Genomic DNA, 109,706 nt, shown 5'->3' with positions numbered 1-109,706 from the left:
AAAGACCAAAGTTTGTGTCGCTCGTTTTGGCGACTTATATAGATTATCATGTTTGTCGTTTTGTGTCAACAAGTTTTTTTATGGTAATTTTTATAACTTGTTTCTCGCGACGACAAAATCTATCTTACCATGTTTCTTACCTCAAATCAACTGGTAATTTTTCCTACCCTTTGACTCTCACCCCTTGCATCAAGGACATGAACTAATATATCATATTCATAAGTCCAGGTCAATACTTGGATCTATGTTAATATTATCCATATTATCTTACACTTTAGGGCATATTTTCAGTGATTTCTGTTATAATGATAGCTATAGGTTAAATTTGGAAGGAGGAGAGCAATGAAACTAGAACAGATGTTAAAAGACATGGTAGAGACCCCTGGCATATCTGGATTTGAACACACTATTAGCGATGTCATTCAGAAGCATTTTGATGGACTTGCCGATGATTCCAAAAAAGATCGATTGGGCAACCTAGTCATTTATAAAAAAGGTATGGGGCCTAATTCCATAAAAATCATGCTTGCTGCCCACATGGATGAAATAGGTCTCATGGTAAAGAAAATAGACGATAAAGGTTTTATTCAATTTACCAATATCGGCGGCGTTGACCAAAGAACCCTTTTAACCCAAGAGGTCATGGTTCATGGAACAAAAGGCTTATTTGGCGTAATTGGTACAAAACCACCCCACATCCTCGATCCAAGCGATCGGGTGAAGGCCATTAAGATGGAAGATATGTTGATTGACGTAGGCCTTTCAAAAGAAGAAGTAGACAAATTTGTTCGCGTAGGTGACTCCATTACCATCCATCGCAAAATGATTAACCTTCAAAATGGACTTATTTCTGCAAAAGCGTTGGATGATCGCGCAGGTGTAGCTGTAATGTATGAGTGCCTACAGATATTACAAAAATTAAGGCATCAGTGTGATGTCTATGCTGTAGCAACCGTTCAAGAGGAGGTTGGTACAAGGGGTGCTATCGTTAGTACTTATGACATACTCCCTGATATTGGTATTGCCATTGATGTCACTTTTGGATCAACGCCTGATCTATCAAAGGACGAAGCCTATGAAATAGGTAAAGGACCTACCATTGGTCTAGGTGCCAATATCCATCCTAAAATTTATGAGAGATTTATTCAGGTTGCCAAAGACCATAACATACCTTATCAAATAGAAATACTTCCTGGTCACTCAGGAACCGATGCATGGGCAATGCAAGTTACACAATCTGGAGTAGCAACAGGCTTGCTTTCTATTCCTTTAAGATACATGCATACATCTGTAGAGACCCTGGATATAAGTGATATTAAAAATACAGGAAAGCTCCTTGCTTATTTTATTGCCAGTTTGGACGAAGAAGATTTGGAGGGATTCCTATGCTATTAAAAAGGTTAACCGAAGCCTCTGGCTTGCCAGGCAATGAAAAAGAAATTAGGGACATCATCAAGGATGAGATTAAGGATTATGTAGATGAAATCAAAGTGGACCGACTTGGCAATTTAATCGCTTTGAAAAAAGGCAAAGAAGGTTATCCGAAAGTAATGCTGGCCGCACACATGGATGAAATCGGCCTTATGGTCAAATCCATCGATGAAGGAGGATTTATTAAATTCGTTCCTGTAGGGGGCATAGATGATCGTATCCTCGTCTCTAAAATAGTTCAAATAGGAAGCAATAAAGTACCCGGGGTGATTGGCGCAAAGGCCATTCATCTGCAAGAACCCGATGAACGTACAAAGGCATTAAAACACAAGCAGTTATATATAGATATCGGAGCCAAATCTAAGGCTGAAGCTGAAAAACTGGTTTCCAAAGGAGATTATATCTCTTTTCTCAGCGATTACATCGAGTTTGGCAATAACCTCGTAAAGGCAAAAGCCTTAGATGATCGCGTAGGCTGCGCCATCCTCATTGAGTTACTAAAAGAAACCTATGATGCCACCCTCTATGCAGTATTTACCGTACAGGAAGAAATCGGTCTGCGTGGTGCTAGGGTAGCAGCCTATGGCATCGATCCTGATTTCGCCCTAGTCGTTGAAGGCACAGTTTGCTCTGATGTTACCAATGTGGATGAAGCTCAGCACGGCACCCGGTTAGGCCATGGGCCAGCCCTATCCATCATGGATATGGCTTCTCTCTTCGACAAGGGACTCATAAAACAAATTCATCAGACTGCAGTGGACAACAACATTAACATTCAATTTAGACAAATTACAACAGGTGGTAATGATGCTGGAGCTATTCATGTTACCCGGGAAGGAATACCTTCTGCTGCACTATCTATACCTTGTCGTTATATTCATTCACCATCCTCTATTATGTCTAAAGATGATTTTGATGGATGCGGAAGACTCTTGAAACTCTTCCTTAAAAACATAAAAAAGGAGGCATATGCCCGTGGATAATGCACAATTAAGCCTATTAAAGAAACTGGTAGAATCCTATGGTCCTTCTGGCAACGAAGAAAAGATTAGAGATTTCATCATGGAAGAAATCAAAGATTATGCGGATGAAGTGAAAACTGATCGAATGGGTAATCTGATTGCTGTCAAAAAGGGTCCAGGCAAAAGAATCATGATTGCAGCTCATATGGATGAAATTGGTGTCATTGCTACAAGTGTCGACGATAATGGCTTTATTCGTTTCTCCAATATAGGTGGTGTATCCCCTTTCACAGCCCTATATCAGCGCGTCATGTTTGCCGATGGAACCATTGGCGTTGTCGGCATGGAGCATTTGGATGAAATGAAAAATTTAAAGCTGGATAAAATGTTCATCGATATTGGCGCGAAATCCAAGGAGGAAGCGTTGTCAAAGGTACATGTGGGAGATGTAGCATGCTTCTATAATACATTCACCCAAGAAGGCGATCAACTCATCTCCAAAGCCATGGATGACCGTATCGGCTGCTTTATTGCTATTGAAGCCTTGAAGGCCGTAAAAGATTCTCCCAACGAGTTGTACTTTGTTTTTACTGTACAAGAAGAAGTGGGTGTTCGAGGCGCAAAGACAGCTGCCTATGGCATCGATCCTGACATGGGAATCGCTGTCGATGTTACGCTTACAGGCGATACGCCAAAGGCGAGAACCATGGACGTCAAGCTCGGAGATGGCCCTGCTATCAAGATTAGGGATAATTCAATGCTTAGTCACCCTGCAGTAAAAAATCTGATGATTGATACTGCCAAAGCCCACGATATCCCCTATCAATTGGAAGTATTAGATTTTGGCGGTACAGACTCCGGCGCCATTCATTTGACCCGCAGCGGCGTACCCTCCGGTGTCATTTCTATTCCATGTAGGTTCGTTCATACTCCTTCAGAAATGGTTTCTCGAAAAGATGTTGAGCATTCAGTAATGCTTCTAACGAAAATTCTTGAGCAAGATATTCAATTTTAATGTCAAAAGCCCTGCAACCATCATCCCGTTGTAGGGCTTTTCTTATGATAAAAATACGAATGCATCTTCATCTTTTTCATTTCCCCATTATTTATATTGCTAAAAAGAATAAATTTCTCCCTTCTAGCAAAATTTAATTAGCATAGGATGAATTCTGCTGGAAAGGGTGTTTTTTATGCTCATTATATTAATAAGAACCTTATTTATTTATATTTTTGTAGTCTTTGCCATTCGCATGATGGGCAAGGGAGAGCTAACTGAACTTCAGCCCTTTGAGCTGGTAATCATGCTAATGATTGCAGAATTAGCCGCCTTATCCATGGAAAACACAGGAGCATCTATTTTAAACAATCTCATCGCTATTATTACCCTGCTCTTTGCTCAGATTCTGATTTCGTATATCAATATGAAAAGTGAGTGGGCCCGGGGCATTATCTGTGGTAAACCTAGTGTACTAGTGAATGAAGGAAAAATCAATATCAAGGAGCTGCAACGTCTGCGCATCAATATTAATGATTTGGTGGAACAAATACGAGAAAAGGAATATGTCAGTTTAGCCGATGTTGAATTTGCAATTTTAGAAACCAATGGAGAGCTAAGTATTATTCCTAAAGCAAACAAAAGGCCTGTCACGGTTGAAGACTTAAATATTCAACCTACCTATGAGAATATGCCTATCTCTCTTATTATTGATGGCCATATCAACCACACCAATTTAAAAATAGCACAACGTAATGAAAACTGGTTGTTGGAACAATTACGGGTTCGCAATATCTCTGACTATAAGGATGTGCTTTTTTGCTTTTTAGATGAAAACAAAAAACTGTATGTACAGAAAAAAGATTAGGAGGAATCTGTTCCTATGCGATCATTAATTGCTGTTTCCATTGTCATCATTGTCATTATCGGTGGATGGTTTCTTGCCTACAATTACATTGATACCCATGCAACAGATCTGATTCAGTCCCTTGATCATATGACGAAGAATATTGAATCAGAAAATTGGGATTCTGCTGTGAATGAATATCTACAAATCAAAAAACAATGGGGCGAGATAAGAAATCGATGGGCTGTTATGATTCATCATCATGAAATCGACAATATCGATCTCGCCATGGCACGAACGCGCAAATATATAGAAGAAAAAGATAAACCCCTTTCTCTGGGCGAGATCGAGGTTCTCAAACAATTGTTTCATATTGTGAAAGAAAGTGAAGCTGTTACGCTGACAAACTTATTATAGATTTATAGCACTATAATGGTTTCAGGCTTTTAGCTTTCCGATAATATCTCTCACCGATGTATATCCTTTTCTTTCTAAATATCCCTGTATCCCCTCGTTAATTTCCATCGTAACCAAAGGGTTTATAAAATTGGCTGTACCTATAGCGATGGCACTGGCTCCTGCCAATAGAAATTCAATGGCGTCTTGAGCGCTAGAAATTCCACCCATGCCGATGATGGGTATTCCTACGGTCTGGGCCACTTCATAGACCATCCGTAAGGCCACCGGTTTGATGGCAGGTCCAGAAAATCCCCCAATTCCCCTAGCCAGAATGGGCTTTTGCTGCTCGATATCGATGGCCATACCTATTAATGTATTAATCAAAGATATGCAGTCTGCTCCTCCCTCTTCTGCTGCCTGCCCAATCTCTCGAATATCTCTAACATTTGGGCTAAGCTTGACAATCAAATACTTGTTTGTATGCTCTCGTACACATTTGGTCACCTTATAGACCATTTCAGGATCTCGGCCAAAGGCAACGCCACCCTCTTTGACATTTGGACAGGATATGTTTAATTCTAAAGCATCTACCCCTGTATCTGATAGTCTTTCTGCTATCTTACAGTACTCTTCCATCGTATTGCCATTGATATTTGCAATCACCCGTGTACTGAATTGAGATAGATAAGGTAATTCCTCCTGGATAAATGCCTCCACCCCTGGATTTTGGAGTCCTACGCTATTGAGCATGCCCATGGGGGTCTCCGCCACCCTAGGCACTGGATTGCCTTTTCTTGCTTCAAGGGTAAGACCCTTCACCATAATTCCGCCCAAGTGATTCAAATCAATGTATTCACCATACTCCCTTCCAAATCCAAAGGTTCCAGAAGCAACCATAATGGGATTTTGCAAGGTAAGACCCTTTAAATCTACCGTCATATCAATTGCCTTCATCAAAGATCACCTCTTCTCCCCAAAATACAGGACCTTCCTTGCAGGTTCGCACGTAATCCCAGTCTTCTCCTGCCTTCACTTTACAGCTACAAACCAAACAGGCACCCACACCACAAGCCATCCGTTCTTCCATTGCCAGTTGGGTAGGAATTCCCATTGCCTTGCCATACTTTTGTATCTGTTTTAACATAATCTCTGGTCCACAGGCATATATCATCTCTGGTGGATTTTCCATGGTTTCCTCTAGCAGTCCTGTCACGTAACCCTTATATCCAAAAGTTCCATCCTCTGTGGCAACCTCTACTGCTTTACAATATTTTTTAAAAGCCTCTACCAAGTAAGCCTCCGTTCGAAACCCTAACAACACCTTTATATCCTTATCCTTGAGATTTTTGCAAAGTTCTACCAAAGGCGCTACACCTATGCCACCACCCACCAAAAGGACCCTCTCTCCTTTTGGCACAAATCCGTTGCCTAATGGCCCTATGATGTCCAAGTACTCTCCTTCTTTTCTACTGCAGAGTGCAGCTGTCCCTTTCCCTGATTTTCGTACAACAAAACTCAATTGGTCCGTTTCTACCTCACATACACTGATTGGTCGCCTTAAGAATGACTGTCCTTCTTCACTGCATTGAATATGAAAAAACTGTCCTGCTGTAATCTCATGGCATTCCGCTGGTCTCGCTACAATAATTTTATAGATATCCTTGGCTAGTCTCTCTGTTTTAAGAATCTTACATACGCTGGATGCTTTCATCAAATCCCCCCTTACCAGTACTGTTTACCTTGTTCCAATAATAAGCCATTGATTTCTTCTTGCATCTTTAAAACCGCATTCCTTGCAGCTCTTCCAAAATTTTGTTCCTTATATTCACTGTTCTCTTTCTGATAGGCATAAAGGATGTCTCGAGATGAATTGATGATTGCCCCTAAACCACGCTCATCAAAGCAGTCTATAATATCCTTGGCAGTTCCCCCTTGGGCCCCATAGCCAGGCACAAGAAAATAGGATGTCGGCATAAGTCTTCTTAGATTTTTTGCCTGCTCCGGATAGGTAGCACCTACCACTGCCCCTACGGATGAATATTGATGAGCACCCATCATTTCTCTACTCCATTGATGCACAAGATGGGCTACAATTTCATATATTCTCTTTCCCCCTGCCTCTAAATCCTGAAGCTGCCCTGAGGTTGGATTAGATGTCTTCACCAAGACAAACATCCCTTTTTCATAGTCCACAATATCCTTCATAAATTCTTTAAGGCAATCATCCCCCAGATAGGGATTTACCGTGATGGCATCTGTAGGAAAAGCTTCTATTCGTTCCCCTTCCACATCAGTCAAGCCTAAATGGGCATCAGAATACGCCTTGGATGTGGTACCAATATCGCCTCGTTTCACATCCCCAATAACCAGCAGACCTTTTTCTTGGGCTAATCTACAAGTTTTCTGATAGGATTCCAATCCTTCCAATCCATACTGCTCATAGAAAGCGATTTGAGGCTTCACAGCAGGAATAAGATCATAGACAGATTCAATAATTTCCTTGTTGAAAGTCCATATGGCTTCTGCAGCTCCTCTTAAATTTTTTCCATACATACGATAGGATTTTTCTCGAATGTGCTTTGGTATCATATCCAGTCTTGGATCTAATCCCACCACAATGTTGCTTTTCTTTTCTTTAATCTGTTGAATCAATCGATCTACGAACATAAAACCACTCCCTTCTCCATCACAACATTTCCATCTACCAGGGTATACAATACTTTTCCTTTTACGCGTTTTCCATGGAAAGGTGTATTTTTTCCCATGGATACAAATTTACTTGCATCAATATTCTCTTCTTGATTCAGATCTAGTACAACCAAATCAGCAACCTTTCCAACGGTGAGGGCACCTCTATCTATACCAATGATTTTTGATGGTAAATAGCTCATTTTATCAACCAACTGTGAAAAACTGAGTATACCTGTTTCTACCAATTCCGTGTAGCTGATGGCAAAAGCTGTTTCCAGACCGCTAATGCCAAAGGAAGCTTCCTCATAGGCTACTCGCTTGCTGTCTTCATCATGGGGTGCATGGTCTGTGGCAATAATGTCGATGGTTCTATCCTTTAACCCAAGTCGTACTGCATCTACATCATCCTGACTCCGAAGGGGAGGGTTGACCTTTGTATAGGTATCTTGCCGTGTCACCACATCATCTGTAAGAGCAAAGTGATGAGGAGCTGCTTCACAAGTAATCTTTAACCCCTTCTCCTTAGCTTTACGTACCAGTGCAACCGACTCCTTTGTGCTAATATGGGCAATATGGAGATGCGTTCCATATTTTTCTGCCAGTGCAATATCCCTGGCGACAATTCTCCACTCCGCAGCATTGGGTATCCCTTTTATCCCCGTTCTTTCACTAGCCTTTCCCTCATTCACACTGCCACCTTTGGCCAAATCGTGATCCTCGCAGTGGTCAATAAGAGGAATCTGATTCTTACTGGCTTCCTCAAATGCCTTTTCCATGATCCCAGTATCCATAGGTGTCTTTCCATCATCAGATATGGCCACAACACCACTTTGCACTAGTTCTTTAACGTTTGTTAGTGTACTTCCGTCCAGGTTTGTCGTGATACTTCCGATGGGTAGCACATTCACAATACCTTCTTTTTCTGCTTTATCTAGAATGTAATGGACGATCTCTTTTGAATGGACTGCAGGCTTCGTATTTGGCATGCAAGCAATCGTAGTAAAACCGCCCATTGCTGCACTCATAGTACCTGTCCGAATGCTTTCCTTGTGCTCAAATCCTGGTTCTCTTAAATGAACATGGATGTCCACAAAGCCAGGAACGACTACCTTTCCAGTGGCATCTATTATTTTCGCATGTTCCACATGGATCTGGGGTGCAATCATTCCTATTTTTCCGTCTATCACTAGGATGTCTGTAATCTTATCAACCCCATTTTGCGGGTCCACTACTCTACCATTCTTGATAACAATCACACAAATCCCTCCCTGTTTTTTACAAGCAAAAAGCCTTCTACCAGAGGCAGAAGGCTGTACGATACCCATAACAAAATATAGATATACACTATCTATACTTATCCTGATTTCATCCTTACCGGCCTCTCTGGACCAATTTAAAGGCATTCCTATTCGTTTTTTACATGTTACCATATGGTTTTCCATGATGTCAATGAAAAAATTCCATTCTATTTTGGGTTGACATCTTCTAGGTTCTATGATAAATTTAGAAAAAATAAATAGCCCTTTAAATTAACCCCGTGAGGTTAAAAAGGTTATGGAAAGCAGTTAGATCTATTTCGATTCATCATGCCTTTTTTCCTCATGGAAAGAAGGCATTTGTTTTTATATAAGCACCTTTAAGTTGGTCCCGTGAGACTAAAAAGGAGGAGTAAATCATGAACAAGCAAACCATTAGACACTTGATCGAACCAGAGGACTTTACCATCGAGGAACTCAATGAAGTTGTGGCATTGGGAAAAAAGATGTATGAAGCACCAGAAAAATACAAGGAGGCCTGCAAAGGCAAAATCCTGGCCACCCTTTTCTATGAGCCGAGTACGCGAACCAGATTTAGTTTTGAAACAGCTATGCTCCGCTTAGGTGGAAGTATTATTGGCTTCAGTGATGCGAATACCAGTTCCGTTTCTAAAGGCGAAAGCATTGCTGATACAATTCGCTGCATGTCAGCCTATGCCGATATTGCAGTGATGCGTCATCCAAAGGAAGGTGCTCCAAAATTGGCATCTCATTATGCATCCATCCCCATCATCAATGGTGGTGACGGCGGTCATCAGCATCCTACTCAGACCCTGACGGATTTACTTACCATCAAAATGTATAAGGATACCATAGAAGGTCATAACGTAGCATTTTGTGGAGACTTGAAATTCGGTAGAACCGTTCACTCCCTCATCCGTACCCTTGCAAGATATAACACAAAGAAGTTTATATTAATCTCCCCTGAAGAGCTAACTCTTCCTGATACTTTGAAGAGAACTTTAAAAGAAGACTTCCATGTTGAGCTTCAAGAAGCCCGCTATATTGAAGATGTAATATCTCAGATTGACATTCTATACATGACAAGAATCCAGCGAGAAAGGTTCTTCAATGAAGCGGATTACGCTCGACTCAAGGATAGTTATCTTCTCAACCAATCAAAACTCTCCCATGCAAAAAAAGATATGATTGTCATGCATCCCCTGCCAAGGGTAAACGAAATTGCCTATGACGTGGATGATGATCCTAGGGGTGTATATTTTAAACAAGCTGAATTGGGCGTGTATGTTCGAATGGCCTTAATTACAAAACTGTTGGGGGTGGATGTATCATGTTAGAGGTGGCTAGCATTAAAAAAGGGATCGTTTTGGATCATATTTCTTCTGGTAATGGACTAAAAATATTCAACAAGCTTATGCTGGATCAGGTGGATTATCCTGTGGTTTTACTGATGAATGTATCCAGTAAAAATATGAAAAGAAAAGACATCATCAAAATCGAAAATAGCATTGATATCGATCTAGATTTTCTGGGTCTCATTGACCAAAACATTACCGTCAATGTCATTGAAAACAGTAAAATCGTCTCTAAGAAAAAAGTTGGCCTCCCCGAAAAGATTAAAGGGCTTTTCTCTTGCCATAACCCAAGATGTATTACCAATTTTGATGACTATGTAAAGCCCACTTTTCAACTGGTATCAGAGACATCTATGGAATATAAGTGTAGCTACTGTGAAGAAATCACAAGATATAAACTATAGAGGAAGCGCTCTCTATAGTTTATATTCAATCCTTATTTCTCAATGATTTGTCACTTTCTTGCATCTACATGAATATATTAGAATAGGCAGGGTAAGAATATCCTAAATGAATAGACTGCTTTGCAATTTTCCCAGAAAATAGGAAAAATTTTTATTAGTAAACGTTTTCTATATATTTACATTTTTATAATCATATGATATAATTTATTGCAAATACGTTATCCACAATTACATAATCAATTTGGAGCGCTGAGTTCTTAAGTACAAGAAGCGGGGGAACCATTCTTTTGGGGTGAATCTCTTTTATAAGAGTAGGGTCATCTTCTTTCGATCCGAATCCGTCAGCTAACCTCGTAAGCGTTGAAAGAGGAGATTGATCACGTGATAATGAAGTATGCTAGCACGTCTAGTGTTCTATTCTTATTCACATGGCATGCAAACTATGGCAAATCTCCATGGTTTTTTCTTTTCTCTTTTTTTCCTTCATTTAACATTTTTTACATTTTTAGTCTTTTTTCAGCTCCATTTTGTTTATCATGTAAATACGCTGAATTCTTATTATAAGAAGCGGGGGAACCATCTATTTGGGGTGAATCTCTTTTATGAGAGTAGGGTCATCTTCTTTCGATCCGAATCCGTCAGCTAACCTCGTAAGCGTCGAAAGAGGAAGATGCAGTTATGGCTTTCCATATGCTCATTTTCCTTGTGGTGAAAAATCAATTTTAAGGAGGATGATGATTTATGGATTTAATCAATTTTTATCAAGAAACCAAATTAAGTGCTGCGATTCCCAGTATCGATACCCTTCAAATTCGTAAAGCAACTGCAAAGGATGTGTCATCCATTTATCGGGTAGCCTGTTCTGTAGGCACAAGAACAAAAGAGTCCTATTCCGGTTTTCTAGTAGATGATTATTCATCAAAACCTAAGTATTATCAGAAATTTTTCCAAGAGCGAATCCTGGAGCTGGATCATTTTTATGTGGCCGAAGGCCATGGTATCCTAGGTTTCCTCATGGCATACACCAAAGAGCAGTGGTTAAAGCACAATCCCCTTTGGATTGAGGATATCCACTGGCGCCCAGATTTTGATATGAATAAGACCAATAATTTTATTGTGGTAGATAAAACTGCTATCTTATCCAATCTAACTGGCAAAGGCATTGGCAGCTTCCTTTACAAACAATTGATAAAAGATTTAAAGCAAGAAGGCATCGAAGATATTTTCGCAGAAACCATCATTAGTCCAACACCGAATTTTGCATCCCTTGCCTTCCGTGAAAAACAGAAATATACCTTGGCAGGTATGCGCTATGAAGATTACAACGATACCCTCTATACGGATTTAATATATCATAAGCCTGTTTTATAGGTAATTTTTTCAACTGACTCTTTACAGCCTATCGTTTTCCATGTATGATTATGAATAGCAGAGTAAGAACCATGCGTCAAGTGTTAAGGGATGGGAAGTTGCCCTTAAACGAAGAATGTTTTCTATTCGCGATATGGTTCCGCGTCCGCTGCTGCATTAGAGAGGACTGACTTATTTTATCTACATCTCCTTTCCCTTTAGTGTGGCTTTACGTCAAACTAAAGAGAAAGGAGGTGTTTTTTGTATGAAGACAAGGAACCTCATTGTCATCTCCCTATTGGCTGCCCTAAGCATTGTATTAACTAGATTTTTGTCTTTTATGCTTCCTGTGGCAGGTATTTTAGGTATCCGTATAAGCTTTGGCGATATTCCCATCATGCTGGCAGGATTATTATTTGGTCCTATTGCCGGTGCTTTGACGGGTATCGTAGCAGATGTAATCGGTGCGGTATTTCTATCCCCTTACGGCTTCTTCCCTGGTTTTACGCTGACAGCCGCATTGGTAGGTGCAATTCCACCGATCATAATTCGCTTGATGAGCAAGAAGGATATCAAATTTATTCATTTGTTCTTGGTCATCCTCGTAACAGATATTATTACTTCTTTAGGCTTAAATACCCTATGGCTCACGATGATGAACGGGAAAGCCTTTATGGTGCTATTACCTCCTAGAATCGTTGCCCGAGCTGTCTTAATTGTTCCAAATACCATGCTAACTTTTGCCCTATATAAAGTTACGAAAAAGTTAGTAAAATAGAAACAAGCTATGGGATCACAATCCCATAGCTTGTTTATTCTTTTGCCTCCGATTTCTTAGCAAATCGATATAGGCTTCCAATCTGGTCAGATAACCTGCCTCTCCTGTCATCTCATCAATAATCAAAGATAAAACAGGAATATCCCGATCCTCTTGTACTCGGGGCAAAGTGCTCATAGCGACAATCTCTGGCATACAAGTGAAGGGCATGATCTGGATGACACCATCATAGCCTTGCTCTGCATAGCGTACGGTATTCCCAATGGTCTCTCTTCCATGACCTCCAATACCTACTTTCATATAGGGCTCCGCAGCATTCCAAATATGCTTTTCACCACTTGTACCGATACTCCGATAGTACACAACATTTGTAATCCATTCTCCTGCTGTATGGGATTTGTGAATCTCTACCCCCATATCGTTCAATTTTTTCCCGATATCCAAATTTGAGAAGTCGTCAATCACTGTATAGATTTCTCCAACAATCCCTACCTTTAATACCTCTCTATCTCGATCCATAGGAATTTCATGGAACCGCTGGGCCGCCCAATCAATATGCTCAATCATTTCCCTAGAACCTGTACTTTTCTCTAACTTTGCAAGCAGACTATGATAGAGCTGATCTACATCCCCTTTTTGCATCTCGTAGGGTCTGTACTTTAATACTTCCTCTTCAAACTCATTTAGCTTTGTTATCACCTTCATGGCACCCTTTAGGCTTTTAACTATTTTGATAGGATTTTTTGTATTGGCGATCTTGCCCACCCTCCGATAGAATTCAAGAATATCTCCATCAGGCACCTCTAATACCACAATCTCCACATCATACCCTAAGTCTTTCAGTATCTCCTTCTGTACTTCTGAATAATATCCAAATCTGCAAGGGCCGCAGCTCCCCGTGATTACAATGGTATCGGCTCCCTTTTCAATACTTTCTATATAGTTACCCAGGTTGATCTTTAAGGGTAAACAAATCAATTCTGGCGCATGCTTTGTGCCGAGCTCCAAAGTTTTTTTGCTACACTTGGGCGGAACCACCGATTCCACCCCTAAATCATCGAACATTGCTTTAATAGCTATGTAAGTGTTGCCCATATGCGGAAAAGTTATTTTCATGATTTCTCCTCCATTTGATCATGTCTACAAAAGCTTCTATTCTAGTATCCATACCAGCCTCACCTGTATGCTCATCAAGGGTCAATAGGGTGAAAGGCTTATCCGAATTTCTTCTCACCCTTCGCTCAACGATATCTGCAAGGACAGAGTCCAATCCACACCCAAAGGATGATAAATAAATAATTCCCTGAATATCCTGTTGTTCCATGGCATAAAAAGCAGTCCCCAGAATCTTACGTCCAAAGCTCCAAAACATTTTTTTATCCATCAGGGCAGCCTTTTCATTCATGACCTTTACATCCATACTTTCTGGAGTTAACACCTGCAATCCATGCCCTCGTAATTTTTCCACGAGATTCATACTAACAAAAGCATCGTAAAGGTTATAGGGATGACCTAATAAAGCTACCTTATCACTGCTTTTTAGAAGCTCAAAATTTTTCTCATCTTTCTTTTCCAATGCCTCCGTGGGCAATATTCCTTGCCGTAATGCTGTTTTATATTGTCTATAGTTCTCCAAAGCTTTCGTAAATGCCCACTCTATTTTTCTTCTATCATCAGTAAAATAGGCGCCTACCGCTTCCACGATCTTTGGTAAATCCTTCTTTGATTTTCTAAAATCGATTGTAGGCTGAATCATCGTGGGCAGATTTCGAATAGAATGATTGACCATTTCAGGCAGACCACAAAATTTAGGACATATATATTCATTTTTATAGACGCTCATCAATCTAGGCAGGAATATATAATCCACCTTTTGATCCATTAAATCCTTCACATGCCCATGGTATATCTTCACAGGCAGACAGGCTTCGTCTACTGTGCTCTTCACACCCATTTCTACTATTTTTTTATTGGTTTCTGCTGAAATCACAACTTCTGCACCAAGGGATTCAAAAAATTCTGTCCAAAGGGGTCCATAGTAATAATACAATAATCCCCTAGGTATACCTACACGCACTGTCATACTACCTCTCTCCTTGTTTTTGTCTTCGTCTATAATTACCTCTATCAGTATTAGCGATTTGAAAGGATTTTAAACCCCAAAATAAAGGAAAGCAGTTTGGATTTTTACTCCATTCTGCTTTCCTTATGAACAAATAGAATGATTAGCTTTTACATGCCCACGTCTTGCATGCCTGGCAATTTGTTTTTCCATCACATAACCCTTTTGATTTTGCCCCCATGGGATAAACGGGTGCCTGGGGCGTCCTTGACCATCCTACCAAGGCAGTGATAGACTTTGTCGGCTCCAAAATGCTGAAAGAATTTACCGTAATATCCGGTTCTGTATCTAAAAGGTCTAATATCTTTTTTTGATCCTGTAGCTGCCAATCACCATAGCCTGGACTAAACCTCAATGTAGGATAAAGACCCTTGCTTATATAACTTCCTGTGAGATATTTATGGAACTTTTCGATGAGGGTCTCCATAGCATAAGAGCCAAAGCGATCCGCTATGATTCCCTCCCAAAACTGCCCTCTGTTATAATTCACATTACTGTCCAGAGAAATCTCTGCACCTATGGTGGCAGCAATCAACGTTGCCTTTTGGCAGTCATATAGCCCTTTTGCCACATAGCTGCTTTCAATGATAAAAAGGTTCTTCTTTAAATCCCCCACTGAAATGCAACCCTCATCTTTCTGCCGTATCTCCATATCCATCCAATAAATCTTGGGATGAATGAGACCTTTCAAGCTTCGAACCTGTTCTTCTGTTCCCGCGAGCTCAGGCACAGTGGAAGGTATCCTTTCCAATTCATCGTCTATATTAAAGCTATATAGCTTTTTTACATCCCACATTTTCGTAATTCTCCTTTAGTAGGGTTTCAACCAGCTGAATATCACCCATGGGAAAAATATGCACGCCCGACAGACTTTTTTTCATTTCCAGGAACAGTTCCTCAGCAATCTCTTGACCTGCTTCACGACCTTTTGTCTCTAATCTATCGATGAGACGATCCGGCACATGAACCCCGGGCACCTGTCTATTTAAGTATTTTGCCAGCTTTGCACTTTTTAAAGGCATTAAACCATAGATAATGGGTACATTGATCTGATCTGCTATTTTTAAAAATCCCTCCAACTGAACCATGTCAAAAATAGGCTGCGTCTGAAAGAATCCTACGCCTGAATCAATCTTTCGATGCAGTTTCTCCAGTTCTGCCTGCAGATCCTCACTGGTTGGATTTACCACCGCACCTATAAAAAAATCTGTTTTCCCCTCTATGGGGTTTCCCAGCATGTCTTGCCCATTGTTCAGGTTACTGGCAATTCTCCCTAGACCAATGGCATCTACATCAAATACGCCCGTGGCATCAGGATGGTCTCCCTGTTCTGGCTTGTCACCCGTCAAGGTTAGGATATTCTTGACCCCTAAGGCATGGGCACCAAGGAGCTCCGATTGTAACCCCAATTGATTCCTGTCTCTGCAGGTTAGATGGAATATTGTTTCCAGATTCAATTCTTTTTGAACCAGATAGGCCAAAGCGATAGGACTCATTCTCATTTTTGCCATTGGACTATCGGCAATATTTACGGCATCTACCAACGCTGACAAGGGTTTTATTTTTTCATATACGCCCCATGGATCAGCCCCTCTGGGTGGTTCCATTTCTACGGTAACAACAAACTGCTTTTTCATTAGCTTTGTCTTTAATGAATGTGTCATATTATTTCCCCCTTGTCTTTAAATCTTCTATAACCCTTACTGCACCTACAGCATCTTCACTATACCCATCAGCACCAGATTCTTGGGCAAATTGATCTGTTACCACGGCACCGCCAACGATTATTTTTACATTGGGTAACGCAGCCTTAATACAAGCAATAGTCTTTGGTATTTCAGTCATGGTGGTTGTCATCAGTGCACTTAACCCTATAAAATCTGCTTTTTCCCCTTTTGCCGCCTGGATGAATGCTTCAGGCGAAACATTCTTTCCTAAATCCACCACATGATAGCCATGATTCTTTAAGATCACCGCCACTACATTTTTTCCTATATCATGGACATCTCCCTTTACTGTACCAATAATCACAGTTCCTTTTCGTTCCATATAGCCATCGTTCCCCAAAGACTTTTCTAAATGGACAAATACCTTTTCAGCTACCTCTGCACTCAACATCAGCTGAGGTAAGTAAAATTCTCCACTTTTGAACTTATCTCCCACCACTTTCAACCCAGGAATTAACCCATCGTTGATGATTTCAAAGGCCTTCGTTTCATGTAACAGCAGATCATCTACAACACGTAGTACATCCATTGATCCTTTGACAATCAAGTTTCTAACTCCTTCAAGAGTCGATTTTTCAAAATACTTCTCCTGTGTCGCCTGATGGTCTCCCTTTATCCCTTGCTTATTCCCATGATTCAGCTGAATATAATTTGTTGCCTTTGTATCCCTCCCTGCCAAAAGGGATGCAGCCTGCCAACTGTCCATCATGGCTTTATCTAGAGGGTTAATGATCGCTAAGTCAAGTCCATTGGCTATGGCCATGGCAAGAAATGTGGCATTGATCTTGCTCCTCTCTGGCAAACCATGGGATACATTGCTTACGCCTAAAATTGTGTTCACATGCAGTTTTTCCTTTACCATCTTTAAAGCTCTTAGCGTCTCTATAGGCGCTTTCTCATCGGTACCTACCGTCAGTACCAGACAATCTACATAAATATCATTTCTAGAAATACCGTACGCGTCACAGGCCTTCACTATTTTTTCAGCAATGACATATCTGTCCTCTGCCTTCACTGGTATCCCATGTTCATCTAAAGTTAGTGCCACAACCCCTGCTCCATATCGCTTAATGACAGGTAAAATCAGTTCCAAGCATCGTTCCTCTCCATTGATGGAATTCACCAATGCTTTTCCATGGTAAGCTTCTAAAGCATTTTTAATCACGTTGGGGTCTGTGCTGTCAATCACCAGTGGAACATCAATTTTCTGTTGAAGCAAATGTATTAATTTAGCCATGGTTTCTCGTTGATCGATTCCGTGCACCCCCACATTGATATCCAGTAGATGGGCTCCTGCTTCCACTTGAACTTCTGCTTCATGTTGAATGATACCATATTGCTCCTGCTTAAGACTTTCTCCTAAGATTTTCCGTGCTGTGGGGTTGATGCGCTCCCCTATCACTCTGGGCAGCTCATCCTTTCCCAAATAAACAACCTTTTCCCGACTTGCCAAAGCACTTTTCCTTACATCCTTGGGCATTGGAAGTGACACCCCATTTACTCTTTTTTTGATCTCTCCAGTATGTCCTGGTGTACTTCCACAGCAGGAACCCACAAGCTGGATTCCAAGATCAAAGTAGGGTTCCAATGCACAAACGAATCCTTGTGGCCCTAATGGATAGGTGACTGCTCCCTGATTAAATTCCGGTAATCCTGCATTAGGCTGTACCAGCACAGGTAGACTTGTATTTTGTGAAATCTCCTTTATTACATGGAAAAGCTCCTCAGGCCCCCCCGAGCAGTTGGCACCAACAGCCCAGGCACCTAAGGCCTCTAATACGACTGCAGCACTGCCAGGACTTACGCCTGTCAGCGTACGTCTTCCTTCGTAGGTAAGACTACAGATTACAGGAGTAGAACATACATCACGAGCCGCTAATAGGGCACATCGGATTTCTCCTAGATCATGGAAGGTTTCCAATAAAATAAAATCAGGCTCTTCTTCTGCCAGAGCTCCTATTTGCTCTCTAAACACTTCATAGATTTCCTGAAAGGTTTTCTTCCCTATGGGCTTGATGAATTGCCCCGTTGGCCCTACCGATGCGACTACGTAACCATTAAATGCTTCCGCTGCTCTTCTGGCAATTTTTACCCCTTCTCGATTGATCTCTTTTACCTTATCTTCTAGCCCATACTCAGCCAACTTCCATCGATTTCCTCCAAAAGTATTGGTGGTAATCACATCTGCTCCTGCTTTTAGATAAGCCAAATGGATTTCTTCCACCTGCTGAGGTTCCAGAATATTCAAATAGTCAGGACAGGTTTCAGGTTTTAGCCCTTGCTCCAAAAGCATGGTTCCCATAGCACCATCAAAAACCAGTATTTTTTCTAAATTAGGTGTATGTCTCATTCTTTCACTCCCAATATCTTCAGTTTTTCGTCACTTATGTAACATACTAAAAAAACCTTTCTGAAATATAGAAAGGTTTTAAGCGTACTTGTCTATCTCTCAGAATATGCTCTGCTGGATTTAGCACCGTACGCATCTCACTTCATGCCGGTTGCCGGGCTTCATAGGGCCAGTCCCTCCACCACTCTTGATAGAATATTTATTCAATTGTACTTAATTATAATTAGACCTATGTTCAATGTCAATAGCATATACAGAAAATTCTTTTTTTATTTTTTATCTTTTAAATTTATGCATTGCTTTTTTCAAAATTGGCATATATAATAATCTATAAAAATATAATGAAGAGAGTAAACAGTTTATTGATTCGCCATATTTCAACGCTTAACATCGTATTTATCAATGAAATCCCTCTTTTCGCCCTAAGATATCCTGCGGGTCAAAAGAAAAAACAATCAAAATAATGAAATAATATTGACAACTGCTTAAACATTCCTTATAATCAATTTCAATATCAATTTTCACAATTTCATATCGAGATTTATCTCTTATCCAGAGAGGTGGAGGGACTGGCCCTATGAAACCCGGCAACCGGCTTTTTTTATAAAGCAACGGTGCCAATTCCTGCGGTATATGTATATATATTGGCAGATGAGAGAAGCACATTATACAATGTTGCCTCTTTCTCTGTGAAAGAGGTTTTTTTAATATTAATTCTACCAACGATCAAGAAAGTGAGGTAACATCATGGGTGTTGAAAATGTTAGAGAGTTTTTTATCAAAAAGGGCTTGGTTGATCCCGTATTCGAGCTTCCTGATAGCGGTGCTACCGTAGATCTTGCCGCCAAAACAATAGGTGTAGATCCTTCCCATATTGCCAAAACACTGGCATTTCGATTAAAAGATCGAGATATTCTGATTGTAACCAAGGGAGATTCAAAAATTGATAACAAAAAATATAAGCAGTTTTTTCATGTGAAAGCAAAGATGCTTGACCATGTAGAAGTAGAAGAAGTGACAGGTCATCCTGTAGGAGGCGTATGTCCTTTTGGATTAAAAAATCAATTAGATATATTTCTCGATGTATCCATTAAAGAATTCGATTTTGTCTATCCCGCTGCTGGATCCAGATATACAGCTATGAAAATAACCCCTGAAACAATACAGCAGCTCACAGGAAGTACATGGATAGATGTTTGTGAATAATTTCCCCCTTGGGTTGTATTTGTGCCAAGGCAATCTATCGAAGCATAAACAGAATAGTAGTCCCATATCCAGAGAGGTGGAGGGTCTGGCCCTATGAAACCCGGCAACCGGCTTTTCTATAAAGCAGCGGTGCCAATTCCTGCAGTATTTACTTACTGAAAGATGTGAAAGGATGATATTAAAAATACCTTTTCCATCTGGAGAAGGTATTTTTTCATAATTTATTAAAAATAAATTTTATTCAAATATGAAAAGGAGAGATTACAATGAGTGAAAGAAAATTAAAATTTGACACGTTGCAGGTTCATGGAGGACAAAAACCAGATCCTACCACAGGTTCACGAGCTGTTCCCATCTATCAAACCACCTCCTATGTCTTCAATAATACGGAGCATGCTGCCAATCTATTTGCTTTAAAGGAGTTTGGCAACATTTATACCAGAATCATGAACCCTACCAATGATGTTTTTGAACAGCGGATTGCAACGTTAGAAGGTGGCGTTGGGGCTTTGGCCACCGCATCCGGCTCTGCTGCCATTACCTATGCTATCCTCAATATTGCAGGAGCAGGAGATGAGATCGTTTCAGCCAGTACATTATATGGCGGAACTTATAATCTTTTTTCAGCAACCCTGCCAAGGCTTGGTATCCATACAGTTTTTGTAAACCCTGATGATCCTGAGAATTTCCGCAAAGCCATCAATGAAAAAACAAAGGCTGTATACATTGAAACCATTGGAAATCCTGGCATCAATCTTGTGGATATAGAAGCTGTTGCAAAAATAGCCCATGATGCAGGAGTTCCTCTGATCGTAGATAATACCTTTGGTACGCCTTATTTGATTAAACCTATTGATTTTGGTGCAGATATTGTTGTTCACTCTGCCACAAAGTTTATCGGTGGTCATGGTACTTCCATAGGCGGTGTCATCATTGACTCTGGAAAGTTCGATTGGGAAAAGAGTGGAAGATTCCCTTGGTTGACAGAGCCGGACCCAAGCTATAATGGCATTCGATACACAGAAGCCTTTGGTCCTGCTGCCTATATTCTTAAGGCTAGGGTACAACTCCTTCGTGATACTGGCGCCTCCATCAGCCCCTTTAATTCATTTTTATTGCTTCAAGGCTTAGAAACATTGTCCTTGCGAATTGAACGCCATTTGCTCAATACAAAGAAAATCACAGAATTCTTGCAAAATCATCCTGCTGTTTCCTGGGTGAACTATCCTAGCTTAGAGAGCAATAAATACTATGCCCTAGCCCAAAAATACCTCCCTAAAGGAGCTGGATCTATCTTTACCTTTGGCATCAAGGGTGGTGTAGAAGCAGGTAAGAAGTTCATTGAAAACTTAGAAATATTCTCCCTATTGGCAAATGTAGCCGATGCAAAATCTTTGGTCATTCATCCAGCAAGCACTACTCATGCCCAATTATCTGAGACTGAACAGGCTTCTGCAGGGGTGACGCCTGACTTGATCAGGTTATCCATAGGTCTAGAAGATGTAGAAGATCTGATTTATGATTTAGATCAAGCCCTTCAGAAGGCAGTAAAATAGGTCGGTCATTATCATAAAGTGTATAAAAGGAGAATCGTTATGCCTATCAAAATACCTGATGATCTTCCAGCTCTGACCGTTCTTCAAGATGAAAATGTTTTTGCTATGCCAGATTCCCGGGCATATCATCAAGACATTCGCCCGTTGGAGATCGCCATACTTAATTTAATGCCTACCAAGATTGCTACAGAGATTCAAATCCTGCGCTTATTAGGAAACACCGCTTTACAGGTGGATATCACATTGCTGCATGCCAAGACCCATCAATGCAAGAATACACCGGAGGAGCACCTGACCAAGTTTTACAACACCTTTGAGGATATTAAAGAAAGAAAATTTGACGGTCTAATCATTACAGGTGCCCCAGTGGAGCATCTGGCATTTGAAGATGTAACCTACTGGGATGAAATATCTGCCATCATGGAATGGAGTAAACATAATGTTTACTCCACCCTGCATATTTGCTGGGCAGCCCAAGCAGGTCTGTACTATCATTATGGCATTCCAAAATATCCTGTAAACCAGAAGGTTTTTGGCGTTTTCCCCCATAAAATCAATCAAAAGAATTGTAGATTGTTGAGAGGTTTTGATGATGAATTTTATGCCCCCCACTCCCGTCACACGGAAGTAAGGAGGAAAGATTTCCAAGGCATACATGATCTTGAAATCTTGTCCGAATCAGAGGAATCTGGTATCTATATCGTTGCTTCCAAAACGGGACGCCAAATATTTGTGACAGGACATTCGGAATATGACCCTCTCACCTTGAAGTCTGAGTATGACAGGGATATCGGAAAAGGTCTTTCCATTTCAGTTCCTAAAAATTATTATCTTGATGATGACCCTGGCAACAATCCTATCGTAAAGTGGCGGGGTCATGCTAATCTTTTATTCTCTAATTGGTTAAACTATTATGTATACCAGGAAACACCTTTTGATCTGAAGAAATTGGATGACATAGAATAAAAAGAACCGTGATTCTTCCGAATCACGGTTCTTTTTATCTTAATAGCTCTTCTAATCTTTCTTGGTCAAAGCCTTGAACGATTTCTCCACCAACCTTAATTACAGGTACACCCATAAATCCTTGTGCCATCAACTCTTTACGGGCAACCATATCCTTTGATACGTTCTTTTCCTCGTAAGCAACACCTTTTGCCTTTAGGTATTCCTTTGCATGATGACAATATGCACAGGTATCACTGGAATAAATCACTACATTCTTGCTCATTTTTAATATCCTCCTTTTACTATTTGACTATTATTAATATACACTTTTCAGTCCTACTTGAATCCATTATAAATATTTTCTATGCTGCGCGTTGATGATTTAAGCTTTCTTTATGATCATTTTTTCTTTTATCTTGTGCTTCCTTAATAAGACCCGTTGCATGACCCATAGGACAGACCTGACACCAGGTTCTTGGCTTATAGATGATTCCCATGATCGCCCCAAGGGCCAAAGAGGCTGTCATCAATCGAAACACGCCAAAAGCTACTGCTTTTATGATATTGGGTTGTTGAAATGCGTGGTATAAAGATATGCTAAACATTGTCATCATTAAAAATAACAATCCATTCTTCAAATGCCTGCTTTTTAGAAATTTAGGTGCATTATGATCTAGGCTAATGGAATGTAAAAACTTCCCTAGAATGGATCCCCTTGGGCAATACTTAGAACAATGAATCTTCCCTCTTCCCTTTAAGGCATGGTAAATAGGAGTTCCAATACAAATAAATCCCAAGAGACCAAATCGTATATCCACGATAGACAATGTGATAAACAGCACCATCAGAATCCAAGACCAGGATTGATGTGATTTTACATTGGACATTATGCAATTCCCTTCTTTCTTCCTATGAGCAGGATGATTCCCCTACCCCTGGAACGATTCTAAATCCTTTATTAAACCACCCATCTGAATAATCTATTGTAAACCCGTTATACTGCTTTAGCATCTCTTTTTCTACTATTACTTGAATCCCATTGATCTCTTTGCTAAAATCCTCTTCATTTTTTAGCTCTTCCAGAGCAACGCCAAATATAGGCCCGCCTCATCCAAATCCTTTGATAAGGATTCTCAAAATTTTATCTTCTATGGCCTGCTCTTTTATTTGTGCTTTAATAATGCTTTGGGCCTTATCCGTAATGATTATATCCATACCAGAGCCTCCTTTCTGTATTCCCTCCCCCTGTATGGGGGGTATATCTTTATTTTAGATGAGTCCTCTTCATCTGTCAATAGGGGACAAGCCAAAATTTTGAAATTTTCCTATACTTTTTTTCGATAAAGGCAAAGGCCTCTGCCTTTATACAGAGACCTCTATTTTCTTAGTATCGCCATCATTTTATGGACCTTATCCAAAACATTTCTAACCTCATACCCCTTGTCAGCGCTGATGATTTCAAGAATACCCACCATGTTATCGAAATCCTCCATGATATTCACATCTCCAGGGTTTCTATTTTTTAGTCGGTTTACCCGATCGTTCAGGGTTAAAACCTTATCGATACTTTCCTTGCTTTTACCTTTCATATAGGGCCGAACTGCCTCCATCATCTTGATCGGTTTGTTGGGTACATTGTAGTAGGAATTACCAAACCGATTTGTTGAGGCATATTCTCCCTTTTGAAGCCTATTGACAGCATGCAAAATGTCCAAGACATTTTCTGTCTTTGCTAACATTTCTCTGTGCTGATCTTTGAAATATGGCTGGGCTGTTTTTATCATTGCTGCAGTGTTATATATATCTTCTGAATTAAATTTCTGTGTTTCTCCTTTATTGAATAAGAAAAACAGCATCATAGGTAGCAACATATTTCCTGAAACTAAACTAGATAAGATATTTGATAATGGGTTATTGTTCTTTTTTGCTTCAGTCTCTATTTTAACAAGATTATTCTCTTCCATGGAATCCCTCCAATATAGCGACATACTTCATAATTTCACTATATATTATGCAATTTGTCTCTCATTCGTGATGTCATAAAGGTATTTTACCAGAAAGGGGATCACTTTTTTTTGGCGAATATCTACTTTATATTTAGAGCTATCAGGAAGGGAGTGGCATCATCATGCCAGCACCAAATTTTTTCAATCCTTTATCCTTATTGAAGAAAAAAACAGGTTTTTCCTACAAAAAGGATCCTACCATTGGCTTGGCTCTAGGGGGCGGTGCCGTATGGGGTATTTCTCATATAGGCGTTCTAAAGACCTTAGAGGATCATCGAATTCCTATTCATTATATCAGTGGTACCAGCATTGGTGCCCTAGTAGGGGGGCTATATGCTGCAGGAGTCTCTACTGATAGACTCTATTCCTTGGCCCTATCTACTCAATGGAAGAATCTATCTAAGCTTGCACTCCCGATCAGTGGCATATTGTCCAACGAACCTATGGAAGGTTTTATTCATCATTTAATTGGCAACAAAACATTTTCTGATTTGAAAACTCCCTTTGTTGCAGTTACCACAGATTTATTGACAGGAGAAGATATCATTCTAAGTTCAGGCAAGCTTTCCAGGGCTATTCGTGCTTCTACTGCCATACCTGGTATCTTTCACCCGATTGTTATTGATAATCACACCCTAGTGGATGGGGGTGTCGTTAGCAATGTCCCTGTCCAAGCAGTTAAATCTTTCGGGCCTGATATTGTTATCGCTGTCAATCTGGTCCCATCTTTAGAGGATTGGCTGCCCACTACGGGATTAGAGGTCATATTAAAGTCATTATTTATCATGCAGCAAAAGGTTGTAACTAGGGAAACCTCCCAGGCTGATATCGTCATTAATCTTTCCATGAAAGGCTTCAGTCCCATGGATTTTTCAAAGTCCAAGGAACTCTATCAAAAAGGAATTGCCGAATGCCTACCCCATATTCCTCTGATACAGGAAATGATCGAAAGAAAAAAGTATCAACGATAAGTCATCATTGTAGAAAAATATGATATAAGATGGTTCCGTAGGGGTGCCCATTGGGCGTCAATGATGGGGTCATTACCAGGCAGAACGGACGTGCAATGCACGCCCCTACAATATGTCGCAATATTTATTTGATGCCACAAAAATATAGGGATTGCATAGTTGCAATCCCTACCGTATAGGTCTATATTTTCCAATAATCTTTTCCGCTGCTTTTATCCCATCAACCGCTGCAGAGACGATGCCCCCGGCATAACCTCCACCTTCTCCCACAGGATAAAGCCCCTTTACCGTTAAACTCTCCAAGGTTTCCTCATCTCTCTCAATGCGAATAGGTGCTGAGCTTCTTGTCTCCACCCCGGTCATAAGCGCATCGGCCATGGCAAATCCCTTCAATTTCTTATCCAACGCTGGAAGGGCCTCCTGCATCGCCTCAATCACAAAGTCTGGAAGGCACTTACGAAGGTCCGTTGGAACCACACCTGGTAAATAGGACGGTTTTACGTTACCAATCTTAGTAGATGGCTTGTCGTTTAAAAAGTCTCCCATCAACTGGCAGGGGGCATGATAATCCTTTCCTCCCAGCGCAAAGGCTGCTTCCTCCCATTTCCTTTGAAAATTCACACCCGCTAAAGGATGATCTCCACCAAAATCCTCGGTATTGACCTGTACCAAAAGAGCACTATTGGCATTCTCTTGGTCTCTAGCATATTCACTCATACCATTGGTGACCACCATATTTTTCTCCGATGCGGCTGCCACCACCATGCCGCCTGGGCACATACAAAAAGTATACACTGCCCTTCCATTCTTCGTTTGATAGGTAAGCCGATAATCGGCAGCCCCTAATCTAGGATGCTCTGCAAAGGCTTTATACTGGGATTGGTCGATTATCTTTTGGGGATGCTCAATTCTAACCCCTATGGAAAAAGGCTTCTGTCTAATTTTCACCCCTGAGGTGTACAGCATTTCATAGGTATCTCTTGCACTGTGGCCTATAGCAAGAATCACTTCATTGGTTTCTATCCGCTCTAATCCATTGACTTGAACGCCTACAATCCCATCTTTCTCTATGTATAAACCGGTGACCTTACTGCCAAACCGCACCTCTCCACCTAAACCAATGATGGTATTCCGCAGGTTTCGCACCACCGTCTTTAAGATATCGGTACCGATATGGGGTTTATAGGAATATAGTATTTCCTCTGGTGCACCAGCATCTACAAGTTCGTCTAATACTTTTCGTACACGAATATCTTTAATACGGGTGGTCAGCTTGCCATCAGAGAAGGTTCCTGCTCCCCCTTCACCAAATTGGACATTGGACTCCGGATTAAGTTCTTTCCCTTGCCAAAATGTCTTCACATCCTCTGTCCGCGTATCCACATCCTGCCCTCGTTCTAGCAAAATAGGTTTATAACCTCTTTGAGCTAGAAGCACCCCTGCAAACAAACCTGCAGGGCCTGTGCCGATCACAACAGGCCTATGTCCTAATGCTTTAACACCATGGGTAACATCCTTATATCGAAAATCTGGACTCTTACTAACATCCCGATCCTTTTCCAGTATTTTTCCCTCATTTTTCACTTCCACATCTACAGTGTATACCAGGTTGATTTGATCCCGCTTTCTGGCGTCAATGGATTCACGAAAAATCTGGTATTTCAAAATTTCTTCTGGTTTTAACCGCAGCTTCTTTCTGATCTTCTCTGGAATCTTATCGATATTTTCATCTAAGGAAAGCTTGATCTCATTAATGCGTATCATCTATATTCATCCTTTCCATCTATCTCCAACATATTATCCAACATATTATACCACAGCGATGGAGTAAATATAATAAGGTTGAGCCTGTAGTGACACCCATTGGGCGTCGATAAGCGAAATATTGCCAACGAGAGCGGACGTGCAATGCACGCCCCTACAGTTACATCACAACTTGCAAAACAACACTCAAAATAAAAACTCGAGCATATGCCCGAGTTTTCCTTTTCTATTAAAATCCCCTGCTGCCGCCACCGCCGCCGGATCTTCCGCCACCGCCGGAGCTGCCTCCACCAAAGCCTCCGCCGCCAAAACCACCGCCACCGCCGCGGCCGCCACGGCCTCCGTACAAGAAACCTCTCAGAAGTAATCCCAAGAAAAAACCTCCCAGGAAACGGTAATCTAACCATAGTAATAGCAGAACAAAGATAATCCCCAAAGTCTTGAATATGGGTGGAATTGTTACAGCATTGCTAGACCCTGTATCCCTCGGTGGTCTTTGGGTATCGATATTGACTTGCCCTCCAAAAATTTGATCGTCATCATAGTTATATTCTCTGTTTACCTCTTGGGCGATCATATAAAAGGCCTTGGTCAATCCTTCCGAATAGTTTCCTGCCGATAAGTCTCCAGTCACCGTGTCTAGAATTTCTCCTACGGTTCCATCGGGAATGGCACCTTCCAATCCATAGCCTACTTCAATTCTTACCTTACGATCTTCAAGACTCAATAGCAGGAGTACCCCATTGTCATATTTTCGATTACCAATCTTCCATTCCTCAAAAAGTCTCACTGCATAGGATTCTACATCGAGGCCTCCCAGGTTTTGAACTGTCACCACCACAACCTGAGGCCTTTCCTCTGTTTTTTCATAGTTTAGGTTGCTATTGATGATAAAGCGCTCTGCTTCATCATGCAATAATCCTGCAAAGTCCCCTACATAGAATTCTTTGGTAGGCACTGGCATTTCCGTATCGGCAAAACCTATGGATATGCTTCCTATGACAAATAATAAAACCATACTCCACAGGAACAGTTTATTTTTTTTCACAATCTTCCCCCTCCCTTAGTCTTATTTCTGCTTATAAAGATATAATCTAGGGGAGACAAAAGTCTCCCCCTAGGATAGATCATATATGTTAGAATTGTACCTTTGGTGCATTTTCAGCCCCTGCTGTCGCCTCAAAATATGGTTTCTTATCAAAACCCATGGCGCCAGCTACCATATTTCTTGGGAATCTTTGAATAAACTTGTTATAATCGCTAACCACCGCATTATATCGGTCCCGTTCTACGGAAATTCGATTCTCTGTTCCTGCCAGTTCATCCATGAGGCGGGTTACATTCTCTGCAGATCGCAATTGAGGATAATTTTCCATGACAACCAATAATCTTCCCAATGCTCCCTCCAATTCGTTGGATGCCGCCACTCTATCTTCTGTGGTTTGAGCACCTGCCATCTTCGATCTGGCATCGGCTATCTTTCCAAATACCTCCTGTTCTTGATTCATGATACCCTTCACTGACTCTACAAGGTTTGGAATCAAGTCAAATCGCCGCTGGAGCTTACTCTCCACCATGGCCCATTGGGCATTTACTTCTTCATTCTTTGTCACCATACTATTGTAAGTACCTGTTAAGGATATTCCAATCAAAGCAAGCACAACAACAATACCAATTATAATCTTTAACGAACTTTTCAATTTTATCCCTCCAATATTCAAACCACTTTACAATTTCAATTTATGCCAAATGACATATTTCTATTCTACAAGAAACTTCCTTTTTCTTCAACCTGACTTTATCTTTCCTTTATAAAGCAAGCTTCTGATTTTGGGAGCATGTAGTATCCATTGTTCATTTACTTCCTCTTCATCAGTTATATTTATGGTTTTTAGCTATATTCTGTCATTGTGCATATTATCAAAGCCCTGTTGACACAATAAATGTATATCAATATAAAGGAGAGAACCTATGAATATGGTCACTTTAGATATGGTTGCCCCTTCTTTTCAAGCCAATGCCTTCATCAATAATATCGATCAACAAATTACTCTTCAAAGCTATCAAGGGAAATGGCTTATTCTGTTCTTTTACGGCAATGATTTTACCTTCGTATGACCTACAGAATTGGCAGCAGTTGCTGATCACTATCAAGAAATTATAGGTCTTAATACCGAAGTATTGGGGATTAGTACCGATAGTATCTACGCCCATAAGGTTTTTCATGAAACTTCTCCCCACGCATCCAAAGTCCAATTCCCCCTTGTATCGGATAGTACCTTGACCATTTCGCGATCCTATGGTGTATTCGATGAGCAAAGCGCAGCTTCCTATAGGGCTACCTTTATCATTGATCCCACTGGAAAGATTAAGCTGTGGCAGATTTACCCCTTTGAAGTAGGTAGAAATGTAGAAGAAATGCTCAGAGCTTTAAAGGCATTGCAATATACTGAAAAAACAAATGAAGGCACTCCAGCCGACTGGCAGCCAGGTGACAAAGGCATCAAAGCAGACTTTCAGATGGCTGGTAAAATATAACTATATGAAGGAGAGATATTCATGATTTTAGACAGAGTTCAGCAAATTCTTAGTTCTGAAGAGACGATTCCCGTTACCCACAAGGGTACACCCATTTGGATCGAAAAACTAAATCCGATGAATCAAACAGCCCTTGTGACTGGAAAAACAGGACAATATACGGTAGATATAACGGAGTTAATAGAACAATAATCTTCAATTATAAAAGGCTATGGCGAGCACATTCAGCTCGTCATAGCTTTTTATAATTTGTTAATCATACTAGCCATATAGCCAGCACCAAACCCATTATCAATATTCACCACCGATACACCACTGGCACAACTATTTAACATAGACAAAAGGGCTGCCAATCCATGAAAATTTGCACCATATCCAATACTGGTAGGCACTGCTAAAACAGGCTTATCTACCAAACCACCCACCACACTGGCAAGGGCGCCCTCCATACCAGCCACAGCGATGATCACCTTGGCATTGGTAATTATCTCTAGGTTTCCTAACAATCTATGGAGTCCAGCAACGCCCACATCATAGATCCGTTCTACTCTATTGCCTAACATTTCCGCCGTAATGGCCGCTTCCTCTGCCACTGGAATGTCAGAAGTTCCACCAGTAACCACAGCTATATAGGAATCCGGCGTAACTACTTCCTTTCTTTTCACAGTAATAATTCTGGCCAAGGCATGGTACGCTGCATCAGGGCAAATCTCCTTTACCGCTTGATACACATCTTCTTTTGCTCTGGTGGCAAGTATATTATTGTTCCCCTTCAACATCTCTTGTATGATCTGTTGAATGTGATCAATGGACTTCCCCTCACAATAGATTACCTCTGGATAGCCATTTCTTAATTCTCGATGATAATCAATTTTTGCAATGCCAATATCCTTATATGGTAATTCCTTTAAATGATCTAAGGCTTTATCCACCTCAATTTGGCCGTCCTTTACTTCCTCTAAAAGCTTTCTCAACTCATTCGTCCGCATTTTTCCACTCCTCTGTGTCCTGATACAAGCCTTGTACCCTATATCTTCGCTATTTAATACCCAATTAAAAAGTTTTCAAGCATTTATTTTTAATTTTCATTTAACGAATATACTTCTTATTCTAACATCATTTTTTCCATGACTTCATCAGGATCGCTTCCAGAACACCTCCTCCAATACACCGAGCTTTATCTGATATAGTATGAGTCCATCTCAAGGCCTCCGGTCTAGGATCAATATCCCCGATTTTCCAGCCTTGATGCACTTCTAATCCGTCATAAATGAGTCCACGAATCACCCCATCTATGGTAGCCCTTACCTCCGTTAATCCAATCCAGGCAATTAGATCTGCCTTATTCACCTGGTCACCTATCCCCTTGTTATTTCTAATAATACCCCTAACAGGGGCCCTTAGTACCCGCTCCATTCCATATCCTGCAATATTTCCTGGGACTCCTGTATTGGGTTCCGCTTCACCATCAAAAATGATTTTTCCCAGGTTATGACCTCGATTGGTTTCAATCACCACATCCACATCTTTCCCTGCATAAAAACCAGGCCCTAAGCCAATCACGAAAGGTGCATCTTCCTTATTCGTTCCAATATTCTTCTTAGCCAATACAGCATCTACCAGCACACTACAGGGAATATCCTCCTTAATTCTGCAAAAAGGATCTACCAGCACAGGTATTCTATTGCCCTTGGCAATCTGCAGCACTTCATCCCTAGTCTGGGCTTTCTTTGCCCTTACGCCTTCAATTTCCCATTCTCCTTCATAGATACAGTTGGCAAATGACACATTTCTTCTAACACATGTTGGTCTTTCAATATCGGTCATCACAACGGGAAATCCACTCCGAAATAATTTATGGGCAACCCCTGATGCAATATCCCCAGCTCCTTTGATGATGATAAAATCCTCCTCGTCCATCATTCCTCACCTTACTCCTTCATTTGATCCCGCATGTGTCCAGGCTTTTTTCCATTCTTTACTGCCATAATTTCACTTATGATACTAAAGGCAATCTCCATGGGGCTTTCTCCTCCCAAGGTCAAGCCAATCGGTGCGTAGACTTTTTTCATCCATGCTTGAGGAATGTCTTTCTCTGACATCTGATCCATTACATAACCTACTTTATTCTTACTGCCAATCATCCCCACATATCCCAAATCTCTAGAAATGACCGTCATCAAAGCCACTTCATCATGCCGATGGCCTCTGGTTACAATCACCACAAAGCAATGTTCGTCCATTGGGTAATTCTCTAATTGTTCTTCAATATTCCCCAATAGGAGTTCATCCACATCTGGAAATCTTTCATAGGTTAAATAATCCTCTCGATCTTCAAAGACTACCGTGTAGAATCCCAACATCTTGCCAAGCTTAAATAGCTCTACTGCAATGTGTCCTCCACCTACAATCAGAAGTCTATCCTTAGGTTGAAATATCTTTATAAAAACATCGGCCGTACCACCGCATTGCATATGTAGACTCCCCTCTTCATCATTCAGTTCAAAATGAAAGGCCTTACTTTCTCCACCTTGAAGACATTTTTTAGCCTGTTCCACTACAACCGCTTCGAAGGTTCCGCCACCAACAGTTCCATAGATACTTCCGTCTTCCATGATCGCCATCATGGCTCCCTCTTTTCTAGGCGTTGACCCCTCAATTTTCGTAATGGTCGCCCACGCCACTTTCTTATTTTTCCTTATTTCTTCCGATATTTTATCTAATAACATATGTTCCACTTCTAACCCCTCCCGAATGAACAGTTTGGAAATCTACAAGGATCACATTTTCTGCACAGCCCACCATTGGCAAGAGAAATGATATCCTTTTTGGTAATAATCTCTCCCGCAGCGACCCTAGGATAGATTAAGTCTAACACGGTCACCTTGGTGTACATGCCACAGGCAGGAATTCCGATTACCGCAACATCCCCTATATAACTCATCATGAACATAGCGCCTGGTAGAACTGGAGACCCGTATTTTACAACCTCCGCTACAGATCGAATCGCTTTTGGTGTCACGTCATCGGGATCTACAGACATTCCCCCCGATACTAAAATGATATCACATCCTAAACGTACATTCTCCTTTATCTTTTCTTTGATTCTTTCTTCATCATCTGGTGTATACTCTACATTAACTACTTGTCCCCCAAGGGCTTCTACCTTCTCCGTCAGTACAGGGCGGAAGGCATCCTTGATGATACCCTTAAACACTTCTGTTCCTGTGATAATCAGTCCAACTTTAACAGGTCGAAAAGGCAGTACAGAAACAATAGCGCCTGCCCCTTTTCCTATTTCTTTCACCTGCTCCATAATCTCTTTCTTTATGACCAGCGGAACCACCTTTGTTCCTGCCACCATCTCTCCTTTTCTTACGGTTGAATAATTGGATAGGGTAGACGCCACTACATCATCAAAGGAGTTTAGCTCATATAATGCCTTGGTGTTGATCTTTAGCAATCCATCTGCCGTAGCTATCAGGTTGACCCGACTTTCATAAGGTGGTGTGATTTCGACATTCTTTCCTGCCAGCACATTTCCTAGAATAATCCCCGCATCATCCTCATGGACTTCATCTTCTTCTATTTTTAACACAAAAATATGATTTTTCCCTAAACTTCTTAGTTTTTGGATATCTCCCTCACAGATTTTATGGCCCTTTTGAAACGCTCTTCCTTTTTTTTCTCCCGGTAAAATTTCTGTGATATCGTGACATAATACCATCCCGACTCCATCTTCTATCCTAATTTTTTGTGTTTCCATCTAGATCCCCCTTCTGTATTTGCCATATTCCTCCTGCGTATCTATATCCCTCAACGTACTGTCTTCATAAAAAGTCACCGATGTTACTTGCTCCATGTGCTTTGTGATCAATCCCCTCGCACCAATGTCTCCCTTTAGCTGCTTCAACTCCTCATAAAAAATTTTAGAAAAAAGTACTGGATTTCCCCTCTTGCCGTCGCACATAGGCATTACAATTCCTTTTGGATTTTTTTCATAAGTTTCAATTAGCCCATTGATATGCAGCGCTTTTACAAAAGGCATATCTCCTAATAAAAACATTACCCCTTCACTTTGAGGAGAAATACACCCTAGTCCCGAGATGATAGATGTGCTCATTCCCATTTCAAACCCTTTATTTTCACAGGCATAAATCCCATATTTTTCAGCCAATTCTTTACTACTCCTATACCTCCCCCATACCAGGATAATTTCATCAAGCTTCGATTGCTTTGCTGACATGATCACATGTTCTAAGATTGGTTTACCTTCTAGGGGGAGGGCTAGTTTGTCATTCCCCATCCTACTCCCCTTTCCGGCAGCCAAAATGATTCCTGAAATCATTACCTCACCCCTATTACACTTATTACCTTTTGATCCGATAGGGTATTTCCTAAAATAATTCCTTTCAGATACCCATCTCCTAAAGCCTGTATTCTATAACCAATTTCCTTGGCAGTGGCTAAGTTTTCCTGGGTTACTTTATTGATAAATACATAGCAGTCCAATGTACCCTTCAAACCACCGATAAGTCCCCTTTTATGAAATAAGGCGGCAATTCGCTCATCTATGCTCGGCAATGTTAAATTCTCAAATATGGACATAAATTGTTCTGGCCGGTGTGCCATTTCAAGAATGTCACCACCTGTAAATCCATCTATGCCAATGACAACAACGATGCTTTTCGTATGGATAGGCACACAGGGTTCAAAGGTTTCATATAATTTTATAGATTTTCCTTTACACCCATCCGCCTCCACAAGTATGCATGCTTCTGGCTGTAATCTATTTATTTGATCTACCCATCCTTGTGGCAAGCCAACTACCTTATTTTCCCTATTGATTTCATAGCCTAAGGTGATTACTTTGTTCATATTATTTTTTACAGCATTCATATGTATGTTGAAGTCAGTACTAATGATAATTTCCCCACTCGTCTCAGGCAGAAAAATCTTGGTCGTCGTGGTATGAATAATAGGGAACAAATCCTCTTTTAACTCCTCAATCACAGCTTCAATGAGAGAGGTTTTTCCTCCACAACCTACAAAGGCAATCATAGAACCAGAATGAATCTTCAATATTTCACTGATTTTCACAATAAATCTCCCCACTGCCTAAGACATCATTTCATCCGTTATTTTTCCGTCTTCTATTCTTAATATCCTATCACCCAATAGATTTCCTTCATATACGCTATGGGTGACCAATACGACCCCCATGTTCCATAGCTTCTTAAACTCCACAAATTCTTGATAGATCATCTCTTTTGTTTTGGGGTCTAGAGCTGAAAATGGCTCATCTAAAAGAAGTATCTGAGGTCTTACTGCCAGCACCCTAGCCAATGCCACTCTCTGTTTTTCTCCCCCCGATATCTGCTTTGGATATCGGTCTTGTAAATGTATGATTCCCAATCCTTTCATGATATGTTCTGCATAGTCTATATCCTCTAATCTCCTGGATCTTATCCCGAACATAACATTCTGCCTCACATTTAAGTGGGGAAACAAACCATCGTTCTGAAAAACATATCCAACGTTTCTGTCTTTTATCGATATATCCACTCCCTCTTGAGATGAAAAGACAAGCTGATCATGGATAGATATCCTTCCAGCATCCGGTTTCTTAATCCCCGAAATACAATCGAGTATTGTAGTCTTTCCGGACCCTGAAGCTCCTTGAATCACCAATATTTCTTTCCCAATGGTAAACTTTATCTCTAAATCATAAAAGACCATTTTTTTTGTAATTTCTACATTTATCATAAAATCCCCTACGTTTGATTTTTATATTTTTTCTTAATCCAATTATTAAGGCCATATATCATTAGAAAACTAAACATTATCGTTATCAACATTAGCATATTCGCAGTCCCTACATCTCCACGCTCTACAGCAAAATATAGGGCCAAGGGGATTGTTTGAGTTTTGCCTGGAATATTTCCAGCTACCATCAGGGTTGCACCAAATTCACCGAATGATCTGGCGAAAGAAAGTACTATACCACTCAATACGCCTGGCCATGCCAAGGGTAAGGATATCTTCCAAAAAACCCTTCCTTCCCCTGCACCTAAGGTTCGCGCAGCATTTTCGTACACCGATTCGACATTTATAAATGCTGCTTTACAGCTTTGATACATCAATGGAAGCGATACAACGGAAGCTGCAATACAAGCAGCAAACCAATGAAAAATGATGCTATATCCAAATATTTCATAAAGTACTTTTCCTATAGGTCCTCTTCTTCCAAACAAAATGAGCAACCCATAACCTATGACAGAGGGAGGAAGCACCATGGGCAACAAAATAAGGGACTCTACCATATCCTTTCCTTTAAAACTGCACTTTGTAAGCAGCCTTGCCAGGCTGATTCCTAGAATGGTTGTAAAAACCGTAGCGATCAGCGAAACTTTTAAGGACAGCATGATCGGCTTCATTATCATTTTATCTACCTACTCTACTTTTTTATTAAACTCAAATCCATTTTTCTCGAAAATCTTGATAGATTCTTCATTTTGAATAAAAGAAAGGAACCGAGCAGCAGCATCTTTTTCCTTACTGTCTGTAGCCATCGCTGCTGGATATACAATGGGATTATGCCATTCTTCATCAAATGTTTCCTTGATGAAACTGCTCTTCAAATGGACGGCATCCGAGCGATAGATAATCCCGGCATCCACTTCTCCCCGCTCCACATAAGCCATTACTTGTCTTACATCCTTTGCAAACACAATTTTATGCTGTATTCCTTCCCAAAGGTTTAAGTATACGAGGCTATCCTTGGCATATTGTCCCGCCGGTACAACCTCTGGATCACCGATGCTAACCCTTATATCCTGATCTGCTAAATCTGAAGCAGATGCTATTTTATCCTTATATGCCTCTGATACAATGAGAACCAATCGATTTCTTAGTAAATCGATGCTGCTGCCTCGATCCATTAAGTTCTTTGCTACTAAAGCATCCATTTGTTTAGGCGCAGCAGAAATAAAAACGTCACAAGGGGCTCCTTCTTCTATTTGCTTTTGTAATGTCCCCGATCCAGCAAAATTTAGTATCAATTTAATTCCTGTTGCTTGTTCAAAATTCTTTTGAATCTCAGTGAATGAATCTTGCAGGCTTGCTGCTGCCAATACGTAGATCGTTTTCGATTGGGAAGAATCTTTATGTGGGGAACACCACATAAGACCTAGCAGCATTCCTAAAGTAAGTAATACTAGAAATGATTTTTTCATACTGCTCCCCCTAAAATAATAGCTCGATATTTCATGCGCTATATTTTCCATCATATAACGCTGGGCAAAAATTAAAAAATCCCTTTATAGATTTTTATAATGGCTTTCTCCACTTCATGCTCTAAGATTTCATATTTCGCAAGCAGCGTTCTTGCCTCTTTTGTCAGCACGGAGCTTCCACCATCCACTCCACCAATCCTTTTTTCCAGTATAGGAATTTCCAGTGATTTTTCAAGACTGGATACTAGGTTCCATGCCTTACTGTAAGACATACCCAAAGCCAAAGCTGCCTGTCGTAAAGAACCTAGCTCATCTACCTTAAGAAGCAAATCCCTTGGTCCTTTGCCAAAAATCTTTTGTTGATTGTTTTCAATCCATATACGCCATCGAATATCCATATCATCACCTATTCATACTATAACACAAGGTAAAATAAAACCATATAAAATAATTTTAATCTTCAATCAAACCTATCTTTCTTCTATGTATCAATGCTGCCTTTATCAAATACGTTATGGATTTTTAAAGAAGATTGGAGTCCCTTTCCAACCTTCTTTAAAAATTGTAAGTTATCTGTAGGATATTCTCCTTGATGGTTCAAAAGAGCTTTTGCCCTCTTGCAAGATTTCTTTATATGCTTTTACATTCCTGTCCTCCAGATGATCAAAAATCATGGGAGATTTTGTTCCATAGCTCACATATTTGATTGGGTCAGGATTCAACTTTTCGGCAATGATTTCTTCTCCACCCCTAGCTAACGCTATTACCTGGGCAATTGGGCTAACGATCATGCTATGCCCAAAATAATAGTTTTTAGCTGCATCAGGACCTACAGCATTACATGCTAAAAAATATACATGATTGTCATATGCTCTCGCCTTGTTCACCATCTCCCAAATTTCGTAGCTTCTTAAAAGAGCAGACGGTCTTGTAATGATTTCTGCACCCTTTAGTGCTAAAACCCTTGAAAGTTCTGGAAAATCTCCATCATAACAAATAATCATGCCGATTTTCCCTAACTTCGTCTCTACAACCACTGTATCTTCCCCTGGCGTTGTCCAGCCTCCACCACCTAGTCTCTCTGTCGGAAATGGATGGGTTTTTCTATAATTCCCCAGTATCTCACCCTGATCATCAATGAGAATTGAGCTATTGAGAATGATACCATTCTCTCCCCTTTCATAAAGCGGAAAGATTACATGGGTGTTTAGCTCTTTGGCAAGTTTCTGAATTTTTTCCGTGTGAGCTCCCGGAATCGGCTTCAGCATATCATAAAATGCTTCTATAGGCATATTGGGAGTAAAGCCTGTGGTAATTGTCTCTGGAAATACGACTAACTCTGCTTCATACTCTTTCACTGCCTTTTCTAGCCATGTACAGCATTTGTCAATATTATAATTGATATTATTGGGTTCCACTGCAATTTGGACACAAGCTGCAATATGCTCTTTCATTCTTCTGCCTCCTAGCTATTCATCGATATATGATTGCCCGCTAAAACAGCGGGCAATCCATAAAACTTTGATATGTATCATTATTCCACTTCATCAAAAGCTACAATACGGCAGATGCTGGATTCTCCGCCTTGGAACTTCCATGGGAAGCAGCCAATAATTAATCGTTTGTTCAAGATTTTGTCGATCTCTCCCCCTAAATTTTCAGCATGGATGATTTCGTGTGGTTTTGGGAACACCTGCATATGCATTGCTTGATATACATCTGGCCAAGGATATATTTCATCCAATCCTTTTCCAAACTTTTCTCTTAAATATGCATCCGCCTTTTCGGCTTCCCTAGGTTCCCAATCGCGAATCTTTGTATTCATAGGGTGATCGGCAGAACCACAGTCTACGCCAATCCATTTGATTTCCATTTCTTTTACCCAATCTACGAAATCCATGGATGGTCCAGGATGTCTCAACATATATCTTCTTTCATCAGCTTCAGGCTGATCCCATCCATATTTGTGATAACCAGTATTAATAATCAATATATCCCCTTTTTTTACTTCTACTCTATCCAGAATATCCTGTGGTGTATAGATGCTGAAGTCTTCTGCAATATCTGAAAGATCAACAACAACACCAGGTCCTACTAACTTTTCTAATTCCAATGCCGCGATATCTCTTCCTGCCGTATCGAAGTGCAAAGGGCCATCCAAATGAGTTCCTACATGGTTTGACGTTGTGATTAATTGTCCATTAGCACCATTCGGTGATAACCTTTTAAAAAATTTGATTTGTAATGGTTCATAGGTAGGCCATGGTGGTGTTAAGTGGCTTAGATTTTGTGTTAAATCATACATTTTTACATTTTTCCAGAAATTCATTTTAAAAACCTCCTTATATTTTACCTTAAGATTGTGATAATGTTGATATATTTCAATAACACCCATTGCTTGAGTTGTTATGAAATGCTATAACAATCCTTTTTCTTCTAAATCTCCAACAAATGCTTCCAATGCATCCTCAAAGCACTTTCGCGGTGGATTTACAAGACCAGCTCCAACTTGCCCTACGCCTGGATCTTTATGGGCAATACCTGTGTTTATAATTGGCAATATATCAAGTTCTATTACTTTCTGAATATCAATACCTGTTGCAGATCCTCTGAAGTTTAGAACAGGAATTTTATAGCTGTTATTTTCCCCTTCTGTAATTTCATACATTGTTTTAGAGTATCGAATGGCATCCTCTGGTGTACCACCAACGAATTGAACAATCGCTGGGGCTGCACCCATACAAAATCCTCCAATTCCGCAGGTTTCGGTAATCGCACTATCTCCAATATCTGGATTCGCATCAGCTGATGAATAACCTGGGAAATATAGTCCATCGATGATTTCAGCTGGTGCCGTGAACCATCTATCGCCTAGTCCTGAAACACGAATACCAAACTCTGTACCATTTCTCGCCATGGTATAGACAATCGTACTATAGGGGATTCCTTTTGCAGCTTCCAAAGTAGCCTTACAGGCTGGCATGGTTAAATTTAAGAAGAAATGATCATTACTGTGCATAAACTTTAACACATCGGCTTTATCCTTGTTGTCAAACTTTGTGTAAATAATATGGGGTGCCAGTTCTCTGATGAATAGAGATGTACCTGCTTTATTTCTGTTATGGCCTTCATCCCCCATGCTAATTACCTGGGCAATCATATTCTTCAAGTCGATAGGTCCGCATAGAATTAGAGCTTCTTTTAATACAGGTGCTAAAACAGTTTCTATCCACTTCAATCTACTGATAACTTCTTCACTATAAGCTCCATATCGAAGAACTTTTCCTAACCCTTCATTTAGTGTGCAGTATGCTTGATTACCATAGGCCATATTCTTTACAATCCATACAGGCATAGATGCTGTAACGACACCGGCCATAGGACCTACTGCATCATGATGATGACAAGGATCAAAAGCAATTTCCCCTGACTCCGCCAAAGCTACTGCTTCTTGTTCATTAGCTGCCAGCCCTTCATAGATCAGGCCACCGATGACAGCGCCTTTTAATGGGCCGCTCATTTTATCCCATGTGATAGGTGGTCCTGCATGAAGAATTGTTTTTTTCGTCATTCCTGGGATCACTTCCTCCGCCACACCTATGCCTACTAGTGTCGGCTGGGCATCAAGAATCCTTTCTAAGGTTGATTTATTGGCTTCTTGAATTCTTTCTTGAATCATTTCGCCATCTCCTTTTTGTAAATTATTATTTTTTTAACTTAGATAATAGAGAAGCCATCTTTGCATTTCCCCCTGCTGGTGGTTTCCATGCCACATGGATTACCTCCACTTTTTGCTGCTTTAAATCCTTCGCAAAAGACTCCAAACCCATGTTGATTACTTTTACTTCTTCTTTAAATAGTTCACTGAGCTTCGCCATTCTTACTTCCCCCCTTAAGCAATCTCCTTCAAAATCTTTCCTACTACTCTTACGGCTTGCGCATTCGAAGGCATTACAATCACGCCTGCATTCCTTAGCCTTTTCTCTTGTTCCAATGCATTTTGAGGATCTTGATCTGTTCCACATATGGATGCCACAATACATGTACTTAGACCTTTTTCACTTCTATAGCGTTTTCCAGCCTCTATCACAGGTAACATTTCCCCTACAGGGTCTGGATTTGAACCATATCCAAGAACAAAATCCATTAGTACTACAGCCACTTCCTCATCTTCAAGCTCTGCTTTCAATCTGTCCTGTCTGCTGGAAGTGTCGATCATTGGATGGGGTTTGCCAACGGTAAACGCATCATCTCCCAGATCTATACATGTATGTTTCACACTCTTGAATACATTTGTCAAAGCAAACTCTGACTTTAAGGGAATATTGGAATAGATATCTCCAAAGTCGGCAGACAACATCTTCATTGTCTCATCACATAAAGTTCCACCCGTATATAGGCCTCGTAAATACTTTTGATTGCTTTTCATTTTGGAAACCTCTTGTTGAATCATTCCATCAATTTCTTTTTCACATGTGGAGAATCCCATCATATCCTTTATTTCTTGGTTTTTTGAAAGGGCCACAGCCTTATGCGCTGTATCTTCCAAGGTGAACCCTGGCAGCAAACCATATTTTCTGATCATCTCCATATCTCCACCAATGAAATCGACCACCACAGGTTTTTGGGTCTGTTTTGCTAGCTGCAATACTTGCTCCGCAATCTCCGGTGCTGGTGGCTTAGAGATCAATACAATGACCTTTGTATTCTCATCCTCTCCAAGAGCTTTTATTGCCTCCATCATCATAATGCCACCGATTTCTTTTTTTAGGTCTCTGCCACCTGTACCAATGACCTGGGATACCCCCGCTCCTAATTTATGTATCAATACACTGACTTCCTGTGTTCCAGTACCAGACGCCCCAATAATTCCGATATCCCCTTTACGAATAACATTTGCAAAAGCGAGAGGAACTTGGTTGATAATTGCAGTGCCACAATCTGGTCCCATCATTAGCAGTCCTTTTTCTCTTGCGAATTCTTTTAATTGTTTCTCGTCTTCCACGCTTACATTATCACTAAAAAGCATGACATGGAGGTCATTTTCTAGTGCTTTTTTCACCTCTGCAGACGCATACTTTCCTGGCAAAGAGATCAAAACCAAGTTGGAATCTGGCGCATGCTTTATTGCAGAATCTAAAGTTGGAGGCGTATATGCACCATCAGACGATTGTTTTTTCTGGGTCAAAAGCTCATCTACTTTCTGGCACACCTTTTCAAGAATATTTGAGTGGTCAGATAAAACAGCAATAAAGAAATCGTTTGCAGATAGTTCCTTAATCCTATCATCATTCATTTTTAAATTTGATGCTAACTCCTTATTTAAGTCTGTTCCCATCCCCACAAGGGCTTCCTTAACACCATCCATCTTCTTAACCTCTTTACTAATTAACATCAGTGTAACCGAATCATAATAAGCCCCTTTTCTTATTTCTACACCCAAATTCATCTTTTCATCTTCCTTTCTTTGTTCTTCATCACACTCAATAAGCACCCTATATATATGCCTGCAATACAATCGGATCCTGAAGTTTCTCCATTTTCTATCACAGAGAGAATTCGCTGTGTTAAAAGAACTTGATTCTCAATAGAAAAAATACTTATCATCAATTGTCTTACGTTCTCTACAATCTCTCCCCTGGCGGCAAATAAAAGCATCTCGGCACTGATCTTTGTGGTTCTATTTTCAACGCCTGTTATCATCACATGATGCATATCATAGACATTATGAATATTGAATTCATAATAATTGGCTCCATAAACCATCGCAATCATGATCCCAGCCAATAAATCATCGGCAGATGGTGTAAGGCCTATGCCAAATCCTATAATTTGCCTTGCTGCATTTTGAATGCCCTGATAATTTTCTTCAAGGATAAAACGCACAAGCTTTAAAACTCTAGGCCAAATGAATCTGGCGTATTGATTCATAGCGTAACCATCAGGATAATCAACACCGTTGAAATACTTATCCATTTCCATAGAAATAGCTGCGATGCCATCGAAATTCCCATTTTTAAGTAAAGAATTTCTTAGAACACTTAAGTTCTTTAATACCATTGATTCTTCCAGTTTCATATAATTGAAATCAGGTCTTCCATCCCAAACCGCTGCGTCTACCAGTTGCACCTGGAACTTTTCATCCACGATTTTAAAAAGATTATCTCGTATCATCACTTGTTGACCTTTCACCAGCCCTAAAGAATGCATCGATGCTGTTTGGGGCATATGTAATGAAATACATCTAGGCATATTTGGAATGCATCTAGATATTAGCGGAATCAATATATGGTCTTTTGTCTCTATATTGCACACCTGGTTGAATACGGAATGAATCACTCCATAAATCTCTTTTTTTTCTTTCAATAGTTGCTTTGTGTTAAGACATATCGCGATTGCTTTCATCACATCGTTTCCTTTTCATCATATTTAGCCCTTGCGACTATGAAGTTTTTAGGTCCTTCCTATGGTCTAATGATTCTTCCCTTATCGCCTGCATTCCTTTGGCTAGATGCCCTAAACATCTTTCTATGTTTTTGTTGTATTTTACTAAATTTAAAATTTACTTTGGTTCGATCAACTCGAATATTTTAAGGGCTACTTGCAAATTTAGCCGTCCATTCGGTTCTTCAAGGTCTATGTTAGTAATTTCTTTAATACGCTGAATACGATAGATAATCGTATTATAGTGGGTATACATCTCTTCAGATATCTTTTTTAGATTCCCTCCACACTGAAAATACATCTGAAGTGTTTTCACAAGCTCTGAGTCTTTTTCTTTGTCATATAGTACCAAAGGCTGCAGCATTTCACGATAAAACTGCATGAGTTCTTCTTCCATTTCATCTATCCATAAAATGCGGTATATTCCAAGGTCGTCGAAATGCATCACGCTGTTATGGGCATTTTTTTTCTTGTTAAGAACTGCTTTCATGGCTTCGTTATAACTTCTCCACAGATTCTTTATTTCTTTATTATATCGTCCAACACCAATGGAGTATCGGATTTCAGGCATAGTATATTCGATGTATTGCGTCACTATCTGCACCAATTCCATCATCTCCTTTTTCACCTCTAAGGGCGATTTGGATGGATTTGCACCGTAGAGCAGAATAATATAATCACTTTTATTCCCAAAAACCAGCTTTCCCTTACTTTCCTTCGTTAATCTTTCAATATTTTGAAGAATTTTTGTGTTTAATTGATACAAGAAATTTGAATTGTTTAAAGTCCCCTTTATAAATCCATCCGCATTGTTAATTGTAATCAAGATCGTCCCATATCCCAATGTGGTGTCAAAATCAAAAAAACCTGAGCGTTCTAGTGCTTGTTTTTGTCTTTTTTCATCTGCTGACAATAGATCATCGAAAAATTCTATCTTATGGCGACTTTCCAGTTCAAACATAGATGATTTTTTACTCAAATCCAATGCGATCATTGGAATTGCTGCCTCTATGCTGATTAACTCCACTGCACTCAATTTTCTATAATCTTCCCAGACATATAAATATCCATAGTGTCTATCATCCACATGAATAGGAACCTGAATTCTCTTGATTGCTTTCCCTAGTATCTCGTCCTCTGATGTTACAGTAATCCGATCCCCCAAAGATGAGCAAGCTGTGTTCAATGGAGATATCCTTTCATTTTCGATCATTCTCTGAAGTACTTCTTGTTTCTCCTCATCACAATGAACTACCATCGAATCAAAAATTGTGTCTCGAATAATCAGAGAATTTCCTATGGATTGGCCTATGGTTCGAGCGATTTCGTTGATCCCTCCACCCCTTAGCATGACATGCATAAGCTTGTTATGCACTTCATCAATCTTTATCAACGTATTTGTTTGTTTATTAATAATCTCTGTCAGTACAGGCATCATGATATCTGTATAGGCGATATGCAACGGTATTTCAATAATTGGAAAATTTAATGCATCGGCAATCTGAATGATTTCATCTGGAAGTTTTTCAACATAGCGTCTCATCTTTATGCCAAGACCTGCTAGATTTCGCTCTTTTAGCTGAGGAATCAAGTTTTTTAATATTTCTATGTCATCTTTTATAGAATAAGCCGTTGTTAGAAGGAATTCTCCCGTTGTAACCCAATCAATAATATCAGGCACTTCCATTACGTTCATTTTTGTGATCTTACCCTCGAGTCCATCATGTCCAGCCAATACCTTTGAGCCTTTTAATACTTCTAAATCTAACATCTCTTTTACTGTAATGCCTAAGGATTCATGCAAGTTTACTCCTCCTACCCTTTTGAAAATCGTTCCATAAAGTAGTTCGTTTTTCATTTAGTAACATATACTAATTCTTATTTTTATTTGTCTAAAAACTCATATATAACATATAAAAACTATTCGTAGGCAGCTTTGGTGTAGCCCTGTTTTTATCATACTTGAACAATTTGTCATAATAATTTTATTTTTCTTTATATAATTTATTCCATATTTAAGCAGCCAATCCTTTGTTAACTTTTCACAAAAACAACCTTACCTATTTGTATGACAATACAGGAGAATGTTCATTGCTAAACTGCCATTTTATTGAGAATATTCTATGGACATCTGATGAATAAAAGCCCTAGGGCATCCAATCCTAGGGCTTTTTACAATTATCTATTTACAATCACGGTTCCTGTTCTTCCCTCGATTCCTTCTTTTGCTTTTTCTAAAGAAGTAATCAATGCTTTTCGTCCTGGCTTTGATTCAACGAATTTCATTGCAGCCTTAACTTTTGGAAGCATAGACCCTGGTGCAAAATGACCTTCGTTCATATACTGTTTTATTTCTTTAATCGTAACAATATCTAAATCTTTCTGATTTGGCTTATTGAAGTTTATCGCCACTTTCTCAACAGCTGTAAGAATGATGAGATAATCTGCATCTAATATTTCTGCAATTTTTTCCGATGCAAAATCTTTATCTATAACTGCTGGGACTCCTTCAAGTATTCCATTCCCCTTATCGATCACGGGGACGCCACCGCCTCCAACCGTAATAACAACATGCCCTGCATCCACTAGGGTTTTCACAATGGGAGCTTCCACCACACCTATAGGTTCTGGTGATGCTACAACTCTTCTCCATCCTCTACCCGCATCTTCTTTCATGACATAGCCATTCTCTTTCTCCAATCTTGCTGCCTCTTCTGCTGAAAAGAAAGAACCTACTGGTTTTGTAGGATTTTCAAACCCAGGATCATTTTTATCCACCACGACCTGGGTAACTACAGCCGCAATGCTTTTGGCGATGCCTCTATAGACCATTTCCTCTCGAATAGCTTGCTGCAAGTGATACCCAATATAGCCTTGACTCATGGCGCCGCATTCTGGAAAAGGCATTATGGGTACACCCGCCGCAGCTTCGTAGGTTGCTATGATTTGTCCTACCTGAGGCCCATTTCCATGGGCGATAATGAGTTCATGTCCGTCTTCAATTAAATCCACCAATGGTCTAGCAGTTTGCTTAGCAGTGATCAACTGTGCCTCTGCTGTAGTGTCCTTTGGATCTGCTTGCAATGCGTTACCACCAAGCGCTATCACTACTCTATCTTTCTTCACGTATATCCCCCATTTCGCATATTAAAAGTTGATCTCCTATGTTTCTATGATTCTTATGTTTTAGAAGTTCAGAACACTCATACATGTATGAGTGTTCTTGGAAGTGGAATTATTTTAAACCTACTTAACGGGTAAAACTTTATTTAGTATAATACCTGTGATTGCTGCTAATGCCATACCCTCTATCGTAAAACTCATTGTGCCAAAGCCAATTGGAAGGGCAGCACCGCCTAAGCCTAACACCAATATAACTGCTGCAATGATCAGATTTCTGGATTTTGTAAAATCCACTTGATGTTCTACAAGCGTTCTACCACCAATGGAAGCGATCATCCCAAAAAGTACGATGGAAATACCTCCAACGATAGGTGTAGGGATCGTGCTAATCACTGCTCCAAGTTTGGGTACTATTCCCAAAAGGATTGCAAAACAAGCGGCAATTCTCATGATAATCGGATTGAATACCCTTGTTAAAGCAAGTACGCCTGTATTCTCTGAATAAGTTGTATTTGCTGGCCCACCTAGCATTGCAGATAAAGATGTTGCAATGCCATCGCCTAACAATGTACGGTGTAGACCTGGCTCATCAAAGAAATCCTTTTCTACTGTGGCACCGATTGCAAGCACATCTCCGATGTGCTCTACCATCGTAGCGATTGCAATTGGCGCAATCATCATTACAGATTGCACGTCGAATTTAGCAATTGTAAACTTTGGAATACCAAAGAATGCAGCCTGTGAAATTGGAGTGAAGTCTACGTTGCCAGTAATTATTGCAAAGATATAACCCCCGATAAGTCCACATAACACTGGCAATACTTGAATGAATCCTCTGCCAAATATGCTGATCCCCACAACGATCACCAAACTCACAATCGCAAGGGTCCAGTTTCCTTTTGCCATGTCAATGGCAGTAGGAGCCAGCTTTAATCCAATAACCATAATAATTGGACCCGTCACTATTGGTGGAAAGAATTGAACGATTTTCTCTTGCCCAAAAAAATACACCAACCCTGCTAATATCAAGTAAATGAGTCCAGCAATTACAATTCCTCCTTGGGCATACTGCAAATCATGATTTGGCAGTGCTGCAACTGCTAAGGTTGGTGCGATAAACGCAAAGGAAGACCCTAAAAAAGCTGGAACTTTTCCTTTTGTAATCAAATGAAAAAGTAGTGTTCCAACTCCTGCCATAAATAACGAGACTGAGATATTCATTCCCGTAATCAACGGCACAAGTACAGTTGCACCAAACATCGTAAATGTATGCTGCATACCGAGGATTACCTTTTTGCTAGTAGGAATATAATCCCCCTCGCGGATGGTTTGCTGTGTTTCCACGATCATACTTTCGTTGCTCATAGACATACTCCTTTCAATATTGAGTTTTTTATGGGCCTGTTTATTCCACTTCCACGAATGCTTTACTTGCTAGTACTCTATTTTAAGGATCGTGCTGAACAAGCATTCAATCACAACACCATCCTCTCCATAGCCTTATTGCCTCTTTTCTCTTAATGCTTTCAAAACTTTCTCCGCTGTAATTGGTAAGGAATTGATTCGGATACCAAGGGCATCGTAAACTGCATTTGCAATAGCTGGAGCCGTAGGCACCATACATGGTTCCCCTACCCCTCTAGCTCCAAAAGGCCCTGCTTCTTCAGGATTTTCTACAAATTTAACAATCATCTCTGGCATATCATCTGCCGTTGGAATTTTATAGTCTACAAAGCTTGGATTTTTTACAATTCCGTTCTCAAGAATCATCTCTTCAAATATCCCTGAACCCAATCCCTGTACAATCCCTCCTTCAATTTGCCCCTCGATTAGCTTTGGATTTATAATCTTACCCACATCAAAACTGGATACAACTTTGAGTACATCAACTTTTCCTGTCTCTGTATCAATTTCTATCTCAACACCTTGACATCCGTAGGTCCAGAACGCCACAGGCTTTTCCCCTTGCCCTGTTTGCTTATCCGTATTCCTTACGTTATCTGGAATAAAGGAACCCCTCCCTATAATGGGTCCATGTATGCCTGAACCGTCAGGCATTGCCAATCCTAGTGCCAAATCTCCAATGAACACCTTTTTATCAGGATAAATCTTAGATATCACATGCTCATCTCGAAGCTCTAAATCTCTCTTGTAAATGCCTAATTGAATTTGTGCCAATTCAAATAACTGTTCTTTAATGTCTTCGCAAGCTTTAATAACAGCATTTCCTGTACAATAGGTAATTCGACTTGCAACAGTTTGCCACTCGTATGGAGAATTGTCCGTATCTCCTGTTTTAATGGTAATTTTGGAGGGAGGGATGGAGAGCATTTCTGATGCGATTTGAACCAGTACTGTATCAGAACCCTGACCAATATCCTGAGCGCTTACAAGAAGGTGTGCCGTTCCATCCTCGTTTAATTTGATCACCGCCGATGAAGCCACGTTGTTCGGCATAGAAGGTGCTTTATATCCACAGGCAAGTCCTGTGCCTCGCACTTTTTTAGAATTTATAATTTTTTCTTTTTTTCTAAAATCTAACTCCTTCACTACGTCATCGATACATTCTTGTAATCCACACACATCGATAACTTGACCTGTAGCATTTCTTCCTCCTGGTCTTAGACCATTAATTTTTCTTATGTCAACTGGACTCATCCCTATCTTATCTGCTAACATATCAATATTCTGTTCAATGGCAAAGTGAATTTCAGACATACCGAATCCTCTGTATGGTCCTCCTACTGGATGGTTTGTATATACACAGATTGAATCCGTCCAAACGTTTGGTATATCATATGGGCCCGTAGAAGCATATCCCCCTGATCTGACAATATTCACGCCGTATTCAGTATAAGCACCGCCATCCCAAACAAAATGATTCTTTACCGCAACAATTTTTCCGTCCCTGGTAATACCTGTCTTTATGCTTGCATGTAATCCTTGTCTTACAAAGCTGTTCACAAATTCATCTTCACGAGAATATGTAAGCTTCACCGGTCTCCCCTTTGCCTTTCTCGCCAAAGGAATAACGATTCCTTCTAAGGTAGTTCCCGCTTTACCTCCAAAGCCTCCACCTACAGCGGGAGACAATACACGCAATTTGTTTAATGGAATATCAAAAGCTACCGAAAGTGCTTTTCTCACAGCATAGGGTGATTGGCAAGATGCCCAAACCGTCAGGGCTCCCTCTGCATCCATCTGAGCAATTGCACTATGATTTTCAATAGGGCAATGCTGAATTTGTGGAACAAAGAAACTATTTTCAACGATATGGTCAGCTTCTTCAAATCCTTTATCAATATCACCTTTACGGATCTTATAATGGTTACTGATATTGGTTCCAGGCTGAGGATAGAAAATCGATCCCCATTTGTATTTGCCTAGATCAGGATGTACTAGTGGTGAATCTGGTTTTAGTCCTTCAACTGCGTTGGTTACAGCAGGCAATTCTTCATACACCACTTTAATTAATTCAATCGCCTCTTTTGCAATTTCCTTTGTTTCAGCTGCCACAGCTGCCACAGCTTCTCCTCTATAGCGCACTTTATCTGTAGCTAAGAAGGTTTTATCTTCCAAATATAAGCCTGCCCTATTTGGAACATCTTTTCCTGTAATAACTGCCTTTACCCCTGGTAGCTTTTCTGCTTCGCTGGTATCTATGCTGATAATTTTAGCATGGGGATAGGGGCTTCTCTTCACAACTGCATGAAGCATCCCGTGCATTTTCATATCATCTACGTACTTTAATGAGCCAGTAACCTTTTTGATTCCGTCTACTCTATTTACACTTTCACCGATATATTTCACCGTTTTCCCTCCTCCCATTACCTTGCATTCTTCTCTGAGATATCCATAACTGCTTCCACTATTTTTTTGTACCCAGTACATCTGCATAAATTTCCACTAATCGCTTTTATAACTTCCTTTTCATTAGGTGTTGGGTTTTCCATTAACAATGCCTTTGCAGACATAATCATCCCAGGCGTACAATAACCACATTGTAGTGCGGCGCGGTCGATAAAGGATTGTTGTAATTCATCTAATTCAATGCCATCAGACAATCCTTCTACAGTAAGGATTTCTTTTCCATCAGCCTCAACGCCCAGCATCAAACAAGCATTTACAGGCTTTTTATTTACAAGGACAGTACATGCACCGCATTCTCCGCCTCCGCATCCTTCTTTTGCGCCTGTTAAATCAAATACTTCTCTTAGCATATCTAATAATGTCAAAAATGGTTCTATACTAGCATTTACTACTTCTCCATTTAAAGTAAAGCTAATTTCATGTTTCATTTTATTCCCTCCTTCGCTTTACTTGCTAAGTTCAATTAGGCCCCGTTTTACTAAAATCTTCACGATATCTTGTCTGTATTGTTTAGAAGCGCGAATATCGTCAATCGGAGATATCTCGCTTAGAACAATTTCAGATGCTTGGTTTATTATTTCTTCTGTTAATGCTTTCCCTGCTAAGAATTCCTCCGTCTTTTTCGCTCTAATTGGCGTAGGTGCTACAGATCCTAATGCAATGCGCACTGTCCCATCAGCCTTCACCACTGAGGCGCATACTGTTGATAAATCCACTTCATCTTTTCTAGCATGTTTTTGATAGGTTCCTAAAACGTTTTCCTCATAATTAGGCAATCGAACCCCTATAACAATCTCTCCTGCTTGAAGGCAAGTCTTTCTTACCCATACGAAGAATTCATGAATAGATATTTCCCTTTCTCCTCCTGGACCAAACACTTTTACAAAAGCATCTAACGCCAAAAGCGGTGTTGCGGTATCCGCTAAAGGAGATGCGTTGGTAATATTTCCTACCAGCGTCGCCCTGTTTCTAACTTGACAAGAACCTACCGTATGACTGGCTTCTGCCAGAATTCTATATTTCTCCAATAACACAGCGTCTTGTGCCATATCGTTCATCGTTACACATGCTCCAATAGTCAATCCTTCATTTTCATTGAATTCCATTTTTTTCAAACCAGCAATACCTTTGATGTCTATGACCACTTCCGGATGGCTGACTCCATCATGCATTCTAACGATTAAGTCTGTTCCTCCATTTAATATGCTGGCTTTGTCCCCATACTTTATCAACAAAGCACTGGCTTCTTCTAATGTCCTTGGTTTAAAATACTCAAAGCTTTTCAAATGACCCACCCCCATGAGAATTTTCTAATATTATGCTTCATGCCTCAATTGTTCATTGTGAAACATACTCTGATAACGTTTTCTTGCGAGAAAGAAATGGCCTCAGGTTTCTCTTTTTTCCCTCTTTGTCCTACTTCCACCAAACTACAAAAACATCCCATCCTATAAGTCTGATCATTTCTACAATATCGAAAATTTCGACTTATCTTGTTTATCTCCTTTGTATGTTCATCATAAGTTTTTATCTTTTTTTTATATAAATCTCACAATTGACTAAGATCCTTAAACTTTTATGTAGGGATGCCTATGGGATATTTATGCCTTTTACTTATTGTATTTTATTAGATATTTCTACATTACTTTCTCTAATTCTTTTGTTGAAATTCAACAAATTTTCAATCTATTTTATGTGGTCTTTTTCCTTCTCTTATACTTTTTAAATGAAGTTATGCACCCTTCATTTTGGGGTATAAATCAAATAGAAAAGATCCATTCAAGGCATTGTCAAAAGGAGTGAGTTTATGAATCACACTCATTATAAAAAAATCATACAAGAGAAAATTTATTCCCGGCTCCTCTTGTATGGCTCAATCTTCTTCTTATCTTGCCTTTTCACATTGTTATATAGAGATATTCAAATTATGCTTGGCACGGTTTATTCCATGGCTGCAGTATTATTGATTAAATCTATAACCCTAGATGGTAGTGTAAACATAGATAAGAGAGTAAAAGATGCCATATTTGAGGTAGACAGAAACGCAATAATCTTTCATAATCCTCTTTTACCGTTGGATTGTGAAACCTGCCATATAGATTATCTGGTGATATCAAAAAAAGGTCTTTTTCTGCTCAATATACTGGATACACCAGGAACCCTAGATAATTTAAATATTCAAGATCAGACATGGAAAGCAATTGAACCAGTGGATGTTTTCACGTGGAAAATGAATTCTATACTTGATCCAGAACTTCAATTGCAGAAATCTTTATTTGCCATGAAAGCAATGCTAGAAGATCACCACATAAAATACCTTCCTATTTATGGTATTATCGTTTATAATGACAGAATTACCCGCTTGCTGAAGGTTACATCCGCTCCCATTGTAAAGCTAAGTAAACTGGAAGAATATCTGTCAGAGTTCCAACAGCGATCCCTCAATAAGGAAATTATGAAAGATCTGATTCACATCATCTGTACCTATGATACCCTGCATCAATATCAATGCCATGAAGTATGAGGACTCTTATCTATTATAAAGAGTCCTCATAACCATAGAAAACCAACAGTCCTTTACTATCAAATTGCATACTGTCCTTTAAAATTTAAGATATCCTCTAAACTCAATCCGATCTGAATAATTCCTCTTCCATCCGCTCTGGATATTCCAACAAATTTAAAATATTTTCCGTCTAAATCCCTAAGCATCATTCGTTGACAAACCTGCAACTCCGGCTTGTTAAGAATCTTGTAAAATTCGTAGGCTTGTGTATTAGGTTCATCCTTAAAAGTAAAACCAATCCCCATTGGATTATTACAAAGCACGGTTTTACCGCTGGCATCGGTAATATAAATCTCTGTGATACCAGCCTCAACACATATTCTTTTTACTGCTAAATCATTTAAATTTCCTTGTGCTAAGCACGCAGCAATGCGATTACATGCTCCGATCAATTCTCTTTCTATTTCCTTTTCTATGGGCTCAATAAACTTATTAAATTCCTGGGTAATTCCTCCAATGTTTTGGGAAATTTTATTATTTTCTGTGATACTTCCAACTTGATCATTGATCTTCTCACTCATACATCTTGTGGTTTTATCAATTTCATGGGTAAATTGGGCAATATTTTCAATATTTTTTGCTAATAATTCGGAAGCATGGGTTTGTTCCGTAATATTTTGTGAAATCTTTTCTATACATCGAACGATTTCCAGGATTTTTTCGTAGATATGCAGCAAATTATGGTTGGCCTCTCCGCTGATGTTTTTGATCTGTCTAGATTTTTCGACTCCAGAATCGATGGTTTTCATCGTATCATTCATGTTTTCCTGGATCTGAACAATATTTCTATTGATATGCGATGCTGTCGTTGCGCTTACCTCGGCAAGTTTCTTAATTTCATCTGCAACCACCCTAAAGCCTTTTCCTGCTTCTCCTGCCTTGGCTGCCTCAATAGATGCATTCAGGGAAAGTAAGTTGGTTTGCTTCGCAATGCCAGATATAGCATTTGCCATTTCTGATATGGTATCTAAATACTGTTTCAATGCCCCTATATGTTGGAATGATTTCATCATTAACCCTTCTATTTCTTGGACATTGTCGAGGGCTGATTTGATCACGCGGCTATCCCGATCTATCTCATAGACCGAATCATTTGCAAATTTCAAAACATGCTTACCAAAATCAGCTATCTCCATATTCGAGCTTAATAATTCTTCTGATATAGCTGCATTTTCAGCTGAATCACTGGCTGCTTGCATGGACCCCTCCGTAATCTCTGCGACGCTGTGGTTGATATTGTCCATGCGCTCTAAGGATATCATTGCATTTTGGCTTAACAGTCTTGATAAATCCTTCAAATGAACCTCTGCCGACAATATATGAAAAATCCAATTCTTCATTTCTTCCCTTACTTTTTTTAATAATCCTTCTAGATGACTTAATTCTTCAATCTGGATGTCGGCCTTCAATGTAGCTAAAAAATTTCCTCTGGCAAATTCCTGCAAACAATTCTCTAATATCCCTATACAATTCATTAACTTATTACGAATGAATTCTAAAGCAACAAATGATAGAATAAAAACTGGAAGCGCTGAAAACAAAAAGCTTAAAGTAGATGTATCAAGCTTTGGGATGATCATGATATTTATTAAGATCTGAATACCTGAGATGATGACTGCTGCAATAACACCATAAAATCTCATTCGCGTCATACCTTTCCTCCCTATACTTGCAGATAATTTTAAAAACAACTTCATACTATATAGCATAATTTGTTTTCATTATACTTCTGATGACACACTTCGATGTCCTTTGTAACAATTTTACAAATATTGCGTCATATTTTCATAATTTTTGCTTTCCACCAATAATCTGACAAGTAATTATATTTTTATAAAGGAGAATTTTTTTTTAAAAAATAAGAAAAAAGACAGCCTGGACTGTCTTTCTTCTATAAAATATTTATAATTTTATTATACAATTCGTCTGCCGTTTCAGCCTCAATCAACGTATCATCTACAAAAGCATAAGGGCCTACAGCACAAATATCACAGTAGCCTTGGCAAGATGCAACATCCACTGTCACATCGGCTCTCTCCTTATGGATTCTCTCTACCACGTCATTTGTACCGTACCCAAAATTGTTCTCACAGATTTTAATTGTCGCCATGGTAACACTCCTCTTCTAGTTTTTCCTAAGTAGTATTCTTCTATTTTATCAAAATATGCGGTCTTCATTCTTAGAAGTGCACCCTCACAAGCCAGAACTTAATCCCTTTATTACTCCATCCCAGGTCCCATGGTACCCGATATCGGTCGGTATTGTGACAGTTCACCAAGGCATACCCCTTTGCGTCCACTCCTGTAACCACAGAGATATGAGTTACCTTTCCATTTTTCTCATAGGCCACAAAATCCCCTGGCAATAACTGATAGGCCTGCTTATATACCTTTTCATAGCTGCCATAAGCAATTTTAGAAGCTCTGCCGCTATAGAGCATATAATTTTTAAAAGCTTGAGCATTCACCCATGCTTTGCTGCCATCACCATCATAATTCCATGTTCCATTTTTTCTAAATTTGCCTCCCTCATGGAGAATCTGGGATGCAAAGTTGGCACAATCCCCACCCAAGGGATTATAATTCTTATATTTTTTATTATAGCTATATCCTGACTCTTCATCCCCTGCAGCCCCACAATACGCATCGGCATAAGCGACTGCATTGTTCCTTCGTTCGCCCATATCAGCAAAATCTCTGGACGGCTGAGCCTGTATGTACTCTTTAAATTCAGCTGACTTTTCCATATCTAGCTGGAGTGAATCAGCAAAGGGATCTGTATACCACTCTCGCGTAATGACCCATGTCTCATCCAGCTTCCTTATGTCCATGGAGTGATAAGTACCAATACGAAATAGATTGTTTTTCTCTACATCATTCTCATAGCTGTATTGATATTCTGTAGAGGTTACCAGATTAATGGTATAGCCTTCATCCTTCTTTTTCACCCACTTCACCATGGTGTTGGCATTGATTTTGGTGAAGCGAATACCTTGTTTTTCAGACCATCGATGCAAATATTTCATCTTCTTTAACTCATGCTCATAGGCCCAAAGGCCATTTCTCCGTCCCTTGTCATACATGGTATCCAATAGGCTGGTGTCCTGCTCCATGATGGCACGATTCCTTGTATCAAAGATTGCTTTCACAATAGGAGCAAACTCCTCATCTACTCTAGCAGTAGACACCGTAATCACGCTATCCCTCATATATAAACTTGAGATGATGATCCCAGCACAAATACAAAGAAGCATCATATTTCGCATACTTTTTCTTGTTTGGATCAACAACTTCATATCTTTCCCTCCCCCATGTTACTGATAAAGTATATGAATGAAGGAGGGTATATAGGATAACTAAATAAAAGTTTCTATTAACTTTCCATTTGCCTTTTGAATTCTTCAATGCCTACCCGATCAATGTAAGCGCCTAATCGCTCATGCTTCTTGGCATTCTCGGCATAGATCTTTACTGCCTTATCAATAATAGGATACAGATCTTCCTCATCTATATTGTCATATAAGGTATCTCCAATCCTTGGCTTAATGCCGCCCTTTCCTCCCACTTGAATTTTGAAACCTTTTGGCATACCCATAATGCCAATATCCCGGAAGTGATTATCTCCACAGGAGTTTGGACAACCGCTTACACCGATTTTCAGTTTGTTCGGTAAATCCATACCGTGGTATAAATCATCCAGCTTCATTCCTACACCTACAGCATCCTGCTGTCCCCGCTTACAAAAAGTAGTACCTGGACAAAATTTCACGCTTCTTACACACAAACCGAGGGCGGCTCCTGGCTTCATGTCCAAATCCTGCCAAATGCTATCAATTTCATCCTCCTTCAATCCCACAATAGCGATGCGCTGAGATGAGGTAAGCTTAATAGCCTCCGCCTTGTATTTATCTGCTGCATCTGCAATTTTTCTCAAGGTTTCACTGCTTACGATTCCTCCTGGAATATGGGGCGCAATAGCATAGGTGTCGTTGTCTCGCTGCAATACAGCTCCTTTTTCCAATAAATCCTTCTTCATATATGTATTTCCCTCCTATGTGAATATTTACCTACTTTCAAGCACTTCATGTTTCTTTATTAGTATGAACGAAAATCTTTTGTTTTACTTTTCATCTCTTCATTCTTTCCCTTATAAATCGTAAAAAGGAAAAGAACATCATTCTATGTTCTTTTCCTTTTTACGATTTATAATAATCTATTTCTCTACTAATATTCTATAATCCCAAAACCGAACAGGATCAATCCCAATACCAAACCTAATCCAACACCTGTTATCAGTAACCATCTCAATCCTCTCATTACAATTTGTTTTTGATCAGCCTCTAACCGATAGCTGTTTGTCCTTGAAAACCCATCAAATAATTCATCTATCCATGTAAAAATCTTAAAAGACATCAGAATCTCTCCCTATCCGTTTTAATGATGAAAATCCCTTTTAAGAACATTTTTCATCTTTATGATTTATTATATCATATACTTCAATCCAATAGCCCATAGGAATATCCTATCAATTGATTATATCTTTTATGTATACCTCTTCCTCACCGCTAATCCCATTTAGCAATTTTTCACTATATAACAACAGCCTGTCTACAATCCGTTTTGCTTCCTCACCCCTAGCCACCGTAGGCTGATAATCATTCACATCATTTACCGATGAAATCTTGCAGGGAACTATAACCCCCTCATTTTTAATTATCTTTTTGTCCTTCAAATAAAATCTATTTTGAAAGATAAAGCTATCTTTATCCATAGGATTCTTATTGCCTCCAAAGGAGAAGTTCCCTAGACTGTACAGAATATATTTATCCTTATATTTTTCAATGCCTTGTATCACATGGGGGTGATGTCCCACCACGATATCGGCCCCCTCATCGATGGCGGTATACGCCAGTATCCGTTGGGTTTTATTTGGAAAATGCCTTCTCTCTTCTCCCCAATGGAAGGAAACTAAAACAATATCTCCTAATCCTTTTGCCCTTTGAATATCCTTCATCAGCTGCTCCTTTATGGAGATATCCCATCCCCTATAACCCAGACTGACAACCTTAATGTCTCGTATGGTCGTCTCTCCCATAAAGCCTTCTCCAGAATAGAGAATCTCTCCCTTCTCCAAGTTCCCGATCGTCTCTTTAAAGCCTTGCTCTAAATAATCATAGATATGATTATTTGCTAAATTCACCATCTCGATGCTGCCTTCTTTTAATATGTTCACATAGGAAGGCTCACCCTTAAACCGAAATTTCTTTTCCGCTTTTTTATTGTAGGTGGTAAGGGTGGTCTCCAGGTTTACCAAAGTCAAATCATCTGATTCAAAGAACTGCTTTACCCCTTTGAAGAAATAGGCAAAATCTCCATTCTCCTTTTCCAACCTGTAGGGAAAAGAGTTGAAATACCCAGCTGTATCATCCCATCCTAATGTACAATCCCCTGCAAAGGATATGGTGATCACCTCATCGTATCCTTGCCTATTCTCTGAAATATTTTCTTCCGCCGTATGTTTCTCTTCTTCAAAACCTGTTGCGGGTAAAAGTGCTTCTCCTCGGCTCTTTTCTCCTTGATATCCATCATCTGCTATATTCTGGACATTTTCAATCTTTTGTATTTGCTCAACCCCTCTATTCCCAATGGGGACTGGATTTAGAATAAATATTTGAGGATACAAGAGGTTGCTTACCATCAGTAAGAAAGACAAGGTAAGCTGGATAAACAAAATAAACCCTCCATTTGCTATGGTTTTTAGAACATTACGCCCAGCATGTCATGCATGGTCTATGTATATCAAAAAAGTAAAAAAAGATTCTTACTTTTGAATAAGGTAAGAATCTTTTTTTACTAACTTTAACAGAATCATACTTTTAAAGTAGTTCTCCATAATAGGTCAATATACCCAAAGGCAATTTTAACAGAATTAAGCAGCAGAAAGTTCATGTAATTATGTTAAAATAAATATATGAAATTTGATATCTGTATGAGGAGGTCTTCCATGAAGTTCGAACCCTATCAGAAAAAGTTAAAGCTCCCTGTCATTATAATTCTTACTGTCCTTGTTTTTCACTCGGTCATCGGCAGCATATCTCTAAAGTCCTTATGGAATCTAACAGCCCTTGAGATCATCTTTAGCGGTATCTTCCTTTCCATCATTATTAGTTTCTCCTTTGAAACCTTGGTAGATACTGCCATGATGATCAAGGCGAGCTTCTCTGAAAAAACAGATTATGTCCATGTAATTCATAAGCTTCATGATATATCGATCAAGGTGAAAAGAGAGGGTGTTCTGTCTCTGCAATCGGATATAGAACTGGAGAGCAATACCTTTTTAAGAGATGCACTGGTTTTATTAAATGATTATAAAAAGCCTGAAGCCATGCGAGACATTTTGGAAAAGGATATTGAAGCAAGGCAAATCAGTCTGTATCGCCCCTATAATGTTCTCAAGATGATTGCCAATGTTGCCCCTTCCTTTGGTTTGATCGGAACCTTACTAGGTCTCATCGGTCTTTTATCCGACTTGGGACAAGCTTCACTTATTATGAGCAATATGGCTTCCGCCTTGGTCAGTACTCTTTACGGAGGTCTTATCGCCAATTTTGCTGCCGTACCTCTCATGGGTAGACTAAAGGAATATATCGACCATCATATTCTCCAATATACCATTGTCATGGAAGGGATTTTATTAATTGCTCAAAATGATTCTCCAAGAAATGTTTTCGACAAGATGAATGTAATGCTAAAGGAAGAGCAGCGTCTTCTCTACCCTAAAAAGGAATTTACTGAAAGGAATACGGCCACCTATGAATTCCAATGATAATTCGAGCAAATATGAAATGGAGTTTAGCAACAACTGGCTCATCACCTACAGTGATATGATTACTATCTTACTCTGCTTCTTCATTATCTTTTTCATTTATACATCTAAAGAATTGACAAATCTCAGCAGTGAAAATAAAGATTTAAAGAAGGAGAACGATAGCTTAGCTGCTCAATTGTTCGGCCTTCATAAGAATGGAAGGGATCCCAAGTCCACCAGTGAGGACTTTATGACATTTCTTGAAAAAAACAACCTTCAAGATCAGGTGGATATCATCGAAAATGAACGCGGGCTTTTAATCAGGTTTAGGGATAGTGTTTTGTTCCAAAGCGGACAAGCAGGAATTTCTCCAGATGGTTACCTACTGCTGGACCAGATTGGTGCACAGCTTCAACGAGTGAATAACAACATCATCGTAGAAGGATATACAGATAATGTGCCTATTCGGACAAAAGAATATCCATCAAATTGGGAGCTTTCTGTGGCTAGATCTATACAAGTCGTAAAATATCTGACTGAAAATAAAGGAATCGCTAAAAATCGTGTATCCGTCAGCGGTTATGGTGAAAGGAATCCCATCGATAGCAATAGTACACCCGAAGGTCGAGCCAACAATCGAAGAATAGAGATCATCATCGCCAATTAAATAGCTATACTAACCTTCAAGCGCCCTTGAAGGTTTTTTTGATAGTTTTTCCATGAATTTGGGAAAAGTTCTCAGAAACCAATAAACAGAGGACTATATAATATACATAAAAAACTCAAATACTAAAAGCAGCACCATGACTTTAAGATTAGGAGTGGATAGAAGATGGATGGAAATAATTTCTTATTTTCTATGGTAAGTGGCGCCGATGGCTCCGCTGTTTTTATCTCAACAAGGGAAGATTGGGAAAATGATGGTACGATCACTGAAATCTTTGATGAGGGAGAAATGGAAGTCCTAGAGCCCATTCTAGCCAAAGCAGGATTGGCTGAATTGATGGACACATGCTATGAAATGACAAAACCTCCAGAAGAAACCAAAGAAATCCTGTTGGAACAAGGTCTCCAACAGGACAAAAACTTTGATAGATTTGTTCAGAAAGAATATGACTAAATCTCCCTTCGGCCGCACATGCTGTGGCCTTCTTTTTTTATGAGATTTTTCACAGATGTATTCTGTTATAGGCGGATATTACCATTGATAAAAGTATGTATTTTTTATAAAATGAAATTATTAAATCCACAGGAGACATGCCCATGAATGTGAATCTCATATTTCAGCAAAAACTTCAAGAAATCCAAAGTAGGGTTCCTGTCAATATCATGAAAAATGAGCCTACTCCCTTAGATGAACCTTCTAGTAATAATTTTCATACCGTATTCAATGAGGCAATACGGCAGCTAGATTCTCCCAATGTAGAGGGCCTGACTCAAGTCAAAACGCAAAGAGACTTGGTTGATTTTGCAAAAAGCTATATGAATGTTCCCTATGTCTGGGGTGGAACCACGCCAAAGGGCTTTGACTGCTCTGGTTTTACAAAATATGTTATGAATGCCTATGGGGTGGATATCCGTCGTGTTTCTCAAGATCAAGCCAAGGATGGAATTTATGTTCCAAAGAATCATTTGTCCGTTGGTGATCTGGTATTCTTCGATACAAAGGGGGACGGAATCTCCCATGTAGGAATCTACATAGGAAATGGAGAGTTCATTCACGCCTCTTCCGCTGCAAAAAAGGTTACCATATCGTCTTTAGAAGAAGGGTTTTATGCCGATACCTATGTCACCGGTCGAAGAGTTCTCCCTCAATAGCGTCTGCCTATCACAGATGCTATTTTTATCCCCCTTTTGCTATAAATTTCTATATGTTGATAGAATATATATCTGAAAACTCAATATGAATTCTTTCAATCTTTGATTGCTGCGCATTTCTCATGAAATGGCTATCTTCTGCTTTGTTCTGCATCATTCGAATTGGCAGCTCAATAATAAATTTACTCCCTTTGCCTAATTCACTTTCCACCTTAATCGTTCCATCATGAAGTTCTATCAAAGATTTTGTCAAAGAAAGTCCAATACCACTCCCTTCATGGTTTCGTGTTAAGGTTTTATCCACCTGCCGAAAACGTTCAAATATTGAATCCAATTTTTCTTTTGGTATGCCGATTCCTGTGTCTGTCACGGAAATGGATATATGATTTCCTTGATCATGAATATATACTTGTATCGTTCCCCCAGGATTTGTAAACTTTATGGCATTGGCCAAGAGGTTTAACACAACTCTTTCCATGGCATCGGGATCACAGGCAAGTATCCTTTCTTCCAAGTCGGTATCGAATACTAGACCTATCTCCTTTGTTTCCACGTATTCAGCCACCGATAGGGTAATATCTTCTACCAGATGGACAATATCATAATTCTGCATCTGCACCTCATAGTAGCCTGAGTCAATTTTGGTAATATCAATCAGATTGTTTACCAATCTCAACAACCGGCATCCATTTTGTTTCATCCGCTTTACATATCTTTCTATATTCTCGATGTTTAGATCTCCATCTCCCCTTTGCAAGCATAACTCCATTAGCTGTAGGGTACCAAAAATTACATTTAGGGGTGTCCTAAATTCATGGGAAATATTTGAGAAAAATTCCGTTTTCAACTTATCATAGGCAATGGTTTCCCCTAAAAGCTTCATCGTCTCTTTTCGTTCCGTAATGTCTCTTACCACAGAAAGGTTTACATCTTGTCCTAGCAGTTTAAACATATGGGCATTAATCTCTACAGCAATCCTTTTTTTGTCTTTGGTTTGCATTACTGTTTCGAAGGTAGCATGTCCCTCTTTCAGAATTCTTTTTGTATTTTCTGGCACAAATCGGCGCATATCCTCGACATTGAGCTCCCACGGTGTCATTTTCAACAGCTCTTCTCTCCTATATCCCAACTTCATACAGGCGATATCATTTACCTCCATAATTTTTCCTGTTCTCTTATTTTCATCGTATCCGTGAAGAAAAATCATATCATTGGCGTTATGAAATAATTCTTTGAATTTTTTTTCGCTTGCCTCAAGGGCTGTCATCGTTCTGTTCTTTTCTGTAATGTCATGAATAATGCTGTATAATAGTTCTTTATTTTTTACTCGTATAGGGCCACTGTATATCTCTATATCCTTTATCTCTCCATTAGCAATCCTATCTTTTAAATAATAATGCTTTCCATGATGGAATCTTACATCTTCGATGGTGGAGAAAATTTTCTTTTCTGAAGAGGTACTAATATCCTTTACGTTCATCGTTAGAAAGGTCTGACGATCATATCCATAGAAAAAGCAAGCTGCTGGATTTACATCGATAATCTCTCCATTGTCGGGATCAGCCAAGAGCATGATTGCATGATTGTTGTGAAAGAGGCTTCGGTAGAACTCTTCTTTTTCTTCGAGGACTTCCTGAATACCTTTTCTTTCTGTGATATCCTGCAAAGATGCACTTATCACCCTTTCACCTTCAATGGGGAGAAGGGTCAATACGACCTCCGCAAAAAATGACTTTCCTTCCTTGGTTTTATGTATCCATTCAAAGCGATGGCTTCCCTTTTTCTCAACCAGGGTAAGCATTTCATTTCCTTTTACCATGGACGGTTTTCCATCGGTCTGGATAATTGGAGACAACAGATACGGCATGCCCCCCAATAATTCTTCCTTTGAATCATATCCAAAAAATCTGACAGCCGATTCATTACAATCAATAATCCTACGTTCTTTAAGCATTAGTTTTGCATCAGGAGATTTCTCAAAGTCCATCCTGTATAACCATTCGTAGTTAATTTTACTCTCCCCTTCATTCAACTCATTTCCTTCTCGATACATATCTTTTGTTTTCATAGCATTCTCCATTCCCAAATAGATCATCTTATTTCCTTTTTTGATTTATCTAGACATATCTATCGTTGAGATCATTCTATTCTATGTGAAAAAATCCTACTATAGGTTGTCAGGATTTCTTCTCGTTTGCATCCACTCTATATGTGTATCAAGATATCCTTAAGGTCCTCTGTCATTAAGTATTGATGCGCTTTTCCCGATAAAGTTTGAGAATAATTGATGGCAATGGCTTTTCCAGTATGCTTAAATATCTCTATATCTGAATCACCGTCTCCTACAGCAATGCATCTTTGTAATGGAATGTCATGATTCTTGCAATAATTGAGCAAGCTTTCCAACTTCCCATGTTCTCCTAAGTGCTTAATAATTCTGCCTGAAAAAATACCATTCTCTACTTCATACTCACTACCAAATATCTCGTCAAAATCATATTTCTTCTTTAGACATTCTGCAACATGAAGGGGTCCAGCTGTCACTAAAATCACCTTTAAACCTTTTTCCTTCATATGCGCGATCACTTGATTAATATTTCCGATCAACTCTACCCTCTGTTCAAATTCTTCCTGTAATTTCGCCAGAGGAAGTGCTTCCATCAGCTTCACTTTTTCATAATCAGCTTCAATCCAATGGACTTCACCCTTCGCTTCCCTTTCCTCAATTTCATTGACTTCCTTGTCTCTGCCATTCAAAGTGCACAATAATCTTACGGAATTGGTATTGCGAATGAGGGTACCATCCATGTCAAAACATACTAACTGAAACCCGTTCATCTTTAACCTCCTGTTTCCATACCATGTATTTTTTCATGATACATAATTCCATAACAATTCTTTTTTTCCTCTTTCTTCTATTGACATGGCATAAAATCGTGTATATACTGTATATATAAATTATATACAGTATATACTATATATACTGTATACTGCAAATGAGGGATGTTATGAAAATTATTATTTCCAATGCATCACAGGAACCGATCTACCAGCAAATATCTGATCAAGTTAAACACTTGATTTTAAAGGGTGAACTTGAAGCTGGCCAACTGCTCCCATCTATTCGAAATCTAGCAAAGGAGCTGCAAATCAGTGTCATTACTACAAAGCGGGCCTATGAAGAACTGGAAAGAGAAGGCTTCATTGAAACCGTAGGAGGCAAGGGAACCTTTGTTGCAGGCCAAAATAAAGAACTTTTAAAGGAGAAACGTCTTCAACTGATTGAAGAAGCGTTGGCAGAGGTGATCCATGAGTGCAAAGCACTTGGGATCTCCCAGGATGATTTTATACGTATCATTAAACTGCTATTTGAGGAGGTTTAAATATGGAAAACATTTTGGAGATTCAAAATCTCAGCAAGTCCTATAAACAATTTCAATTAAAAGATATATTCTTCCATCTAAAGAAAGGCTTTATCATGGGCTTCATTGGCCCCAATGGCGCTGGAAAAACAACCACCATCAAGCTCATCATGAATCTACTTAAAAAAGATGCTGGAGCTATCAATGTCTTTGGTCTAGATCACATAAGCCATGAGCAAGCCATAAAAAATCGCATTGGTTTTGTATATGATGAGAACTTTTTTTACGAGGACTTAACTTTACAGGAAATGAAAAAGATTATTTCTCCCTTCTATGCCAATTGGGATGAAGAAATATTTCAACACTACATTCATGTCTTTCAGCTTTCTTTGAAACACAAAATCAAGACCCTATCCAAAGGAATGCGTATGAAATATTCCTTGGCCTTAGCGCTTTCCCATCATGCAGAATTGATTGTTATGGATGAACCCACATCCGGACTCGATCCCGTATTTCGAAGTGAACTGCTGGATATCCTAGCAGAATTGATGCAGGACGAAAACAAGGCTATTTTATTTTCAACCCATATCACGACAGATCTTGATAAAATTGCGGATTATATCACCTTTATCCATGATGGAGAAATCATCTTCAGTGAGGAAAAGGACACTATTTTTGAAGAATACTGTATCGTCAAAGGTGGAAAAGATCTATTGGATCAAGATATTAGAAAATGTTTTATCGGTATCCGGGAAAACCAATTTGGATTTGAAGCCCTAGGAAAAAACAGGGATAAGATTAGAAGCTTATTCAAGGATCATGCTATGATTGAGCGTCCATCTTTAGAAGATATCATGCTTTATACAGTGAGGGGGCATCATCATGTTTAATTTAATTTTGAAGGACATCTTGATTCAGAAGAAGACTTTTATTTTTGCTTTCCTATACAGCATCTTTGCTATGTTCGCATTTCAAACCGCTGAATTTCTTCAGTTCTATATTATGGGCTCTGTTGCCGTTGCGTATCTCATGATATTGACAGCGATTACATTGGATGATAAATACAAAAGTGATGTATTATTTATGAGTTTACCATTAAAGCGCATTCATATGGTTACAGCTAAGTATTTGTCTATCTTTGTTTTCACAGCCATCGCCCTATTGATATCGGGAGTCATTGGAGTCATCGCTAATCTAGCAGGTTTCCCCTTTGACATCCGCTATATGAATATAACCGATATGTTGGCAACTTTCGTTAGTGTAGGTATATGGGCTTCCCTATTTTTACCTTTCTATTTTAAATATGGCGCTACCCATATAAGGATCGTAAATATTCTTTTCTTTTTGGCTGTATTCTTTGCTCCTAGTTTTTTGATTGACTTTTTGTCGAAAGAGAATGATTCATGGATATCCTCTATCCTTTATCAGTTTAATCACTTCGCATCTGAATTGGTAGGACTATTCATTTTTGCTGTCATCCTGTTCCTCCTACTTATTTCTTATTTTGTATCTGTTCGCATTTACACAAAAAAAGACTTCTAGCCAATAGAAGTCTTTCTCCCTATATTTTTGCAGATTGTATAGGCTTTTCAAATAAACTGATACGCAATCCATCTGGCGTTCTAAGCTCCTCTTTTTCTTCAAACCCGCAGCTTCCATATAAAGTCTTAGCGGGAATGTTGTCATACCCAGTAGATACAATCATCTTTGTTTTGTCTCTTTCTAAGCTCTCCACCCAAGCCACCAGCTTTCTGCCGATTCCTCTTCGAAAGCATTTTGGTTCAACCACCAGACGACAAAGATCTACTACATTCCCTTCCACCTTATAGGATATAACGCCTAGAAGCTTTTCATTTTCAAAATATCCATAGAAACTTTCATCGCTATCTCTTAAAGTGTAAATAGTATCCTTTAAAGGTGGTATTTCCCAATATCCAATCAATGCTGCTTCTACCTGGTAAGCAGGAATCTGAATATCCAGTATCTGCTGTAACATTTGATCATCCTGAAGATTTAATGGTTGGATCATTTTTTGTCCCCTTTTTCTTAGGTCTCTGTATAATACCTTTTTTATAAATAATTCTATACAGAAGTAAATTCTCCTTTAGGTCTTCCTTTCCTTATTGTTCTTTGTCCGTATTTTCATTTCAGCCGCTATCCAAATAATGATTGGAAGAATCACTTGAAACGGTACAGCATAAAAGTTCCATACTTTAAAAGCCCATTCCACCATTTCCATGATACTTCCATAGACGAAATAGGAAAGATTTAGCATTAACAGTCCCACCGGGGTTACAAGAAATCGATAGTCTTCTAATCCTGCTAGTTTAGCTAATCCTCTACTGGCTGCCATAAGGCAAATGCTAATTTTCACCAGTCCACTGATGATAAATGAAACAGATACAACAATCTCAAGTCGTGTAAAAATTTCTGCCACGTCAATTCTGCTCACGGCTAAATAGGATGGGAAGTAGATGGCTGCCGTTTTTTCACTTCCCAGTACCAAAATGTTTCTTGCCCCAAAAGCAGTCAATACAAGACCAGCAATCAATATCCCAGCAGGATATGTTTTAAAAGGAGAATTTCTTCGTTTCAAGCAAGAAAAGACCATTAGCAGTATGACAGTCTCTCCGAAAGGAAAGGTTAAAGAGCTAAATGCGCCCTTTAGTACAGGTCCCCATCCCTCGAATAAAAATGGCCGTATATTATTGATGTTCATTTCTGTGGTTGAGAAGGATAAGGTTGAAATCATGATAAGTCCTAAAAAAACAATAAATACCTCTCCCCATCTTCCTAAGACCTCTACACCTTCCTTTGATGCCCAGATGCACAAAAAACATAGCAATGCCGTAGGCACCATCATGGGGGTCTCCGGGAGCGCAACTGTAATGATAAACTCCCCGAAGTTTCTCAATACCAACGCACCCAGATGGAATGCAAACCAACTGTATAAGACGATGATACATCCGCCCATATATTTACCAAAAACATGGATAACAATATCAAATAAATTTTGTTGTGGAAAAAGATACAGCATACGGGCATAGATTAGGCTCAATAGCAAGCCTCCTATCATCCCCATCAAGATGGCTAGCCATACCTCTCTTTTTGCCCCTGCTCCCGATCCGATGACAAGGGAACTCCCCCAAATGAATAAAATCGTTAATGTAATACCCTGTTTGTCAGATATCACTTCCTTATTCATGTCCCCAGCTCCTTCGGCTCTTTTGTCTATTTCTTATTTCAATGATGATGAGTATTAGGATTGGCAATATGATTTCAAAGGGAATGGCAAAATATTTCCAAATTTCTTCCGCCCATCTCATGGCGTGCATAATATCACTGTAGATAAAGACAGATAAATTCAAAAATAACAGGGCAATAGGCCATACCATGAAACGATATTGAGATATATTGAATAGTTTTGCAACACCTTTGCTGGCTGCTAAAAAACAGATCGCTATTTTAATAAATCCTGCCAGCAATGATGTAGTAGATACAATGATCTCAAGTCGTTGAATGAAGTCACCCACATTCATCCTGCTTACGCTTCCATAGGCAGGAAAGTATTTTATAGAATATGTATTGTATCCCAGAATCAGCAATTCTGTCAGGGCAGTAGAAAATAGAATAAATCCACCCAATAACAATCCCAACACGTAGATCTTCTGAAAAGATTCCTTCTTTCTTAAGGCCATGGAGATCATGAGCAGAGTTACAACTTCTCCAAAGGGAAAGGTGATGTTGGAGAAGGTCCCTTTAAAAACAGGACCCCACCCATTATAGAGCACAGGCTGAATATGGTTTATATCCATCTGAGGTGACAGCATCAAAATGGTAAATGGAATGATGAGAATTAAGACCATAAGAAAAAACTCTGCCAATCTCCCCAGCACCTCCACCCCCTCCCTTGCTGCAAAACCGCAGAGAACCGTTAGAAAAATTCCAAATACGATTTGAGGTGTCTCTGGCAATCCAACGGTAATGAAAAATTCAGAAAAGGCTCTGATAATAGAAGCTCCATTCACAAAAACAAACACCAGAAAAAAAGCATTCATGAACTTTCCTAGAATTTTTCCAAAAACGAGCTCATTGATTTCAAATAAATTCTCTTCTGGATATCTTCTCTGTATCCTTCCATAGATCAGCATCAAAGGAATACTCCCAAGAATGGCCAGAATCATAGCTATCCATAAGTCCCGTTCAGCTTCCAATCCTCGAGCAACAATGACCGCGTCTCCAATAATAAATAGCGTAATGAGACTAATCCCTTGTCTATTTGAAATAACTTCCTTATCCATGGTCACGCCCCTCTCCCTATCCGCCCGTCACGGCTTTTATGATCCCCTCGATGGGCTTTGCAGGACTTGGAATGGGTACACCAAGCCCAAGCAACAGGCTGATCACAAAAGCCAGAGAAAATGTCATGGCGTAGAGAATGATCTGCTTCTTTTCTCCTTGCTGGACCAAAGGCACGATCTCCATAAAACCAATGATGAAATATGCCAAAATGATGAAGAATACCATCCTTAATCACCTACTTTGATGGGTTTTGAGGTCAGTGCACTACCTCGGATATTAATATCTGCGTTTACCTTTACATCAAGATTTGTAAAATGTTCTTCCCAATCCCCTTTCACTGTTTTCCAGTACTCAGGCATTTCTCTTTGAACCACGCCGCCGAAATCAAAAACATCGCTTCCCCATTGTTTTTGGACTTTTGCTATGGTACGCTTCATTTGCGTCTCCAGTAACCCCTCTGCTTCCTTTTCCAGCAGTTTTCTACCTTGTTCACCAATAAAGTCTTCTGTTCCCGTAATCTCAGCTATGTTTACTTCCATTTTCACATTGATCTCCATCGTTAACTGATCATTCATCAAGATAGGTTTTGTTTTTGTTTTGCTCTTAAAAATTTCCAATGTTACATCTGTATTTGTTTTTCCTACATTGGGAATGATAAGCAAGCCGCCTTTCAGTTCTCCCTTTGTAAGCAATAGGCTCCTCGCTTCAATCCCATCGATCCATCCCACCATTTTATCTTTCTTAAATATGGCAATTCCATTTATCAAGGGAACCTTCTCATCCCCTTTTATCTTTAAATTTGCCATAGGCATAGTAGGTGAAATGCCATCCGCTGTTAAATCGTCTAAAAACCTCCATAATTCAACAGCATCATATTTTGATATACTTTTCTGGTTCTGAAGCATGTCATCCATATGAATGGAGATGGTGTCATGCATCCTATCTTTCCCTTCAAAAAGAGTCTTGGCATCTTTTTCCCTTGACAACACAAGCCACATATTTTCCCGTATCTCCGCATCTCTCGTCACATAGTCTAATATAGGCGTAACCCCTTCTCTTGCAATCTGTTCACTGATCACAATGACCTTGGCATGGGCCCAGTAAACCCGCCTTCCCGTTTGCATGATCAAATTTCGGATGGCATCAAAAATGGTTGCCCCTTCTGCTGTTGTTAAATCAGCTACCATCTCTATGTCCTGACCTCCCTTAGGGGTGATGCTTTCAATGGTAATGATGAATTTTTCAGCATTATGATCGATGGCAACACCCTGAATGATGGTCATTTCATCTATTTCTCGATAATTCCAGCAGCCACTGATTAGGGATATCGCTGCGAACAACAGCATTAGTAGGATTCTTCTCTCATATTGCATGGCACTAACCCCTTTTTCTCAGATTAGCACTACCGCTTCGCACAGGATTTTTTCCACCAATGAGCTTTGGTCGGTAATACATATACCACCAAGGGGCTCGAATGATCGTATCCTTTATATCCTGCTTATTGATAGAGCCTAGCTGCAACATATAGGGAATACCAAAGGATCGAATAGACATTAGGTGGATGAACAATCCAATGACACCAAAAATGTAGCCATATAGCCCCAAAAAGGAAGCTAAGATAACATAACTAAAACGAATCACTGCCAATGCGCCTAGCATTTTGGGAAGCATCAAACTGGTAATTCCCGTTAAGGCTGTCACAATCACAATGGGTGCACTGACAATTCTAGCGGTTACAGCCGCCTCCCCCAGTACCAAAGCCCCAACGATGCTCACCGTTTGTCCGATTGGCTTTGGCAACCTTGTCCCCGCCTCCCTTAATATCTCAAAGGTGATGCCCATGGAAAGGGCCTCAAAAACTGTAGGAAAGGGAACCCCTTGTCGAGACGAAGAGATACTCAGCAGCAAAGGTGTAGGAATCATTTCCTGATGATAGGTCGTCAGTGCAATATAGATGGCAGGTATACTTGTACTTAAAAAAAAAGCTATCACCCGTAGAATCCGGTTGAAAGAAGCAAAAATAAAATTATGGTAATAGTCCTCATTGAATTGAAAGTATTCTATAAATAAATGAGGTAACGTCAATACAAAAGGGGTCCCATCACAAACCACGGCAACTCGTCCTTCCAAGAGTTTTCCAGCCACAACGTCAGGTCGCTCCGTGCTCCCAATGGTCTCAAAGGGAGACAGTGGGGCATCATGAATAAATGATTCGATATAACCTGACTCCAATATGCCGTCTATTTCTATTTCTCCAAGTCGTTTCCTTAACTCATCTATGATCTCTTGATGGGCAAGGCTTTTTAAATAGCAGATACATACTTTGGTTTTCGTTTGTCTGCCAATTTCCATGTATTGCATTTTTAAATCAGGATTGATAATTCTTTTCCAAATCAGTGTCAGATTTGTTTCAATACTCTCTGTAAAGCCCTCCCTGGGTCCCCGGACCGCCGTTTCACCTATAGGCTCTGAAATTTGCCGTTTCTCCCACCCTTTTGTATCCATCACCAAAGCTTCTATGCTGCCATTCAAAAGCAGCACACTATCACCATAGATAATGGATTTCACCAATTCATCGATATTCTTACTCTTTTCGATGCTTCTACTACTTAATACACTATCTGCCAAGTAGTCTAGTGAATAGGATGACATATGCGTCCCAAGCAGTGGAAGTATGATCGTCTCTTGCACCGTTTCATTATCGATCATGCCATCCACATAAATCAAGCAAAAATCAAGCTTATCATCATGTTGATTTCTTATGTTTCTATAGACTACCAAATCATTTTCTGCAAAACTTCTTTTAAACATTGAAATGTTATCCTCTAAGGATCTCATCAGAATTTGGCTTTTTTCTATTTTATCTTCTTCCGTAGACTTCATATTTAAAATGTCTTTTAATCTTTTAAACATATTTTCACTTCCCATTTTATCAAGGTCAGTGTGGCTTCTTAACTGTCTAATGAAAAGATTACACTCGTATTGATATTGTTTTACTTCCCCTTCTCTTTTATGCTTTTTTATGATCATTTAAAAAGAAAAAATCTCGCCTTCATGACGAGATTTTTTTTGCTTTATAACAACAATATATTTTTTTCTTCGCATACTTCCAGCATTTCCTGGGGCCATATGGATGCTTGCACTTCTCCGATATGGGCTTTTTGAAGAAAGAGCATGCAAATTCTTGACTGGCCGATACCCCCTCCGATGGTATAGGGCAACTTCTTCTCCAGCAACATTTTGTGGAAGATAAATTCCTTTCTATCCTCACAATCTGCCAGTTTTAGCTGTCTTTCCAATGCATCCTCATCTACGCGGATACCCATGGAAGATAACTCTAAAGCCATTTCCAATACAGGATACCAGAAAATAATATCTCCATTTAATGTCCAGTCATCATAATCAGGAGCTCTTCCATCATGTCTGATTCCTGAGGTCAGCTCTCCGCCGATTCCCATGATAAACACGGCGCCTTTTTCTTTGGCAATAGCATTTTCCCTTTCCTTTGGCGTAAGCTGTGGATATCTATCCTCCAGTTCCTGCGTCGTTATAAAGCTGATCTCTTTAGGTAAGAATTTTTTAAAGCTTGGATATAGCCTGCTCACATAATCCTCTGTTGCTTTAAACACCTTGTAAATTTTCCCCACAATTTCCTTTAATGTATCTACTGTTCTTTCTTCTTTTTGAAGCACACGTTCCCAGTCCCATTGATCCACATAGATGGAGTGTATATTGTCTAAATCTTCATCTCTACGGATGGCGTTCATATCTGTATAAAGCCCCTCTCCATGCCCAAAGCCATATCTCTGTAGCGCCATTCGCTTCCACTTGGCAAGAGAATGAACAATTTCCACCTCTTTACCACCAACACCTTTTACATCAAAAGCTACAGGTCTTTCAATACCGTTTAGATTGTCATTGGTTCCTGTTTCAGGTTGAACAAATAAGGGCGCCGAAACTCTTGTCAAGTTCAGTTCTTGCGCTAAGGCTGCTTCAAAATAATCCTTTAATTGTTTGATTGCAATTTCTGTTTCGCGAATGCCAAGAACTGGCTTATAACCTTCTGGTATCATAAATGTTTGATCTATCTTTTTCATATGAATTCCTCCTAAATTTGATTTCAGCTTCATTTTCTTCACCATGGCCATGGACTTTTTCAATGGAAACTGTATAAAAATAAATATAAAAAAACCCTTCATCCCTTATCAAAAAGGGACGAAAGGTTTAACTTCCGCGGTACCACCCAAATTAGCGCAACGCTCACTTCAATCGGTACGGAAATATATCTACTTCGATACCTACCAATGATAACGGTTTGGCTCCGTCTAAGCCTACTCTCCTCTGAGGGTTTCGGTTAGCAACTCCGAGATGTTCTTCAAAATAGGCCTCGTGCTGGTCTCCCACTATCACCAACTCGCTGAAACTACATCCTAGATTTACTCTTCTCTTCTTCGTATTTATATAATATTTATTTACTATTATTGATTATATGTCATTTCTTTGAGAATGTCAATGGTTTATTCGCATAATCATTAATTACCATGTATATTTTATCTTGTATATGGTGAATGATCTATGGTCTTCTTTAATTTCTTATTCCTGTGCTTACTACGTTTTTGTGACCTTCTGTAACATGGCTCTGCTCCATTTGTGTACCTACTCTTATCTTGTTGCCCGTATAAGAAAAGAATTTGCCCACAAAAAGTAGTATTGTAACACAAAGAATACAAATAATTGTCCATAATAGCCATTTCTTCAAAGCCATCCCTCCCTTGCCACCTTTCGTACTTCATTATATGCTGTATCAGCATATCCCTAGTACTATTCTCTTTAGGGAGAGGCAAATCTATTTTTGAATCTACTCTGACTTCTCAAATTCTCTTTTCAAATTGATGTGATCTGTCTTAAAAATCCTCAAGGAATCTTTAATTCCCTTCTCGATGGCATACTGTCCATATTTATCTACCTCTTTTCGGTCCTTGGGTCCATGATGAAGAGATGCAGGCCCTCCGATGCACCCTCCTGGACATGCCATACCTTCTATGAAATTGCCTTCCAGCTTATGGACCTTTGCCATTTTTAACGCCTTATCACAGGCCATGATCCCATCACAGCTAACAGGCTTGAATACCACATCCAATTTTTCTTCCTTGATCACATGTTGAATGGCCTCTGTTAGCCCACCTGTTCTTGCAAATATTCTGCCAAAGAAAGAAGCGTTGTCTAATACTTCTTCCGGACAATCCTCCATCTTGATCCCTCTGGCATCAATCATGGCACACAATTCTTCAAAGGTTATCACATAATCTGTGCTGCCCTGGAGTCCTGGTTCCTTGGCTTCCATCTTCTTTCCTATACAAGGTCCTATAAATACCACCTTTGCCTGAGGATCAATATCCTTAATGAGCCTTGAGATGGCGATCATCGGTGAGATAGATGTGGAAATATGCTCAGTCAAAGCAGGGTATTTCATTCGGATGTAGGATACAAAGGCAGGACAGCACGAACTGGTAATAAATCCTTTCTCCCCTATTTCCTCGGCAAACTCATGGGTTTCATGGAGAGCAACCAAATCCGCGCCTAAGGCTGCTTCTATTACATCTTGAAATCCCAACATTTTGATGGCCTTTACCACTTGACCTATCTTCACATAGGTAAACTGGCTGGAAATGGCTGGAGCAATCACTGCATAGACAGAACTTCTAGAGCGTTTATTTCCTTCCTTTAGAGCTTCAATGACATCCACAACCTGGGACTTATCCATGATAGCTCCAAAAGGACAATGATATACACAGGCTCCACACTGAATGCATTTTTTATGATCAATCACTGCTTTCTTATCTTCATCCATAGAAAGGGCGTCGGTGGGACAGACTCTGCGACAGGGTCTCATTACATCTGAAATGGCATTATAGGGACAAGCCTCTTTACATTTGCCACACTCAATACATTTTTGTGGGTTGATGTATGCCCGTTGACCCACGTGATATATAGCATTTACTGGACAAGCTTCTGCACAGCGACGGGCAAGACAACCCCTACATGCCTCTGTGATCGTAAATCGATTGATTGGACATTCATCACATGCGCTGCCCAAAACCTCTATGACATTTTCTGAATCCTTATCTCCACCCATGGCAAGAAATACTCTTTCCTCGGTTACAGCTCTCTCCTTATAAATACAACAACGTATTCTAGGCTTTGGTCCAGGAACAATCCTTTCGGGAATGTTCTGGTACTGCTCTTGAAGGGTTCCTTCAAAAGCCATCCTTGACACTTCCTTCAGTACTTCATACTTGATTAGCTGGACATCTGTCTCAAATTTTCGCATTTGTTTCCCCTTCCATATCTATAAAAATGTGGTCTTAACTTCCTTTCCTAACTTCTCCATCATCGCAGCCAGTTCTTCTACCACTTTGATCTTTATCCGTAAGTCAACAGGAAAGTCAGGATTCTGGTGGGCAGGATTCACTGCTGTTCCTACCCATAGATTGAGATGGGTACAATCTTCTATGAGCATCCTGGACAACTGGCTAGCGCCATCCTTTCCATCAATTTTGTATATTGTATCCACGCTATGAGCCGTGTTTACATACTTTCTTATTTTTTCCACGGCCTTACTCAAGGTCAATACTCCTTCTGTTACTAAGTCCATCCCTTTAATCCTAGCGGTAGGCGGTATTTCCTTATCAATCCATTCCATATTTACCTGAACTTCTTCTCCTAGTTCCCTTGCAACAATATTTGCGGCTGTACCACCACAAACAATTTTTTTTCCTCTCCCATTGTGCAATTTGTGGACAATCCAGTGATCATCCTCCAGATCTTTTGGCGGGCCTGTAAACAAATCAATCACTTCAGGCGTCCTCAATTTTACTGTCACGGCCGTAGAATCATCACCAGGCTTGTTGGCATATAACCCCATACATGTTTCTATTAGATTCTTTGAGATATTCTTGGCACATTTTTCTACATGGCTTATCTTTTCAATATGTTCTGCCACATGGTGCCACTGCCATCCTAAGTTTAAAATGGCGCCTACCCCAGCGTGTACTACACCATCGCTGATAGCTGTCAGCACATCCCCAGATTCAAGCATAAAGTTTGACTCTTTGATCATTCGGCCACCCATATTGGTCGTTCTTTTTTCAATCTCCATAAGACTGCCGTTTTGGACAAAAATATATGGTGGATTGTCATACTCTACGGTATAGACCCGGCCATCATTATAAACTTTTATAATGGTAAAGGTTGAATAGGCTAGCTTTCTTACCTTGCATACGGGTAAAGTTTGAAGGACTGTATCCACAGTTTCTTCAATGCTTGCCCCTTCCTTTAGCATTGTTCCTGCAATTTTCGCTGTTAATGTAGCCAATATATTGGCCTTTACACCGCTTCCTAATCCATCGGCCAAAACGATGATGACCCCATCTGCCATTCTTATGACTTCAACTTTGTCTCCACAGAGTTCCTCTCCATATTTGTGAATGTTATCAAAGGCAATATCAATAAAGTACGTCATTCTCCATCACCTGTTTCATCAATAGCGATTTCCTTTAATTTTGTTAAGGTCACCTTTGTTTCTGCTGTGGTCTCTCCCAATAGACTGGCAATTTCTTGCGCTACCCTCATCTGCTTCTCAATCACTTTTTGTGCTGCATTCAAAGCATTTTCCTTAACTCGCTTTAGTTCTTTTCTCTGCTTTTCTTCCTTCGAGATGTTCGTCATAATAGCCAGCATCACATTTTGGTTCTCTACATATACAATGCTCTGCAGCAATACCACATCATATTCATCGTAATATATCTTTTGCCCGAAGAGAGGGGTTTTGTCTTCCTTTACTTTTTGGAAATGTTGGTCATCCATGATAATGCCAATGGGTTTTTCTTTTATTTCTTCTGTACGAACACCAAATATTTTTTCCGCAGTAGGATTAAATTCCTTTATTTGAAGTTTGTCATCAACCACCATGATCACATTGGGCGAATTCTCAAAGATCACGTTGGTTAGACTCTCCGCTTTACTCCGCATATTGGGAAGACACATATTCAGCTCTGCCATTCCTTCAAATACTGCCTGGGCCTTTTCCCTACAAGTGTTGTAGCCACACCCGCCACAATTCAATTCATCGGAAGGCTTAAACTTGCCTATTTTTCTCAATATTTTTCTCAGTTCTTCTTCTGATGCGATATCTTTTTCTATAGGTCTGCCAACAAATAGTTTTGATAGATTCATTTCTGGAAGTATGCACTCCTCCGAGTTTTCTGGATCCTCCCATTGGTTGTTCACATATGCCTTTATTTTTTTCTGCCTTTTAAAGAAATCATTTTGGCTTTTTGGCATACCTGGCCCGCTAATGCAGCCTCCTCTACAAATATTCGCCTCTACACACACGCCGTGAATATTTCCTTCCTTTATAGACTGAAATATTCCCATACATTCCTCGATACCGTCCACCCTCATGCGCTCGTACTTTCTACCATTTTCACCTTTTCCAAAGCTGGAGATGACACCACCTCCCAAAGGAAAAGCTCGTCCCCTTCTGTAGGTCCGTTTTAGGAAGCTGCTTGGTTCCAACTCCTCCAAGTTTACTCTCTCCTCTACAAGCCACTTAGACAATTCCTCAAAAGTTAAAACCCCATCGATGGTTCCCTTATGCTGAAAACTCAGAGCCTCAATTTTTTTTGCTGTACAAGGGCCTATAAATACGACATAGGAATCTCTTCCATGGATGCTTTTTAAAAGTTTCCCGTGGGCAAGCATGGGAGACACAATCGGAATAAGATACTGGGTCAGATCCGGAAAATATCGATCGATTAGATAGTTGGTCGAAGGACAACAGGTAGTGATCAAGTTCTCATACTTTTCATTCTCGACAATCTCATCGTAACGATCTGCCACGATTTCAGCTCCAATTGCCGTTTCCTCCACCCCATAGAAGCCAATGCGTTTGAGGGCTGTGACGATTTGCCTAGGGTCTTTCATATCAAAGGCTCCTGGAAAAGATGGAGCTATACTGGCAATCACTTTTCGTTTTTCACGTATCGCTTTTTTTACTTCTTCTAAATCACTCTTTATATTTCTAGCGTCCTGGGGACATATAATGAGACATTGTCCACAGCCGATGCATCGTTCCTCTACAATTTCCGCCTGCTCATTCTTAATTTTTATGGCCTTCACAGGACATGATCTTAGACATTTATAACAGTTCTTGCAATTTGCTTTTGAAAAATTTAAAAGGCTCAATTGGAAGCCCCCTTATTCAAGATCTCGTCTAAAAAAGCTTCTGCGTCATTCTCTGTAAGTCCTCTCACAGATCCTTCATTCACCTTTACTGAAACCGCTTTTGTACACTCTCCCAAACAAAAGGCGGCTTTGATTATGATCTGGTCTTTCAATCCCTTCTCTTCGACAAGGGATTGAAGCTTGTTGATTACATTGTAGGACCCCTTTAGATGGCAGGCACTGCCAATACATACTTGTATCGTTACCACATTTCACACCTCCATTTTGTTAAAAAGTTAACATAATTCACTGCCTTTTTTTATTATAACACTCCTTCTTCTATATTTAAATAAATCTTTATAAGAATTATACATTTCTATGCAATAAAAAAACCCCATAACTTTGGGATTTAATAGATAATTGAAATATTCTTTCCACACTTCTTGCATTTTTTTTCATCTGTCAAACGAATATCAATTGTTAAATTTCTATCAATTATTTTTTCACCACACTGAGGGCAGTATGTATTTCTATCTATGCCTGCCACATTTCCCATATAGACGTAATCAAGATACTTCTTGGCAATAGATACGGCCGCCTCCATCTGCTCTAAAGGGGTCGGCGGCAGCTCCATCTTATAGGCAGGAAAATATCTACTAAGATGAAAGGGCACTTCTCTACTTATGCTACCGATCCACTTAGCTAGCGCTTCTATCTCTTCAAGAGAATCATTTGATTCGCTGACAAGAAGTGTTGTAATTTCCACATGGCAATTTTCAATGGCTGTCCCTATGGTCTCTTTTACAGGTGCCAGCGCTCCACCGCACAATTCCTTGTAAAAGTCCTGAGTAAACCCCTTTAAATCAATATTCATGGCATCAATATAAGGCAAGAGCTGCTTTAGAGGAGACCCTTTTATAAATCCATTGGTTACCAGCACATTCTTCATACCTGCTTCATGGATCAATGGAGCTGTCTCATAGATAAACTCATACCAGATAGAAGGCTCATTATACGTATAGGCAATGCCGATGTGATCTTGGTGCTCTTGGGCTGCCCTTACCAATTGTTTTGGTGTAACGCAGGTTGTCTCTGGTTCCCTGTGGGCAATCTGCCAATTCTGACAAAAACTACAGGTTAGATTGCATCCAAAGCTTCCTATAGAGAGAATCCTGCTATTGGGATAGAAATGGTATAGTGGCTTTTTCTCTATAGGATCCAAAGCAAAAGAAGTGATTTTCCCATAATTTAAGCTATATAGGGTCCCTCTTTCGTTCTTTCTTACTCTGCATCTCCCCACCTTTCCGTGAGGTATCTGACAATCATGAGGACACAAGTCACATTTTATGTAATCATCTTCTAATTTTCTATAGAACATTGCTTCTTTCTCTGCTTTCATTTACATAATCCTGCTCCTTCTATCACTTGTCCACAAAGTTATGTTAATGTGGACAAGGACTGTTGATAAGTTTATAATCTTTTAGTGGTGTCATATGGACAAGTCTATGGGCATGTCCCTCCCTTGTCCACAAATCTACGTTTTGCGAATATGTAAACCGTGGATAACTTTGTGGATAAGTTTTCGTTCGCGCACACTTTGATCTATCTAAGATACAGCCGTTTTCAAAATTTTTATGCACATTTTATCCACAGTTTATTTATGTCTCTCTACTTCAAATCTTTGAAGATTATATCCTTCATTTGCTTGGATCCCTGCTTTTTGTAGGGCAATCCTCACCTGTTCCTCTACTGTATCTACATTTTCAAGGTTTGGCAGCAATAGTCCTGACTTCCTGCCGCTGGACACAATCACACCATATTTTTTTACATCCAATTCATCCAGGGTATTGATACGCTCTGGTGCTTTCAAAACATCTACGGAATAAATGATTTCTTTTAGTTCTTCTTCCTCCACAGGATAGAATCGTGGATCATTTGCTCCAGCTTGAATAGCATTTCGAATAATCTCATCGGCGATATGGCCTGTGGTTGGCTCAATCGTACCAATGCACCCCCTTAACTCCCCATGTTTCTTCAAAGAAACGAATACCCCTGCTTTTTCTTGGAGCATTTCCTGGGGTAAGTCCTGAGGAAGGTTCATCACCCTCTGATGTTCCACATAATACTCCAGTGCACTTCTTGCCAGCTTCACATGGGGATCCTCATGCTTGCGAGTCTGTCGTATTTTCTTGTCCCTATTATGGTAGAGCTGCTCCATATACTGACGGTCTCTATTGATGTCTCCTATTGTTATGCGAACTACACCGTAGCCCACGCCAAAGGGCCCTTCATAGGACAGGACCTTAGGCGTAATATTAAAGCCATCACAGGTGCCCAACATGATATCTATGGATCTTAATGCACACTCTCCTGCTTCTTCTGTAAAACAGGATTCCATGGATAAGATTTCCTCCACTGCACCAACTTCTAATAATTTCAAAATTTCAGTGTCAAAGAGCTTTCCGCTGGGATGATAGCCTGCTGGTGCCTCAACGCTTAATTTGTGGGATAGGTCTCCACTGGCAATGACGATGACATCCTCTTCTATCCCCTCTACAGCTTCCTGAATGGCTTTCCCAAATTTATATAAATCTTCTCTGGGCAAGAGCCCATAGGTAATATGAACCAGCTTATAGTGAATATACTCCTGGTCAATGAAATACAGAGGCACCATGACTCCATGATCCAAATCTGAAGAAATATTATATTCCCATGCAAAGTCTTTGTTTATTTGGGCGCAAAAAATATCTCTTGCCTTTGCAAATTGTAAAATCTTGTTGGTCAGTTCCAAATGATTCTCTTTTATAAATCTTACTGTTTTCGCCCCGAACTTTCCCATATCGCCTTCCATTTCCGGTGTTACTGAAATCGCCACAGCATCACGAAACAAAGGTCCATGGGGTGTTATGATTATGATAGTTCCTGGTTTTTTTTCTTTTATTTCTTGGGCTACTTCCTTCATCCCATCAATGGTTTTCTGAATTTTTTTTTCCTCACCTTTTCCCACTTCTTTCAGAATTATCGGCGGATGAGGTACTAGATACGCTGCCTGTATTCTTCCCATAGTTTAACCTCCTCATTGGTTCCTTTTATTAATATGTTCCCTTATAAAATCACTTATACTCAGCCCTATTCTTTCACTTCATTAAAATATCTTAAAATTCCAATATAGATACTCCATGCCACTTTTTCTTGATATTTTGATTCTTGCAGCAATCTTTCTTCCATAGGGTTGGACAGGAAGCCGCACTCCACTAGAACCATAGGTATTGTACTTTCCTGCATCAGATATACATCGTTCTTCAATTTTATCTCTCTCTTGTTGCCATTATCAAGGATGCGGATTAGTTCCTCTTGAATCAGCAGCGCCAATAGTTTGCTTTTCTCAGAATTTTTGGGGTAAAAGGCCTGCGCTCCATAATATTGGCTTTGTGGAAAGGCATTTAAGTGAATGGACACAAAAATATCTGCATCACTTTCATTCATAATCTTTTTTCTATTTCTCAAATCTTCATTTTTTTTATCTCTGATTCTCCCAGTGTCTGAATAGAGCCCCATATCAGTGTCCCTAGTCAGGATCACCATAGCACCACTTTGCTCCAGTAACTTTCTTAACCGTAGTGCAATTTCTAAATTGATATGGCTTTCCAGCACACCACTTCTCCCACTGGCTCCACCATCTATACCACCATGCCCTGCATCTACAACAATTACCTTGTGGGTAGTAGGCAGAGAAGTGGCTTCCAATAGATTGCTATACCATCGGTATAAGAATATCGTTCCCCCTATGAGAAATATCCATAATAAGAACCATCTTTTATGTATGACAAACACTCGCATCGAGACGTCCCCTCCTTCATTTTCTATTTATTCATATTCAATAAAAGAAAATTTATGAGAGTGGACAATAAAGTAAAGCAGCGGAATCTTAAATCCCCCTGCTTTACTTTATTGTTTTAAATATGCTTTCCATGAGTCATCCAATTCAGTTACATCGATCTCCAGGATCTTTGGAATCACTTCATGAAATCTCTGAATAGATACTGTATCTACCTCTGCGCCAGTACCTTCCAAGTAGTCATAGGAGCCCAAAGCTTCTATGATTTTTTTTACCCGCTCTTCTCCATAGGTGTCTATCATGAATTTCACAATCATTCCAGCGCCATCATAGTAGTTCTGGATTTCTTCTTCATCCTCCATAATCTCCAGATTCAGTTTCTCTAGCTTTTCGATGGTCATCCACTTATTCTTGTAGGTATTCAAATAGTAATCCTTCATACTATAGATTTCAGGCTCATTTTGAAAATTACTAAAATACATGGCCAATCCCTCAGCAAACCAATAGGGAAGATTATTCTCTGCTTTTTTGATCGTTAGTTTGTGGATCAATTCATGCTCCAGGATCTCTCGATAATCTTCAGCATTTTCGAATTCTGTGGTTTTTATGGACTCAGGATATTCATACCAACCAGCAAACTGCCAGCCAAAAGAAAGCTTCACGGACTGTCTCAGCATTTCCTTATCCTTGTACAGTTTGATAACAGTGGTTCCTTCTATCCCTTCACCATATCTCTTTTGAACATTTTCATAGGCTATTTCACATACATCACGAATTTTCTCTGCATATTTTGTGGAAGAGCTGAAGTACTTGATAATAAAATGCTTTGTTTTCATGTTTTCAAACTTCAAGTCTCCATCCTTCCAACTACCTCTTTCCTTTACAAGCCTCAATGGATAGCGAACCTCATACAAATCGTCTTTCAAACGATAGCTTTGATTGACCTCCACAAAGGCTTGATTATCACGGATGTCCATATCTTCAATTTTTAACTGATAATCCTGGATATCACTACTTTTAATGTCTCTCATCCAGCTTTTCTTTTCTGCCACATACTCTGGACTTTCCCAAGATAACGTTCCTATGTAGGCTTCCACATCCTTTTGAAGGACTAGCTTCTCCTGCTGGTTTATAAAGTTGCGAATTTCTTCCTCTATCCCTTGATTTTTATCACTACAGCTAGAAATTAGCGTAACTAAGATAAACAATATGACACAGAGTATTTTATTTCTTTTCATGATCCTCTCCTTTGAACGATATATATTATCCTATGTATTGGATAATCCTCATATGCTACGAAAGGAATGCTTTTTTACTCTGCAACACGAATATACCCCTTTTGGATTAGCTTATCTATATGGGAATCTACCTTCTCTTTAATGTTAATACCATATTTCTCCTCCAACACAAACATCATCGACACAGCCACTTGCGCCACATCCAACAATTCGTCACCAATCCGATCCACCACTTCTTGATCCTCCAGGCTGACCTTTTCCCCATTTAATCCCCTAAATTTTCCAATGGCTTGGGCAAGCTCGCCTGCTTCCTCCATAAGCTTTAAGCAAGTGGACTCTAAGCCTGGCTGTAAATTGTTTAACTTTGGTAAACTAATTTGCTTAAACTCTGTATATCGATTCATGTATGATTCTCCTTTTCTTCTTCTTGTTATACATCTATTATTACATAAATTATCGGAAAATCCTTGTAATAAATTCTACTTTTCTCTTTTTTTATATCCATGCTATTGATTTTTTGATGATCCTATAATATAATAAAAATATAAATCTTACATTTATTTACATATTTGTCATATTATTACTAAAACCGACAACATCTCTTGAAGAATCAGGAGTCTTTTTGAGTTTTTTGTCATTTTTTGAAAGGGGGATCACAAGATGTCGAGAAATGAACTAAAGAAAAAAATTGAAGTGATGAATGGGGAATTACTGGTACTCTTGAAATGCCACAATTATAACTTACTGGCCAACTCTGTGATTGAATGTAGTCAAGAGTTGGACGAGCTTATCGTAGCCTACATTCGGTCAAATACACCATAGTTCTGCTTAATGTTACTTCTTATTTCTGGAAAGTATAGTAAAGATTTGCTATAATGTAATCTATAAGAAAAGATAATCGTAGCAAATTTATTAATCAAAAGTGAAATTACTATCCTAATCGTATTCGTATTTCGATAAATCATGGATTTTTAAATATCAAGCATTTTGAAACTAACTTGTCTTTAAAAGGAAGGGGGAACACCATGAAGTATGTAGTTAAACCACTAAGCCCAGGCTTAGCCACAATTTTTACTGAATATCTTGAGAATCTAGATTTCGGTCATGCACCCCATTGGTCCACTTGCTTTTGCAGGTTTTACCACACAAGCTGCTCAGGTGAACAATGGCAAAATAGAACAGGTGCAGAAAATCGCGCAGAGGCAATTGAAGAAATACAGGCTGGCAATATGAGAGGTTACTTGGCATTTGATGGAGACAAGTGTATCGGTTGGTGTAATGCAAACAACGTACGCCAGTTTATAAGACTCGAAAACGACATAAGTCATATCATAAGAAATCAAAAAGTTGGCTGTGTAATTTGCTTTGTAATCCACCCAGAATATAGAAAACAAGGAGTAGCACGGCTTTTACTCAAACAAGCTGTCGAAGACTTTAGAGCACAAGACTTTGATGCAGTTTTGGCGATCCCAGTAGACATTAAGGGTGAACCCGAAAAGCTTTATCGCGGCACGCTGAATATGTACAAAGAACTTGGTTTTGAGGAAATAGAAAAGCACAATAATTTGAGTGTAATGTGGCTAACATTATAATTTAAAACGATTACTTTTCCATTTCCATCCTATGGTAACACTCATACTACTCTGATATAATTGTCCTATAATTATTTTGAAAGGATAGTTTCCTATGAATTTATTATCATTATTTTTACCTGCATCGATTTTGGTTTTAACACTTTACCTACTGAACAATGCTTTTAATTATAAAGCTAAACTAATTAGTCTTCTGGGAAGTATTAAATACAAGGGCACACTATTTGCTATGATGCTGATTATCGGCTATACGTTGATAATCAAATATGATATTAACCCTTTCAGGAATCCTATTGGCATATCCGTATTTTGGTCTTATCTGTATTTAGTAAGCACCCCTAAGAGCCTTCAATAGAATGAGCTAGTCTTTTAAGAATATCTGGTAGTAGACAAGCTGCGACAAGTCTTGCTTGCCTTACAATGCACTATTATTTTGAGACCGTAAAATAGTTTGTATATGAGAATAAAAATCCCCCAAACACAACCGTTTGAGGGATTTTGTATTTATAAATATTATCTCTTTGAGAACTTGGACATTAAGATATAAGCTATTTAGAAGTTGATTTGTTAGTTACATGTTAGTTACGAATACAATTTGATGCCTTCTTATATGACCTAATCTTTCAAAATACGAAACACAATTTTTATCGTCTTGACCATAAAATATATGATTCGTAATATAAGAAGGATGCGACATAATCATAGGGCATGAACCTATGTGTCCACCCCTTGGTATTTGGGTATTTTTCTTGGGCAGACACTCAGGTCTGCCCCTACCAATGGGCACAGTATCTCGTAGGGATCGGCATCGTTCCCTACAAAAAACATGATTCTCTGTAATTTTGTAGGGTTGGACGACCCTGTCCAACCGTTATTGTTGCGTCGCATTATTCTACAGAAGCGACTTATCATCCAAATTCTAATTTCTACTTATTCCATAAATTTTCTGCATAACAGAAGTGCCTTATATGTCATATCTTGCGTTGTTGCAGGAAAGGTATATTCCACTCCATAAAAAAATCCCCCAGACATAAGTGTTTGAGGGATTTTGCATTCCATAGGTCCTATCTCTTTGAGAACTTGCGCCTTGGTGATTAAGCGGTCTCAAGCCTCATTTGTTAGTTACCTGTTAGTTATCAATACAATTTTATGCCTTTCCATATGACCTAATCTTTCAAAATACAAAAAATAGTTAGCGTCGTCTTAATCATTAACTGGATTTTCGCAATTTATGAATATTGTATCCGACATATTTAATTATCATGATAATCTTCTCATTTCAATAATCTGAATGTATCCTTCTCTTCTAAATCCTGCTTGCTTAAAGCCAAATGCTTCAAAGTTACTTATAATTTCCTTGGGAGAATAAAATTTTACATCTCCTGCCTTTGATAGAGGTAGAAAAGGGTTACAGATTGCACGAATAATAAATGGATAATACACATCTGCTATGTATATGCTACCATAGGGTTTTAATACACGGCTTGCTTCTTGCGCAAACGCTTTTACATCTGGAAAATGGTGATATGCAGCACAAACAGTTATAACGTCAAATACCTGATTTTCAAATGATGTATGATCACAATTACTTATTTCAAATGTCATATCAGAGCACCTTTTCTTTGCATTTTCAATCATTCTCTCTGAAATATCAATACCATAGCCCCTAATGTCACACTTTTTTGATAACATTTTAAGAAATGTTCCATTACCACAAGCCACGTCTAAAATGCTATTATTAGGCTTTATTTTAATCTCTTCTAATAAAAGTTTCTTAAAATTTACTGTAAATTTACCCTCAGCAGTATTATCATAATCGTCTGCCTTTCGATTATAGCTTTCTCTTGATTTATCTTCAAAAGTTTTCATCTATTCCCCTCCAGTATAGGCTCATAAAACTCTTGATCCTTAATATTAAACAATTATAATATTCTTATAAATATCACCATACTTCGTAATATTTTACAAATGCGATGTAATTATAAGTCGCTTGTAGGATCTTTAATGAATTCGCTAAATCTCTGTTTAGTTCGCAAGTCTTTAATATTTCTTTAGTTGAGGATAATATGCCAAAGTATCATTCTTTCTTATTATTAACAGAGCTTTTTTTAATAGTTTGAACTATCCATGCAGCACTACCCCAGACACTTCCGCAAATCAATGGTGTTGCAGCAACAATTACATCTCTAATGTTTCCTGAATCAGTGTCAAGAGTAAAGACACCTAAAACAACATATGATATCAACGCACCTAGTAATGTAACTACTATTACCATAACAATCCTCCCTATAGACTATTAGCATTATTTTCAACATTTTCTTAAATACAGTCTAAGTTGGTGTGCCTATAAGACCTATCTCCCCGTTGAGAGTTTCAACTTTAGTCATCCTAATAAAACATTGAAATCATTTTTCTTGAATGACTTTGCCCTTTTTATAAGAAATATCACAAAACAGTAATTTAATCTATTTATCTGAAAAGTTTCCTTTATTGTTTATCAGAGGCTTGCCATTATATATATATGACAATGTAAACCTAGTTGTACTATAAATTTTTCACTTCTTATTGCTTTTGCTAATACTTTTAAATCCATCAATAATTAATACAACGCTGAAAAATATAATAATGATAAAACCGAACAATGGAAGCCATTCATATATGACTCTTATTAGAAGTTTAATTAATAGAGATGCCGGATTATAACGAATCAAAATATTTTCTAAAGGTAACAGCAATAATACAAGCCCTCCTATCAGGCCAAAAACAATATCAATCTTTCTTTGCATGTCTATCCCTCCTGAATATAGTTCGCTATAGCATAAAACTGAGTGCATAAGTATTTCTACACTCTTCCATATATTCCCTTCATAATAATAAAAAGTAGGCAGTTACTCCTACTCCGATTCGTTAAAGGTGTATTTAGCAATTGGGCAAGTTGGAACGTTCTTTCTTTCCTTATAAGTAACTAAACCTTCAGTTCATAAAAAATTCTCATGCATTTTTGCAATAAAAAATCCCCCAAACATAGTCGTTTGAGGGATTCTGCATTCCATTGGTCCTATCTTTTGGAGAACTGAGGTGCACGTCTTGCAGCCTTTAATCCATACTTCTTTCTTTCCTTCATTCTTGGATCTCTTGTTAAGAAACCTGCTTTTTTAAGGATTGGTCGAAGCTCAGCGTCAGCCTTTAATAATGCTCTAGCAATACCGTGTCTTAAAGCACCTGCTTGACCTGTATATCCGCCGCCTTCTACTTTTGCGATAACATCAAATCTACCTTCTGTTTCAGTTAATGCAAGAGGTAATCTGATATCTCTCTTTAGCGTTTCGTAATCACAGTAGTTATCTATGTCTCTTCCGTTGATTGTAATTTTTCCTTCACCAGGAACCAATCTTACTCTTGCAATGGAAGTCTTTCTTCTACCTGTTCCATAGTATTGTACTCTCGCCATTGTATTTCCTCCTCCCTATCCAGTTCTATATATCAAGAACTTCAGGCTGCTGAGCTTGATGATTGTGCTCGGCACCAGCGTATACTTTTAGTTTTTTATACATTTGTCTTCCTAAGCTATTCTTTGGAAGCATACCCTTGATTGCTAACTCAACTGCTTTTGTTGGCTTCTTTGCCATTAATTCTCTAGCTGTGATTTCTTTTAAACCACCAGCCCAACCTGTATGGTGTCTGTATAGTTTTTGATCTAACTTCTTACCAGTAAACTCTACTTTTTCAGCATTTACGATAATTACGTAGTCACCTGTATCAACATGTGGTGTATAAATTGGTTTTTTCTTACCTCTTAAGATGGATGCAACTTCTGCAGCTAAACGACCTAACGTTTTGCCTTCTGCATCTACTATATACCACTTTCTTTCGATTTCAAGTGGTTTAGCAACGAAAGATTTCATATATTTACCTCCTATCACTACTTTTTCCATAAATCATTTTTCACGGTTCTCTATATTTAAAAATCCGGGGCTAGTGGATTTTCAATATGCAGACTCTTTTACTATTCTAATACATTGTGCCGTGCGTGTCAAGGAATATTTGGACTTTCCCAATATTCTTTTATCTCTTTCTTTTCCTTCAAACTTCAGCTTTACCTTAGCCTATCCATAATACACTTCTGCTAAGTATAACCCTTGAGGAGGTGCTGTATGTCCTGCCTTTGTCCGATCTCCAGAAGAGATAATTTGGGGAATATTCTCTGGTGATATTTTACTCTTCCCTATATCTACTAGCGTCCCTGCCATAATACGGACCATATTGTATAAAAATCCGTTTCCTTCCACTTCTATTGTAAGCATGTCCTGTTCCTGATATACATGAAGTCTATGAATTCTTCTCACAGTATCTTTTATGCTGCTTCCCGATGCCATAAATGCCTTAAAGTCATGCTCTCCTATAAAGAAGCTGCTTGCCTTTTTTATCGCATCCAAGTTTAGCTCTGTTGGAACAAAGTATGCATAATTTCGTTGCAGGGGACTACGTAATGGACGATTGTATATTTTATAGATGTATCGTTTCCCTACAGCTGAATATCGTGCATGGAAGTCTAGAGATACCTCCTCAGCATTCCGTATGGCCACATCATCGGGAAGCAGTGCATTGACTGCCAACGGAATCTTATCTATGGGTATTGTAAAATCCTCCTTAAAGCTGGCTACCTGCCCTAGTCCATGAACCCCTGCATCGGTTCTGCCTGACCCATGGATTGTAATTCTTTTCTTTATGATCTTCTCAAGAGCTTTTTCAACTTCCTCTTGCACTGTTCTATGGTGGTCCTGACGCTGCCATCCATGAAATCCTGTACCATCATATTCGATTGTAAGCTTTACATTTTTCAAAACCTTCACCTGCTTTTCACAAAGAATCCCGCAATATACCCATAAAATACAATAAGGGTGACCTAAAGTCCCCCTTTGTATCATGAATCACCTAACTACATAAATCGGTCTATAGTCACCGCAACGAGAAGCATTGCAATGAAAGCACTCGCAGCCACATCTCTGCGATGATAGGATAACTCCTTCATCCTGGTACGATTCTCTCCTCCGCGATAGCATCTTGACTCCATAGCCATGGCTAACTCATCAGCTCTCCGAAATGCACTGATAAAAAGAGGTACAAGGAGAGGCACCAAGCTCTTGGCACGATTGATGATATTTCCACTTTCAAAATCGGCACCCCTTGCCATTTGGGCTTTCATAATCTTATCCGTCTCTTCCAAAAGCGTTGGAATAAACCTCAGTGCAATGGTCATCATCATTGCTAACTCATGGGCAGGCACACCAAATCGTTTAAAAGGATTCAACAACTTTTCAATGCCGTCCGTGAGCTGAATAGGAGAAGTGGTCAGCGTAAGAATAGATGTCCCTATAATGAGAAGCACCAGTCTGGTACCCATGAAGACAGCCTGTAGGACCCCTTCCTTCGTAATATCTAAAGGTCCTAACTGATAGATTACTTCCCCTTTCGTCATAAACATATTAATACCAAAGGTCAAAAGAATAATCATAAATAAGGGCTTTAGTCCCCGAATCATAAATTTAAAAGGTACCTTTGATAAAACAATGGCAGCTGCTAAAAAAAGAAGTACATATCCATAGGCAAAAAAATGTTCTACGATGAACAGTGCCGTTATATAAACAAAGGTAGCGATAATTTTTATCCTTGGATCAAGTCGGTGAATGATTGAATCTACTGGATAATATTGTCCGATTGTAATATCCCTCAACATACTATTTACTCCTTAACCAGTTTTGTATTTCCCGTTTCGCTTCTTCTATGGTTAGTACATCATCCCGCACAGGTTTCCCAAGCTCCTTGAGCTTCTTCATCAAATAAGTAATTTGAGGTACTGCAAGCCCTATGTTCTCGAGTAACTCTACGTTTTTGAAAACCTCCCTAGGCACGCCGGTCAGTGCCACAGCACCCTTATGCATCACAATGATACGATCCACTAGCCTTGCGATGTCCTCCATGCTATGGGAAACAAGAATAATAGTCATCTTATATTTTTCGTGAAGGCTTTTGATCTGATCCAGGATTTCATCTCTTCCCTTAGGATCAAGGCCTGCAGTCGGTTCGTCGAGAATGAGGACCTCTGGCCGCATCGCCAGCACGCCCGCGATAGCAACCCTACGTCTCTGCCCACCACTCAACTCAAAGGGCGAGCGGTCTTTCACGCTATCAAAGTTGAGACCTACCAATTCCATGGAGTCTTTTACCCGATAGTCCACTTCTTCTTCAGAAAGCCCCAGGTTAATTGGACCAAAAGCAATATCCTTGTATATGGTTTCTTCAAATAGCTGATGTTCTGGATACTGAAACACCAGTCCTACTTTTTGGCGTATCTCCCGCAGCTTTATATCCTTTTTGGTGATATCAAAATCATTGATGATGATTCTTCCCGATGTAGGCTTTAACAATCCATTCAAATGCTGGGTTAAGGTAGATTTCCCTGACCCCGTATGACCAATCAATCCAATAAATTCCCCAGACTGGATCTCCACATTGATATTGTCCAATGCCACCGTCTCAAAGGGGCTGCTTGGATTATAGATATGGGTTAAATTTTCTATTATAATTGACATAAATGCATCACCATCTCATCCACTGTAAGTATATCCTTTGGCAAATCGATTCCATCACCTATCAATTTACTCGTTAGTTCTGTCACTTGAGGCACATCGAGTCCTAGCTTTTTCAGGATATCCACCTGGGCAAATACCTCTTTGGGGTTTCCTTCCAAAACCATATTTCCTTCTTCCATGACAATCACACGATCCGCATTTACTGCTTCATCCATGAAGTGGGTAATATGAACCACAGTGATGCCCTCATCCTTATTTAATCGTCTTATAGTTTCTAAGACTTCCTTTCTTCCCGAAGGATCCAGCATAGCTGTTGGTTCATCTAGAATAATACACTTAGGCCGCATAGCAATAATGCCGGCGATGGCAATGCGCTGTTTCTGCCCTCCCGATAGCAGATGAGGTCCCTTTCTACGATGCTCCGACATGCCCACCGACTGCAGCGCTTCGTCCACTCGAATACGGATTTCTTTTGGGGGTACACCTAGATTTTCTGGGCCAAATGCAATATCCTCTTCTACAATGGTAGCTACGATCTGGTTATCGGGATTTTGAAAAACCATGCCCGCTGTTTGACGTATGCTCCATACATTCTTTTCATCGCTGGTGTCCAATCCATTTACATATACCTTGCCCCCGCTTGGAAGGAGTAGGGCATTCATATGCTTTGCCATGGTAGACTTTCCTGAGCCATTATGTCCAATCACCACAAGAAACTCGCCCTGCCTTACCCCCAGGGATACCTTCTTTAGCGCTTGTACGTTTTCATTTTCATCACTTTTGTATTCATAAATCAAATCCTTGATTTCTATAATCTTATCCATTAGACTGTACCTCACAAATTGACGAATAGTATACTTATATATTATACCTCTTTATAGTATGAATACCAATAGATTGTTATATTTTATTTTTGCATACGTTGACAAATAATTTTTTTCAGATAGTGGATAGTCGTTAGTGGTTAGTGGCTTTTAAAATCTGCCTTCTCCCATCTTTTACTACTAACAACTAACCTCTAACCACTAACTTTATAATAAAAGGGACTAAGCTCATCACTTAATCCCTCATCTATTATACTAATTCTAATATTACCATTTCAGCTGCGTCCCCTCTACGAGGTCCTAGCTTCATAATTCTTGTGTATCCACCATTTCTTTCCTTGTACTTTGGAGCAATTTCATCAAACAGGTTCTTAACAACAGTTTCCTCAGTAACATATGCCATAACCTGACGTCTTGCATGAAGATCTCCTCGTTTCGCAAGGGTGATCATTTTCTCAGCCAATCGACGAGTTTCTTTCGCTCTCGTATCCGTTGTTTCGATACGTCCTGATTTTAACAAACTCGTTACTAAGTTTCTAAGCATCAAGTTTCTATGATCCGTACGACGGCCTAATTTACGATATCCTGCCATGTTTTTTCCCTCCTTTAACCTATATTAGTCATCACTAGGTTTTAAGTCTAAGCCGAGTTCCTGAAGCTTCTGCTGAACTTCTTCAAGGGATTTTTTACCTAGATTTCTTACCTTCATCATATCTTCTTCTGATTTTGTTGTAAGCTCTTCTACAGTATTAATGCCGGCTCTCTTAAGACAGTTATATGATCTAACAGAAAGGTCAAGTTCCTCAATGGTCATCTCAAGAACTTTTTCTTTCTTATCCTCTTCTTTTTCTACCATAATTTCTACATTATCAATATGACTGGTCAGATTGATGAACAAATTCAAATGCTCATTCATAATCTTTGCACCAAGAGAAGCAGCTTCATCAGGCTTTATGCTTCCATCTGTCCAGACTTCTAATGTCAATTTATCGTAGTCAGTAACCTGGCCAACTCTTGTGTTTTCAACGTAATAGCTGACCTTATTGACAGGTGTATAGATTGAGTCAACAGGTAATACCCCAATTGGCATATGTTCTGTTTTGTTGTTTTCCGCTGCAACGTATCCTCTGCCTCTGTTTAAGGAAATTTCCATCACCAATCTTGCATCCTCTTCAAGGGTTGCAATATGAAGATCCGGATTTAGAATTTCCACATCAGCATCAGCAATGATATCCCCTGCTGTAACCTTACCAGGTCCTCTGGCATCAATGCGCACTACCTTTGCACCGTCTGCATACATTTTTGCTGAAAGACTCTTAAGGTTTAGGATGATTTCTGCCACATCCTCTTTTACACCAGGTACAGTAGAAAACTCATGAAGAACACCTTCGATCTTTACCCAGTTTACAGCAGCACCAGGTAAAGATGAAAGTAAAATTCTTCTTAAGCTGTTTCCTAATGTGATACCATATCCACGCTCCAGGGGCTCAACGACAAACTTACCATACGTGTTATCTGTACTTAATTCTACACATTCTATCTTCGGCTTTTCGATCTCTATCATTAACTTGACCCTCCTTATAAATTTTCTATCTATACTTTATGAGGGTAACTGATTCTAAAACTATCACTAGCTTAATTATTATCTTGAATATAACTCTACGATTAAGTGCTCAGCGATTGGAATATCGATATCTTCTCTTGTTGGAAGCGAAACCACTTTTCCCTCTAAGTTTTCAAAGTTCACTTGTACCCAGTTTGGTACGTTAGCAGCAGCTTCTGCTTTTTCTTTAAATTTCACTGAGCTCATGCTCTTTTCTTTTACCTTTATTACATCCCCTACAGAAACTAAGAAGGATGGAATATCCACCTTGCGTCCGTTTACAGTAAAGTGCCCATGTCTTACTAACTGTCTTGCTTCTTTTCTTGAAGAAGCAAAGCCCATTCTATATACAGCATTATCTAATCTTGTTTCAAGTAATCTTAGTAAGTTTTCACCTGTGATTCCAGGCATCTTTTCAGCTTTTTCAAATAACTGTCTGAATTGAGTTTCCAACATACCATAGAATCTCTTTGCTTTTTGCTTTTCTCTTAATTGTAGACCGTAGTTAGAAAGTTTCTTTCTTCCTTGTCCGTGTTGTCCTGGTGCATATCCTCTTCTAGCGATCGCACATTTATCTGTGTAACATCTTTCGCCCTTTAAGTATAACTTTTGTCCCTCACGACGACAAAGTCTACAAGATGGTCCTGTATATCTTGCCATTATTCTTACACCTCCTAATCCTAATTAAACTCTTCTACGTTTTGGCGGTCTGCAGCCATTGTGTGGAACTGGTGTTACGTCTTTGATTAGATTGATCTCTAATCCAGCAGCTTGCAATGATCTTATTGCAGCTTCACGTCCGGAACCAGGTCCTTTTACGTATACTTCGATCGTTCTTAATCCGTGCTCCATTGCAGCTTTTGCTGCAGTTTCTGCTGCCATCTGTGCAGCAAAAGGAGTTGATTTTCTTGAGCCTTTGAAGCCAAGTCCACCAGCACTCGCCCATGAAATTGCGTTACCTTGTAAGTCAGTAAGGGTAACAATTGTGTTGTTAAAAGTTGATTGAATATGGGCTTGACCACGTTCTATATTTTTACGTTCGCGTCTTCTCTTACGAACTTTTTTCACAGCTTTTTTAGCTACCATTTCATTTACCCTCCTTTAACTATTTCTTTTTCTTACGTCCTACTGTCTTTCTAGGCCCTTTTCTAGTTCTCGCATTGGTCTTCGTTCTTTGACCTCTAACAGGTAAGCTTCTTCTATGACGAATACCTCTGAAGCAACCAATCTCCTTTAAACGCTTAATGTTTAAAGCGATTTCACGTCGAAGATCTCCTTCAACCTTATACTCGTTATCGATGATTTGTCTTAACTTACCTACTTCTTCTTCAGTAAGGTCTCTTATTCTTGTATCTGGATTAATGCCTGTTTTTCCTAATATTGCATTAGAAGTTTTTCTACCGATACCGTAGATATATGTTAAGCCAATTTCAACTCTTTTCTCTCTCGGTAAGTCAACGCCCGAAATTCTAGCCATTTTTATCCTACACCTCCTAGACTTTACTCCTAACAATTTGTTCATATAAGAATGAATTTATAGTATTAGCAATAAGTAGATTCCTGCTAACAGAGCATTCATCCAGCCGCGCCTTATTCACTAACATAAACAACATTTAATTATACCAAATAACAATACAAAATACTAGCTATTTTCACTAAGCTAGTTTAGCCTTGCTTTTGTTTGTGCTTTGGATTTTCGCAGATCACCATCACTCTTCCTTTTCTTTTGATGATCTTGCATTTTTCGCATATTGGTTTAACTGATGGTCTAACCTTCACTGTTATCCCTCCTTAATCACTTACCACGCCATGTAATTCTGCCTCTTGTCAAATCATAAGGGGATAGCTCTAATGTCACCTTATCACCAGGCAGTATTCTAATAAAATTCATTCTGAGCTTGCCGGATATGTGGGCCAATATCTCATGACCATTGTCTAATTTTACTTTAAACATGGCATTCGGTAGGGCCTCCACAACGGTTCCCTGTACCTCTATCACATCATCCTTCGCCATTAGGACATCAAACCTCCCATTCCTGGATTAACTTAGTCCCAGCTTTTCCAGTTCACGCCTTAGAAGTAAATTGCTCACTTTATCATTATTTTCAATCTTCTGCTTAATATCCTCAGAAACGATATTATATTTTGCCAAATGTCGAATCTTCTTTTTCTTTGGCTTATCGACTTTACGCAGGTCACCATCGGCTACAAGGACATATTGTTGATCTACAATGCCTATAACAACAAAAGGTCGATCCTTATCTCTGCCCGCTTTCGATTTCACAATTTGTCCAACTGCTATCTCAAGGGTTGTGTCCACTTGCTTCACCTCTCTACCTGTCTTACAGACTCGTTAGAATCATCGGTTCATCCTTCGTGATGGCCAACGTGTGTTCATAATGGGCTGACATTTTACCATCTAAAGTCACTACAGTCCAATTGTCCAATAGCGTCTTCACCTTATATGTTCCCATGTTTACCATAGGTTCAATGGCCAATACCATTCCCTCTCCAAGTCTTGGTCCCTTTCCAGGGAGTCCAAAATTCGGGATCTGTGGATCTTCATGCATGTTTTGACCTATTCCGTGACCAACAAAGTCTCTGACAACTGAAAAACCTTGACCCTCCACATAGGTTTGTATTGCATGGGATACATCGGATAACCGATTGCCTTCCATACAAAACCTTAATCCCTCATAGAAACTCTGACGAGTCACTTCTATCAGCCTTAAGGCTTCTGTACTTACCTTTCCAACAGGGTGGGTTTTTGCTGCATCACCATAGTACCCATTATAGATTGTTCCGATATCTATACTTATAATATCGCCATCTTTTAAAGTTTTTAATCCAGGTATGCCGTGTACCACTTCCTCATTGACTGAGGCGCAGATACTTGCTGGGAAGCCGTGGTATCCCTTAAAAGCCGGTAACGCCTTGTGCTTTACTATTTCCCGTTCAGCAATTTCATCTAGTTCCTTGGTTGTGAGCCCTGGTTTTATAGCGTCTTTTAATACTTCATGCACATAGGCGACGATTTTACCTGCTTCACGCATGTATTCAATTTCTTTATTTGATTTAACAATAATCATCTGCCTACGCTCCTAACGCAGCCACAATATCCTCAAATACTTTATGAATATCCTGCTCACCGTCTATGGTTACAAGAATATTTCTAGCTTTGTAATAATCAATCAATGGCTGTGTCTCATTTAAATATACTTCAATTCTTTTGGTAACTGTCTCTTCGTTGTCATCTGCCCGTTGATACAAGGCTCCACCACATTTATCGCACACTCCATCCTTCGTCGAAGGATTGAATTTGATGTGATAGGTTGCACCACAGTCCTTACAGATCCGCCTTCCAACAGCTCTTTCAACAAGTACATTTTTATCTACTGAAACGTTAATCACTTTATCCATGGATACACCCATTTTTGAAAGGGATTCATCTAATGCTTCAGCCTGTTTCTCAGTTCTGGGGAACCCATCTAAAAGGAATCCATCTTTACAATCATCTTCCTTTAACCTATCTTCAACAATGGCTACCACCAATTCATCAGGAACAAGTAGCCCTTGGTCCATATAACCCTTTGCCTTTTTTCCTAATTCAGTGCCTTCTTTAATATTTTTTCTAAAGATGTCACCCGTTGAGATATGAGGAATTTGATATTTTTCAATAATTCCTGAAGCCTGGGTACCTTTACCTGCGCCCGGAGGTCCTAATAAGATTAATCTCATTATACCATCTCCTAGATTATGATTAGATATAAGCTATGGGGAATTCTCCCCATACCTTTACCCATATTTATTTTAAAAACCCTTGGTAATGTCTCATCATCATTTGTGCTTCGATTTGCTTCATTGTCTCTAAAGCAACCCCTACCGCAATCAGTAAGCTAGTTCCACCAAAGGTCATCTGAATGCTTGTAAACTTTAACATAAGTGTCGGAATTACAGCGATCAACGCAAGGAAAAGCGCGCCAGCCAAAGTGATTCTTGATAATACTCTATCTAGATACTCAGCTGTAGGTTTTCCGGGTCTGATACCTGGTATGAAACCACCGTGCTGCTTCATGTTGTCCGCCACTTGTTGCGGATTAAATGTAACAGCTGTATAGAAGTACGTAAAGAACACGATTAACAGCATGTTAAGAAGTGAGTATACCCAGATTCCTGGGTTTCCAGCCGGGGATAACCATTTGCTAACCCATGTAGAGAATGCCCCACCTTGGAAGAAGTATGTGATGGTTAAAGGGAACTGCAATAGTGAGATGGCAAAGATTACTGGAATTACACCTGCTTGGTTTACCTTTAACGGAATATGGGTACTGTGTCCGCCATACGTCTTTCTTCCAACTACTCTTTTTGCATATTGTACTGGAATCTTTCTTGTTCCCTGCTGAACTGCTACAACACCAGCGATAATAATTATCGCAAGGACCAAGAAAAGAATCATATCTAAAATGCTTACTTCGCCAATTTGTGCTTTTTGTACTGTTTGAATAATCCCCACAGGAATTCTTGATACAATTCCCGTAAAGATAAGCAATGATATACCATTTCCGATACCGTTTTCAGTAATTTGTTCACCTAACCACATAAGGAAAGCTGTACCTGCAGTTAAAGTGATAACAACCACGGATACAGAGAAGAAATCTCTTGCTATCAGAGCTTGGTTAAACAAACCAACGCTCACACCTGCTGCTTGGATTAAAGCCAATACGATTGTTCCATATCGAGTATATTGTGCGATTTTCTTTCTTCCCTCTTCTCCCTCTTTTGCCATAGCTTCCAAGCTTGGAATCGCAATTGTCAAAAGTTGAAGAATAATGGATGCAGTAATATATGGTGAAATACTTAAGGCAAAGATTGTAAAATTACCAAAGGCACCACCGGAAATCAAGTTAAAGAAACTGAATAATCCATTTTCTCCTTGGTTAAACAATTGAGCCAGTATTTGTTTATTCATTCCTGGAACTGGAATTGTTGAACCTAATCTAAATATGGTAAGCATCAACAACGTATATAGGATTCTTCTTCTTAGATCGGGAATTTTCCAAGCATTTCGTAGGGTTGATAGCATGTTAGATCACCTCTGCCTTTCCTCCAGCAGCTTCGATTTTCTCAATTGCTGACTGACTGAATTTGTGAGCCTGCACAGTGACTTTCTTTTGTAGTTCGCCGTCACCTAAAATCTTAACGCCATCAACGATCTTTCTGATTACACCAGACTCTAACAGTAATTCTGGAGTAATTGTCATACCATCTTCGAATCTATTTAACTCATCTATATTTACAATAGCCCATTCTTTCTTAAATGGATTGTTGAAACCTCTTTTTGGTAATCTTCTATATAGAGGCATCTGTCCACCCTCGAATCCAGGTCTAACGCCGCCGCCGGCACGAGCGCCTTGTCCTTTGTGACCACGACCACCTGTCTTACCTTGACCAGAAGCTTGACCTCTACCGCGTCTTTTTCTATCTTTTGTTGAACCTTCAGCTGGTCTTAACTCATGTAGTTTCATGGCTACACCTCCTTAGCTTATATTTCTTCTACTTCCACAAGATATTTTACTTGATCGATCATTCCTCTAATTTGAGGATTATCCTGCTGCTCAACCACTTGTCTAATCTTTCTAAGGCCTAATGCTTCCACCGTCTTTTTATGTTTTGGTAGAATTCCTATTGGACTTTTCACTAAAGTAATTTTTAATGTATTAGCCAAGGCATTTCCCCCCTAACCTAATAGTTCCCCTACAGATTTACCTCTTAATTTAGCAACTTCTTCTACTGTTTTCAGTTGCTTTAAGCCTTCAATCGTAGCGTTAACCATATTTCTTGAGTTGTTTGTACCTAAAGATTTTGCTCTGATATCCTTAATTCCTGCAAGCTCTAGCACTGATCTTACTGGGCCACCTGCGATAACTCCAGTACCTTCACGAGCTGGCATTAATAAAACTTGACCTGCACCGAAGTGTCCTTGAATTGGATGTGGAATTGTTGTACCAACTCTTGGTATATAAATTAAATTCTTCTTTGCATCTTGGATGCCTTTTCTGATGGCTTCTGGAACTTCCATCGCCTTACCAGTACCGATGCCTACGTGTCCGTTTTCATCGCCTACAACAACCAATGCACTGAATCTGAAAGTTCTACCACCTTTAACAACCTTTGTTACACGGCCGATATTTACAACTGTCTCTTTTAGGTCCAGTTTGCTAGCATCAATGATCTGACGTCTCATTCATTTCCCTCCTTCTGTTAGAATTGTAATCCAGCTTCTCTTGCTGCTTCCGCTAATTCCTTTATTCTACCATGATAGATATATCCGCCTCTATCGAAAACAACCTTGTCGATACCCTTTTCTGCTGCTTTTTTCGCAACAGCTTCTCCTACTAGCTTTGCAGCTTCTTTGTTTCCTGCATTGTTTACTTTTGCCTTGATATCTTTATCTAAAGTAGAAGCAGAAGCTAGAGTAGTACCTGTTGAATCGTCGATGATTTGTGCGTACATGTTGCTTAAGCTTCTGTATACGCTTAGTCTTGGACGCTCAGGAGTTCCGAATACTTTTCTACGTACTCTTACGTGTCTAACTTTTCTTTTTGCGTTTTTGCTCTCCTTTTGAATCACTTCATATCACTCCTTTCCTACTTCTTACCTGTTTTACCTTCCTTACGTCTTACAACTTCATCCGCATATCGAATTCCTTTGCCTTTATATGGCTCTGGCTCTCTCCACTCTCTAATCTTTGCAGAGTAGTTACCTACAGCTTGTTTGTTGATGCCTTTTACAAGGATCTCATTTGGTGTAGGAACTTCTACTGTGATTCCTTCTGGATCGATCATTTCAACTGGATGTGAGAAACCTAAGTTTAATGTCAATTTGTTTCCTTGCTTTGCAGCACGGTAACCTACACCGACAACTTGAAGTTTCTTCTCATATCCCTTTGTTACACCTTCAACCATATTGTTGATTAGGGTACGGCTCAATCCGTGTAAAGACCTGTGCACCTTGTTGTTTGTTGGTCTCTCAACTGTAAGTTCATTGTTCTCTATGTTAATTTTAATATCTTTATTGATCTGCTCCTGTAACTGTCCTTTTGGGCCTTTTACTGTAACCAAGTTTTTACTATCAATATCCACTTGTACGCCCGCTGGGATTGTAATTGGCTTTTTACCTATTCTTGACATCGCTGCACCTCCTATACCTAAGATTATCTATTACCAAACGTAGCAGATAACTTCTCCACCAACACCTAATTTTCTAGCATCTTTATCTGTTACGATTCCATTAGATGTTGAAAGAATTGCTATTCCAAGTCCGCCTAGTACTTTAGGAATTTCATCTTTCTTTGCATATACTCTTAATCCTGGCTTAGAGATTTTCTTTAGACCAGAAATTACCTTTTCATTGTTCTTTCCGTACTTTAACTGCATTCTAATGATACCTTGTTTTCCATCTTCGATTACATCGTAACCTTTGATGAAACCTTCGCCTAATAAAATCTCGGCAATTGCTTTCTTCATATTTGAAGCAGGAACATCAACTGTTTCATGCTTAACTGTATTCGCGTTTCTGATACGAGTTATCATATCTGCAATTGGATCTGTCATCGTCATGGTACAAGTACCTCCTTCCCTATATTTCTACCAGCTAGCTTTTCTAACACCTGGTATTTGTCCTTTATAAGCCAATTCTCTAAAACAGATACGGCAAATACCAAATCTTCTTAAATATGCATGGGGTCTTCCGCAAATTCTACATCTATTGTATTCTCTTGTGGAGAATTTTTGTTTCTTTTGTTGCTTTAATACAAGAGCTTTTCTAGCCACTATTTTCCCTCCTCACTATCTAGCGAATGGCATTCCTAATAGTCTTAGCAATTCACGTGCTTCTTCGTCCGTCTTCGCAGTCGTTACAAAGATAATGTCCATTCCACGGATTTTTTCTACTTTATCATACTCAATTTCAGGGAATATTAATTGCTCTTTAATTCCTAATGCGTAGTTACCTCTACCATCAAATGAGTTTGCATCAACTCCTTTGAAGTCTCTTACTCTTGGTAGAGAAACATTAAACAATCTATCTGCAAATTCATACATTCTTTCGCCCCTTAAGGTTACCTTTGCCCCTACAGGCATTCCAGCACGAACCTTAAAGTTAGCAACTGATTTCTTGGCTCTTGTAATGATAGGCTTTTGACCTGAGATGATTGCCAATTCTTCAACTGCTGCTTCAAGCATTTTTGCATTGTCTTTTGCATCGCCTAATCCCATGTTCAAAACTATTTTCTCAAGTTTAGGGATTTCCATTGCACTTTTATATTGAAATTTTTCCATTAAAGCTTTGGAAATATTATTAACGTATGTTTCTTTTAATCTAGCTGTCACCGTGTAAACCTCCCTTCAGCTTTCGATATTATTCGATTGTCTCTCCGGACTTTTTAGAAACTCTAACTTTTTTACCGTTCTCAAGCACCTTGTAACCTACTCTTGTAGGGGCTTTCGCTTTCGCATCCCACAACATTACATTGGAAACGTGAATTGGTCCTTCTTGATGAACGATTCCGCCTTGTTGAACCTTCGCACTTGGCTTTTGGTGTTTTGTCACCATGTTTACGCCTTCAACGATTACGCGGTCTTCCTTAGGCATTGCCATTAACACTTTGCCTTTTTTACCTTTATCTTTACCAGCTATTACAACAACTGTATCGCCTCTTTTAACGTGCATCTATTACACCTCCTCGAACTATAGTACTTCTGGAGCTAGGGATACGATTTTCATGAAATCTCTTTCTCTCAGTTCCCTTGCCACTGGTCCGAAAATACGAGTTCCCACTGGGTTCTTATCTTCTTTTATGATTACCGCTGCATTTTCATCAAACTTTATATAACTTCCATCAATACGTCTCGCGCCTGTTTTGGTTCTTACAACTACCGCTTTTACCACTTGTCCTCTTTTAACAACACCGCCTGGTGTTGCTTCTTTAACTGAACAAACGATGACATCACCGATGTTCGCATATCTTCTCTTTGAACCGCCTAACACGCGGATGCATAGCAATTCCTTCGCACCTGAATTATCTGCAACTCTTAAGCGTGATTCTTGTTGGATCATGGTAATACCTCCCTTCAGCTATACGATTACTTCGCTTTTTCCATGATTGAAACTAGTCTCCATCTTTTTTCTGCACTTAATGGTCTAGTTTCCATGATTCTTACTTTATCGCCAATCTGGCACTCATTATTTTCATCATGCGCTTTGAATTTTTTCGTTCTCTTTACCGCTTTTCCGTACAGCGGGTGACGTACGAAATCTTCTACTGCAACAACGATCGTTTTATCCATTTTGTCGCTTACAACACGACCTACTCTCGTTTTTCTTCTTGCTCTTTCCACGAGTGAAGCCCTCCTTCCGTATCCTTATCTATGCATTTACTTGTTTAATTTCTTTTTCTCTAAGGATGGTTTGAATACGTGCTATATCTTTTCTAACATTTTTTACTTGCATTGGGTTTTCAAGTTGTCCCGTAGCTAACTGGAATCTCAAGTTGAAAAGCTCGCCTTTAAGTTCCGTTAATTTATGATTTAATTCTTGAACAGTCATATCACGAAGCTTATTAGCTTTCATTAGCTTCACCACCCTTTTCTCCCATCTCTTCACGTGTAATGAACTTACACTTGATAGGTAACTTGTGCATTGCAAGTCTCATCGCTTCTCTTGCTTTTTCTTCTGGAACGCCAGCTAATTCGAACATTACTCTTCCTGGCTTTACTACTGCTACCCAATATTCTGGGGAACCTTTACCGGCACCCATACGAGTTTCAGCAGGCTTTTGTGTAACTGGTTTGTGTGGGAAAATTTTAATCCAAACTTTTCCCCCTCTTTTGATATATCTTGTCATTGCAATTCTGGCAGCTTCTATTTGGTTTGAAGTAATCCAAGCTGGCTCTAAAGCCATCAATCCATATTCTCCATATGTGATTGAGTTACCTCTTTGTGCCGTACCCTTCATTCTGCCTCTATGCACTCTACGACGTTTTACTCTTTTAGGCATTAACATCGTCCGTTTCCTCCTTCCCTCGGTCTATTACTGTTGTTCTCCGCCACCTTGAGTTTGATGATCTCTGCGTGGTTTAAACTCTCTATTGTCTCTGAAATTTCTTCCATCTTTATTATCTCTGAAATTTCTGTTGTCTCTGTTGTCTCTATTATCTCTGTTGCCTCTGTTTGGCTTGTTTGGTCTGTCGCCACCAGCAGGTTTTTCTTGCGCTCTCATGGCTCTTCTAGCTTCCTTCACAGCTTCGCTTGTTTCAGGTAGCACTTCGCCTTTGTAGATCCAAGTTTTAATACCGATCTTTCCATATGTTGTATCTGCTTCAGCAAAACCATAGTCAATATCAGCTCTTAATGTGTGTAATGGCACATTTCCTTCACTGTATTTTTCTGTTCTCGCCATTTCAGCGCCGCCCAATCTTCCTGAACATGAAATTTTGATACCCTGTGCACCAAATCTCATCGTTCTTTGGATCGCTTGCTTCATCGCTCTTCTGAAGGAAACCCTTCTCTCTAATTGGAGTGCTACGTTTTCTGCAACCAGTTGCGCTTCCATCTCAGCATTCTTAATTTCGTTGATGTTAACAAGCACGCCTTTGCCAGTTAGTTTTTCTAGGTCGATTCTAAGGTCTTCTACCCCTTGACCGCCTTTTCCGATTACCATTCCTGGCTTAGCAGTGAATATATTTACTTTCACTTTGTTGTTTGCTGCTCTCTCGATTGTGATTCTAGCAATCCCAGAAGTGAATAATTTATTCTTAAGAAATTTACGAATCTTATGATCTTCTACCAAAAGGTCAGCATATTCGCCTTTTTTTGCATACCACTTTGAATCCCAGTCTTTTATAATTCCGACTCTTAATCCGTGTGGATTAACTTTTTGACCCATTAATTATCCCTCCTTCTTAAGCTCTTTCTTTTAATACAACTCCTACATGACTTGATCTCTTTAAGATTTTTACGCCACGACCCATAGATGCAGCTCTCCATCTCTTCAACGTAGGTCCTTGGTTAGCGTATACATCCGCAACATATAGTTTATCTACATTCATTTCATGATTATTCTCAGCATTTGCTACTGCTGACTTAATTACTTTATGAAGTACAGGCGCACCTGCTCTTGGCGTAAATTGTAAAATCATTAATGCTTCGTTGGCATTTTTTCCTCTGATAAGATCACAAATCGGTCTGATCTTTCTTGGAGAAATACGCACGTATTTTGCAATTGCTTTAGCTTCCACTTCAGTAACCTCCTTCCGCGTCTATCTTATTTCTTAACCTTTGAAGACTTCTCTGTATCGGCATGTCCTCTGTAGTTTCTTGTAGGTGCGAATTCACCTAATTTGTGGCCTACCATATCTTCTGTCACATATACAGGAACATGTTTCTTCCCGTCATGTACAGCAATTGTATGCCCAATCATTTCTGGAAATATTGTAGATGAACGTGACCAAGTCTTTAACACTTTCTTCTCGTTCTTCTCGTTCATTTCTTCAATTCTTTGGATTAACTTAGGTTCAACGTAAGGTCCCTTTTTTAATGATCTGCTCATGCTTCTGTTATCCTCCCTTCAATCACTTTAATTCTGGGCGCTGAGGACGATGAGGTCAAGGTCTGTCATCATTTCCATGACCTCTTTCCCTCTACTACTTCTCGTTTCTTCTCTTAACAATGAATTTATCAGAAGCTTTGTTTTTCTTTCTTGTCTTGTATCCAAGCGCTGGTTTACCCCAAGGAGTAACTGGCGCTGGTCTACCGATAGGAGATCTACCCTCTCCACCACCGTGTGGGTGATCATTCGGGTTCATTACAGATCCTCTTACTGTAGGTCTGATACCCATATGTCTTGTACGTCCGGCTTTACCAATTGTAATATTTTCATGGTCTAAGTTTCCTACCTGACCAATTGTAGCTTTACAAAGAATGCTTACAAGTCTTACTTCGCCAGAGGCCAATCTAACCTGTGCATATTTGTCTTCTTTTGCCATAAGCTGAGCAGAAGCACCAGCAGCTCTTGCTAACTGTCCGCCTTTGCCAGGCTTTAACTCAATATTGTGGATTACTGTACCCACTGGAATATGCCTTAATTGCAACGCATTTCCAATCTTAATATCTGATCCTTCTCCAGATACAACTACATCGCCTACATTTAATTTGTTCGGAGCAAGAATATATCTTTTTTCTCCGTCAGCATAAGTTAGTAATGCAATGTTTGCCGTTCTATTTGGATCGTATTCGATAGCGGATACCTTTGCTGTAATACCATCCTTATCTCTTTTGAAATCTATGATTCTGTATTTTCTCTTTTGGCCGCCGCCTCTATGACGAATAGTAATTTTACCTTGAGCATTTCTACCAGCATTTTTCTTTAATGTGACAACCAGTGACTTTTCAGGCTCTTTTTTCGTGATTTCTTCGAATGTTGAAACCGTCATTTGTCTTAATGCTGGAGAAGTCGGTCTAAACTTCTTGATACCCATCGTGATTTCCCTCCTTCTTCAATTGTGCTCCGCAGCTTACTGCATTCCCTCAAAGAATTCGATTTCTTTGCTGTCTGGGGTAAGCGTAACGATCGCTTTCTTCCAATCCGGTCTTTTACCAACGTGCATACCCATTCTCTTATATTTTCCAAGTACGACCATGGTATTTACTTTCTCTACTTTTACACCGAAGATTTTTTCAACGGCTTTCTTAATCTCAACTTTGTTTGCCTTCTTGCTTACTTCGAATGTATATCTCTTTTCCTGCATATCATCCATACTTCTCTCAGAGATGATAGGTCTTTTGATGATGTCATATGCTGTCATCATTATGCGTACACCTCCTCTACTTTGTGTACCGCATCTTTCGTAATGATGAATTTCTCATGATTTAAGATGTCGTATACATTTAACGTTGTAACCAAGGTTGTTGTAATACCTGGAAGATTGTTTGCTGACTTCACGACATTATCATTCTTCTCATTCATTACGATTAGTGCTTTTTTCTCAACATTTAAGTTCTTTAAAATGCTAGCCATATCTTTTGTCTTTGGCGCATTCATATCCAACGCATCTACAACAATGATATTCTCGCTCTGTACTTTTGAACTTAATGCAGATTTCATTGCAAGTCTTTTAACTTTCTTTGGTAGTTCGTATCTGTAGTCTCTTGGTTTTGGAGCAAATACTACTCCACCACCGACCCATTGTGGAGAACGAATGCTTCCTTGACGAGCTCTACCTGTACCTTTTTGTTTCCATGGCTTTCTACCGCCACCTCTTACCTCAGCTCTTGTCTTCGCTGATTGGGTACCTTGTCGTTGGTTTGCTAAATAGTTCTTCACAACATCATGTAATACACTTTGATTTATTTCAGCGCCGAATACGCTATCACTTAATTCCATCTCGCCAACTTGTTGACCTGAGATATTCACTAAAGCTACCTTTGGCATTTTACTTCCTCCCTTCCATAGCCAGATTATGCGTCTGCCTTAACAGTTTCTTTTATAGTAATCATACCGCCCTTAGGACCTGGTATTGCACCTTTGATCAAAAGTAAATTTCTATTTGCATCTACTCTTGCAACTTCAAGGTTTTGAACTGTAACTTGCTCGTTACCCATTCTTCCAGCTTCCGTTTGACCTTTGAATACTCTACCAGGTGTTGTACCTGCACCTTTTGAACCAGGACCTCTATGGTATTTAGAACCGTGACTCATTGGTCCTCTAGATTGATTATGTCTCTTTATCGCACCTTGAGTTCCTTTACCTTTTGAAACTCCAGTTACGTCTACCATGTTTCCTGTTTCAAAGATATCGGCTTTGATTTCTTGTCCTACTTTGAAAGCTTCAGGATTTTCTACTTTGAATTCCTTTAGTTCTTTCTTGTAGCTTACACCGGCCTTGTCAAAGTGACCTTTTTCTGGTTTGGTGGTTCTACTTTCTTTTTGATCGCCAAATCCAACTTGGATTGCATTGTAGCCATCTTTTTCTACTGTTTTGATTTGAACTACGTACATTGGACCTGCTTCAATTACTGTAACAGGAATTACCACGCCTTCTTCTGTGAAGATTTGTGTCATTCCAACTTTTCTTCCTAAAATACCTTTCATTGCTTACACCTCCTAATGTTCTTACAGCGGATTACACTTTAACCATGCAATCATACTAAGAGAGGTATAGGAACTTCCTATATATGAACCTTTATCTTAGTATTTTCAATTCTTATAACTTGATTTCGATATCAACGCCAGCTGGTAAATCTAATCTCATCAGCGCATCAACTGTTTTTGGCGTTGGGTTTAAGATATCAATCAATCTCTTATGCGTTCTCATTTCGAACTGCTCTCTTGAGTCTTTGTACTTGTGTACAGCTCTTAAGATTGTAACGATCTGCTTTTCTGTTGGTAGTGGAACTGGACCTGAAACTTCAGCACCTGTTCTCTTTGCTGTCTCAACAATTTTCTCTGAAGATTGATCTAAGATCTTGTGGTCAAAAGCCTTTAGTCTGATTCTGATTTTTTGTTTCCCTTTACTGTTTGCCATTATGTTTCCCTCCTTTTCATCGCACGCAATCACTTTTTACGTACGACTAGAACTCTGTACACACTTCCGGGTGTTCCCACTAATTTTTGATAAACTTATGAAGTATACAGATATTCTGTCGCCCGATTCTTGAACGGACATTCTCGGTAGAAATTTCCCCAGGTTACCCCTGGCAACCTTCTACTTCATCGCAGTCCCTACAAATGCACACTAATATAGTATAAGAGATAACCTCTTACACATCAAGTATTGACTTTTCTTTTTTTTTATGGTATTGAAGAATAAATTCAAAAAAATATTTTTTAGTAGCCGAGCTAAAAAGCTCGGCTACTTTAAATTCAATTACTTTATGATAGAAGCAACTACACCTGCTCCAACTGTTCTTCCACCTTCACGGATCGCAAATCTTAATCCTTCTTCGATGGCAATTGGGTTGATTAGTTCGATAACCATTTGTACGTTATCTCCAGGCATACACATTTCCATTCCTTCTGGTAATGCGATTGATCCTGTGATGTCTGTTGTTCTGAAATAGAACTGTGGTCTGTATCCGTTGAAGAATGGAGTATGTCTTCCACCTTCTTCTTTCTTTAATACGTATACCTCAGATTTGAATGATGTATGTGGCTTGATTGAACCAGGCTTCGCTAATACTTGTCCTCTTTCAATCTCATCTCTTTGGATACCTCTTAATAATGCTCCAATGTTATCTCCTGCTTGTGCTTGATCAAGAAGTTTTCTAAACATTTCTACTCCTGTTACTACAAGCTTTCTTGGAGCTTCCATTAATCCTACAAGCTCAACTTCGTCTTGTACTTTTACTACTCCTCTTTCTACTCTTCCTGTTGCAACTGTTCCTCTACCTGTAATAGAGAATACGTCCTCTACTGGCATTAGGAATGGCTTGTCAATTTCTCTTTGTGGCTCAGGAATATAAGTATCTACTGCTTCGAATAATTCGATGATCTTATCTCCCCATGGTCCCATTGGATCATTTAACGCTTGTAA

129 protein-coding genes, 6 riboswitches and 1 other annotated feature are annotated in these 109,706 nt (G+C 39.4%); of the genes, 25 read left to right on the top strand and 104 right to left on the bottom strand.

Annotated elements, in window-relative coordinates:
• Nucleotides 1-342: 342 nt before the first annotated feature.
• From HNQ80_RS14875 to HNQ80_RS14855, 5 genes are all read left to right on the top strand, one after another.
• On the top strand, nt 343-1,395 hold the full coding sequence (locus tag HNQ80_RS14875) for a M42 family metallopeptidase (RefSeq protein WP_184311460.1): 1,053 nt from the start codon (nt 343-345) through the stop codon (nt 1,393-1,395).
• The gene (locus tag HNQ80_RS14870) at nt 1,386-2,414 is read left to right on the top strand and encodes a M42 family metallopeptidase (protein ID WP_184311459.1); all 1,029 of its coding nucleotides are present in this window, start codon (nt 1,386-1,388) and stop codon (nt 2,412-2,414) included. The genes HNQ80_RS14875 and HNQ80_RS14870 overlap by 10 nt, the downstream gene beginning before the upstream one ends.
• A complete protein-coding gene (locus HNQ80_RS14865; protein WP_330602889.1) occupies nt 2,407-3,408 on the top strand; it encodes a M42 family metallopeptidase in 1,002 nt (333 codons plus the stop codon). The genes HNQ80_RS14870 and HNQ80_RS14865 overlap by 8 nt, the downstream gene beginning before the upstream one ends.
• Nucleotides 3,409-3,583: 175 nt before the next feature.
• The gene (locus HNQ80_RS14860; protein ID WP_184311457.1) at nt 3,584-4,255 is read left to right on the top strand and encodes a YetF domain-containing protein; all 672 of its coding nucleotides are present in this window, start codon (nt 3,584-3,586) and stop codon (nt 4,253-4,255) included.
• 15 nt (nt 4,256-4,270) lie between these two features.
• The gene (locus HNQ80_RS14855; RefSeq protein ID WP_184311456.1) at nt 4,271-4,651 is read left to right on the top strand and encodes a DUF4363 family protein; all 381 of its coding nucleotides are present in this window, start codon (nt 4,271-4,273) and stop codon (nt 4,649-4,651) included.
• A gap of 21 nt (nt 4,652-4,672) precedes the next feature.
• Here HNQ80_RS14855 and HNQ80_RS14850 read toward each other — a convergent pair whose 3' ends face one another.
• From HNQ80_RS14850 to HNQ80_RS14835, 4 genes are read right to left on the bottom strand one after another with little or no spacing between them, the layout of a single operon-like run.
• A complete protein-coding gene (locus HNQ80_RS14850; RefSeq protein ID WP_184311455.1) occupies nt 4,673-5,587 on the bottom strand; it encodes a dihydroorotate dehydrogenase in 915 nt (304 codons plus the stop codon).
• Nucleotides 5,574-6,344, bottom strand: a complete 771-nt coding sequence (locus tag HNQ80_RS14845; RefSeq protein WP_184311454.1) for a dihydroorotate dehydrogenase electron transfer subunit — start codon at nt 6,342-6,344, stop codon at nt 5,574-5,576. Before HNQ80_RS14845 ends, HNQ80_RS14850 begins: the two co-directional genes overlap by 14 nt.
• 11 nt (nt 6,345-6,355) lie before the next feature.
• The gene (pyrF, locus tag HNQ80_RS14840) at nt 6,356-7,300 is read right to left on the bottom strand and encodes an orotidine-5'-phosphate decarboxylase (RefSeq protein WP_184311453.1); all 945 of its coding nucleotides are present in this window, start codon (nt 7,298-7,300) and stop codon (nt 6,356-6,358) included.
• Nucleotides 7,291-8,766 (bottom strand): dihydroorotase, encoded by a 1,476-nt coding sequence (locus HNQ80_RS14835; protein ID WP_243183287.1) that lies wholly within the window; start codon nt 8,764-8,766, stop codon nt 7,291-7,293. Before HNQ80_RS14835 ends, pyrF begins: the two co-directional genes overlap by 10 nt.
• 233 nt (nt 8,767-8,999) lie before the next feature.
• On the opposite strand from HNQ80_RS14835, the gene pyrB reads away from it, so the two are divergent.
• From pyrB to HNQ80_RS14815, 4 genes are all read left to right on the top strand, one after another.
• Nucleotides 9,000-9,938, top strand: coding sequence for an aspartate carbamoyltransferase (pyrB, locus tag HNQ80_RS14830; RefSeq protein WP_184311452.1), 939 nt, complete (start codon nt 9,000-9,002; stop codon nt 9,936-9,938).
• Nucleotides 9,932-10,360 (top strand): aspartate carbamoyltransferase regulatory subunit, encoded by a 429-nt coding sequence (locus HNQ80_RS14825; RefSeq protein WP_184311451.1) that lies wholly within the window; start codon nt 9,932-9,934, stop codon nt 10,358-10,360. The genes pyrB and HNQ80_RS14825 overlap by 7 nt, the downstream gene beginning before the upstream one ends.
• 237 nt (nt 10,361-10,597) lie before the next feature.
• A riboswitch (cyclic di-AMP (ydaO/yuaA leader) is annotated at nt 10,598-10,734 on the top strand.
• Between the two features lie 161 nt (nt 10,735-10,895).
• Nucleotides 10,896-11,031: riboswitch (cyclic di-AMP (ydaO/yuaA leader) on the top strand.
• Nucleotides 11,032-11,101: 70 nt separating this feature from the next.
• Nucleotides 11,102-11,731 carry a GNAT family N-acetyltransferase gene (locus tag HNQ80_RS14820; RefSeq protein ID WP_184311450.1) on the top strand — a complete coding sequence of 210 codons (630 nt, stop codon included), beginning with the start codon at nt 11,102-11,104 and terminating at the stop codon, nt 11,729-11,731.
• 56 nt (nt 11,732-11,787) lie between these two features.
• Nucleotides 11,788-11,884, top strand: a riboswitch (THF riboswitch).
• Between the two features lie 91 nt (nt 11,885-11,975).
• The gene (locus tag HNQ80_RS14815) at nt 11,976-12,488 is read left to right on the top strand and encodes a folate family ECF transporter S component (protein WP_184311449.1); all 513 of its coding nucleotides are present in this window, start codon (nt 11,976-11,978) and stop codon (nt 12,486-12,488) included.
• 15 nt (nt 12,489-12,503) lie between these two features.
• Here HNQ80_RS14815 and HNQ80_RS14810 read toward each other — a convergent pair whose 3' ends face one another.
• The 5 genes from HNQ80_RS14810 to HNQ80_RS14790 form a co-directional block, all read right to left on the bottom strand.
• Nucleotides 12,504-13,604, bottom strand: coding sequence for a CoA protein activase (locus HNQ80_RS14810; RefSeq protein ID WP_184311448.1), 1,101 nt, complete (start codon nt 13,602-13,604; stop codon nt 12,504-12,506).
• Nucleotides 13,558-14,571: an acyl-CoA dehydratase activase-related protein gene (locus HNQ80_RS14805; RefSeq protein WP_184311447.1), complete on the bottom strand. Its 1,014-nt coding sequence runs from the start codon at nt 14,569-14,571 to the stop codon at nt 13,558-13,560. The genes HNQ80_RS14810 and HNQ80_RS14805 overlap by 47 nt, the downstream gene beginning before the upstream one ends.
• Before the next feature lie 142 nt (nt 14,572-14,713).
• Nucleotides 14,714-15,406, bottom strand: a complete 693-nt coding sequence (locus HNQ80_RS14800; RefSeq protein ID WP_184311446.1) for a hypothetical protein — start codon at nt 15,404-15,406, stop codon at nt 14,714-14,716.
• Nucleotides 15,381-16,274 carry a methylenetetrahydrofolate reductase gene (locus tag HNQ80_RS14795; protein WP_184311445.1) on the bottom strand — a complete coding sequence of 298 codons (894 nt, stop codon included), beginning with the start codon at nt 16,272-16,274 and terminating at the stop codon, nt 15,381-15,383. Before HNQ80_RS14795 ends, HNQ80_RS14800 begins: the two co-directional genes overlap by 26 nt.
• A gap of 1 nt (nt 16,275) precedes the next feature.
• Complete coding sequence (locus tag HNQ80_RS14790) at nt 16,276-18,687, bottom strand: homocysteine S-methyltransferase family protein (RefSeq protein WP_184311444.1); 2,412 nt, start codon at nt 18,685-18,687, stop codon at nt 16,276-16,278.
• 89 nt (nt 18,688-18,776) lie between these two features.
• Nucleotides 18,777-18,884: riboswitch (SAM riboswitch) on the bottom strand.
• A gap of 348 nt (nt 18,885-19,232) precedes the next feature.
• Nucleotides 19,233-19,345: riboswitch (SAM riboswitch) on the top strand.
• 89 nt (nt 19,346-19,434) lie between these two features.
• Between HNQ80_RS14790 and HNQ80_RS14785 the strand changes: the two genes are divergently transcribed.
• The 3 genes from HNQ80_RS14785 (at nt 19,435) to metA (ending at nt 22,415) form a co-directional block, all read left to right on the top strand.
• Complete coding sequence (locus HNQ80_RS14785; protein ID WP_184311443.1) at nt 19,435-19,893, top strand: YbaK/EbsC family protein; 459 nt, start codon at nt 19,435-19,437, stop codon at nt 19,891-19,893.
• A 61-nt stretch (nt 19,894-19,954) separates the two neighbouring features.
• Nucleotides 19,955-20,062: riboswitch (SAM riboswitch) on the top strand.
• A 97-nt stretch (nt 20,063-20,159) separates the two neighbouring features.
• Nucleotides 20,160-21,449: a homocysteine synthase gene (locus HNQ80_RS14780; RefSeq protein ID WP_184311442.1), complete on the top strand. Its 1,290-nt coding sequence runs from the start codon at nt 20,160-20,162 to the stop codon at nt 21,447-21,449.
• Between the two features lie 39 nt (nt 21,450-21,488).
• Nucleotides 21,489-22,415 carry a homoserine O-acetyltransferase MetA gene (gene metA / locus HNQ80_RS14775; RefSeq protein WP_184311441.1) on the top strand — a complete coding sequence of 309 codons (927 nt, stop codon included), beginning with the start codon at nt 21,489-21,491 and terminating at the stop codon, nt 22,413-22,415.
• A gap of 34 nt (nt 22,416-22,449) precedes the next feature.
• On the opposite strand, the gene HNQ80_RS14770 is transcribed toward metA, so the two are convergent.
• The 3 genes from HNQ80_RS14770 to HNQ80_RS14760 all read right to left on the bottom strand — a co-directional run bounded on the left by HNQ80_RS14770 (nt 22,450) and on the right by HNQ80_RS14760 (nt 24,361).
• A complete protein-coding gene (locus tag HNQ80_RS14770) occupies nt 22,450-22,680 on the bottom strand; it encodes a glutaredoxin family protein (protein WP_184311440.1) in 231 nt (76 codons plus the stop codon).
• Between the two features lie 79 nt (nt 22,681-22,759).
• The gene (locus HNQ80_RS14765) at nt 22,760-23,284 is read right to left on the bottom strand and encodes a 4Fe-4S ferredoxin (RefSeq protein WP_184311439.1); all 525 of its coding nucleotides are present in this window, start codon (nt 23,282-23,284) and stop codon (nt 22,760-22,762) included.
• A 489-nt stretch (nt 23,285-23,773) separates the two neighbouring features.
• Complete coding sequence (locus HNQ80_RS14760; RefSeq protein ID WP_184311438.1) at nt 23,774-24,361, bottom strand: hypothetical protein; 588 nt, start codon at nt 24,359-24,361, stop codon at nt 23,774-23,776.
• Nucleotides 24,362-24,525: 164 nt separating this feature from the next.
• Between HNQ80_RS14760 and HNQ80_RS14755 the strand changes: the two genes are divergently transcribed.
• Nucleotides 24,526-25,374 carry a patatin-like phospholipase family protein gene (locus HNQ80_RS14755; RefSeq protein WP_184311437.1) on the top strand — a complete coding sequence of 283 codons (849 nt, stop codon included), beginning with the start codon at nt 24,526-24,528 and terminating at the stop codon, nt 25,372-25,374.
• A 168-nt stretch (nt 25,375-25,542) separates the two neighbouring features.
• On the opposite strand, the gene HNQ80_RS14750 is transcribed toward HNQ80_RS14755, so the two are convergent.
• The 3 genes from HNQ80_RS14750 to HNQ80_RS14740 form a co-directional block, all read right to left on the bottom strand.
• Nucleotides 25,543-27,138: an NAD(P)/FAD-dependent oxidoreductase gene (locus HNQ80_RS14750; RefSeq protein ID WP_184311436.1), complete on the bottom strand. Its 1,596-nt coding sequence runs from the start codon at nt 27,136-27,138 to the stop codon at nt 25,543-25,545.
• Nucleotides 27,139-27,367: 229 nt separating this feature from the next.
• Entirely contained in the window at nt 27,368-28,186 is an 819-nt protein-coding gene (locus HNQ80_RS14745; protein ID WP_184311435.1) for a TPM domain-containing protein, read from the bottom strand.
• Nucleotides 28,187-28,274: 88 nt separating this feature from the next.
• Complete coding sequence (locus HNQ80_RS14740) at nt 28,275-28,838, bottom strand: LemA family protein (RefSeq protein WP_243183285.1); 564 nt, start codon at nt 28,836-28,838, stop codon at nt 28,275-28,277.
• A gap of 271 nt (nt 28,839-29,109) precedes the next feature.
• On the opposite strand from HNQ80_RS14740, the gene HNQ80_RS14730 reads away from it, so the two are divergent.
• The gene (locus HNQ80_RS14730; RefSeq protein WP_279289000.1) at nt 29,110-29,676 is read left to right on the top strand and encodes a peroxiredoxin; all 567 of its coding nucleotides are present in this window, start codon (nt 29,110-29,112) and stop codon (nt 29,674-29,676) included.
• A 21-nt stretch (nt 29,677-29,697) separates the two neighbouring features.
• Nucleotides 29,698-29,868: an H-type small acid-soluble spore protein gene (locus HNQ80_RS14725; protein ID WP_184311432.1), complete on the top strand. Its 171-nt coding sequence runs from the start codon at nt 29,698-29,700 to the stop codon at nt 29,866-29,868.
• A 50-nt stretch (nt 29,869-29,918) separates the two neighbouring features.
• Here HNQ80_RS14725 and larB read toward each other — a convergent pair whose 3' ends face one another.
• The 22 genes from larB to HNQ80_RS14615 all read right to left on the bottom strand — a co-directional run bounded on the left by larB (nt 29,919) and on the right by HNQ80_RS14615 (nt 51,634).
• Nucleotides 29,919-30,665: a nickel pincer cofactor biosynthesis protein LarB gene (gene larB / locus HNQ80_RS14720; protein ID WP_184311431.1), complete on the bottom strand. Its 747-nt coding sequence runs from the start codon at nt 30,663-30,665 to the stop codon at nt 29,919-29,921.
• 127 nt (nt 30,666-30,792) lie between these two features.
• Nucleotides 30,793-31,599 carry a selenium-dependent molybdenum cofactor biosynthesis protein YqeB gene (yqeB, locus tag HNQ80_RS14715; protein ID WP_243183283.1) on the bottom strand — a complete coding sequence of 269 codons (807 nt, stop codon included), beginning with the start codon at nt 31,597-31,599 and terminating at the stop codon, nt 30,793-30,795.
• 8 nt (nt 31,600-31,607) lie between these two features.
• Nucleotides 31,608-32,405: an XdhC family protein gene (locus HNQ80_RS14710; RefSeq protein ID WP_243183295.1), complete on the bottom strand. Its 798-nt coding sequence runs from the start codon at nt 32,403-32,405 to the stop codon at nt 31,608-31,610.
• Nucleotides 32,406-32,416: 11 nt separating this feature from the next.
• Nucleotides 32,417-33,442 carry a molybdopterin-binding protein gene (locus HNQ80_RS14705; protein ID WP_184311429.1) on the bottom strand — a complete coding sequence of 342 codons (1,026 nt, stop codon included), beginning with the start codon at nt 33,440-33,442 and terminating at the stop codon, nt 32,417-32,419.
• Nucleotides 33,443-34,024 carry a molybdenum cofactor cytidylyltransferase gene (mocA, locus tag HNQ80_RS14700; RefSeq protein ID WP_184311428.1) on the bottom strand — a complete coding sequence of 194 codons (582 nt, stop codon included), beginning with the start codon at nt 34,022-34,024 and terminating at the stop codon, nt 33,443-33,445. It abuts the gene before it with no gap.
• Nucleotides 34,024-34,776, bottom strand: a complete 753-nt coding sequence (gene yqeC / locus HNQ80_RS14695; protein ID WP_184311427.1) for a selenium cofactor biosynthesis protein YqeC — start codon at nt 34,774-34,776, stop codon at nt 34,024-34,026. The genes mocA and yqeC overlap by 1 nt, the downstream gene beginning before the upstream one ends.
• Before the next feature lie 18 nt (nt 34,777-34,794).
• Nucleotides 34,795-35,442 carry an ATP-binding cassette domain-containing protein gene (locus tag HNQ80_RS14690; protein ID WP_184311426.1) on the bottom strand — a complete coding sequence of 216 codons (648 nt, stop codon included), beginning with the start codon at nt 35,440-35,442 and terminating at the stop codon, nt 34,795-34,797.
• A gap of 8 nt (nt 35,443-35,450) precedes the next feature.
• On the bottom strand, nt 35,451-36,119 hold the full coding sequence (gene modB, locus HNQ80_RS14685) for a molybdate ABC transporter permease subunit (protein ID WP_184311425.1): 669 nt from the start codon (nt 36,117-36,119) through the stop codon (nt 35,451-35,453).
• 9 nt (nt 36,120-36,128) lie between these two features.
• On the bottom strand, nt 36,129-36,911 hold the full coding sequence (gene modA, locus HNQ80_RS14680; protein ID WP_184311424.1) for a molybdate ABC transporter substrate-binding protein: 783 nt from the start codon (nt 36,909-36,911) through the stop codon (nt 36,129-36,131).
• Nucleotides 36,912-36,982: 71 nt separating this feature from the next.
• A complete protein-coding gene (locus tag HNQ80_RS14675; RefSeq protein WP_184311423.1) occupies nt 36,983-37,309 on the bottom strand; it encodes a winged helix-turn-helix domain-containing protein in 327 nt (108 codons plus the stop codon).
• 171 nt (nt 37,310-37,480) lie between these two features.
• Complete coding sequence (locus tag HNQ80_RS14670) at nt 37,481-38,365, bottom strand: carbon-nitrogen hydrolase family protein (RefSeq protein ID WP_184311422.1); 885 nt, start codon at nt 38,363-38,365, stop codon at nt 37,481-37,483.
• 80 nt (nt 38,366-38,445) lie between these two features.
• Nucleotides 38,446-39,240, bottom strand: coding sequence for a cyclase family protein (locus tag HNQ80_RS14665; protein WP_184311421.1), 795 nt, complete (start codon nt 39,238-39,240; stop codon nt 38,446-38,448).
• A gap of 87 nt (nt 39,241-39,327) precedes the next feature.
• A complete protein-coding gene (locus tag HNQ80_RS14660; protein WP_184311420.1) occupies nt 39,328-40,590 on the bottom strand; it encodes a YlbE family protein in 1,263 nt (420 codons plus the stop codon).
• Nucleotides 40,591-40,615: 25 nt separating this feature from the next.
• Nucleotides 40,616-40,789 (bottom strand): fdrA domain protein, encoded by a 174-nt coding sequence (locus HNQ80_RS14655; protein WP_184311419.1) that lies wholly within the window; start codon nt 40,787-40,789, stop codon nt 40,616-40,618.
• A 14-nt stretch (nt 40,790-40,803) separates the two neighbouring features.
• Nucleotides 40,804-42,360, bottom strand: coding sequence for an acyl-CoA synthetase FdrA (fdrA, locus tag HNQ80_RS14650; RefSeq protein WP_184311418.1), 1,557 nt, complete (start codon nt 42,358-42,360; stop codon nt 40,804-40,806).
• A complete protein-coding gene (locus HNQ80_RS14645) occupies nt 42,357-43,316 on the bottom strand; it encodes a DUF2877 domain-containing protein (RefSeq protein ID WP_184311417.1) in 960 nt (319 codons plus the stop codon). Before HNQ80_RS14645 ends, fdrA begins: the two co-directional genes overlap by 4 nt.
• 157 nt (nt 43,317-43,473) lie before the next feature.
• Complete coding sequence (locus HNQ80_RS14640; RefSeq protein WP_184311416.1) at nt 43,474-45,159, bottom strand: PucR family transcriptional regulator; 1,686 nt, start codon at nt 45,157-45,159, stop codon at nt 43,474-43,476.
• Between the two features lie 374 nt (nt 45,160-45,533).
• Nucleotides 45,534-46,481, bottom strand: coding sequence for a carbamate kinase (arcC, locus tag HNQ80_RS14635; protein WP_330602886.1), 948 nt, complete (start codon nt 46,479-46,481; stop codon nt 45,534-45,536).
• A 120-nt stretch (nt 46,482-46,601) separates the two neighbouring features.
• The gene (locus HNQ80_RS14630) at nt 46,602-47,843 is read right to left on the bottom strand and encodes a uracil-xanthine permease family protein (protein WP_207727028.1); all 1,242 of its coding nucleotides are present in this window, start codon (nt 47,841-47,843) and stop codon (nt 46,602-46,604) included.
• Between the two features lie 135 nt (nt 47,844-47,978).
• Nucleotides 47,979-50,288 carry a xanthine dehydrogenase family protein molybdopterin-binding subunit gene (locus HNQ80_RS14625; RefSeq protein ID WP_330602885.1) on the bottom strand — a complete coding sequence of 770 codons (2,310 nt, stop codon included), beginning with the start codon at nt 50,286-50,288 and terminating at the stop codon, nt 47,979-47,981.
• A 17-nt stretch (nt 50,289-50,305) separates the two neighbouring features.
• A complete protein-coding gene (locus HNQ80_RS14620; protein WP_184311415.1) occupies nt 50,306-50,776 on the bottom strand; it encodes a (2Fe-2S)-binding protein in 471 nt (156 codons plus the stop codon).
• A gap of 18 nt (nt 50,777-50,794) precedes the next feature.
• On the bottom strand, nt 50,795-51,634 hold the full coding sequence (locus HNQ80_RS14615; protein WP_184311414.1) for an FAD binding domain-containing protein: 840 nt from the start codon (nt 51,632-51,634) through the stop codon (nt 50,795-50,797).
• A 662-nt stretch (nt 51,635-52,296) separates the two neighbouring features.
• Here HNQ80_RS14615 and HNQ80_RS14610 point away from each other — a divergent pair.
• A complete protein-coding gene (locus tag HNQ80_RS14610) occupies nt 52,297-52,872 on the top strand; it encodes a nuclease-related domain-containing protein (RefSeq protein WP_207727027.1) in 576 nt (191 codons plus the stop codon).
• A 59-nt stretch (nt 52,873-52,931) separates the two neighbouring features.
• Here HNQ80_RS14610 and HNQ80_RS14605 read toward each other — a convergent pair whose 3' ends face one another.
• The 6 genes from HNQ80_RS14605 to HNQ80_RS14580 form a co-directional block, all read right to left on the bottom strand.
• A complete protein-coding gene (locus HNQ80_RS14605; RefSeq protein WP_184311412.1) occupies nt 52,932-54,566 on the bottom strand; it encodes a methyl-accepting chemotaxis protein in 1,635 nt (544 codons plus the stop codon).
• Between the two features lie 239 nt (nt 54,567-54,805).
• On the bottom strand, nt 54,806-55,024 hold the full coding sequence (locus HNQ80_RS14600) for a DUF1450 domain-containing protein (RefSeq protein ID WP_184311411.1): 219 nt from the start codon (nt 55,022-55,024) through the stop codon (nt 54,806-54,808).
• 70 nt (nt 55,025-55,094) lie between these two features.
• Nucleotides 55,095-56,210 (bottom strand): amidase domain-containing protein, encoded by a 1,116-nt coding sequence (locus tag HNQ80_RS14595; RefSeq protein ID WP_184311410.1) that lies wholly within the window; start codon nt 56,208-56,210, stop codon nt 55,095-55,097.
• Nucleotides 56,211-56,287: 77 nt separating this feature from the next.
• The gene (locus HNQ80_RS14590; RefSeq protein WP_184311409.1) at nt 56,288-56,950 is read right to left on the bottom strand and encodes an NAD(P)/FAD-dependent oxidoreductase; all 663 of its coding nucleotides are present in this window, start codon (nt 56,948-56,950) and stop codon (nt 56,288-56,290) included.
• A 188-nt stretch (nt 56,951-57,138) separates the two neighbouring features.
• Nucleotides 57,139-57,327: a hypothetical protein gene (locus HNQ80_RS14585; RefSeq protein WP_184311408.1), complete on the bottom strand. Its 189-nt coding sequence runs from the start codon at nt 57,325-57,327 to the stop codon at nt 57,139-57,141.
• A 112-nt stretch (nt 57,328-57,439) separates the two neighbouring features.
• Entirely contained in the window at nt 57,440-58,645 is a 1,206-nt protein-coding gene (locus HNQ80_RS14580; protein WP_184311407.1) for a CapA family protein, read from the bottom strand.
• A 273-nt stretch (nt 58,646-58,918) separates the two neighbouring features.
• Here HNQ80_RS14580 and HNQ80_RS14575 point away from each other — a divergent pair, with 273 nt between their 5' ends.
• From HNQ80_RS14575 to HNQ80_RS14560, 4 genes are all read left to right on the top strand, one after another.
• Complete coding sequence (locus HNQ80_RS14575; RefSeq protein ID WP_184311406.1) at nt 58,919-59,740, top strand: motility protein A; 822 nt, start codon at nt 58,919-58,921, stop codon at nt 59,738-59,740.
• Entirely contained in the window at nt 59,727-60,389 is a 663-nt protein-coding gene (locus HNQ80_RS14570) for an OmpA/MotB family protein (protein WP_184311461.1), read from the top strand. Before HNQ80_RS14575 ends, HNQ80_RS14570 begins: the two co-directional genes overlap by 14 nt.
• A gap of 165 nt (nt 60,390-60,554) precedes the next feature.
• Complete coding sequence (locus tag HNQ80_RS14565) at nt 60,555-60,842, top strand: hypothetical protein (RefSeq protein ID WP_184311405.1); 288 nt, start codon at nt 60,555-60,557, stop codon at nt 60,840-60,842.
• A 143-nt stretch (nt 60,843-60,985) separates the two neighbouring features.
• Nucleotides 60,986-61,540, top strand: coding sequence for a C40 family peptidase (locus HNQ80_RS14560; protein ID WP_184311404.1), 555 nt, complete (start codon nt 60,986-60,988; stop codon nt 61,538-61,540).
• Nucleotides 61,541-61,589: 49 nt separating this feature from the next.
• Here the strand turns inward: HNQ80_RS14560 and HNQ80_RS14555 are convergent, their stop codons facing one another.
• Nucleotides 61,590-63,608, bottom strand: coding sequence for a sensor histidine kinase (locus HNQ80_RS14555; protein WP_184311403.1), 2,019 nt, complete (start codon nt 63,606-63,608; stop codon nt 61,590-61,592).
• A gap of 137 nt (nt 63,609-63,745) precedes the next feature.
• Nucleotides 63,746-64,378, bottom strand: coding sequence for an HAD family hydrolase (locus HNQ80_RS14550; protein WP_184311402.1), 633 nt, complete (start codon nt 64,376-64,378; stop codon nt 63,746-63,748).
• 170 nt (nt 64,379-64,548) lie between these two features.
• On the opposite strand from HNQ80_RS14550, the gene HNQ80_RS14545 reads away from it, so the two are divergent.
• From HNQ80_RS14545 to HNQ80_RS14535, 3 genes are read left to right on the top strand one after another with little or no spacing between them, the layout of a single operon-like run.
• Entirely contained in the window at nt 64,549-64,923 is a 375-nt protein-coding gene (locus HNQ80_RS14545; protein ID WP_184311401.1) for a GntR family transcriptional regulator, read from the top strand.
• Nucleotides 64,924-64,925: 2 nt separating this feature from the next.
• On the top strand, nt 64,926-65,792 hold the full coding sequence (locus tag HNQ80_RS14540; protein ID WP_184311400.1) for an ABC transporter ATP-binding protein: 867 nt from the start codon (nt 64,926-64,928) through the stop codon (nt 65,790-65,792).
• Nucleotides 65,785-66,444: an ABC-2 transporter permease gene (locus HNQ80_RS14535; RefSeq protein WP_184311399.1), complete on the top strand. Its 660-nt coding sequence runs from the start codon at nt 65,785-65,787 to the stop codon at nt 66,442-66,444. Before HNQ80_RS14540 ends, HNQ80_RS14535 begins: the two co-directional genes overlap by 8 nt.
• A gap of 19 nt (nt 66,445-66,463) precedes the next feature.
• On the opposite strand, the gene HNQ80_RS14530 is transcribed toward HNQ80_RS14535, so the two are convergent.
• From HNQ80_RS14530 to HNQ80_RS14450, 17 genes are all read right to left on the bottom strand, one after another.
• Entirely contained in the window at nt 66,464-66,931 is a 468-nt protein-coding gene (locus HNQ80_RS14530; RefSeq protein WP_184311398.1) for a GNAT family N-acetyltransferase, read from the bottom strand.
• Between the two features lie 75 nt (nt 66,932-67,006).
• Nucleotides 67,007-68,107, bottom strand: a complete 1,101-nt coding sequence (locus HNQ80_RS14525) for a GerAB/ArcD/ProY family transporter (RefSeq protein ID WP_184311397.1) — start codon at nt 68,105-68,107, stop codon at nt 67,007-67,009.
• Nucleotides 68,100-69,203 carry a GerAB/ArcD/ProY family transporter gene (locus tag HNQ80_RS14520; protein WP_184311396.1) on the bottom strand — a complete coding sequence of 368 codons (1,104 nt, stop codon included), beginning with the start codon at nt 69,201-69,203 and terminating at the stop codon, nt 68,100-68,102. Before HNQ80_RS14520 ends, HNQ80_RS14525 begins: the two co-directional genes overlap by 8 nt.
• 16 nt (nt 69,204-69,219) lie before the next feature.
• Nucleotides 69,220-69,429, bottom strand: coding sequence for a hypothetical protein (locus tag HNQ80_RS14515; RefSeq protein WP_184311395.1), 210 nt, complete (start codon nt 69,427-69,429; stop codon nt 69,220-69,222).
• 2 nt (nt 69,430-69,431) lie between these two features.
• Nucleotides 69,432-70,577, bottom strand: coding sequence for a Ger(x)C family spore germination protein (locus tag HNQ80_RS14510; protein ID WP_184311394.1), 1,146 nt, complete (start codon nt 70,575-70,577; stop codon nt 69,432-69,434).
• Nucleotides 70,578-70,581: 4 nt separating this feature from the next.
• Nucleotides 70,582-72,117: a spore germination protein gene (locus HNQ80_RS14505; protein WP_184311393.1), complete on the bottom strand. Its 1,536-nt coding sequence runs from the start codon at nt 72,115-72,117 to the stop codon at nt 70,582-70,584.
• Nucleotides 72,118-72,278: 161 nt separating this feature from the next.
• Nucleotides 72,279-73,301: an aspartate--ammonia ligase gene (asnA, locus tag HNQ80_RS14500; RefSeq protein ID WP_184311392.1), complete on the bottom strand. Its 1,023-nt coding sequence runs from the start codon at nt 73,299-73,301 to the stop codon at nt 72,279-72,281.
• 111 nt (nt 73,302-73,412) lie between these two features.
• Nucleotides 73,413-73,665, bottom strand: a binding site (T-box leader).
• Nucleotides 73,666-73,789: 124 nt separating this feature from the next.
• Nucleotides 73,790-73,963: a hypothetical protein gene (locus tag HNQ80_RS14495; RefSeq protein ID WP_184311391.1), complete on the bottom strand. Its 174-nt coding sequence runs from the start codon at nt 73,961-73,963 to the stop codon at nt 73,790-73,792.
• 99 nt (nt 73,964-74,062) lie between these two features.
• Nucleotides 74,063-75,535, bottom strand: a complete 1,473-nt coding sequence (locus tag HNQ80_RS14490; protein ID WP_184311390.1) for a 4Fe-4S dicluster domain-containing protein — start codon at nt 75,533-75,535, stop codon at nt 74,063-74,065.
• An 18-nt stretch (nt 75,536-75,553) separates the two neighbouring features.
• Nucleotides 75,554-76,726: a SpoIIE family protein phosphatase gene (locus tag HNQ80_RS14485; RefSeq protein ID WP_184311389.1), complete on the bottom strand. Its 1,173-nt coding sequence runs from the start codon at nt 76,724-76,726 to the stop codon at nt 75,554-75,556.
• A complete protein-coding gene (locus HNQ80_RS14480) occupies nt 76,723-78,450 on the bottom strand; it encodes a [Fe-Fe] hydrogenase large subunit C-terminal domain-containing protein (RefSeq protein ID WP_184311388.1) in 1,728 nt (575 codons plus the stop codon). The genes HNQ80_RS14485 and HNQ80_RS14480 overlap by 4 nt, the downstream gene beginning before the upstream one ends.
• Nucleotides 78,447-78,698 (bottom strand): (2Fe-2S) ferredoxin domain-containing protein, encoded by a 252-nt coding sequence (locus HNQ80_RS14475; RefSeq protein ID WP_184311387.1) that lies wholly within the window; start codon nt 78,696-78,698, stop codon nt 78,447-78,449. Before HNQ80_RS14475 ends, HNQ80_RS14480 begins: the two co-directional genes overlap by 4 nt.
• 140 nt (nt 78,699-78,838) lie before the next feature.
• Nucleotides 78,839-79,828 (bottom strand): AmmeMemoRadiSam system radical SAM enzyme, encoded by a 990-nt coding sequence (amrS, locus tag HNQ80_RS14470; protein ID WP_184311386.1) that lies wholly within the window; start codon nt 79,826-79,828, stop codon nt 78,839-78,841.
• Nucleotides 79,829-80,083: 255 nt separating this feature from the next.
• A complete protein-coding gene (gene amrA / locus HNQ80_RS14465; RefSeq protein WP_184311385.1) occupies nt 80,084-81,493 on the bottom strand; it encodes an AmmeMemoRadiSam system protein A in 1,410 nt (469 codons plus the stop codon).
• 65 nt (nt 81,494-81,558) lie between these two features.
• Complete coding sequence (cwlD, locus tag HNQ80_RS14460) at nt 81,559-82,269, bottom strand: N-acetylmuramoyl-L-alanine amidase CwlD (RefSeq protein ID WP_184311384.1); 711 nt, start codon at nt 82,267-82,269, stop codon at nt 81,559-81,561.
• Between the two features lie 108 nt (nt 82,270-82,377).
• Entirely contained in the window at nt 82,378-83,505 is a 1,128-nt protein-coding gene (locus tag HNQ80_RS14455) for a gluzincin family metallopeptidase (protein WP_184311383.1), read from the bottom strand.
• 74 nt (nt 83,506-83,579) lie between these two features.
• Nucleotides 83,580-83,909 (bottom strand): MazG-like family protein, encoded by a 330-nt coding sequence (locus HNQ80_RS14450; protein ID WP_184311382.1) that lies wholly within the window; start codon nt 83,907-83,909, stop codon nt 83,580-83,582.
• 256 nt (nt 83,910-84,165) lie between these two features.
• Between HNQ80_RS14450 and HNQ80_RS14445 the strand changes: the two genes are divergently transcribed.
• On the top strand, nt 84,166-84,327 hold the full coding sequence (locus tag HNQ80_RS14445; RefSeq protein ID WP_184311381.1) for an aspartyl-phosphate phosphatase Spo0E family protein: 162 nt from the start codon (nt 84,166-84,168) through the stop codon (nt 84,325-84,327).
• A gap of 203 nt (nt 84,328-84,530) precedes the next feature.
• Nucleotides 84,531-85,097 (top strand): GNAT family N-acetyltransferase, encoded by a 567-nt coding sequence (locus HNQ80_RS14440; protein WP_184311380.1) that lies wholly within the window; start codon nt 84,531-84,533, stop codon nt 85,095-85,097.
• 1,260 nt (nt 85,098-86,357) lie between these two features.
• Here HNQ80_RS14440 and HNQ80_RS14435 read toward each other — a convergent pair.
• The 42 genes from HNQ80_RS14435 to HNQ80_RS14230 all read right to left on the bottom strand — a co-directional run.
• Complete coding sequence (locus HNQ80_RS14435; protein ID WP_184311379.1) at nt 86,358-86,966, bottom strand: class I SAM-dependent methyltransferase; 609 nt, start codon at nt 86,964-86,966, stop codon at nt 86,358-86,360.
• A gap of 208 nt (nt 86,967-87,174) precedes the next feature.
• On the bottom strand, nt 87,175-87,372 hold the full coding sequence (locus HNQ80_RS14430; protein ID WP_184311378.1) for a hypothetical protein: 198 nt from the start codon (nt 87,370-87,372) through the stop codon (nt 87,175-87,177).
• A gap of 280 nt (nt 87,373-87,652) precedes the next feature.
• A complete protein-coding gene (locus HNQ80_RS14425; protein ID WP_184311377.1) occupies nt 87,653-87,883 on the bottom strand; it encodes a hypothetical protein in 231 nt (76 codons plus the stop codon).
• Between the two features lie 272 nt (nt 87,884-88,155).
• Nucleotides 88,156-88,548, bottom strand: a complete 393-nt coding sequence (gene rpsI, locus HNQ80_RS14420) for a 30S ribosomal protein S9 (protein WP_184311376.1) — start codon at nt 88,546-88,548, stop codon at nt 88,156-88,158.
• 25 nt (nt 88,549-88,573) lie between these two features.
• Complete coding sequence (gene rplM / locus HNQ80_RS14415) at nt 88,574-89,002, bottom strand: 50S ribosomal protein L13 (protein WP_184311375.1); 429 nt, start codon at nt 89,000-89,002, stop codon at nt 88,574-88,576.
• 201 nt (nt 89,003-89,203) lie between these two features.
• On the bottom strand, nt 89,204-89,941 hold the full coding sequence (gene truA / locus HNQ80_RS14410; protein WP_184311374.1) for a tRNA pseudouridine(38-40) synthase TruA: 738 nt from the start codon (nt 89,939-89,941) through the stop codon (nt 89,204-89,206).
• A gap of 95 nt (nt 89,942-90,036) precedes the next feature.
• Nucleotides 90,037-90,834 (bottom strand): energy-coupling factor transporter transmembrane component T family protein, encoded by a 798-nt coding sequence (locus HNQ80_RS14405; protein ID WP_184311373.1) that lies wholly within the window; start codon nt 90,832-90,834, stop codon nt 90,037-90,039.
• Nucleotide 90,835: 1 nt separating this feature from the next.
• Nucleotides 90,836-91,690: an energy-coupling factor transporter ATPase gene (locus tag HNQ80_RS14400; protein ID WP_184311372.1), complete on the bottom strand. Its 855-nt coding sequence runs from the start codon at nt 91,688-91,690 to the stop codon at nt 90,836-90,838.
• A complete protein-coding gene (locus HNQ80_RS14395) occupies nt 91,678-92,514 on the bottom strand; it encodes an energy-coupling factor transporter ATPase (protein ID WP_184311371.1) in 837 nt (278 codons plus the stop codon). The genes HNQ80_RS14400 and HNQ80_RS14395 overlap by 13 nt, the downstream gene beginning before the upstream one ends.
• A 250-nt stretch (nt 92,515-92,764) precedes the next feature.
• On the bottom strand, nt 92,765-93,106 hold the full coding sequence (gene rplQ / locus HNQ80_RS14390) for a 50S ribosomal protein L17 (protein ID WP_184311370.1): 342 nt from the start codon (nt 93,104-93,106) through the stop codon (nt 92,765-92,767).
• A 24-nt stretch (nt 93,107-93,130) separates the two neighbouring features.
• Entirely contained in the window at nt 93,131-94,078 is a 948-nt protein-coding gene (locus tag HNQ80_RS14385; protein WP_184311369.1) for a DNA-directed RNA polymerase subunit alpha, read from the bottom strand.
• Between the two features lie 78 nt (nt 94,079-94,156).
• Nucleotides 94,157-94,777, bottom strand: coding sequence for a 30S ribosomal protein S4 (gene rpsD, locus HNQ80_RS14380; RefSeq protein WP_184311368.1), 621 nt, complete (start codon nt 94,775-94,777; stop codon nt 94,157-94,159).
• A 24-nt stretch (nt 94,778-94,801) separates the two neighbouring features.
• Nucleotides 94,802-95,203 (bottom strand): 30S ribosomal protein S11, encoded by a 402-nt coding sequence (gene rpsK / locus HNQ80_RS14375; protein WP_184311367.1) that lies wholly within the window; start codon nt 95,201-95,203, stop codon nt 94,802-94,804.
• A 19-nt stretch (nt 95,204-95,222) separates the two neighbouring features.
• Entirely contained in the window at nt 95,223-95,594 is a 372-nt protein-coding gene (gene rpsM, locus HNQ80_RS14370) for a 30S ribosomal protein S13 (protein ID WP_184311366.1), read from the bottom strand.
• Nucleotides 95,595-95,782: 188 nt separating this feature from the next.
• The gene (gene rpmJ, locus HNQ80_RS14365) at nt 95,783-95,896 is read right to left on the bottom strand and encodes a 50S ribosomal protein L36 (RefSeq protein WP_025434559.1); all 114 of its coding nucleotides are present in this window, start codon (nt 95,894-95,896) and stop codon (nt 95,783-95,785) included.
• 16 nt (nt 95,897-95,912) lie between these two features.
• Nucleotides 95,913-96,131: a translation initiation factor IF-1 gene (gene infA / locus HNQ80_RS14360; protein ID WP_184311365.1), complete on the bottom strand. Its 219-nt coding sequence runs from the start codon at nt 96,129-96,131 to the stop codon at nt 95,913-95,915.
• A 27-nt stretch (nt 96,132-96,158) separates the two neighbouring features.
• Nucleotides 96,159-96,446, bottom strand: coding sequence for a KOW domain-containing RNA-binding protein (locus HNQ80_RS14355; RefSeq protein WP_243183280.1), 288 nt, complete (start codon nt 96,444-96,446; stop codon nt 96,159-96,161).
• Nucleotides 96,447-96,459: 13 nt separating this feature from the next.
• On the bottom strand, nt 96,460-97,206 hold the full coding sequence (map, locus tag HNQ80_RS14350) for a type I methionyl aminopeptidase (protein WP_184311363.1): 747 nt from the start codon (nt 97,204-97,206) through the stop codon (nt 96,460-96,462).
• 4 nt (nt 97,207-97,210) lie between these two features.
• Nucleotides 97,211-97,855, bottom strand: coding sequence for an adenylate kinase (locus tag HNQ80_RS14345; protein WP_184311362.1), 645 nt, complete (start codon nt 97,853-97,855; stop codon nt 97,211-97,213).
• Between the two features lie 67 nt (nt 97,856-97,922).
• Nucleotides 97,923-99,200 (bottom strand): preprotein translocase subunit SecY, encoded by a 1,278-nt coding sequence (secY, locus tag HNQ80_RS14340; protein WP_184311361.1) that lies wholly within the window; start codon nt 99,198-99,200, stop codon nt 97,923-97,925.
• A gap of 1 nt (nt 99,201) precedes the next feature.
• The gene (gene rplO, locus HNQ80_RS14335; RefSeq protein WP_184311360.1) at nt 99,202-99,642 is read right to left on the bottom strand and encodes a 50S ribosomal protein L15; all 441 of its coding nucleotides are present in this window, start codon (nt 99,640-99,642) and stop codon (nt 99,202-99,204) included.
• A 17-nt stretch (nt 99,643-99,659) separates the two neighbouring features.
• Complete coding sequence (gene rpmD / locus HNQ80_RS14330; protein ID WP_184311359.1) at nt 99,660-99,842, bottom strand: 50S ribosomal protein L30; 183 nt, start codon at nt 99,840-99,842, stop codon at nt 99,660-99,662.
• 12 nt (nt 99,843-99,854) lie between these two features.
• On the bottom strand, nt 99,855-100,361 hold the full coding sequence (rpsE, locus tag HNQ80_RS14325) for a 30S ribosomal protein S5 (RefSeq protein WP_184311358.1): 507 nt from the start codon (nt 100,359-100,361) through the stop codon (nt 99,855-99,857).
• Between the two features lie 17 nt (nt 100,362-100,378).
• On the bottom strand, nt 100,379-100,747 hold the full coding sequence (gene rplR / locus HNQ80_RS14320; protein ID WP_184311357.1) for a 50S ribosomal protein L18: 369 nt from the start codon (nt 100,745-100,747) through the stop codon (nt 100,379-100,381).
• A 17-nt stretch (nt 100,748-100,764) separates the two neighbouring features.
• Nucleotides 100,765-101,307 (bottom strand): 50S ribosomal protein L6, encoded by a 543-nt coding sequence (gene rplF, locus HNQ80_RS14315; protein ID WP_184311356.1) that lies wholly within the window; start codon nt 101,305-101,307, stop codon nt 100,765-100,767.
• A 30-nt stretch (nt 101,308-101,337) separates the two neighbouring features.
• The gene (rpsH, locus tag HNQ80_RS14310) at nt 101,338-101,736 is read right to left on the bottom strand and encodes a 30S ribosomal protein S8 (protein WP_184311355.1); all 399 of its coding nucleotides are present in this window, start codon (nt 101,734-101,736) and stop codon (nt 101,338-101,340) included.
• Nucleotides 101,737-101,763: 27 nt separating this feature from the next.
• A complete protein-coding gene (locus tag HNQ80_RS14305; protein ID WP_184311354.1) occupies nt 101,764-101,949 on the bottom strand; it encodes a type Z 30S ribosomal protein S14 in 186 nt (61 codons plus the stop codon).
• Nucleotides 101,950-101,964: 15 nt separating this feature from the next.
• On the bottom strand, nt 101,965-102,507 hold the full coding sequence (gene rplE, locus HNQ80_RS14300; protein WP_184311353.1) for a 50S ribosomal protein L5: 543 nt from the start codon (nt 102,505-102,507) through the stop codon (nt 101,965-101,967).
• Nucleotides 102,508-102,535: 28 nt separating this feature from the next.
• A complete protein-coding gene (gene rplX, locus HNQ80_RS14295; RefSeq protein WP_184311352.1) occupies nt 102,536-102,847 on the bottom strand; it encodes a 50S ribosomal protein L24 in 312 nt (103 codons plus the stop codon).
• A gap of 18 nt (nt 102,848-102,865) precedes the next feature.
• Nucleotides 102,866-103,234 carry a 50S ribosomal protein L14 gene (gene rplN, locus HNQ80_RS14290; RefSeq protein WP_184311351.1) on the bottom strand — a complete coding sequence of 123 codons (369 nt, stop codon included), beginning with the start codon at nt 103,232-103,234 and terminating at the stop codon, nt 102,866-102,868.
• A 26-nt stretch (nt 103,235-103,260) separates the two neighbouring features.
• Nucleotides 103,261-103,515, bottom strand: a complete 255-nt coding sequence (rpsQ, locus tag HNQ80_RS14285; RefSeq protein ID WP_184311350.1) for a 30S ribosomal protein S17 — start codon at nt 103,513-103,515, stop codon at nt 103,261-103,263.
• A 28-nt stretch (nt 103,516-103,543) separates the two neighbouring features.
• Entirely contained in the window at nt 103,544-103,747 is a 204-nt protein-coding gene (rpmC, locus tag HNQ80_RS14280) for a 50S ribosomal protein L29 (protein ID WP_184311349.1), read from the bottom strand.
• Nucleotides 103,737-104,180: a 50S ribosomal protein L16 gene (gene rplP, locus HNQ80_RS14275; RefSeq protein WP_184311348.1), complete on the bottom strand. Its 444-nt coding sequence runs from the start codon at nt 104,178-104,180 to the stop codon at nt 103,737-103,739. Before rplP ends, rpmC begins: the two co-directional genes overlap by 11 nt.
• Before the next feature lie 27 nt (nt 104,181-104,207).
• Nucleotides 104,208-105,062 (bottom strand): 30S ribosomal protein S3, encoded by an 855-nt coding sequence (gene rpsC / locus HNQ80_RS14270; RefSeq protein ID WP_184311347.1) that lies wholly within the window; start codon nt 105,060-105,062, stop codon nt 104,208-104,210.
• 16 nt (nt 105,063-105,078) lie between these two features.
• Nucleotides 105,079-105,414 (bottom strand): 50S ribosomal protein L22, encoded by a 336-nt coding sequence (gene rplV, locus HNQ80_RS14265; RefSeq protein ID WP_184311346.1) that lies wholly within the window; start codon nt 105,412-105,414, stop codon nt 105,079-105,081.
• 26 nt (nt 105,415-105,440) lie between these two features.
• Nucleotides 105,441-105,725, bottom strand: a complete 285-nt coding sequence (gene rpsS, locus HNQ80_RS14260; protein ID WP_184311345.1) for a 30S ribosomal protein S19 — start codon at nt 105,723-105,725, stop codon at nt 105,441-105,443.
• Nucleotides 105,726-105,819: 94 nt separating this feature from the next.
• Nucleotides 105,820-106,653, bottom strand: a complete 834-nt coding sequence (gene rplB / locus HNQ80_RS14255; RefSeq protein ID WP_184311344.1) for a 50S ribosomal protein L2 — start codon at nt 106,651-106,653, stop codon at nt 105,820-105,822.
• A 36-nt stretch (nt 106,654-106,689) separates the two neighbouring features.
• Complete coding sequence (gene rplW / locus HNQ80_RS14250) at nt 106,690-106,983, bottom strand: 50S ribosomal protein L23 (protein ID WP_184311343.1); 294 nt, start codon at nt 106,981-106,983, stop codon at nt 106,690-106,692.
• On the bottom strand, nt 106,983-107,606 hold the full coding sequence (gene rplD / locus HNQ80_RS14245) for a 50S ribosomal protein L4 (RefSeq protein WP_184311342.1): 624 nt from the start codon (nt 107,604-107,606) through the stop codon (nt 106,983-106,985). The genes rplW and rplD overlap by 1 nt, the downstream gene beginning before the upstream one ends.
• Before the next feature lie 26 nt (nt 107,607-107,632).
• Complete coding sequence (gene rplC / locus HNQ80_RS14240; protein WP_184311341.1) at nt 107,633-108,265, bottom strand: 50S ribosomal protein L3; 633 nt, start codon at nt 108,263-108,265, stop codon at nt 107,633-107,635.
• Between the two features lie 112 nt (nt 108,266-108,377).
• The gene (rpsJ, locus tag HNQ80_RS14235; RefSeq protein ID WP_184311340.1) at nt 108,378-108,698 is read right to left on the bottom strand and encodes a 30S ribosomal protein S10; all 321 of its coding nucleotides are present in this window, start codon (nt 108,696-108,698) and stop codon (nt 108,378-108,380) included.
• A 342-nt stretch (nt 108,699-109,040) separates the two neighbouring features.
• The coding region (locus HNQ80_RS14230; protein WP_243183278.1) for an EF-Tu C-terminal domain-related protein at nt 109,041-109,706 on the bottom strand (666 nt) is incomplete at its 5' end.

Origin of the sequence: Anaerosolibacter carboniphilus (assembly GCF_014205875.1) — a bacterium.
Classification (GTDB): Bacteria; Bacillota; Clostridia; order Peptostreptococcales; family Thermotaleaceae; genus Anaerosolibacter; species Anaerosolibacter carboniphilus.
The sequence above is the reverse complement of the archived record's forward strand: the minus strand, read 5'-3'. Positions and strand labels throughout refer to the sequence as shown.

Coding starts and splice junctions, on each gene's coding strand:
- HNQ80_RS14875 (WP_184311460.1), top strand. CDS start 343: ATGAAACTAGAACAGATGTTAAAAGACATGGTAGAGACCCCTGGCATA.
- HNQ80_RS14870 (WP_184311459.1), top strand. CDS start 1,386: ATGCTATTAAAAAGGTTAACCGAAGCCTCTGGCTTGCCAGGCAATGAA.
- HNQ80_RS14860 (WP_184311457.1), top strand. CDS start 3,584: ATGCTCATTATATTAATAAGAACCTTATTTATTTATATTTTTGTAGTC.
- HNQ80_RS14855 (WP_184311456.1), top strand. CDS start 4,271: ATGCGATCATTAATTGCTGTTTCCATTGTCATCATTGTCATTATCGGT.
- HNQ80_RS14850 (WP_184311455.1), bottom strand. CDS start 5,587: ATGAAGGCAATTGATATGACGGTAGATTTAAAGGGTCTTACCTTGCAA.
- HNQ80_RS14845 (WP_184311454.1), bottom strand. CDS start 6,344: ATGAAAGCATCCAGCGTATGTAAGATTCTTAAAACAGAGAGACTAGCC.
- pyrF (WP_184311453.1), bottom strand. CDS start 7,300: ATGTTCGTAGATCGATTGATTCAACAGATTAAAGAAAAGAAAAGCAAC.
- HNQ80_RS14835 (WP_243183287.1), bottom strand. CDS start 8,766: ATGGAAAACCATATGGTAACATGTAAAAAACGAATAGGAATGCCTTTA.
- pyrB (WP_184311452.1), top strand. CDS start 9,000: ATGAACAAGCAAACCATTAGACACTTGATCGAACCAGAGGACTTTACC.
- HNQ80_RS14825 (WP_184311451.1), top strand. CDS start 9,932: ATGTTAGAGGTGGCTAGCATTAAAAAAGGGATCGTTTTGGATCATATT.
- HNQ80_RS14820 (WP_184311450.1), top strand. CDS start 11,102: ATGGATTTAATCAATTTTTATCAAGAAACCAAATTAAGTGCTGCGATT.
- HNQ80_RS14815 (WP_184311449.1), top strand. CDS start 11,976: ATGAAGACAAGGAACCTCATTGTCATCTCCCTATTGGCTGCCCTAAGC.
- HNQ80_RS14810 (WP_184311448.1), bottom strand. CDS start 13,604: ATGAAAATAACTTTTCCGCATATGGGCAACACTTACATAGCTATTAAA.
- HNQ80_RS14805 (WP_184311447.1), bottom strand. CDS start 14,571: ATGACAGTGCGTGTAGGTATACCTAGGGGATTATTGTATTATTACTAT.
- HNQ80_RS14800 (WP_184311446.1), bottom strand. CDS start 15,406: ATGTGGGATGTAAAAAAGCTATATAGCTTTAATATAGACGATGAATTG.
- HNQ80_RS14795 (WP_184311445.1), bottom strand. CDS start 16,274: ATGACACATTCATTAAAGACAAAGCTAATGAAAAAGCAGTTTGTTGTT.
- HNQ80_RS14790 (WP_184311444.1), bottom strand. CDS start 18,687: ATGAGACATACACCTAATTTAGAAAAAATACTGGTTTTTGATGGTGCT.
- HNQ80_RS14785 (WP_184311443.1), top strand. CDS start 19,435: ATGGGTGTTGAAAATGTTAGAGAGTTTTTTATCAAAAAGGGCTTGGTT.
- HNQ80_RS14780 (WP_184311442.1), top strand. CDS start 20,160: ATGAGTGAAAGAAAATTAAAATTTGACACGTTGCAGGTTCATGGAGGA.
- metA (WP_184311441.1), top strand. CDS start 21,489: ATGCCTATCAAAATACCTGATGATCTTCCAGCTCTGACCGTTCTTCAA.
- HNQ80_RS14770 (WP_184311440.1), bottom strand. CDS start 22,680: ATGAGCAAGAATGTAGTGATTTATTCCAGTGATACCTGTGCATATTGT.
- HNQ80_RS14765 (WP_184311439.1), bottom strand. CDS start 23,284: ATGTCCAATGTAAAATCACATCAATCCTGGTCTTGGATTCTGATGGTG.
- HNQ80_RS14760 (WP_184311438.1), bottom strand. CDS start 24,361: ATGGAAGAGAATAATCTTGTTAAAATAGAGACTGAAGCAAAAAAGAAC.
- HNQ80_RS14755 (WP_184311437.1), top strand. CDS start 24,526: ATGCCAGCACCAAATTTTTTCAATCCTTTATCCTTATTGAAGAAAAAA.
- HNQ80_RS14750 (WP_184311436.1), bottom strand. CDS start 27,138: ATGATACGCATTAATGAGATCAAGCTTTCCTTAGATGAAAATATCGAT.
- HNQ80_RS14725 (WP_184311432.1), top strand. CDS start 29,698: ATGATTTTAGACAGAGTTCAGCAAATTCTTAGTTCTGAAGAGACGATT.
- larB (WP_184311431.1), bottom strand. CDS start 30,665: ATGCGGACGAATGAGTTGAGAAAGCTTTTAGAGGAAGTAAAGGACGGC.
- yqeB (WP_243183283.1), bottom strand. CDS start 31,599: ATGATGGACGAGGAGGATTTTATCATCATCAAAGGAGCTGGGGATATT.
- HNQ80_RS14710 (WP_243183295.1), bottom strand. CDS start 32,405: ATGTTATTAGATAAAATATCGGAAGAAATAAGGAAAAATAAGAAAGTG.
- HNQ80_RS14705 (WP_184311429.1), bottom strand. CDS start 33,442: ATGGAAACACAAAAAATTAGGATAGAAGATGGAGTCGGGATGGTATTA.
- mocA (WP_184311428.1), bottom strand. CDS start 34,024: ATGATTTCAGGAATCATTTTGGCTGCCGGAAAGGGGAGTAGGATGGGG.
- HNQ80_RS14690 (WP_184311426.1), bottom strand. CDS start 35,442: ATGATAAATGTAGAAATTACAAAAAAAATGGTCTTTTATGATTTAGAG.
- modB (WP_184311425.1), bottom strand. CDS start 36,119: ATGATAATGAAGCCGATCATGCTGTCCTTAAAAGTTTCGCTGATCGCT.
- modA (WP_184311424.1), bottom strand. CDS start 36,911: ATGAAAAAATCATTTCTAGTATTACTTACTTTAGGAATGCTGCTAGGT.
- HNQ80_RS14675 (WP_184311423.1), bottom strand. CDS start 37,309: ATGGATATTCGATGGCGTATATGGATTGAAAACAATCAACAAAAGATT.
- HNQ80_RS14670 (WP_184311422.1), bottom strand. CDS start 38,365: ATGAAAGAGCATATTGCAGCTTGTGTCCAAATTGCAGTGGAACCCAAT.
- HNQ80_RS14665 (WP_184311421.1), bottom strand. CDS start 39,240: ATGAATTTCTGGAAAAATGTAAAAATGTATGATTTAACACAAAATCTA.
- HNQ80_RS14660 (WP_184311420.1), bottom strand. CDS start 40,590: ATGATTCAAGAAAGAATTCAAGAAGCCAATAAATCAACCTTAGAAAGG.
- HNQ80_RS14655 (WP_184311419.1), bottom strand. CDS start 40,789: ATGGCGAAGCTCAGTGAACTATTTAAAGAAGAAGTAAAAGTAATCAAC.
- fdrA (WP_184311418.1), bottom strand. CDS start 42,360: ATGAATTTGGGTGTAGAAATAAGAAAAGGGGCTTATTATGATTCGGTT.
- HNQ80_RS14645 (WP_184311417.1), bottom strand. CDS start 43,316: ATGAAAGCAATCGCGATATGTCTTAACACAAAGCAACTATTGAAAGAA.
- HNQ80_RS14630 (WP_207727028.1), bottom strand. CDS start 47,843: ATGAGCAACGAAAGTATGATCGTGGAAACACAGCAAACCATCCGCGAG.
- HNQ80_RS14620 (WP_184311415.1), bottom strand. CDS start 50,776: ATGAAACATGAAATTAGCTTTACTTTAAATGGAGAAGTAGTAAATGCT.
- HNQ80_RS14610 (WP_207727027.1), top strand. CDS start 52,297: ATGGCTGCAGTATTATTGATTAAATCTATAACCCTAGATGGTAGTGTA.
- HNQ80_RS14605 (WP_184311412.1), bottom strand. CDS start 54,566: ATGACGCGAATGAGATTTTATGGTGTTATTGCAGCAGTCATCATCTCA.
- HNQ80_RS14600 (WP_184311411.1), bottom strand. CDS start 55,024: ATGGCGACAATTAAAATCTGTGAGAACAATTTTGGGTACGGTACAAAT.
- HNQ80_RS14595 (WP_184311410.1), bottom strand. CDS start 56,210: ATGAAGTTGTTGATCCAAACAAGAAAAAGTATGCGAAATATGATGCTT.
- HNQ80_RS14590 (WP_184311409.1), bottom strand. CDS start 56,950: ATGAAGAAGGATTTATTGGAAAAAGGAGCTGTATTGCAGCGAGACAAC.
- HNQ80_RS14585 (WP_184311408.1), bottom strand. CDS start 57,327: ATGTCTTTTAAGATTTTTACATGGATAGATGAATTATTTGATGGGTTT.
- HNQ80_RS14575 (WP_184311406.1), top strand. CDS start 58,919: ATGAAGTTCGAACCCTATCAGAAAAAGTTAAAGCTCCCTGTCATTATA.
- HNQ80_RS14570 (WP_184311461.1), top strand. CDS start 59,727: ATGAATTCCAATGATAATTCGAGCAAATATGAAATGGAGTTTAGCAAC.
- HNQ80_RS14565 (WP_184311405.1), top strand. CDS start 60,555: ATGGATGGAAATAATTTCTTATTTTCTATGGTAAGTGGCGCCGATGGC.
- HNQ80_RS14560 (WP_184311404.1), top strand. CDS start 60,986: ATGAATGTGAATCTCATATTTCAGCAAAAACTTCAAGAAATCCAAAGT.
- HNQ80_RS14555 (WP_184311403.1), bottom strand. CDS start 63,608: ATGAAAACAAAAGATATGTATCGAGAAGGAAATGAGTTGAATGAAGGG.
- HNQ80_RS14550 (WP_184311402.1), bottom strand. CDS start 64,378: ATGAACGGGTTTCAGTTAGTATGTTTTGACATGGATGGTACCCTCATT.
- HNQ80_RS14545 (WP_184311401.1), top strand. CDS start 64,549: ATGAAAATTATTATTTCCAATGCATCACAGGAACCGATCTACCAGCAA.
- HNQ80_RS14540 (WP_184311400.1), top strand. CDS start 64,926: ATGGAAAACATTTTGGAGATTCAAAATCTCAGCAAGTCCTATAAACAA.
- HNQ80_RS14535 (WP_184311399.1), top strand. CDS start 65,785: ATGTTTAATTTAATTTTGAAGGACATCTTGATTCAGAAGAAGACTTTT.
- HNQ80_RS14530 (WP_184311398.1), bottom strand. CDS start 66,931: ATGATCCAACCATTAAATCTTCAGGATGATCAAATGTTACAGCAGATA.
- HNQ80_RS14525 (WP_184311397.1), bottom strand. CDS start 68,107: ATGAATAAGGAAGTGATATCTGACAAACAGGGTATTACATTAACGATT.
- HNQ80_RS14520 (WP_184311396.1), bottom strand. CDS start 69,203: ATGGATAAGGAAGTTATTTCAAATAGACAAGGGATTAGTCTCATTACG.
- HNQ80_RS14515 (WP_184311395.1), bottom strand. CDS start 69,429: ATGGTATTCTTCATCATTTTGGCATATTTCATCATTGGTTTTATGGAG.
- HNQ80_RS14510 (WP_184311394.1), bottom strand. CDS start 70,577: ATGCAATATGAGAGAAGAATCCTACTAATGCTGTTGTTCGCAGCGATA.
- HNQ80_RS14505 (WP_184311393.1), bottom strand. CDS start 72,117: ATGTTTAAAAGATTAAAAGACATTTTAAATATGAAGTCTACGGAAGAA.
- asnA (WP_184311392.1), bottom strand. CDS start 73,301: ATGAAAAAGATAGATCAAACATTTATGATACCAGAAGGTTATAAGCCA.
- HNQ80_RS14490 (WP_184311390.1), bottom strand. CDS start 75,535: ATGCGAAAATTTGAGACAGATGTCCAGCTAATCAAGTATGAAGTACTG.
- HNQ80_RS14485 (WP_184311389.1), bottom strand. CDS start 76,726: ATGACGTACTTTATTGATATTGCCTTTGATAACATTCACAAATATGGA.
- amrS (WP_184311386.1), bottom strand. CDS start 79,828: ATGAAAGCAGAGAAAGAAGCAATGTTCTATAGAAAATTAGAAGATGAT.
- amrA (WP_184311385.1), bottom strand. CDS start 81,493: ATGGGAAGAATACAGGCAGCGTATCTAGTACCTCATCCGCCGATAATT.
- cwlD (WP_184311384.1), bottom strand. CDS start 82,269: ATGCGAGTGTTTGTCATACATAAAAGATGGTTCTTATTATGGATATTT.
- HNQ80_RS14455 (WP_184311383.1), bottom strand. CDS start 83,505: ATGAAAAGAAATAAAATACTCTGTGTCATATTGTTTATCTTAGTTACG.
- HNQ80_RS14450 (WP_184311382.1), bottom strand. CDS start 83,909: ATGAATCGATATACAGAGTTTAAGCAAATTAGTTTACCAAAGTTAAAC.
- HNQ80_RS14445 (WP_184311381.1), top strand. CDS start 84,166: ATGTCGAGAAATGAACTAAAGAAAAAAATTGAAGTGATGAATGGGGAA.
- HNQ80_RS14440 (WP_184311380.1), top strand. CDS start 84,531: ATGAAGTATGTAGTTAAACCACTAAGCCCAGGCTTAGCCACAATTTTT.
- HNQ80_RS14435 (WP_184311379.1), bottom strand. CDS start 86,966: ATGAAAACTTTTGAAGATAAATCAAGAGAAAGCTATAATCGAAAGGCA.
- HNQ80_RS14430 (WP_184311378.1), bottom strand. CDS start 87,372: ATGGTAATAGTAGTTACATTACTAGGTGCGTTGATATCATATGTTGTT.
- HNQ80_RS14425 (WP_184311377.1), bottom strand. CDS start 87,883: ATGCAAAGAAAGATTGATATTGTTTTTGGCCTGATAGGAGGGCTTGTA.
- rpsI (WP_184311376.1), bottom strand. CDS start 88,548: ATGGCGAGAGTACAATACTATGGAACAGGTAGAAGAAAGACTTCCATT.
- rplM (WP_184311375.1), bottom strand. CDS start 89,002: ATGAAATCTTTCGTTGCTAAACCACTTGAAATCGAAAGAAAGTGGTAT.
- HNQ80_RS14405 (WP_184311373.1), bottom strand. CDS start 90,834: ATGTTGAGGGATATTACAATCGGACAATATTATCCAGTAGATTCAATC.
- HNQ80_RS14400 (WP_184311372.1), bottom strand. CDS start 91,690: ATGTCAATTATAATAGAAAATTTAACCCATATCTATAATCCAAGCAGC.
- HNQ80_RS14395 (WP_184311371.1), bottom strand. CDS start 92,514: ATGGATAAGATTATAGAAATCAAGGATTTGATTTATGAATACAAAAGT.
- rplQ (WP_184311370.1), bottom strand. CDS start 93,106: ATGGCAGGATATCGTAAATTAGGCCGTCGTACGGATCATAGAAACTTG.
- HNQ80_RS14385 (WP_184311369.1), bottom strand. CDS start 94,078: ATGATAGAGATCGAAAAGCCGAAGATAGAATGTGTAGAATTAAGTACA.
- rpsD (WP_184311368.1), bottom strand. CDS start 94,777: ATGGCAAGATATACAGGACCATCTTGTAGACTTTGTCGTCGTGAGGGA.
- rpsK (WP_184311367.1), bottom strand. CDS start 95,203: ATGGTAGCTAAAAAAGCTGTGAAAAAAGTTCGTAAGAGAAGACGCGAA.
- rpsM (WP_184311366.1), bottom strand. CDS start 95,594: ATGGCTAGAATTTCGGGCGTTGACTTACCGAGAGAGAAAAGAGTTGAA.
- infA (WP_184311365.1), bottom strand. CDS start 96,131: ATGGCGAAGGATGATGTGATAGAGGTACAGGGAACCGTTGTGGAGGCC.
- map (WP_184311363.1), bottom strand. CDS start 97,206: ATGATTATTGTTAAATCAAATAAAGAAATTGAATACATGCGTGAAGCA.
- HNQ80_RS14345 (WP_184311362.1), bottom strand. CDS start 97,855: ATGAGATTAATCTTATTAGGACCTCCGGGCGCAGGTAAAGGTACCCAG.
- secY (WP_184311361.1), bottom strand. CDS start 99,200: ATGCTATCAACCCTACGAAATGCTTGGAAAATTCCCGATCTAAGAAGA.
- rplO (WP_184311360.1), bottom strand. CDS start 99,642: ATGAAACTACATGAGTTAAGACCAGCTGAAGGTTCAACAAAAGATAGA.
- rpsE (WP_184311358.1), bottom strand. CDS start 100,361: ATGAGACGTCAGATCATTGATGCTAGCAAACTGGACCTAAAAGAGACA.
- rplF (WP_184311356.1), bottom strand. CDS start 101,307: ATGTCAAGAATAGGTAAAAAGCCAATTACAATCCCAGCGGGCGTACAA.
- rpsH (WP_184311355.1), bottom strand. CDS start 101,736: ATGACGATGACAGATCCAATTGCAGATATGATAACTCGTATCAGAAAC.
- rplX (WP_184311352.1), bottom strand. CDS start 102,847: ATGCACGTTAAAAGAGGCGATACAGTTGTTGTAATAGCTGGTAAAGAT.
- rplN (WP_184311351.1), bottom strand. CDS start 103,234: ATGATCCAACAAGAATCACGCTTAAGAGTTGCAGATAATTCAGGTGCG.
- rpmC (WP_184311349.1), bottom strand. CDS start 103,747: ATGAAAGCTAATAAGCTTCGTGATATGACTGTTCAAGAATTAAATCAT.
- rplP (WP_184311348.1), bottom strand. CDS start 104,180: ATGTTAATGCCTAAAAGAGTAAAACGTCGTAGAGTGCATAGAGGCAGA.
- rpsC (WP_184311347.1), bottom strand. CDS start 105,062: ATGGGTCAAAAAGTTAATCCACACGGATTAAGAGTCGGAATTATAAAA.
- rpsS (WP_184311345.1), bottom strand. CDS start 105,725: ATGAGCAGATCATTAAAAAAGGGACCTTACGTTGAACCTAAGTTAATC.
- rplB (WP_184311344.1), bottom strand. CDS start 106,653: ATGGGTATCAAGAAGTTTAGACCGACTTCTCCAGCATTAAGACAAATG.
- rplW (WP_184311343.1), bottom strand. CDS start 106,983: ATGATGACAGCATATGACATCATCAAAAGACCTATCATCTCTGAGAGA.
- rplD (WP_184311342.1), bottom strand. CDS start 107,606: ATGCCAAAGGTAGCTTTAGTGAATATCTCAGGTCAACAAGTTGGCGAG.
- rplC (WP_184311341.1), bottom strand. CDS start 108,265: ATGAAAGGTATTTTAGGAAGAAAAGTTGGAATGACACAAATCTTCACA.
- rpsJ (WP_184311340.1), bottom strand. CDS start 108,698: ATGGCAAACAGTAAAGGGAAACAAAAAATCAGAATCAGACTAAAGGCT.